We start from the raw sequence: 113726 nt of genomic DNA on the forward strand, positions 1-113726 counted from the left end.
TGGGCTCACTTGGCCATGGGCTCACTTGGCCATGGGCTCACTTGGCCATGGGCTCACTTGGCCATGGGCTCACTTGGCCATGGGCTCACTTGGCCATGGGCTCACTTGGCCGGGCGCTCCGCCCGAAGTGGCCGTCGGTGCCAGGTCAGGCGGCTGCTGAGCCCCGCAGCCGCCGGGCCTGGGCCCGGTGCCGTCCCTGATTCGTCCCTCCTCCTCAGCCCGGCGGCAACGGCTGCCACAGGCAGCCGCAGTCCGGGTGTCCTCGTAGCCGTAGGCGGCGGGGCATTCCGTCGCCCGCCGAGATCTCGCACCAGCCGTCGACGCTCGGCGGCCGGCCGCCGTCCAGGTACACCTGGGCGTGCAGTGCCGCCAGGCCGGCGACGGCCGTGGCCAGTGCGGTGTCGCAGGCCGGGGTTCGGGCCCGGCCGGGGCCGTTGTCCGCCAGCTGGGCCAGGACCCGCGGCCAGGCCGCGTCCTCGTCCTCCCGCCGCAGCACCAGGCAGTGCCCGCAGGCCGAACGCCCCGGGATCACCAGCGGGCCGATGATGCCGAACTCCTCGACCACGCCCACGTACAGGTGGGGCACCCCGGCCCGGAGCAGCAGCCGGGCCTCGTACGTCCCGCCCGCGAAGGCGGCGCTGCCGTCCCTGGGGGCGAGGATCACGAAGTCGGGCGGCGGGTCGTCGGATTTCCGCCGCGGCACCGGGACCAGCGGTCGACCCGTGGCCCGTTGCACCGCCTCCCGGGCGACCGTCGAGCGCAGCCGCCCGACGTCCGCCGGTGGCAGACCGGCGGGGGAGCAGTCGCTGTGCTGGACCCGCCCGCTGTCGGCCACTGTGACGGTGCCGGTGCCGCCGGCGGCGAGCACCGCCGCCACGGCCGCGCCGACCCGGCCCGCGCCCCGGACCTCGATCCGGGTCTCGGCCCGGCGGGCCAGGACCGCCGGTGCGGCGCCCGGGCCGGAGTGGACCAGGGACAGCGAGGCGAGGTCGGGCCCGAGGAGGTCCCGGTGGGGCCGGGGGAAGCGGGCGAGCGCCCGGTCGGTCGCTTCCGCGTCGTCCAGCAGCCCGGTCTCCTCCAGCTCGCTCAGCAGCGTGTCGGCGGGTTCGCGGCCGAGCCCGATCCGTTCGCCGGCGGAGAGCAGCTCGGGTCGGTCGCGCGTTCCGTCGACGAGTTCGAGGAACTCGCACAGTGTCTTGTCGGCGTTGCCGAGCACCCCGGCGTACCGGGTGATGGTGCCGAACTGCAGGGTCTCGGAGTCCCGCCAGCTGCGGGACAGAGCGGGCTTCAGCACGAGGCGCACGACGATCTCCCTTCCGATCGTTTCCGGACGGCTGACCGCAGCATGCCCCATCGCGGCGACCGCGCGCAGAAAGTTATCCACAGGTCCAGGCGCATGATCACACCATCTGTTCGCAAGCCCTGTGGATAACTGTCCATCCTCCCCGGCGTCGGTTTCCGGACACTCCCCGTCGGTCTTTCGTTCCCGATCGCTCCATGAAAGATTTCGGCCACGGCACCGGACTTCTGTCAGCTGTACCGGGTAACGTCGTGTGCCATGGCAGCCGAGCGGGACTCCCATCCACCGGCGTCGCGTCGGCGTGCCCGTGCAGCGACCGGGTCGCAGTTGGCGGCGCCGAGCACGCGCGGGCGCCCGGACGAGAATCAGCGCGAGCAGCAGCGCGAGAGCCGGCACGAGGAGCAGCAGGCGAGGCCGCAGCACCCGCCCTCCGGCGCCGTGCCCCCGGAGGCGCACGACCGCAGCCGGGTCGAGGTGCGGCGCAGCGCCCGCCGCAGCCGTACCGTCTCCGCGTACCGCGAGGGCGATCGCACCGTCGTGCTGATCCCGGCGCGGATGTCGCACGCCGAGGAGCAGCGCTGGGTCGCCCAGATGCTGGAGAAGCTCGCCGCCCAGGAGCGCCGGCGGATCCTCGGGGACGACGCCCTGATGGCCCGGGCGCGGGAGCTGTCGGCGGCCTACCTGGGGGGGCGCGCCCAGCCCGTCCAGGTCCGCTGGGTGACCAACCAGAATTCGCGGTGGGGCTCGTGCACCCCCAGTGAGGGGACGATCCGGCTGTCCCACCGGCTGCAGGGCATGCCGGAGTACGTGCTGGACTACGTGCTGCTGCACGAGCTGGCGCACCTGCTGGTGCCGGACCACGGCCCGGCGTTCTGGGCACTGCTGGAGGCCTATCCCCGGACGGAGCGGGCCCGCGGCTATCTGGAGGGCGTGGTGTCCGCCGCGCGGCTGCCGCACATTCCGGGTGCCCGGCATGGCGCGCCGGGTCCGGATCCGGCGGCTTCCTGCGGCTGAGCACGGTGCGAGAAGGCCCGAAAGCGGCCCGATGGCGGCTTGAGGCAGAGCGGAAAGAACGTGGGGAAGAGCGCGGAAGAGCGCGGAAGAGCGACCGAAAAGGGGGCGCGGACCGTATCGGCCCGCGCCCCCTCGGCGTGTCTCACCTCAACCGGTCAGGCGGTCAGCCGCCGTGCCCGGGCGACCAGGTCGCGCACCGAGTGGTCGGTGAGCTCCGGCAGCCGGTCGAATTCGAACCAGCGCAGGTCCAGCGACTCCTCGCTGATCAGCGCCTGCGCCCCGGCCGGGGCCAGCGCGATGTACTGAACATCCAGGTGGGTGTTCTCCGGCCGGTCCTTGCCGGTGCAGCGGACCTGGTGGCGGTCCAGCTTGGCGGGGACGGGGGCGCCGTTCTCCCGCAGCAGGGTCAGGTCGGGGATGCCGGACTCCTCGACGGCCTCGCGCAGCGCGGCGGAGGCGAGGTCGGCGTCGCCCGGCTCGCAGTGCCCGCCCATCTGCAGCCACATGCCGACCTTCGGGTGCAGGGTGAGCAGCACCCGCCCCGCGGCCGGGTCGATGACGGCCGCGCTCGCCGTGAGGTGGGCGGGCAGGCAGGACCGGTACACGCCCTCGGGCTGCTCGGCGAGGTGCGCGAGGTAGTCGAGCCGCAGCTGTTCCTGGTCCTGGTCGGCGGGCCGCCAGTCGGTCAGGGTGCGGACGGCGTCCGCGTGGAGGGTGGACGTGCCCGTCCCGGTGGCCGTCATGCGGTGGGCTCGCCCTTCCCGTCGGTGCCGTCCTGGTCGCTCCCCGACGGGTCGTCCTTCGGGCGGTCGTCCTTGGTGAGGTCGGGCTTGCCGGCCGCGGCCTCGCCGAGCAGCTTGTCGAGGGCGTCGAAGTCGAAGCCGCCCTCCAGGTCGCCGCTGCCGCGGTGCACGAAGGCGTCCGGGTCGTCCAGGTCGGCGGCGGTGGGCAGCATGTCGGGGTGCTCCCAGAGGGTGTCGCGGCCCTCGACGCCGCGGGCGTCGGCGAGCAGTGCCCACAGCCGGGCGGCGTCGCGCAGCCGGCGCGGGCGCAGCTCCAGGCCGACCAGGGTGGCGAAGGTCTGCTCGGCGGGCCCGCCGGCGGCGCGGCGGCGGCGGACGGTCTCGCGCAGCGCGCCGGCCTGCGGCAGGTGGGGTGCGGCGGCGGCGTGGACGACGGCGTCGACCCAGCCCTCGACCAGCGCGAGCGCGGTCTCCAGGCGGGCGAGCGCGGCCTTCTGCTCGGGGGTGTCCTCGGGCTGGAGCAGGCCTCCGGCGAGCGCCTCCTGGAGGGCCTCCGGGTTGCTCGGGTCGAGCTGGCCGACGAGTTCCTCCATGCGGGAGGTGTCGACCTTGATGCCGCGGGCGTAGGCCTCGACGGCGCCGAGCAGGTGGGCCCGCAGCCACGGAACGTGGGCGAAGAGCCGCTGGTGGGCGGCCTCGCGCAGGGCGAGGTAGAGCCGGACCTCCTCGGCGGGCACGTTGAGGCCCTCGCCGAACTCGGCGACGTTCTGCGGCAGCAGGGCGGCCTTGCCGGCGGGGGCGAGCGGCAGGCCGACGTCGGTGGAGCCGACGACCTCGCCGGCCAGGGCGCCGAGGGCCTGGCCGATCTGGGTGCCGAACATGGCGCCGCCCATGGAGCGCATCATGCCCATCAGCGGGCCGGCCATGGCCTGCATCTCCTCGGGCAGGACGCCGCCCATGGCGGTGCCGACGCGCTCGGCGACCGGGTCGACGAGGTCCTTCCAGACCGGGAGGGTGGCCTCGATCCACTCGGCGCGGCTCCAGGCGACGGCGGTGCCGGCGCCGGAGGGGAACTCGGTGACGCCGTCGAGCCACAGGTCGGCCAGGCGCACGGCCTCCTCCACGGCGGCGCGCTCGGCGGCGCCGACGGAGCGGTCCTTGCTCTTGCCCTCGGCCGGTTCGGCGACGACGGTCTGCCGGGCGATGTTCTGGGCGAGCTCCCAGTTCACCGGGCCGCCCTCGAAGGAGAGCATCTGCCCGAGCTGCTGGAAGGCGGCGCCGAGGTCGCCGGGGTTCAGGCCGCCGAACATCGAGGCGAAGGGGTTGTCGGCTCCGGCGCCGCCGGGGCCGCCCGGGGCGCCGGGCATGCCGAACATCGCGCCGAAGGGGTTGCCGGCTCCGAAGCCGAACGGCTGGGGGCCGCCGGTTCCTTCCTGGCCCTGCTCCTTCTTCTTCTGCGCGTCGTCGGGCTTGGCCTTGCCGTCCTCGGGCTCCTCGGGCGGAACGCCGAATCCGAAGGGAAGGTCGCTCACGGGGTCCTCGATCCGGTCGGCCGTCATACGGGTGTGGCGGGAAGTGCTGCCGCCCGGGGGTCCGGTGGAGCGGGGGACTCGTGGGCGGCTCCCGCGCGCAAGGCCCGCGCCGGGTGCACCGCCGGGCCTTCGCCTCGGGCAGGATGGACGTACGTGACACACGTCCGTACGCACATAAGCTAACCGTGGAGGATGGCCGGTGAGTTCCCCGCCCTCGGACGTTCGCTCTGGGCTGACCGCAGGAGAGGACGACCCGGACACCACGGTGTCGCCGCCTCCAGCCTACGGCGGGCGGCCGCTGACCGTGGCCGTCACCGGTGCCGCGGGGGTGCTGGGCGAGCGGGTCGCGGCCCGGCTGGTGGCCTCGCCGCACGTGCGCAGGGTGCTGGCGGTGGACGACCGGCGCGGTGAGGTCGCGGGCGTGCAGTGGCGGGTGCTGGACGTGCGGGATCCGGCGGTGGCCGAGCGGCTGGCCGGGGTCGACGTGGTGGTGCACCTGGCGATGGACTTCGGCATGGAGTCCGATCCGCGGGCCCGCAGCGCCTACAACGTGCGCGGCGCCCAGACGGTGCTGACCGCGGCCGCGGCGGCCGGGGTGCACCGGGTGGTGCTGTGCACCTCGGCGATGGTCTACGGGGCGCTGGCCGACAACGAGGTGCCGCTGGCCGAGGACTCCGAGCTGCGCGCGACGGAGGAGGCCTCGCTGGTCGGGGACCTGCTGGAGATCGAGCGGCTGGCCCGGCGGGCGCCGCGGGCCCACCCGGGGCTGCAGGTGACGGTGCTGCGCCCGGCGGTGGTGGTGGGCCCCGGGGTGGACACCGTGCTGACCCGGCACTTCGAGGCGCCCCGGCTGCTGGTGGTGGCCGGTTCTCGCCCGTGCTGGCAGTTCTGCCACGTGGAGGACCTGGCGACGGCGTTGGAGTACGCGGCGCTGGGCCTGGTCGAGGGTGAGGTGACGGTCGGCTGCGACGGCTGGCTGGAGCAGGAGGACGTGGAGCGGCTGTCGGGGATCCGGCGGATGGAACTGCCGGCCTCGCTGGCGCTGGGGACGGCGGCCAGGCTGCACCGGCTGGGCCTGACCCCGGCTCCGGCAGGAGACCTGGCGTACACGATGTACCCGTGGGTGGTGTCCGGCAGCCGGCTGCACGAGGCGGGCTGGCGGCCGGAGTTCACCAATGAGCAGGTGCTGGCGGAGCTGCTGGCGCAGGTGTCCGGCAAGCACGCGGTGGCGGGGCGGCGGCTGGGCGGCAAGGAGGCGGCGACCAGTCTGGGGGCGGCCGGGGCGACCGTGGCGCTGGTCGGTACGGCGGCGCTGGTGCGCCGGGCCCGCAAGCGGCGCCGCTTCTGATCCGGGGTCCGGCGCTTTCGGTCCGAGGGCTTCGCCGTGCGGCCGGGCAGTGGGCCGGCCGACGCGATTCTCACGATGCGAAATTTCGCAATCGTGATGTGGAAGCCTCTTGTCGCGGTCGGCCCCGGATGAGCAATCATGGGGTCATGTCCGAGAACCACGACCCCATCCGCCTGCTCGCCGTCCGCGACACCCCGCTCTCCCTGGACGAGGTGTACGAGGCGGTCGGCGACGACGCGGCCGGCGGCACCACCGTCTTCGTCGGGACGGTCCGGGATCACGACGGCGGCAAGTCGGTCTCGGCGCTGGAGTACAGCTGCCACCCCACCGCCGAGCAGGAGATGCGCCGGATCGCGGAGAAGGTGGTCGCCGACTTCCCGGTCAAGGCGCTCGCCGCGGTGCACCGGGTGGGACGGCTGGAGATCGCCGACAAGGCCGTGATCGTCGCCGTCTCCTGCGCCCACCGCGGGGAGGCCTTCGCGGCCGCTCGACGGCTGATCGACGACCTCAAGCACGAGGTGCCGATCTGGAAGCACCAGGTCTTCGCCGACGGCGACGAGGAGTGGGTCGGCGCCGGCGGCTGCTGACCCCTGCCTGCACCCGGCGTCCCCGCGACCGCACCCGCGACCGCACCCGCACCCGCGACCGCGCCCGTCACCGCCACGGCCCGCGGCCCCGGCCGGGTGCCGGCGGAACCGGCCGCACACGGAGCGCGTCCCTCGGGTCAGGCGCGCCGCGGCATCACCCGAAAGGGTTCGGCGCGGTGGGCCGAATACTCCCTGGAAGTGAGCCGATCGGCCGTCCCGTAACCCGGACGGCGCCGGTCGCGTTGTCCGCCGGAGTGGTTAATCTGCTCATAGACACGACGAGCTGGGAGTACTGATATGGGTGCGCTCGCCTGGTTGATCATTCCGGTTGTCGCCGTCCTGGCCGCCGCCGCCTGGGCGGGCTGGGCCCAGCGGGCTCCGAAGGCCACGGGGGATCCGGCCTCCCTCGCCGAGCACCAGCGCTTCATGGCCGCGATGGAACGCACCACCGCCGGCTCCTCCGCCCCGGGGGAGCGCTCCGGCCGGTAGCCCGGCGGGCGCCGCTTCATCCGCGTCCCGTACTGTCGAGGCATGCCACGCCGCTCCGCGACGATGCTCGCTGCCACCCTGCTGCTCATAGCGCTGCTCTGCGTCTCGGTGCTGATGAAGGTGCCGTACACGGAGATGAGCCCGGGCCCGACGTACAACACGCTCGGTGAGCAGGGGGGCAAGCCGGTGATCACCGTCACCGGCCACGACTCGTACAGGACCTCCGGGCACCTCAACATGACCACCGTGCAGGTGACCGGGGCGAAGTACGAGCCCAGCCTGGTCAACGCGGTGATCGGCTGGATGCGCGACGACGTGCTGGTGGTGCCGCACGACAACGTCTACCCCAAGGGCCAGTCGGACGCGGACGCCAAGAAGCAGAACGCCGAGGAGTTCGCCTCCTCCGAGGACAGCGCCCGCACCGCCGCGCTCAAGCAGCTGGGCGTTCCGGTCGGCAACGAACTGATCGTCAAGTCGGTCACCGCGGGGGCCCCGGCCGAGGGCCGGCTGCACGCGGGTGACCAGATCGTCGCGGTGGACGGCACCGCCGTCGACTCGGTCGACCAGGTGGTCGCCGCCGTCACCAAGCACAAGCCCGGCGAGTCGGTGGTCTTCACCGTGGTGCCCCGGGTCAAGGACACCTCCGGCAACGGCTCGGCCGCCCCGGGCACGAAGACGGACGTCACCGTCCCGACCGTGCGGGCCAAGGACCTCGACCCCAAGGCCCCGGCCGAGCGGGCCGAGCTCGCGGTGGTCGGCATCGGCACCGGGATCCGGCACACCTACCCGTTCCAGATCGACATCGGTCTGCAGGACGTCGGCGGCCCCAGCGCCGGGCTGATGTTCTCGCTCGGCATCGTCGACAAGCTCACCCCGGGCGGCGACCTCACCGGCGGCAAGTTCGTGGCCGGCACCGGCACCATCGACGACGACGGCAAGGTCGGCCCGATCGGCGGGATATCGATGAAGCTGATCGCCGCCCGGGACGCCGGGGCCGAGTACTTCTTCACCCCGTCCTCGAACTGCGCCGAGGCCACCAAGAACGTGCCGTCCGGGCTGACCCTCATCAAGACGGACACCCTGGACGGCGCGCTGAAGTCGCTGGAGCAGATCCGCTCCGGGCAGACCTCCGCGCTGCCGTCCTGCCCGAAGTAGAGCCGTCCGGGGAAGGGCGCCAGCGGAAGGTCGTCAGCGGAAGGGCGTCAGGAGAAGGTCGCCAGCAGCGCGTCGGTCAGGCCGGGCACCAGGTCGGGGCCGGTCAGCACCTCGCGGGCGACGTCCTTGGAGCGCAGCCGCAGGGCAATCTCCTTCCGGCCGTCGCGCAGCACGGCGGCGGTGATCCGCACCTCCTCGCGCTTGGGGTGGTTGGCGACCCACTCGGCGAGCTGGGCGTCGGAGGCGCCGCGGGGGCGGGACTGCTCGGCGCCCGGCGGCAGCATCAGCCGCTCGACGACCAGGGCGCAGCCGGCCACGGAGTCGGGCCAGGCGATGGTGCCGAGGAACTTGTCGAGCTCCGTGCCGGCCGGGATCTCGTCCTGCTCGACCGGGGTGAGGCCGGGCTGGTCGCCCTCGGAGAGACCGAGCTGCTTGGCGATCCGGGGGTCGGCCTTGAGCAGGGCGGCGCTGTCCACCAGGGCGAACAGTCGGGCCGGGAGGTCCCAGCCGAGGGTGGCGGCGTACTCGTCGATCTCCAGCGCGGCCCGGGTGAGCGGGGTGGCGGCCGGGAGCTTGGATACGTCGTCGGGGGAGTTGTTCAGATCAGACGCGTCGGACATGACTCAATCCTCACACGCCGGGCGGCGGGCGCTCGCCGGAGCGGCCGGGGGCGGCGCGCGGCGGGGGGCGGTGGGGGCGGCGGAGTAACCGTCTGCTAACGGTGGGAACTCGACCAAAGCCTGGTTAAGTTTCTCTGACGACCGACCGAATCCAGACGACACAGCTGAGGTGCCACCGTGGTATTCCAGATGCCGGAACGCTCAGGGCCGGGTTTCCGGCGGAGGGTTGGCCCGCCCTCCCGGCGGGCGCGGGTGGCCCTGCTGACCCTGGGCGTGCTCGCGGTGCTGTTCCTGTTGTTCGTCATGTTCGCCGGGTTCTGGACGGACTGGCTGTGGTTCAGGTCGGTCCACTACTCCTCGGTCTTCACCACCCAGCTGTGGACGAAGATCGGGCTGTTCGGGGTGTTCGGCCTGCTGATGGCGGTGATCGTCGGTTTCAACGTCTGGCTGGCGCACCGGCTGCGGCCGCCGCTGTCGGCGATGTCGGTGGAGCAGCAGAGCCTGGACCGCTACCGGGCGGGGCTGGCGCCGTTCAAGCGCTGGGCGCTGATCGGGGTGTCGCTGGTGATCGGCCTGGTGGCCGGCGCGGCGGCGTCGGGCCAGTGGCGGACGTGGCTGATGTGGACGAACGCGACGTCCTTCGGCGAGAAGGACGCCCAGTTCGGCATGGACGTCTCGTTCTACGCCTTCGACCTGCCGTTCTACGAGTTCGTGCTGGGCTTCGCGTTCAGCGCGGTGATCGTCTCGCTGCTGACCTCGGCGCTGGTGCACTACCTGTACGGGGGGCTGCGGCTGCAGGGTCCGGGCCGTCGGGCGAGCGCGGGCGCGCAGGGGCACCTGGCGGTGCTGCTGGGCGTGTTCGTGCTGCTGAAGGCGGTGGCGTACTGGCTGGACCGGTACGCGCTGGCGGTGAAGACCGGCTCCTACAAGGGGGTGTCGGGCTGGACGGGCCTGCGCTACGTGGACGCCAACGCGTTCCTGCCGGCCAAGACGATCCTGTTCTTCGTCGCGATCATCTGCGCGGTGCTGTTCTTCCTGACGCCGATCCGCCGCACCTGGGCGCCGGCCCTGATCGGGCTGGGGCTGATGGTGCTGTCGGCGGTGCTGATCGGCGGCCTGTACCCGGCGATCGTGCAGCAGTTCCAGGTCAAGCCGAACGAGCAGGCCAAGGAGACGCCGTACATCCAGAAGAACATCGACGCGACGCGGCAGGCGTACGGGATCGCGGACGCGAAGACCACCCCGTACAGCCCGCAGGGCTCGACCACGGGTGACGCGCTGAAGCCGGACGCGCGGACCATCGCGGACGTGCGGCTGCTGGACCCCAACATCGTCTCGCAGACGTTCCAGTCGCTGGAGCAGCAGCGCAACTACTACGCGTTCCCGAGCACGCTGTCGGTGGACCGGTACGGCACCGGCGCGGACAAGCAGGACACCGTGATCGGTCTGCGCGAGCTGGACCTCAACGGGGTGCAGCGCAACTGGATCAACGACCACTTCAAGTACACCCACGGCTACGGCGCGGCGCTCGCCAAGGGCAACCAGGTCGACGACAAGGGCGGCCCGGTGTTCACCGAGTCCGGCCTGCCGACGACCGGGGCGCTGGGCGACTACGAGCAGCGGATCTACTACGGCGAGAAGACGTCGACGTACTCGATCGTCGGCGGCTCGAACAAGGAGATCGACTACACCGACGTCAAGACCGGTCAGAACGTGGAGTACACGTACGCCGGTGACAGCGGCGTCTCGCTGGACAACCCGATCACCCGGGCCGCGTACGCGGTGCGCTTCGCCGAGCCGCAGATCCTGTACGCGGGGGCGATCACCGACGGCGCCAAGGTGATCTACAACCGGACGCCGAAGGAGCGGGTGGAGAAGGTCGCGCCGTGGCTGTCGATCGACGCCGACCCGTACCCGGTGGTGCAGGACGGCCGAGTGGTCTGGGTGGTGGACGGCTACACCACCTCGGACGGCTTCCCGTTCTCGTCGAAGACGACGCTGGGCACCGCGACCAAGGACTCGCTGACCAACCAGCGCGGTGAGCTGCTGACCGTCGCCAACCAGGTCAACTACATCCGCAACTCGGTCAAGGCCACGGTGGACGCCTACACCGGCGAGGTGAAGCTCTACCAGTGGGACGAGAAGGACCCGGTGCTGAAGACCTGGATGAAGGCCTTCCCGGGGACGGTCGAGCCGAAGGCGGACATCCCGGCGTCGCTGCTGCCGCACCTGCGCTACCCGCAGGACATGTTCAAGGTGCAGCGCGACCTGCTCGGCCAGTACCACGTGACCGACGCCAACTCCTTCTTCAACGGCAGCGACATCTGGCAGGTCCCGGTGGACCCGACCAGTGACACCAAGCAGGTCCAGCCGCCGTACTACGTGACGGTGCGCACGCCGGACGCGGCCGCCGCGAGCTTCTCGCTGACCAGCACCTTCGTGCCCAACCAGCGGCCCAACCTGGCGGCCTTCATGTCCGTCAACGCGGATCCGGGCGACGACTACGGGAAGATCCGCATCCTGAAGATGACGGGCGAGAGCGGGGCGCCCGGCCCCGGCCTGGTGCAGTCGAAGTTCAACTCCCGCCAGGAGGTGGCCTCGCAGATCTACGCGCTGAAGACCGGCGGTGACACCGAGCTGGAGTACGGGAACCTGCTGACCCTGCCGGTCGGCGGCGGGCTGCTGAACGTCGAGCCGGTGTACGTGCGCGGGCGCGGCGCCAAGTACCCGACGCTGCAGAAGGTCCTGGCGGTGTACGGGGACGACAACGTGGCGTTCGAGAACACCCTTGAGGACGCGCTGAAGAAGCTGTTCGCCGGGCAGGCCCCGCCGGCCACGCCGGTGGCGCCGTCCAGCCCGGGCGGCGGGACGGCCCCCGGCAACGGGACGGCCCCGGGGAGCGGTGCGACGCCGGGCGGCGGGGCGACGCCGGCGCCGGGGGCCCCCTCGCCCACGTCCGCGCCGACCGGGCCGGGCACCCCGGCGCCGGGCGGGACGATCTCGCCGGAGCTGCAGAAGGCGCTGTCGGACGCGGAGAAGGCGTACAACGACAGCCAGACCGCGTTCAAGAACGGCGACTGGGTGGCCTACGGCAACGCCCAGAAGGCGCTCGGGGACGCCCTGAAGGCGGCCGACGCGGCCCGCGGCGGGAGCCCGGCGCCGGTGCCGACAGCGGCGCCGACCGGGTCGGGGGCGCCCAGCCCGCACCCGTAGTCCCCGCTGAGCTGCGGTAACCGTTTTTGGTTCCACCCCGTGCCCGTGCTACGGTTCACTCACCGACGCGGGGTGGAGCAGCTCGGTAGCTCGCTGGGCTCATAACCCAGAGGTCGCAGGTTCAAATCCTGTCCCCGCTACTCAGTGCCAGGGGCCCGGAGGATCACTCCTCCGGGCCCCTGGTGTTTCGTGCTATTGTTTGATCACCGACGCGGGGTGGAGCAGCTCGGTAGCTCGCTGGGCTCATAACCCAGAGGTCGCAGGTTCAAATCCTGTCCCCGCTACTCAGTGTCAGAGGCCCGGAGGATCATTCCTCCGGGCCTCTGGTGTTTCCGGTCAGGTTTCCGTCCGGAAGCGGGGGGAACCGCTCCGGTACTATCGACCGTCGCCAACGGGGACGGCACCGGGGTTTGTGGGGTTGAAGTGTCGGGAAATCGACAAAGCGCCGAAGCAATTTCGTCGGCTTCAGGGCTGCCCCGCTCGAATTCGGCCGGGGCAGGTGTACGCGGGTAGCGGGTGATGCGACGATGGGACACACGGGGGACGGTGCACGGCCGCTGATGGGCCGTCGGGTCCGGCGCCTCTCCTGGGAGAAGTCCCCCCGGCCGTCGGCCGGGGCACGATGCCGCGACACTCTGGGGGAGCGGGAGTCGGCATGAGGCTGATCGGCAAGTCAGGCACCAAGTCCGGTGCGGCCGTCGAGGCGGACACCGACGCCTGGGCGGAGAGCGCCGAGAGCCCCGACGAGCGGCTCGGGGCCCTGCCCGCCCAGCGCACCAGCGGACTGTCCGAGCGCCCCGCGGCCGGCGGCTTCGGCCCCGACAGCCTCGTCCACGTGTCCACCCGTCAGTTCTCCGCCGCGGTCGGCGCGTACGGGGCGGGCGGCGAGGAAGCGCCCTCCGGAGCCGCGCTGGACCCGGCCGGGCTGGACCCGACCAGTTTCGAGACCGCGCTGGCCGCCCGGGAGTCCGCCGCCCTGGAGGCCCGGCACCGGCAGGCCGCCGACGACGGGGACGCGGAGGCCGCCGGCCGGCTCGGCACCCTGCTGCTGCGCCGCGGCGACCTGGAGGACGCCGAGCCCTATCTGCGCGCCGCCGCGGCCGCCGGGGTGCGGGCCGCCGCCAACAACCTGGGCGTCCTGCTGCACCAGCAGGGGCACCGCGCCGAGGCCGGCCAGTGGTGGCACCAGGCGGCGGTGGCGGGCAGCGCCCCCGCCGCGCACGCGCTCGGGCTCCAGCTGCGCGACCAGGGCGAGGAGGAGGCCGCCGAGTACTGGCTGCACTTCGCCGCCGACCACGGCCACCCGCTGGGCGCCTACGCGCTCGGCGACCTGATGGAGCACCGGCGCGACGTACGGGCCGAGCGCTGGTTCAAGGTGTCCGCCGACGCCGGGCACCGGGAGGCCGCCTACCGGCTGGCCCGGATGCGCGAGGCCGCCGGGGACAAGGAGACCGCCGAGGCCTGGTACCGCACCGCGGCGGCCCGCAGCCACGCCCGCGCCGCGCTGCGCCTGGGCGTGCTGCTGGAGGAGCGCGCCCGCACCGACCGGTCGCTGCTGGAGGAGGCGGCCCGGTGGTACCGGCAGTCCGCCCAGAACGGCGAGCCGCGCGCGGCCTGCGCGCTCGGCTTCCTGCTGCGCGACTCCGGGGAGGTCGCCGCCGCCGCCGAGTGGTGGCGGCAGGCCGCCGAGGCCGGCGACGGCAACGCCGCCAACGCGCTCGGCGCCCTGCACGCGAGCCGCGGCGAGGCCAAGGAGGCCGAGCACTGGTACCGCACCGCCCTCGACGCGGGCGACCAGAACGGCGCCTTCAACCTCGGCCTGCTCTGCGCCGGGACCGGCCGCGACCAGCAGGCCGAGCAGTGGTACCGCCGGGCCGCGTACGCCGGGCACCGGGAGGCCTGCAACGCACTGGCCGTGGTGCTGCTGCAGCGCGGCGACGAGTCCGGCGCCGAGCCGTGGTTCTCCAAGGCCGCCGAGGCCGGCAGCGTGGACGGCGCCTTCAACCTGGGCGTGCTGCACGCCGGGCGCGGCGAGGCGCGGCAGGCCCAGGAGTGGTACGCGCGGGCGGCCGCCGAGGGCCACGGCGAGGCGGCGCTGCAGCTGGCGGTGGCCCAGGAGCAGCGCGGCAACCTGCCGGGCGCCCTGGAGCGCTACCGGCAGGCGGCGGCCGGGGGGTCGGCGGAGGGCGCGTTCCGGCTGGCCTCGGTGCTGGACCGGCGCGGGGACGCGGACGCGGAGGCCGAGCACTGGTACGCGCTGGCGGCCGATGCCGGGCACCGCCGGGCGCAGGTGCGGATGGGCGTGCGGGCGGCCGAGCGCGGGGCGCTGGAGATCGCCGAGAGCTGGTACCGGCGGGCCGCCGAGGCGGGCAGCCGCAGCGCCGCGTTCAACCTGGGACTGCTGCTGGCCCGGCAGGACAGCGAGGCGGAGGCGATGCTCTGGTACACCCGGGCCGCCGACGCCGGGCACGGGCGGGCGGCGCTGCGCCTGGCGCTGCTGGCGCTGCGCCGGGGCGAGCCGGTGCAGGCGGAGAACTGGTGCCGGCGGGCGATCGACTACGGGCCGGCCGAGGTCGCGGAGCGGGCCGGGCGGCTGCTGGGCGCGCTGCACGCGGAGCTGAGCGCGTAGCCGGTCCCCGAGCGGGGCTCCCGGGCTCCGGGGGCTCCCGGGCTTCCGGGGCCTCAGGGGCGGCAGCCGGGCCGCCGGCGGGCCATGATCGCCGGGTCAGGGCCGGTGGGCCATGATCGCCGGTTCAGGACCGGCTGGGTCAGGACCGGCTGGGTCAGGGCCGGTGGGTCGGGGTCGGCCGGGTCAGGGCCGGCAGTCGGGGCACAGGCCGCGGTAGGTGACCTCGGCGGTGGCGACGGCGAAGCCGAAGCGCTCGGCGGCGGGCAGGGCCGCGAGCGGGTCGCCGTGGGGGTGGACGTCGCGGATCGCGCCGCAGCCCGAGCAGACCAGGTGCTGGTGGGCGCGGTGGGCGTTGGGGTCGTAGCGCTTGGCGCGGCCGTCGGTGGCGACCTCAAGGACCTCGCCGAGGGCGACGAGCTCGCCGAGCGTGTTGTAGACGGTGGCGCGGCTGATCTCGGGCAGGCGGCCGGCGGCGCGGGCGTGCACCTCGTCCGCGGTGAGGTGGACGTGCTCGCCGTCGAGGACCTCGGCCACCACCCGGCGCTGCGAGGTCAGCCGCCAGCCGCGTCCGCGCAGTCTCTCCAGCAGGTCACTCATGGAACCAGAGTAAGTCACGCTCTGAGATTGGTGCCAGTGTTGACTTAGACAAAGTCCAAGTTAGGATCGTGTCATCACGACCGGATCCCTCGGAGGCGACCCGTTATGACCACGCAGGACGAGCTGCGCCCGACCCTCACCACGGAGGCCGGCGCCCCCGTCGCCGACAACCAGAACACCGAGACCGCCGGGGTCGGCGGCCCGGCCCTGATCCAGGACCAGCTGCTGTTCGAGAAGCTCGCGCACTTCAACCGCGAGCGGATCCCGGAGCGCGTGGTGCACGCCCGCGGCGCGGGCGCGTACGGGACCTTCACGGTGACCGCCGACGTGACCCCCTGGACCCGCGCGGCCTTCCTGTCCGAGGTCGGCAAGCAGACCGAGGTCTTCCTGCGCTTCTCCACCGTGGCCGGCAACCTGGGCGCGGCCGACGCGGTGCGCGACCCGCGCGGTTTCGCGCTGAAGTTCTACACCGAGGAGGGCAACTACGACCTCGTCGGCAACAACACCCCGGTGTTCTTCATCAGGGACGCCATCAAGTTCCCGGACTTCATCCACACCCAGAAGCGGGACCCGTACACCGGTTCGCAGGAGGCCGACAACGTCTGGGACTTCTGGGGCCTGTCGCCCGAGTCCACCCACCAGGTGACCTGGCTGTTCGGCGACCGCGGCATCCCGGCGAGCTACCGGCACATGGACGGCTTCGGCTCGCACACCTTCCAGTGGCAGAACGAGGCCGGCGAGCACTTCTGGATCAAGTACCACTTCAAGACCGACCAGGGCATCCGCAACCTCACCCAGGCCGAGGCCAACAAGCTCGCCGGCGAGGACCCGGACAGCCACCAGCGCGACCTGCGCCAGGCGATCGAGCGCGGCGAGTTCCCCAGCTGGACGGTCCAGGTCCAGATCATGCCGGCGGCCGACGCCGCCACCTACCGCTTCAACCCCTTCGACCTGACCAAGGTCTGGCCGCACGCCGACTACCCGCCGATCGAGATCGGCCGGCTGGAGCTCAACCGCAACCCCGACAACGTCTTCGCCGAGGTCGAGCAGTCGGTGTTCTCCCCGGCGCACTTCGTGCCCGGCATCGGCCCGTCCCCGGACAAGATGCTCCAGGGCCGGCTGTTCGCCTACGCCGACGCCCACCGCTACCGGGTCGGCATCAACGCCGACCACCTGCCGGTCAACCGCCCGCACGCCACCGAGGCCCGCACCAACAGCCGCGACGGCCACCTGTACGACGGCCGGCACGGGCGGCAGAAGAACTACGAGCCGAACAGCTTCGGCGGCCCGGTGCAGACCGGCCGTCCGCTGTGGGCGGCGACCGCGCTCGACGGGTACACCGGCACCCACGCGACGCCCTCGCACGCCGAGGACGACGACTTCGTGCAGGCGGGCAACCTCTACCGGCTGTACTCCGAGGAGGAGAAGCAGCGCCTGATCGCCAACCTGGCGGGCTTCATCGCCAAGGTCTCGGCCGACCGCGAGGACATCGTGGAGCGAGCGATCGACAACTTCCGCAGGGCCGACGCCGACTACGGGCAGCGGCTGGACGCGGCGGTCCGGGAACTGCGCAAGCAGTAGCCGGACCGGGAAAGCGGCGGGCCCCTCGACCAGCTCCCACTGGTCGAGGGGCCCGCAACCATGTGCGGCGGGGCGGAGCTCAGACGGACAGGCGCCGCAGGGCCTCCTCGTGCAGCAGGCCGTTGCTGGCCACCGCGTCGGCGCCGCCCGGGCCGGGGACGCCGTCCAGGCCGGTGAAGCGGCCGCCCGCCTCCTCGACCACGATGCAGGGCGCGGCCATGTCCCACAGCGAGAGCTCGGGCTCGGCGGCGACGTCCACGGCGCCCTCGGCGACCATCATGTAGGACCAGAAGTCCCCGTAGGCGCGGGTGCGCCAGCAGGCGCGGGTGAGGTCCAGGAACGGGTCGAGGCGGCCGCGGTCCTCCCAGCCGGTGAGCGAGGAGTACGAGAAGGAGGCGTCCTCGATCCGGGAGACCCCGGAGACGTGGATCCGGGAGGCCTTGGCGAGGCTGCGGCCCGCGTACGCGCCCAGGTCCTTGGCCGCCCACCAGCGGCGCTGCAGCGCAGGGGCGGAGACGATGCCGACCACCGGGCGCTCGACGCCGTCCGGGCCGTCCTCCAGCAGGGCGATCAGGGTGGCCCAGACCGGGACGCCGCGGATGTAGTTCTTGGTGCCGTCGATCGGGTCGATCACCCAGCGGCGCGGGCCCGAGCCCTGGAGGCCGAACTCCTCGCCGAGGACGGCGTCGCGCGGGCGGGCGCGCTGGAGCACGCTGCGCACCAGTTCCTCGGCGGCCTTGTCGGCGTCGCTGACCGGGGTCAGGTCCGGCTTGGTCTCGATCTTGAGGTCGAGGGCGCGGAAGCGCTCCAGGGTGACCGAGTCGGCCGAGTCGGCGAGGACGTGGGCGAGTCGGAGATCGTCGTGGTAGTCGGCCATGCCGGAAACCCTAGCTCAGTGACCCGGGCCGCCCCGAGCACGAGGGCGCGCCGGTGCCGGAACGCGCGGCGGGTCAGTGGGCCGTGCCGCTGAGCTGGAGGCCGATCACGCCGGCGATCACCAGGGAGATGGAGACCAGCTTGAGCACCGAGGTGGTCTCGTCCAGGAAGACCATGCCGTAGATCGCGGTGCCGGCCGCGCCGATGCCGGTCCACACCGCGTAGGCGGGACCGACCGGCAGGTTCTTCAGCGAGAGGGTGAGCAGCCCGAAGCTGCCGAGCGCGAACACGCAGAAGCTGATGGTGGGCCAGAGCCTGGTGAAACCCTCGCTGAGCTTGAGGTTGATCGCGAAGCCGGTCTCCAGCAGGCCGGCCAGGACCACCAGGGCCCATGCCATCGCGTGCCCTCCCAGTCGATCGACGGACGGGCCGTGCCCGGCCCGACTTTCCTATGATCACCAGGGAGGGCGGGTCCGACACCTCGAACGGGTCACGAACCCCGGGGGGACGGCGGACCCGTCAGTCGCCCTCGCGGGTCTCCTTGCTGGACAGCAGGCGGCGCAGCGAGTAGAGCCGGGCGGCCTCGGCGTGGCCGTCGGCGACCCAGGCGTCCAGGGCACAGTCCGGCTCGTCGTGGCTGCACGCGCGCGGGCAGTCGACGGTGCCGGGCTCCAGGTCGGGGAAGGCGTGGATGACCCGGGACGGGTCGATGTGGGAGAGGCCGAAGGAGCGGAAGCCGGGCGTGTCGATCACCCAGCCGGTGTCGAGCGCCTTGCGGGAGCCGGCCTTGGCGCCGGGCGGCGGGGGCAGCCGCAGGGCGAGGGCGGAGACGGTGGTGTGCCGACCGCGGCCGGTGACGGCGTTGACGTGGCCGGTCTGCCGCCGGCGGTCCGGGACGAGGGCGTTGACCAGGGTGGTCTTGCCGACGCCGGAGTGGCCGATGAACACCGTGGACAGTCCGCACAGGTGCTCGCGGACGGCCTCGGCGCCGGCGGTCTCCAGTTCGTCCCGGCGGGTGACGACGTAGTTGATGCCGAGCGGGGCGTACGACTCCAGCAGCGGTTCGGCCGGGGCGAGGTCGGACTTGGTGAGCACCAGCAGTGGTTCCATGCCCGCGTCGTAGGCGGCGACCAGGCAGCGGTCGATCAGCCGGGGGCGCGGCTCCGGGTCGGCCAGCGCGGTGACGATGGCCAGCTGATCGGCGTTGGCGACGACGATCCGCTCGTACGGGTCGTCGTCGTCCGCGGTGCGGCGCAGCACGGAGCTGCGCTCCTCGACCCGGACGATCCGGGCGAGGGTGTCGGTGTCCCCGGAGAGGTCGCCGACCAGGTTGACGACGTCGCCGACGACGACGCCCTTGCGGCCCAGCTCGCGGGCCTTCATGGCGACGACCTGGCGCTCCTGCTTGGTCCCCGGGTCGACCAGGCAGGTGATCCGGCCGCGGTCGACGGTCAGCACCATCGCCCCGGCGGCGTCCTCGTGCTTGGGCCGGATCCGGGTCCGCGGCCGGGAGCCCCGGCGGGCGGGGCGGTTGCGGATGTCGTCCTCGTCGGCGTCCTTGCCGTAGCGGCGCATGGCTCCAGTCTCCGCTCAGGCGTCCTTCGCCGCTCCGCCGTCGCCTTCGCCCTCGCCGAGCAGTTCCGCCCACATCTTGGGGAAGTCGGGCAGGGTCTTGGCGGTGGTGGCCACGTTCTCCACCTCGACGCCGGGCACGGCGAGGCCGAGCACCGCGCCGGCGGTGGCCAGGCGGTGGTCCTCGTAGGTGTGGAAGACGCCGCCGCGCAGGGGGCGCGGGCGGATCCGCAGGCCGTCCTCGGTCTCGCTGACGTCGCCGCCGAGGTCGTTGATCTCCTTGGCGAGGGCGGCGAGCCGGTCGGTCTCGTGCAGGCGCAGGTGGGCGATGCCGTACAGGTGGGACTCGGAGTCGGCGAGGGCGGCGACGGCGGCGATCACCGGGGTGAGCTCCCCGACGTCGTGCAGGTCGGCCTCGATGCCGTGGATGCGGCCGGTGCCGGTGAACTGCAGGCCCTCGTCGGTGAACTCGCAGGCGCCGCCCATCCGGGTGTAGAGGTCGCGCAGCTGGTCGCCGGGCTGGGTGGTGTGCTTGGGCCAGTCGCGCACGGTCACCCGGCCGCCGGTGACCAGGGCGGCGGCGAAGAACGGGGCGGCGTTGGACAGGTCGGGCTCGACCACCAGGTCGCGGCCGAGCAGGGCGCCGGGGGTGACCCGCCAGACGTCCTTCTCGCCGCCGTCCTCGGGGGCGTCGACCTGGGCGCCGGCCAGGCGCAGCATCTCGACGGTCATCCGGATGTGCGGCAGCGACGGGACGGGGCCGCCGACGTGCCGGACCTCGACGCCGTGGTTGTAGCGGGCGCCGGAGAGCAGCAGGGCGGAGACGAACTGGGACGAGGAGGAGGCGTCCAGCTCGACCGGGCCGCCGTCGAGGCCGCCGGTGCCGTGGACGGTGAGCGGGAAGCTGCCGCGGCCGCCGTCGTCGATCCGGGCGCCGAGCGCGCGCAGGGCGTTGATCACGCCGTGCTGGGGGCGCTCGTGGCTGCGCGGGTCGCCGTCGAAGTGGACCGGGCCGTCGGCGAGGGCGGCGAGCGGGGGCAGGAAGCGCATCACGGTGCCGGCGTTGCCGACGTCGACGTTGGCGGGGCCGCGCAGGACGGGGGCCGGGATGACCCGCCAGGCCTCGCCGCCGCCGGTGCCGCCGGAGTCGTTGTTGACCTTCTCCTCGATGGTGACCCCGAGGGCGCGCAGGCCGTCGGCCATCAGCTGGGAGTCGCGGCTGCGCAGCGGCCGGCGCACCCAGCCGGGCCCGTCGGCGAGTGCCGCCAGCACCAGGGCCCGGTTGGTGACCGACTTGGAGCCGGGGATGGTGACGGTGGCGTCGACGGGGGCGGTGGCGACGGGGGCGGGCCACGGGGTCTCGGTCATGGGGGCCAGTCTAGGGGCCGTACCGGAACGGACCCTGCGACGGCCGCATGGTGAGAGAGTCACAGGGGTTGGAGCAGCCAGCTGGCGCCCAGGGCGAGGCAGGCGAGGGCGATCAGCAGGAAGACGGCGACCCAGGCCAGGGCGGGGACGTGGGTGAGCCGGGCGAGTTGGTCGGCGTCGGAGTCGCGGGCCCAGCCGATGCGGCGCTGGTGCTGGAGCTCCAGGACCGGGCGCACCGCGCCGAACAGCAGGAACCAGCAGCCGAGGTAGGCGAAGCCGGCCTGGACCTGGGCGGTGCCGAACCAGGAGACCAGGAAGAAGGCGCCGCCGGCGATCAGGACGACGAGCAGGCCGAAGGCGTTGCGGATGCGGACGAGCAGGGCCAGCAGCAGGGCGACGGCCAGCCACAGCAGCAGGGTGATCCGGTCGGCGGCGAGCAGGGCGGCGCAGCCGAGGCCGAGCAGGGCGGGGGCGGTGTAGCCGGCGGCGGCGGTGAGGATCATGCCGGGGCCGGTGGGGCGGCCGTAGGAGAGGGTGAGCCCGGAGGTGTCGGAGTGCAGCCGGATGCCGGCGAGCCTGCGGCGGGTGGCGAGCGCGGCGAGGCCGTGGCCGCCCTCGTGGGCGATGGTGACGGCGTTGCGGGCGACGTGCCACAGGGGCCGGGCGAGGACGGTGAGCAGGGCGGCGCAGCCGGTGGCGAGGACGAGCCAGCCGGGCGGGGCGGCCTGGGTGCCGGTGACCCGGTCCCACAGTTCGCCGAGGTTCTGGTTGTTCGGGTTCATCGGGGGGTCTGCGCCTCCGTTCGCTGTGTTGGGCCGTTCGGGGCAGCCTCCCATGCGGGGACGGGCGGGTGGGAGCGGGCGGTTCTGGTCCGTGGATGAGGAAGTGGTGAGGGCGGGGGGCATGGCAAGCTGGCCCGCATGTGCGGTCGCTTCGCAGCCAGCAGCAAGCCCGAGGACCTCGTCGAGCTGTTCGACGTGGAGTTCTGGGATCCGGAGGAGTCCCTGGAGCCGAACTGGAACGTGGCGCCGACCAACAGCGCCTTCGTGGTGCTGGAGCGGCAGGCGAAGGGGGCGGCGCGGCCGGTGCGGCAGTTGCGGGCGCTGCGCTGGGGGCTGGTGCCGCAGTGGTCGAACTCCGCCGAGACGGCGGTGAAGATGATCAATGCGCGGTCGGACACGGTGCACGAGAAGCCCGCGTACCGGCAGGCCTTCTCCTCGCGCCGGTGCATCCTGCCGGTGGACGGCTACTACGAGTGGCAGACGGTGCCGGGCGAGCGGGGGAAGGCGCGCAAGAAGCCGTTCTTCGTCTCCCGGGTGGACGGCGGCCCGCTGGCGCTGGCCGGGCTGTACGAGTTCTGGCGCGACCGGACGGTGCCGCCGGGGCATCCGCGGGCCTGGCTGGTGACGTTCACGGTCGTCACCACGGACGCCGAGGAGGCGCTGGCGTCGATCCACGAGCGGATGCCGCTGTTCCTGGACCGGGAGTCCTGGGGCGAGTGGCTGGACCCGGGGCTGGACGACCCGGACGAGCTGCGCCGGCTGCTGATACCCCCGGCGCCGGGGGCGCTGCTGGCCACGCCGGTGTCGCCGGCGGTGGGCAACATCCGCAACAACGGCCCGGAGCTCAAGGAGCCGTGGGTCGAGGTCGAGCACGAGACCACACTGTTCTGAACTGTTCTGAACGCCGCACGGGAGCCGCTGAGATGACCACCTCCGAACTCGTCGCCACGGAGGCCGGGGACGCCCGGATCACCTACCACCGGTCGGGCGCCGCGAGGGCGGTGCTGGCGCTGGGGCACGGCGCGGGCGGCGGGATCGGGGCGCGGGACCTGGTGGCGCTGGCCGAACGGCTGCCGGCGCGCGGGATCACCGTGGCGCTGGTCGAGCAGCCCTGGAGGGTGGCGGGCAGGAAGCTGGGCCCGGCGCCGAGGACCCTGGACCTCGGCTGGCGGCCGGTCGCGGAGCTGCTCGCGGGGCAGGGGCTGCCGCTGGTGGTCGGGGGCCGCAGCGCCGGGGCGCGGGTGGCCTGCCGGACGGCGGCGGCGAGCGGTGCGGTGGGGGTGGTGGCGCTGGCGTTCCCGCTGCACCCGCCGGGCCGGCCGGAGAAGAGCCGGGCGGAGGAGCTGCTGGGGTCGGGGCTGCCGACGCTGGTGGTGCAGGGTGCGGCGGATCCGTTCGGCGGGCCGGAGGAGTTCCCGGAGCTGCCGGAGGGGCACGAGCTGGTGGGGCTGCCGTACGGGAACCACGGTTTCGAGGTGCCCAAGCGGGCTGCGGTGGGGCAGGACGAGGTGCTGGGGCTGATCTGCTCGGCGGTGGGGGACTGGGTGCTGGGCCTGGTGTGACCGGGCCGCCGTGAGCCTCGCCGTCCGCGGTGAGCAGGGCGTTTCCACTCGCTCACTCGCGCGAGTGAATGGTGTGGTGGGGCGGGAATGCGGGCGGGGCCGGGGTGGTTGTCGTGTCCGTCAGCACGAGTCACCGGTGAGAGGCAGGGCAGATGGGTTCGATCGCGTGCCCCGAACGGCCTGAGGAGCGCGAGGCCGCCGTGGCGTTCGCTCCCTCCTGGCCGGAGTGGATTGACGCGGGCGAGAAGCCCGTCAGCCCGATATCCTCCATTTCTGGGCGGCCCGCCGTGGGCCGCGCGCGTGTTGCCGAGGAGGTGGGTCCGGTCGTCGGGACCGAGCACGAGGCCGATCCGGGCCGTGGCCCGGACGAGGCCCTGCCTGCGGGCGAGGCGCTCACCGGTGAGGAGCTGGCCGAGGCGATCGGTGAGGACACCTTCCGGGTGTCGGCGGAGGAGTCCGAGGAGGCCCGGCGGGAGCGCTTCGAGCGCGACGCCCTGGGGTACCTCGACCCGATGTACTCCGCGGCGCTGCGCATGACGCGCAACCCCGCGGACGCGGAGGACCTGCTCCAGGAGGCGTTCGCGAAGGCGTACGCGTCCTTCCACCAGTTCCGTGAGGGCACGAACCTCAAGGCCTGGCTGTACCGCATCCTCACCAACACGTTCATCAACTCGTACCGCAAGAAGCAGCGCGAGCCCCAGCGCACGGCGGCGGAGGAGATCGAGGACTGGCAGCTGGCCCGGGCCGAGTCGCACATGTCGACCGGTCTGCGCTCGGCCGAGACCCAGGCGCTCGACCACCTCCCCGACAGCGATGTGAAGGACGCGCTCCAGGCCATCCCGGAGGAATTCCGGATCGCCGTCTATCTCGCGGACGTAGAAGGCTTTGCGTACAAGGAGATCGCGGACATCATGGGTACTCCCATCGGTACGGTGATGTCCCGGCTGCACCGCGGCCGCCGGCAGCTGCGCGGCATGCTGGAGGACTACGCCCGTGAGCGCGGGCTGGTCCCGGCCGGCAGCGGGGCAGGGCAGGAAGCGAAGGGCTCGGGCTCATGAGCTGCGGCGATCCGCACGAAACCGAGTGTGGCGAGGTCCTCGACCACCTCTATGAATTCCTCGACAACGAGATGGCCGAGGGCGACTGCGCCAAGTTGCGCGTGCACTTCGAGGAGTGCTCGCCGTGCCTGAAGCAGTACGGGCTGGAGCAGGCGATCAAGGCGCTGATCAAGCGGTCCTGCGGCTGTGACGACACCCCGGCGGATCTGCGCGGCAAGGTCCTGGCCAGGATCGACTCGATCCGGTCCGGGCAGCGCCCGGGCGAGCCGGTGGTCGTCGCGGTGGACGCCTCGGTCGAGGTGCATGCCGAGTCCGCCCGACCGGCGCCCAGGCCGGACGGGGCACAGGAGCGGTCGCAGGGCGGGGCGCAGTCCCCGGCGCAGGACGGCGTGTCCGAGGAGCCGGCCGCGCGCCCTGGTGCGCCGGTCGAGGCCGGGGCCCCCGCGGAGTAGTCCGGCGGGTGGCCCGGGCGGTCCGCCGGCGAGGGCGGGCGAAACGGTTCGGTCCGGGAGTTCAACGGCCCCGGGAGCGTGCGCTCCCGGGGCCGCTCCCGTTCTGCTCGCATGCGCCCTCACTCGTTCGAGTGAGTTGGCGGTGCGCCAACTGCGCCATTGCACGATCATGCGTCCCCGTGCCCGGGCGGCGGCCTATCCTCCTGACGGACGCTCACCGCCGGGCCCCCCGGCGCGCTGAGGCAACACGGGGCCCGGACGCGGGGAGGTCGAGATCGCTACCGACAGTGGAGGCGCGACCCTGCCGCGGGGGGCGGCGCGCTACCTGACGACCGTTCCGGTGGCGGCGCTGTGCTGCCTGCTGCCGCTGCTGCCCCAGGCCGTCACGCCCGGGGTGCCGCACTGGCTCGGCCACCCGGTGGACTGGCCCAAGGTCGGTCTGCTGGGCTTCCTGCACGGCTGCTGGGAGTCGCTCGCCCAGGGGCTGCCGACCCCCTGCTCGCTCCTGCTGCGCCGGTTGCTGCGCCGCCCCGTGCCCGCCGAACGGGCGCCCGCCCGTCCCGGCGTGAACGCCTTCTTCCCGGTGCTGTTCGCCGGGGTGCTGATGCTGCCGCCGGCCGCCGCCGCCCTGGTCGCCGCCCCGGCCGCGCTGCTCGGCGGCCCGACCGGCCCCGGCTGCCGCGGACGCCAGCTGTTCAACGGCTCCCAGCTCGCGCTGTGCGCCTTCGCCGCCTCCGTCGCCTTCCACCTGCTGCACGGCCCCCAGCTGCTGCTCGGCTCCCGCTTCCCGGCCGCGCTGCTGCCCGGCTTCGCCGCCGTCGCCGCGTTCTGCCTGGTCAACGGGCTCGTGGTGGGCGTCATGGTGGTGCTCAGCGAGGGCCGGCGGGCCGGTGAGGTGCTGCGCGGCGCCTGCGCGGTGTGCGGGCTGCCGGTGCTGGTGCACGCGGCCGGCGGGCTGATGGTCGCGGTGCTCTGGCAGGGCCCGTACGGGGCGTTCGCCGCGCTGCTGGCGCTGCTGCCGCTGTCCATCTCGGCCTGGGTGTTCGCCCAGGGCCAGCGCGAGCGGGACGCCCACCAGGCCACCGTGCAGTCGCTGGTGCAGGCGGTGGAGATCAAGGACGCGTACACCCGCGGGCACAGCGAACGGGTCGGCCGGGCCTCGGTGCTGATCGCCACTCAGCTCGGCATGGAGCCCGAGCGGCTGCGCACCCTGCGGTTCGCCGGGATCCTGCACGACGTCGGCAAGCTCGGGGTGGCCACCGAGCTGCTGCGCAGAAACGGTCCCCTCAGCGAGGACGAACGCCGCGCGGTGGAGGTCCACCCGGTGTACGGGTACGAGCTGGTGCGCGGGATCGACTTCCTCGGCGAGGCGCACGCCGGGATCCTGCACCACCACGAGCGGATGGACGGGCGCGGCTACCCGAGCGGGCTGGCCGGCGAGCAGATCCCCGAGTTCGCCCGGATCATCTCCGTCGCCGACGCCTTCGACTCGATGACCTCCACCCGCTCCTACCGGCGCGGCCGCCCCGTCACCGAGGCGGTCACCGAGCTGGAGCGCTGCTCCGGCAGCCAGTTCGACCCGGTGATGGTGCGGGCGCTGATCGACGCCCTGGCCGTGCACGACTGGCAGCCCGTGGTGCACCCCGAGGACTGCGTACGGGCCGTGCCGGACATCCCGCTCGGGGTGCCCGAGCCGGTGCGGGCCGCGCCCGGCCGGGTGCCCGCCCAGGGCGGGACCGCCGCCGTGGCCGGGCAGTCGTGACCGGCCCCGGGCGCGCGGCGCTGCCCGTCGGCCGGACCGTCCGCGCCCGTGCACCGCGCGGGAGCACCGCCCGCGCCGTGCACGCGGCCGCCGCCGCGCTGCTGGTGCTCGCGCTCGGCGCGGTCGCGGAACGCGGGGTCGCCGAACCGCGGATCGCGCTGGCCTTCGCCGGGCTGATCGCGCTCGGCGAGTGCGTCCGGATCACCCTTCCGGGTGACCGCGAGCAGGCGCCCATCGGCGCCGCCGGCGCGCTGGCGTACGCACTGCTCGGACCGCTGCGCGGGGTGCCGACCGCCCACGGCACCCTCCAGGTGGTCGCCGTCACCGGGATCGGCCTGCTGCTGGGCTGGCTGCCCGGCCTCGCCCCGCACCTCCCGGGGCGCCCCCACCGGCGCCCGCCCTGGGCCGACCCGGCCCGCCGCGACAGCGCCGCCCGCCGGCTGCTCGCGGGCGGCTTCGCCGCCGCCGTCTTCCAGCCGCTCTACAACGGCGGCCTGGTCGACCGCTTCTCGCCCGAGGGCCCGGCGTACGGGGCGTTCCTGACCGCCGTCGCCGCGCTGGCCGCGCTCTGCGACGCGACCCTGGCCGCGCTGCTGCGCGCCTCCGCCAAGGGGCTGCGGTTCCCGGCCGCGCTGGAGGACGAGCTGCGCTCGCTGTTCGGCATCGGCTCGGCGATCGTCGCCACCGGGATGCTGGTCAGCCTCGCGGCCGGCGAGGTCGGGCTGTGGGCGCTGCCGCTGTTCTGCACCCCGCTGCTGCTCGCCCAGATCTCCTTCCGGCGGGCCGCGGCGGTCCGGGCCACCACCGGGCAGACCATCGCCAGCCTGGCCCGGGCCACCGAGGTCGCCGGCTACACCCCGCACGGGCACGCGCGCCGGGTCGCGGACACGGCGTGCGCGCTCGGCCGCGAGCTGGGGCTGGGCACCCGCGAGCTCGCCCTGCTGGAGTACGCGGCGCTGATGCACGACGTCGGCCAGCTGTCCCTGGTCGAACCGGTCCCGGACGGCGCCACCGCGCTGCTGTCCTGCGCCGAGCAACAGCGCATCGCCCGGCTCGGCAGCGAGGTGATCAGCCGTACCGGAGTGCCCCGGCAGGTCGCCGAGCAGGTCGCCCGACTGGCCGACCCCTGCCAGGGCCCGGCCGGCGGCGAGCGGCCGGTGCCGCTGGCCGCCCGCATCATCCGGGTCGCCAACGCCCACGACGACCTGCTGACCGCCGCCCGCGGCCGGGGCCTGGGCGAGGCGGTGGGGCGCCTGGAGGCGCTGGAGGTGCTGCGCCTGGGGCGGGGGCGGGTCTACGACGCCCGGGTGGTGGACGCGCTCGCCCGGGTCGGCGGGCAGGGCCGGGGCTGAGAGGGGGCCCTCCGGGCCGGGCGGGGCACGGCGAGGGTCCTCCGGGTCGGGGCGGATCCGGGGCGGGTACCTCCGGGCCCGGCCCGGGGGTGCGGTCGGGCGGCGGCCGTCCGGGGTTGAGGAGGCGCGCCGCGGCGGGCAGGCTGGGGAGGGACGGGCCCCAACCTCGGCGGTGGGGAGCGCGGGCGGGGGCGGGCGTGGTTGGATGCGGTCGTAGCGTGGAACACCGACCCGGAACACCGGGACCCGGCCTCCGTCGAGGACGGGACGGGCCCGGCGGTACGGGACTTGAGCGGACGACGACGGCAGGGACGAACGTGAGGATCTTCCACCGGGCACGGCACCGGCCGTCCGCCACCTGGCGGCAGACGACCGACCGGGCCTTCACGCTGATCGGCGACGGGCGCTACGAGGACGCCGGCGCCCTGCTGGTGATGGCCGCCGACCTGGAGCCCTGGCTGTCCGACTCCTGGTTCAACCTCGCCCTGCTGCACAAGTTCCGCCGCGACTGGGAGCAGGCCCGCTCGGCCGGCCTGCGCGCCGTCGCCCTGCTGGACCGCGAGCACGGCGCCCCGGACTGGTGGAACCTCGGCATCACCGCCACCGCCCTCCAGGACTGGCCGCTGGCCCGCCGTGCCTGGCAGGCGTACGGGCTGAAGCTGCCCGGCGGCCCCGGCGGGGACGGCCCGGTCAGCCTGGACCTCGGCACCACCCCGGTGCGGCTGTCCCCGGACGGCGAGTCCGAGGTGGTGTGGGGCCGCCGGCTCGACCCGGCCCGGATCGAGGTGCTGTCCATCCCGCTGCCCTCCTCCGGCCGCCGCTGGGGCGAGGTGGTGCTGCACGACGGCGCCCCGCACGGCGAGCGGGTCACCGACGGCGTCGCCTATCCCGTCTTCGACGAGATCGAGCTGTGGGCGCCCTCCCCGGTGCCGACGTACGTGGTGCTGCTGCAGGCCGCGACCGCCGGCGACCGGGACGCCCTGGAGCGGCTGGTCGCCGAGGCCGGGTACGCGGCCGAGGACTGGACCTCCTCGGTGCGGCTGCTGTGCCGTGCCTGCTCGGAGAGCCGGATGGCCTCGGACGACGGGGTCGTCGCCCACCACGACCCGCACGACGACGGCGACGCCGCCCACCCGGGGCACCTCAGCCACCTCAGTCAGGGCGGCGCCGCCGGGATGTCCTGGCTCGTCGAGCGCGAGTGCGGGATCGCGGCCCCGGCGCACCTGGTCAGGGTGCTGCTGGACCGCTGGGTCGCGGCCGCCCCCGGAACCCGGGCTTACCGGGATCTCGAAGAAGTCTGCTGAGTACCCTGGTGAGGTACGCGTAGACCCTATGGAAGCGGAAGACATGGCGGAGCAGCACGACCACGACCACGAGCACGAGCACGGGCACGACGTGGAGGGGGCGGCGTCCGACGCCCCCGTGAAGGTGATCGGTGAGGAGCCCGACCTCAGCAAGGGCACCGCGCGCCCGATCACCGTGGTCGGCAACCCCGTCCTGCACCGCGAGGTCAAGGACGTCACCGTGTTCGACGGCGAACTGTCCGCGCTGATCGACGACATGTTCCAGTCGATGTACGCCGCCGAGGGCGTGGGCCTGGCCGCCAACCAGATCGGCGTCGACCTCAAGGTCTTCGTCTACGACTGCCCGGACGACGAGGGCGTGCGCCACATCGGCCATGTGATCAACCCGCGGCTGGAGGAGTACCCGGCCGACCGCCGCCGGGTGCTCGACGACGGCAACGAGGGCTGCCTGTCCGTCCCGACCGCCTACGCCGAGCTGCCGCGTCCGGACTACGCGGCGGTGACCGGCGTCGACAAGGACGGCAAGCCGATCCGGGTCGAGGGCACCGGGTTCTTCGCCCGCTGCCTGCAGCACGAGACCGACCACCTGTACGGCACCCTCTACATCGACAAGCTGTCGAAGCGGGACCGCAAGGACGCCCTGAAGCAGATGGCCGAGGGCACCGCGAAGTACGCGACCGTGCCGAACGAGTAGCAGCCGCCTGCATGTTGAAGGCCGGTGCGGGTGGACCGCACCGGCCTTCGTGCTGCTCGGAGGCTACTACCGGACGAACAGCCACTCCGGGCCGTAGCTGAAGCAGGGATCGGCGGGCAGCTTGATGCCGCTCAACTGCTGCGCCGTACCGCGCAGTTCGCCCATGTGGCCGATCGTCTCGCCGACCGGCGCGGCGCCGCCGTCGCCCCGGGCCGCTTCGAGGGCGCGCGGCATGTCGCTGTGGCCCCCGACCCGGTGGCCCCTGTCACGAGGCGAAGGTGCCGGAGAGGATCCGGTTGACCAGGGCGAGGTCGTTGCCACCGCCGGTGGTGGGGTTGAAGGAGTACACCAGGCGTCGGCGCAGGTCGCGGGTGGCGAACATGCCGTCGGTGTAGCCGAAGGTGCTGCCGGTCTTGCCCCAGACGGTCACTCCGTCGGGGAGGGTGGCGCGCAGCAGGCCGGCGCTGTAGTAGGCGCGGCCGTGGCCCGGGTCGTGGTCGCTGCCGCCGAGGTAGGGGACGTCGGGGACGTCGAACAGCTCGGCCTGCTCGGCCGGGGGGAGGAGCCGTCCTCGGAAGAGGGCGGTCAGGAAGCGGTCGAGGTCGGCCGTGGTGGAGATCATGCCGCCGGCGCCCGGGTTCTGTTCGGTGATGTCGACCAGCTGCGTTCCGCCGGCCGGCTGCGGTACGGCGATGTAGCCGTGGGAGTGGGGGCCCGGGATGGTGGTGTCGTGCTCCGGGGCGGTGGTGTCGCGCAGGTGCAGCGGTTGCAGGATCCGGGTGGTGATCTCCTGCTGGTAGGTGTGTCCGGTGAGCTTCTCGACGAGCATGGCGGCGACGTAGTAGCCGGTGGCGCCGTAGACCTGGGTGCGGCCGGGGTCGCTGAAGGGGCGCTCGTGGCGGACGGCCTTGGCGACCAGTTCGGCGAGCGGGTGGTCGTCGAAGCGGTGCTCGACGATGCCGTCCGGGGTGGTGGGCAGGTCGTCCGGGGTCAGTTCGGGAAGGCTGCTGGTGAAGTTGAGCAGAGTGCGGACGGGGATGGGCGGGTAGCCGGCGGGCAGGACGTTCGGCAGGTAGCGCTGGACGGGCTGGTCGAGGTCGAGGCGGTCCTCGGCGGCCAGTTGCAGCACCACGGTGGCGATGAACGTCTTGGTGACGCTGCCGAGGCGGAACCGGCCGTCGACCGGCACCGGTGCCCCGGTTGCGAGGTCGGCGGTGCCGTACGTGCCGGTCCAGTGGCCGTCCGGCCCGCTCACGCGCGCCAGCACGCCCGTGGTGCGGTCGGGCGCACTGGACAGCGCCTGTCGCAGGGCCTGCGGGTCCAGCTTCGGCAACCGGTCGTCGGTGTGGTCGACCGCTGCTGCCGGCCGGGCGGCGGGAGCCGCCATCGCCGGGACGGCCGTGCCCAGCGTCACCGCGGTGAGTACGGCGCAGGTGAGCGCCGCCATCGGCACCCGCCTGCGTCGGCGCGCCCCCGTCGTGGTCCGGGCGTTGGCGGAAGTCGGCTCGATAGTCATGCCGATGACCGTGCCTCACGGCGGCGGTGCGAGGAATCAGGGATCACCCCCGAACTCGCCCCGATCAATCCCTGATCCCGGCTCGGCTTCCGGGCCGGCCGGACTGCGCCCACTGCCCGGTCGGCCTTGCCGGGCGGGGGCGCGGCGCCGGATCGTCCTTCCCCGGCCGCCGGCCGGGGACCACGGCTGACGCGGCTGCGCAGGAAGTCGGTCCGGCCGGCTTCCTGCGCAGCGTGTGGGGGAGTTCAGCCGTGCGAGGTGGCGGGGGCCAGGACCGCCGTCAGCAGGCGGTTGGCGAGAGGGGTCGGGGCGCCGAAGTCGAGGCCGAGGTTGGAGGTCGAGTACACGGCGTGGACGGACAGGTCGCGGGTGGCGAACATGCCGTTGGCGTAGCCGTCGTCGTGACCGGTCTTGCCCCAGAGCAGGGTGCCGTTCGGCAGCGGGGTGGACATCAGGCCGGCGCCGAAGCAGGCCACCTTGTTGCAGGCGGTGCCGCCGACGAACGGGACGAGCTTGCCCTCGGTGTCCTCGGGCAGGGTGAACAGCTCGTTCTGCTGCGCGGCGGGCAGCAGGCGGCCCTGGAGCAGAGCGGTCAGGAAGTGGTCGAGGTCGGCCGTGGTGGAGATCATGTTGGACGGGTCGCCGCCCTGCTCGCTGGTGTCGACCGCCCGGCCGCTGTCGTCGGTCATGTAGCCGTGCAGGTAGGGGCGGGGCATCACCGGGTCGTCCTCCGGCACCGAGGTCTGGTTCAGGTGCAGGGGCTTCAGGATGCGGGCGGTCACCTCGTCCTTGAAGGAGTTGCCGGTGGTCTGCTCGATGAGCTTGCCCGCGATGCGGAAGCCGAGGGAGTTGTACTCCTGCTCGGTGCCGGGCGTGAAGTGCGGGCCGGGCGCCGGGCGGCGGTCGTCGGGGCGCAGGGTCTGCTGGATGATCTGGTCGAAGGTGCGGTAGTCGTAGCGGTCGGCGATCGTCTCGTCGGCGCTCGCCGGGGGCTTGCCCTCGTCCACGTTCGGCAGGCCGCTGGTGTAGTTGACGAGCTGGCGGACGGTGATCGGGTCGAAGGTGTCCGGGAGCAGACCCGGCATGTAGTGCTGGACGGTCTGGTCGAGGTCGATCCGCCCCTCGGCCGCGAGCTGCAGGATGACGGCGGTCTCGAACACCTTGGAGATGCTGCCGACGTGGAAGTGCGCGTTCTCCGGGATCTTCCGGCCGGTCTGGCTGTCCACGGTGGAGCCCTTCCACACCTGGCCCGGTTCGGCGACCAGGGCGACCGCGCCGGAGGCGTTGTCCGAGGGGCGGGTCTCGATGGCGGCCTGGAGGGCGGCGGGGTCCAGCGGCGGGAAGGCCGTCGCGGCGGTGGAGCCCGTGCCCGTGCCTGTGCCGCTCGCGGCGAAGGCTTGTGCGCCCGAGACGGCGGTGATGCCGACGACGGCGGAACAGGCCAGACCGAGGGCGGCGCACGGCGGACGAACGGCTTCATGTGGAGCACCCCGTGGAATCACTTGGCTGAGTGGGCCCCAGCGACATGATCGATCCTGGCCGGAAGCGGGACCGCCCGGTATCGGGATCAACCCGGATCGGCCCCTGAGGCAACCCCGAGGGCTCGTCAGGATCGGTCCATGGTGTGTCGCATCCCCGCCCGGTCTTCGAGCCGGGCTGGGCACCTCGGTTTGCGGCGACCTCAGACGATGCGGCCTATGTGGATGACCACGATGGTCATCGTCTGCTCCGTGATCTCGTACAGAACGCGGTACCGGCCGATGTGGATCCAGCGGAGGTCCGGGAAGCCGTAGGGCGCTGAGCCTGCTGGTCGGGGGTCGTCGGCCAGTAGGTCGACTGCATCCATGACCTGGCGAAGGCCATCCGTGTCGTCCTTGAGGAACCGGGCGGCTGCGGTGATCACAGGCTCGTCCCAGGTGATCTCGTAGGTCATTCACGCTCCAGGCCCAGGAGGGACCGGACGTCCTCGTTCGGCACATTCGCGACGGTGCCCGCGGCTTGGCGGACACGGTAGCGGGCGAGTGCCAGCTCGTCTTCCAGGTCGGCGAGTTCCTGCGGATTGATGAGCACGGCGGCGGGTTGGCCGTGGTCGGTGATGGTGATGCGTTCGCGGCTGTGCGAAGCGCGGCGCACCAGAGTGCCAAATCTCGCTCGCGCCTCGGTGATGGGCAGAGTCTCACTCATGGCAGAACTGTGCACCTCCCGCTTGTTTTCGCGCGAGCTATTGCTGTAAGTCGCTATCTCTACGCTGAGTGACAGCTCCGGCGTTGAGAAGTGGGAACCCGTCCCCGCCCGGCGTGAATGACGGGCGGGGACGGAGAGTTCAGGGGGAGTGGGTGGTGATGGTGATCGGGTGGGCGGTCCAGTCGGTCATGTCGCCGATGTAGAGGGTGACGCTCCAGCGGCCGCTGCGGGAGAGGCACTCGGCGACGCCGTCGCCGCCGCCCGGGCCGATGCAGAGGCGGATGAAGTCCCGGTGGGCGGCGCGGACCGGGCGCCGGCGGACCTGGTCCCAGAGGACGGGCAGGGCGTGGTCGAGGCTCGGGAAGACGGTGGGCAGCATGATGCCGGAGATCCCGGCCCGGACGGCGCTCACGCGGCGGCCGCCTCGGGGGGAGGCGGAGACGTGGCACCAGATGAACTTCCCGATGCCGCCCCGGCGCGGGCAGCAGCCCCACTCGGAGGCCAGCTCCCGGACGAGGAACAGGCCTCGGCCGCTCTCGGAGGTGAGGGAAGCGGGGTGGGGCGCGGGCTTCTCGCTGTCGGCGTCGTGCACCTCGATCCGGAGGGTGCCGTGCGGGAGGAGCTGGAGCCGGACGAAGATCAGGCGCCCGCGCGGGGCGCGGGCGTGGGTGACGGCGTTGGTGACCAGCTCGGAGAGGAGCAACTCGCCGGTCGGGAGGAGGAGTTCGGCGGAGGGGTGGGCGAGGAGGAAGGAGCGGAGCTCCTGGCGGGCGTTGCGGGGGGACTTGGGGTGCCGGGGGAGCCAGCAGGTCTGTTCGCGCATGGCAGGGCCACCTCTGGGGTGTGCAGGTGAGAGCGGCTGGAGAAGGCATGGGGATGCCCGGTGAAAGCCCGCCGTGATCACGGTGTGTCAATCAGCGGACTACGTTGAGTAGCATGCGCTCTGTGACTTCTGGAGTGCAAGTCCCGACTTTGGAAGCGATCAAAGATTGTTGTCGCGGGCGGAGGGGCGGCAGACTGGCAACGCACATACCGCTGGGAGGTCAACGCGTGCCCGTGAACAGGAATCCGACGGTTCGACAGCGGCGACTCGCTCGAACGCTCAAGGAGTTGCGGGTTGCTGCGCGGATGACGATGGTGCAGTCAGCAAGGCAACTGGACTGCGCCGAGAGCAAGATCAGTCGGATCGAGGCCGCGCAGTCCGGGATCAGGCTCGTTGATCTTCGGCTGCTACTTGATCTCTACGGTGTGACGGACCAGGCGGTGCGCAGCCGGCTGGAGGATCTGTCGCGTGATGGACGCCTGCGTGGCTGGTGGGACAGGTATTCGGACGCGCTGTCGCCGCTCTACGCGGACTACATCTCGCTGGAGGCTGATGCCTCGGACGCCTACAGCGTGGAAACCTTCCTCGTTCCGGGCCTCCTGCAGACGGAGGACTACACCCGGGCCGTCGTTCGGGCGCAGATAGAGGATGCCAGCGTCGAACAGGTTGAGCAGCTGACGAAGGTTCGGCGGGAACGGCGATCGGTGCTGACGCGCGAATCGCCTCTTCGGCTTTGGGTTGTGCTGTCGGAGTCGGTGCTGAAGCACCAGATCGGTGGGCGGGCGGTGATGCGAGAGCAGCTCGACTATCTGGTTGCCATGGCAGGCCAGCCCAACATCAACATCCAAGTGCTGCCGGAGAAGTCGGACGTCCATGCCGCACTGTTCGGTCCGCTGGTGATCCTGAGCTTCCCCGAGAGCACGGAGACGGATGTCGTGTATGTGGACAGTCTCCTCAGCACGCTCTACATCGAGGAGCCGGGCGAGGTCTTCAAGTACTCCAACCTCTTCCGGCGGACGCTGGCCGAGTCGCTGCCTCGCAAGGAATCAATCGCGCTCATCGAGCGCATCGCGAAAGGAATGCACAGCGATGAGTAGCATCCCCGAAGGGGCGGCCGCTGACCTCATCTGGAGAAAGTCGTCGTTCTCAGGTGCACAGAGCAACTGCGTGGAGATCGCCGTGAGCGTGGTGGGGGCCGTTCCGGTTCGTGACTCGAAGGACCCGGGTGGACCGACTCTTCTGTTCGAGGCTGAGGCTTGGTCTTCGTTCGTCGCGGGGGTCAAGTCTGGCGAGTTTCCGACCGATTGATCTGACAGTGGTGCCCCGCACGGGCTATGGCCGTGCGGGGCACCACTGCTGTCTCTCGCCTCAGCTGAGGTTGTCGTACCAGAAGAAGATGGTCCGCAGGACCGCACCCGGGCCGCCGGCGCCGAAGGCGATCACCATGGCCTGGCCGACCGCCACATCGGTGGGGTCGATGCCCTGGGACCACGTCACCTTCGCGTCCAGGCCGGGGATCGTTCGGCCGGGGGCGTACGAGCGGAACGTGCCGCGCGCGTGGGCGATGAGCGCCCCGTTGCGCCGCAGCTCCGCCCTGCGCAGGCTGGTCGACCTCAGTTCGTAGCTGCGGTCGCCGACAACGGCCGTGCGGGTGCGCGCCTTCCGGGTGGTCGGCACGTTGTGGCCGTTGATGTTCATCGCGCCGTGGTCGCGGTCGGGCACCACCGTGACGGTGGGCATACCGGCCCCCTGGACCCGTGCCACGACGGACGGCCAGCGGTCATGGCCGACCTGTATCGGCCCGAACGGGCCATCGATCACACGCCGTTGGAGCTTGGGCATGTCTGGCTACCCCCGTATACCGAGAACTGACAGCGGAGCTGCCGTAGAAACGGCAGCTCCGCTGTTTGTCGCTGAACGATATTCGATCTAGAAGTCGTCGTCGAAGGACACCGAGCCCTCGACCGCGACCTGGTACGCCGACACCCGGCGCTCGAAGAAGTTGGTCAGCTCCTGGACGTTCTGCAGCTCCATGAACCCGAACGGGTTGGTCGACCCGTACCGGATCGGCATCCCGAGGCGGGCCAGGCGCTGGTCGGCCACGGCCTCCAGGTACTGGCGCATGGAGTCGGTGTTCATGCCGGCGAGGCCGTCACCGCACAGGTCCTGGGCGAACTGGAGCTCGGCCGCGACGGCCTCCTCCAGCATCTCGGTGACCTGCTTGGCCATCTCGTCGTCGAAGAGGTCGGGCTCCTCCTCGCGGACGGTGTCGACGACCGACATCGCGAAGTCCATGTGCATGGACTCGTCGCGGAACACCCAGTTGGTGCCGGTCGCGAGACCGTGCAGCAGACCGCGCGACCGGAACCAGTACACGTACGCGAACGCGCCGTAGAAGAACAGACCCTCGACGCAGGCCGCGAAGCAGATCAGGTTCAGCAGGAAGGCCCGCCGGTCCTCCTTGGTCTGCAGCGACTCGATGTGGTCGACCGCGTTCATGTACTTGAAGCAGAACTGGGCCTTCTGGTGGATGGAGGGGATGTTCTCCACCGCCGCGAAGGCCGCGTTGCGGTCCTCCGGGTCCGGGAGGTAGGTGTCCAGCAGCGTCAGGTAGAACTGGACGTGGACGGCCTCTTCGAACAGCTGCCGCGAGAGGTACAGCCGCGCCTCGGGCGAGTTGATGTGCTTGTAGAGGCTCAGCACCACGTTGTTGGCGACGATCGAGTCACCCGTCGCGAAGAAGGCGACCAGGCGGCCGATCAGGTGGCGCTCGCCCTCGCTCAGCTTCGCCAGGTCGGCGACGTCGGAGTGCAGGTCCACCTCCTCGACGGTCCAGGTGTTCTTGATCGCGTCGCGGTACCGGTCGTAGAACGACGGGTAGCGCATCGGGCGCAGGGTCAGCTCGAAGCCGGGGTCGAGCAGCATCTTGCGGTCGTCGGCAGTCATTACTGGCAGGCCTCGCAGGACTCGGGGTTCTCCAGGGAGCAGGCGATGGCGGCTTCCTGCTCCGGCGTGAGGGCGGGGGTGCCCACGGGGATCGTGCCGGCGGGCACGGGCACGGGCGCGGCGGCGCGCGCGGCGCCGGAGGCGGCCTGGGCGATGCGGGTCGCCGGGCGCGAGCGCAGGTAGTAGGTGGTCTTGAGACCGACCTTCCACGCGTAGGCGTACATCGAGCTGAGCTTGCCGATGGTCGGCGCCGCCATGAACAGGTTCAGCGACTGGCTCTGGTCGAGGTACGGCATGCGGGCCGCGGCCAGGTCGATCAGCGCGCGCTGGGGCAGCTCCCAGGCGGTGCGGTACAGCGAACGGACCTCGGCGGGCAGCCAACCCAGCTCCTGCACCGAGCCGTTGGCGTCGCGCAGCGAGTCGCGGGTCTGCTGGTCCCAGACGCCGAGTTCCTTGAGCTCGCGCACCAGGTACGGGTTGACCTGGAGGAACTCGCCGGAGAGCGTCTCGCGCTTGAACAGGTTGGACACCTGCGGCTCGATGCACTCGTACACGCCGGCGATGGACGCGATGGTCGCGGTCGGCGCGATCGCGAGCAGCAGCGAGTTGCGCAGGCCGGTCTCGGCGATGCGGGCGCGCAGGGCGGTCCAGCGGTCGGCCCACTGGGGGGCGGCCGTCGGGAAGTGGTCGATGTGCAGCTCGCCGCGGGCGGCGCGGGTCTCGCCGTAGGCCTCGTGGCGGCCCAGCTGCTCGGCCAGGTCGGCGGAGCGCTCGTAGGCGGTGAGCATGATGCGCTCGGAGATCAGGGTGGACAGCTGCTTGGCCTCGGCCGAGTCGAAGTCGATCCGCAGCTTGAAGAAGACGTCCTGCAGGCCCATCACGCCGAGGCCGACCGGGCGCCAGCGGGAGTTGGACGTACCGGCCTCGGTGGTCGGGTAGAAGTTGATGTCCACCACGCGGTCGAGGAAGGTCACGGCCGTGCGGACGGTGGCGTCCAGGCGCTCCCAGTCCATGGCACCCAGCAGGTCGTCGGCCGAGGCGCCGGCAGCCACGTGGGCGCCGAGGTTGACCGAGCCGAGGTTGCAGACGGCGGTCTCGGAGTCGTCCGTGACCTCCAGGATCTCGGTGCACAGGTTGGAGGAGTGCACCGTGCGGCCCGGCAGCGCGGTCTGGTTGGCGGCGCGGTTGGAGGCGTCCTTGAAGGTCATCCAGCCGTTGCCGGTCTGCGCGAGGGTGCGCATCATGCGGGCGTAGAGGGTCTGCGCCGGGATGGTGCGGACGGCCTTGCCGGCCAGCTCGGCCTTGCGGTAGGCCTCGTCGAACTCGGCGCCCCACAGGTCGACCAGCTCGGGGACGTCGGCCGGGGAGAACAGCGACCAGTCGGCGTTGGCGTTCACGCGGCGCATGAACTCGTCCGGGATCCAGTGGGCCAGGTTGAGGTTGTGGGTGCGGCGCGCCTCCTCACCGGTGTTGTCGCGCAGCTCCAGGAACTCCTCGATGTCCGCGTGCCAGGTCTCCAGGTAGACGCAGGCCGCGCCCTTGCGGCGGCCGCCCTGGTTGACGGCGGCGACCGAGGAGTCGAGGGTGCGCAGGAACGGGACGATGCCGTTGGACTTGCCGTTGGTGCCGCGGATCAGGCTGCCGCGCGAGCGGATGCGCGAGTAGGACAGGCCGATGCCGCCGGCGTGCTTGGAGAGGCGGGCGATCTGCGCGTAGCGGTTGTAGATCGAGTCCAGGTTGTCCAGCGGCGAGTCGAGCAGGTAGCAGCTGGACATCTGCGGGTGCCGGGTGCCGGAGTTGAAGAGCGTCGGCGAGGAGGTCAGGTACTCCAGGCGGCTCATCAGGCCGTACAGCTCGGCCACCTCGCGCACCGACTGCTCGGAGTCGCCGACCGCCAGGCCGCAGGCGACGCGGAGCAGGAAGTGCTGCGGGGTCTCGATGACCTTGCGGGTGATCGGGTGGCGCAGCAGGTAGCGGGACTGCACGGTGCGCAGGCCGAAGTACTCGAAGCGGTCGTCGCCCTGGGCGTCGATCAGGGCGTCGAGGGCGGCGGCGTGCTTGGCGACGAAGGCCGCGGTGGTGTCGCCGATCAGGCCCTCGGTGTGGCCGACGGCGATCGAGGCGGAGAAGGAGACCGAGCCCTGGCTGTTCGCCTCGTCGACGATCTCCAGGGCGAGCAGGCGGGCCGCGAGCTTCGAGTACTGGGGGTCCTCGGCGATCATCGACGCGGCGGCGTCCACGGCCAGCCCGCGCAGCTCGGCGAAGTCCGAGCCGGCGTGGCGGCCGCGCAGCGCGGCGGCGGCGACATGGCCGGGGTCGACCTCGGTGAGGTCGGCGCTGCGGTCGGTGAGCAGCCGCAGCAGCGCGCCCCCGGGGTCGGAGACCGTCGGGTCGGTGAAGGCGGTACCGGAGCCCTGGGCGGGCAGGGTGGCTGAGGCAGCGGTGGTCAAGGCGCTCTCTCCTGGCGGCGATCGGCGGCGTGATCGGGGTCACCCGGGCCGATCTGGGCAGGGGAGCACGGCGCGGACGCAAACAGCGCCGCGCGAGGTGTCTCCCCGGCCCGCCCGCGAGGCCCGGAGGGGTGGTGCTCAGTGCCGGCGCGGCCTCTGCGGGAGGGCCGTGGCGCACGCTGTCGGCAGGTACTCGGACTCGCGGGCGCAGCTGCTGGAGCCGCCCGCACACCGCTGCGGGGCAGTCCCGGACTCCCACCGGGTTCCCCTGCATCGACAGCAGGAGTGAGCATACATGTAGTGGTGTCTCAGTGATGCGGCACCACATGTAGTGCGGCGCGGTGTGTCGGCGCGATGACCGGCGGTACCGGGGAAGGGGTGGTTCGTGCCCGTCCGGGGGCGGGATCCGTGTCGCGGCCGGGTCGGAACCGGGCTCCGGAGGGGGCGGTCCGGTGCGCCGCAGGGCTCGGATCCGCGCGCCGGTCGTCCTGGTTTCGATACGGAATGGTCACCGGGCGGACCGACGGTCAGGGGGATGCCCTACGATCTGGGCGCATGAGCGACGGAACCGGCGTACCTGGGCACGGGCCGCAGGGAACGCCTCCCGCCGGGCCGGGGGGCGCACAGAATCAGCAGCCGGCGGTGCCAGGTCCGGTGCCGCCGCCGAGCGGTGGTTTCGGCCCGCCGCCGGCCTCGTACGGGCCGGTGGCGCCGTCCGCGCAGCCGCTCCCGCAGCCCGTCCCGCCGGTGCCGCAGCCGGTGCCCCAGCCCCAGCCTGTCGCGCAGCCGCAGCCGGTTCAGCCGATGGCCCCTCAGCCGCAGTGGCAGCAGCAGCCGCCCCAGCAGGCCGTGCCGCCGCAGCGCGTCGAGCCGGACTGGGAGGCGCTGGCGGACCGCAACGAGGCCGCCGGCAAGCGCAAGCGCCGGATGAAGGTCATCGGCATCGTGGCCGCCGTCGTCCTGGTGGGCGGCGGGGTCGCGGGCGGCATGCTGCTGCTGGGCAAGAAGGACGACCCCAAGAAGACCGGCCCGGTCGCCACCTCGTCGGCCTCCAACAAGCCGACCCCGGGCCCGTCGAGCGCGAGTGCGGGTCCGGACGACCCGTCGAAGCCGATCTGGGAGGCCGCCACCGACCCGGCGCCGCAGGACGCGGGGGCGCTGTTCTCCGCGACGCAGGTGACGGTGAACGGCGCGACCTGGAACCGGACCGTGGTCTCGCTCGACCAGCCCTGCTGGGACGGCAACTCCACCACCGGGGGGCTCGGCAAGGTGCTCGGCGACCAGGGCTGCCAGAAGGTGCTCCGGGCGACGTACGTCTCCGGCGACAGTGCGGTGACCGTCGGCGTCGCGGTCTTCGACCACAAGATCCAGGCCGAGACCGCGACGAAGAACTACGCGGGCCAGCTCAAGGGCCTGCCCGCGCCCGGTGCTCCGGCCTTCTGCGCCAACTCCGGCTGCACCAGCACGCACAGCAGCCTGGGCCGGTACGCCTACTTCACCGTCGAGGGCTCGGCGAAGGGCGGCAACGCCTCCGACGCCACCGCGACGGCGGCGGCCTCCGGGTTCGCCGAGCACGTGAAGGGCCAGCTGCTCCAGCGGGCCAAGGCGGCGGGCTCCGCCACGCCCGGGTCGCAGGGCACCCCGGCGGGCTGACCCGCCGTGACGCCCCGGTGCCGGCGGATCCGTTCGCCGGGACCGGGGGAGTGTGGCAGGCTCTCGTCGGAGTCATTCGTACGCGTGTTCCGGTTGCGTCCGTGGGGGTCGGTACCGGCGAGCAACCGGAGGAGCGGTCGTGGCCCTGCCCAGTGCCCTGCGCGGCAAGTCGGCCGTCCTGGCCGCGGCCGGGGTCGTGGTCGTCGCGGGCGCCTTCGCGCTGCTGGACCGGGACGACCGGACCGGTGTGGGCGGGCCCGTGCGGGTGCCGGTGTCGGTCGGCGCCCCCGGGCGCACCCTGCCGCCGGACGTTGGCCGGGACCTGCTCGCCCGGGACCCGAAGGCCTCGCCCAACGCCCGCGCCGTCGACCAGTTCCTCACCGACCTGGAGACCCAGGCCCGCACCGGGCAGAGCGGCGGAACGGTGATCGGCCAGCACGTCGAGGCGCACAACGAGCGCAACAACCCCGAGTACGGCGACTCCCGGGGCACCAAGCAGGTCGGCTACTACTACAAGAAGGCCGCCGACATCACCGGTCGGCTGCCCGGCTTCCTGGAGACCGACCTCGGCCCCGGCTACGGCCAGAACGCCTGGGGCGTCGGCAACCCGCGCTCCTACTCGGCCGGCCGCTGGCCCACCTGCCGGACCGGCTGGCAGTACACCGACGACGCGGTCGACCTGATGACCGCCGTCTGGTCCGGCCACCCGAGGGCCGACGACGGCACCTACGACAGCTCCGGCGTCCAGCGGAACTGCGACGGCAGCAGCACCGAGCTGCCCGACAACGGCGGCGCCCCGGCCGGGATCGTCGGCATGTCCTTCCACGAGCCGTACCCCGGATCGGACGTCAAGTCCTTCGACCGGGTGCTCTGTTCGAACTCCCCGGCGGCCAAGGACCCGGGCTGGTTCGGCCGGGTCGTGGACGCCGCGGACGGCACCCCCGAGTACCGCGCGCTGATCACCGACCTGTCCTACCTGGCCGACCACCTGGACTACCTGGCCGCCCACGACGTGCCGGTGCTGCTGCGCCCGTACCACGAGATGAACGTCCAGGACTGCTCCAGCCGGTTCTGGTGGGCGGGCCAGAAGCCGGCCGACTACCAGGCGCTGTGGAAGATCACCTACAAGTACCTGGTGGAGACCAGGGGCCTGCACAACCTGCTGTTCGTGTGGAGCCCGGTGTCCTGGGACGGCGCCCCGGGCGTGGACCCGTGGGACTACTACCCGGGCGCCCAGTACGTCGACGTGGTCGGGGTGGACGACTACAGCGGCAGCCCGGCGCACCCGATCGGCACCGGCGAGGTGTGGACCAAGCGCTACTACGACGGGCTCGCCGCCTACGACAAGCCGCGGATGCTGGCCGAGTCCTTCGCCGTACCCGTCAACTCCCGCCAGCCGGACACCCTCCGGCGCACGCCCTGGACGATCTGGACGGTCTGGGGGCAGTCGCTCACCGCCGACAACCTGGCGCCTGACCAGCCGCGCAACTCCACCGCGGACGTCAACGCCACCTACCACAGCCCCTTGGCGATCACCGGCGGTTCCGGCCCGTCCGGCGGGAGCATCGACTGGGGCGGGCTGCACGTCCGCTGACGTCCGCCGGGGCCCGGCGGGATCCGCAGGGACCGTTACGGGAACGGTTGAACGGGCTGGATTCCGGGTCCGTTGCGCCGTGTGGCATCCTGTGGCGGCGAAACCGAGGGCTGGGCGGACGGTCGGGAGTGGGCCGAAGGGGCGGGGGTAGGGGATGGAACGGACGCGTCCGATGCGTGGGGCCGGCGGCCTGGCGATCGGCTGGGGCGTGGTGCTGCTCGGCTGGGCGGCCTACAACTGCTTCGGCCAGGTCGGCTTCGCCACGTACCTCAAGGGCATCTTCTACTACGGCGGGACCTCGGTCGACGCCGAGACCGGAAGCCTCAACTACGGCCTGCTGTACCTGATCGCGGGCATCCTGCTGCTGCGCGGGCGCAACTGGGCGCTCGGGGTGGCGGCGGGGGTGGCCCTGGTCGAGGGCTACAACCGGGTGCGCAGCCTGACCGGCGCGCTGCTGGACAAGCCGCAGCGGGAGTGGTTCACCGGGACCACCGAGGGCGGGCTGAAGCTGGCGACCTTCGCGCTCGGCGTGGTCGTCACCGCGGTGCTGATCGTGCTGCTGGCCCGTTCCAAGTGGCGGGAGCAGTCGGAGGGCGGGGAGAGCGGGGAGCCGCACTGGTCGATCCTGCAGACCGTGCCGGCCGCGCCGACGCCCGTGCCCTACGCCCAGCCGCAGCCCCAGCACGTGCAGCCCCAGTCGGCCTGGCCGCAGCAGCCGCCGGCCCAGCCCGGGTGGCAGCAGCAGCCTGCCCAGCCCCAGCCCGCCGCCTGGCCCCCGGCCCAGCCCCAGCCGGCCCAGCCGCAGCCCCAGCACGTGCAGCCCCAGCCGCCGCAGCCGCTCCCGTACGCCCAGCAGCCGACCCAGGCGGCGACCGCGTACCAGCCGGCCCCGGCCCCGCAGCCCTGGCCTGCCGCCCCGCCCGCTCCCGGCGGGCCGGCCGCCGGCCCGGTGGCCCCGGGGCCGGTCGCCCCCGGACCGGTGGTGCCGCCACCGGCCGCCGCCCCGCCGGCCGACCGCCCGCCGCAGTCCTGACTGCTCACCGAGAACCCGCGCCCCGCCCCGGGGCCGGACCGCTACCAGACGAGGAACGACTTCCGCCATGACATCGACAACCCCCGTGCGGACGGTGCTCACCACGTCCCGCGAGGCCGCCCGGCTCGCCGAGCGACAGATGTCGTGGAAGCCCAGGGTGCTGCCGTTCTACGTCGCCTTCCTGATCATCTTCGCCTTCTCGATCTGGGCGTACGTCCCCAACCCGACCCCGCTCGGCTGGGCGATCACCATCCTGTGGGGCATGCCGGTGTTCGGCGTGCTGATCGGCTTCCAGGGCGTGCTGATGGTCCGCCGACGGCTGCGCCAGGTGGACAGGATGACCCCGCCGGCGCCGGTCGAGGACGACTTCCTGATCGTGCTGGTGCCGACCATCGGCCGCCACGACACCTACCCGGCGCTGGAGCGCTCGGTGCTCTCGTACGTCGAGCACCTGCCCCCCTACTTCCCGTGGATGCGGGTGGACATCCTCACCGAGGAGGGCTGCGCCGCCGCCGAGAAGATCGACGAACTGGCCGAGCGCCACCCGCTGATCCGGGTGGTGACCGTGCCGAAGGCGTACGAGACGGCCAACGGCACCAAGTTCAAGGCCCGCGCCAACCACTACTCGCACGAGCTGCGGATCGAGGAGGGCGAGGCCGAGGACGACGTCTGGGTGCTGCACATGGACGACGACACCGGCGTCGGGCCGGACACCGCCGCCGCCGTGGCCCAGTTCGTCAACCGGCAGCGCCGGGCCGGGGACGACGCCAAGCACATGGCGCAGGGCATCCTGACGTACCCGCGGGAGAACGCCGTCTCCACCTTCACCTGGCTCGCCGACGCGATCCGCCCGGCCGACGACATCGCCCGCTTCCGCGCGATGACCGGCACCGGCACCCCGATCGCCGGCGTGCACGGCGAACTGCTGATCGTGCGCTCCTCGGTGGAGGCCACCATCGGCTGGGACTTCGGGCCGAAGACCATCGTCGAGGACGCCCAGATGGCGCTGAACTTCTGCCAGCGCTACCCGGGGCGCAGCGACTGGTTCAACGGGCGCTGCTACGGCGCCTCGCCGGCCGGCGTCAAGGACTTCCTCAAGCAGCGCGAGCGCTGGGCCTGGGGCCTGGTCGCGCTCTGCTTCAACAGGACGATCCCGCTGCGCTACCGGCTCTTCATCGGGATGGGCATGGTCAGTTGGGTGCTCGGCCCGCTCCAGCACGTCGGCCTGGTGCTGATGGTCGCCTGGTTCACCGGCACCTGGAACACCTCGCCGGTCACCCAGTCCGTGGTGCTGCTGTGGGCGATCAACTTCGCCTACGTGATCTGGACCTACTGGGAGGGACTGCGGCTGAACGTGGTCTCCTCGGCCAACCACCGGCGCAAGTGGTGGGAGCCGATCGTCGTGGTGGCCTGCATACCGCTGTTCTCCTTCCTGGAGGGCTGGGGCGGTCTGCGGGGACTCATCAAGTTCCTCAAGCGCGAGGAGAACAAGTTCGTCGTCATCGCCAAGCCGGCCTGATCGGAAACCACGCCTGTGAAACGCCCCGCGATCTTCGTCCTGCCCACCGTGGTGCTCGGCATCACCGTCGTCGTCCCGGTGGTCTGGGGTGACCACCCGATCCGGTTCGACCACCGGCGCCCCACCGAGGTGCACTGGGCCGGTGCCCCGACCGAGCAGGGCCGGGTCTGGGGCTTCGGCAAGGACGAGCCCGCGGCCCCCGCGGACACCGGCCCCAAGGTGGCCCGTCCGTGGACCAAGGGCAGCCCGGAGTGGGGCGTACAGGTGTACTGGCTGGACGACCCGGCGGACCCGGACAGCTTCGTCCAGGGCAAGGTCGACCGCATCGTCAAGTACGTGGTCGGGCTGAACGCCAACTCCCTGTCGGTGACGTTCCCGTACTACACCACGGGCACCAGGTCGAACGCCGTCGCCGCCCGGCCGACCTCGCCCAGCCCGGAGCGCCTCGCGCTGCTGCTGGACGCCGCCCACCGGGCCGGGCTGCGCACCACCGTGCGTCCGATCATGGACGAGGAGGTGTTCGACTACGTCCACACCCTCAAGTGGCGCGGCAACATCACGCCGACCGACCGGGACGCCTGGTTCGCCAGCTACGCCGCCTTCCTGGCGCCGTACCTGAAGACCGCCCAGGACCACTCGGCGGCCGCGTTCACCATCGGCACCGAGTTCAACTCGCTGGAGGGCGACCCGCACTGGCAGGACCTGATCGTCGAGGCCCGGAAGACCTTCCACGGCGAGCTGGAGTACGACGCGAACTTCGACAACTGGGCCAAGGGCGCGATAGCGGTGCCGGCCGACGGCACGGGAGCGGACGCCTACCCCCCGGCCAAGAACTCCGACGACGACGCGCCGATCGCCGACCTGGAGGCCAGCTGGAACGCCTGGCTCGACCACCGCGGCAAGGGCCCCCAGCCGACCACCAAACTCACCGAGGTGGGCATCCCGGCGCAGAACGGCGCGTACAAGACCCCCGGCGAGTACTACAAGAAGACCGAACTGAACGAGACCGTCCAGGCCACCTGGTTCACCGCGGTCTGTCAGGTGGCGCAGCAGCGCAAGCTGCGCGGGGTGTACTTCTGGTCGCTGTACTTCGGCATCGACCCGACCCTGCCGACCACCCCGGACACCCCGCGGATGGACTACGCCGGGCGTCCGAAGTCGGAGAAGGCGATCCGGGACTGCTTCGCGCAGACCTACGAGGTCCCGCAGCAGTAGCGGCCCCCGGGCCGGGTCCCGGCTACTGCTGGGGCCCGGCCGGGTGCTCGCCGGTGCCGGAGCTCGCCTTGCCGGTCGGCGTCCGGTTCGGCTTGGCACCGGTCGGACGGCCCGTCGGCCTGGTGGTCGCGGTGGGCGTCGGGGTGCTCGTGGCCGTGGGCGTCGGGGCGGGCGTCGGGACCGCGGTGGGGCTCGGGGTGGGTGCCGGGCCGGCCGGCTGGTCCGGCTTGGCCCCGGACAGCGCGCCCGCGATCTCCTTCTCCAGCCACGGCGTCACGAACCGCATGCCCGCCGGGGTGAGGTGCACCCCGTCGTTGGCGGGGGTGACCCAGTGGCCGTCCTTGTCCTTCCAGACGCAGGTGTCGTACGGGCAGTAGAAGGTGTCGAGGTCGACGAGCCGGACGGTGCCGCCGGCGGACTTCACGAAGTCGCCGACCTGCTGGTTGTAGCAGCCGCCCCAGGTCTTGTTGATGGCGCCGTTCTCGACGCGCTCGTTCATCAGCAGCACCTGGGCGCCGGGGGCGCGCCGGCGGACCTGCTCCACGGCCTGGGTGAGCTGGGTGCGGTACCGGCTGCGGTAGTCGTCGTCGCAGGGGTTGAGCCAGGTGCCGTCCAGGTACTGCTCGGCGGCGTCCCAGCCGAGGTGGATCACGACGGCCTTCGGCGCGGCGGAGGCGAGGTTCCGGTCCCACTCGGCGGTCCGGTCGCGGCAGTCCTGGCTGGTCTCGAACTCCGTTCCGGAGGTGGTGCGCACCTTGTCCGGGTCGAACACGCCGCAGCCGCTGATACCGCCGTCGACGACCCGGTAGCGGTCGCCGTGCCGGTACAGGCCGGTGGCGAGGTCCTGGGCGAAGGAGTCGCCGAGGACGAGGACGACGGGCTTGTCGTCCGGCCCGGACTTCATGTCGTGGGTGACCCAGGCCGGCAGGTACCAGGCGCCGGTGGTGGCCACCGCGGCCGTGACGGCCAGCAGCGGGACGGCGGGGAAGGCCCGCCAGCGCAGCACCCGCAGCTTCTCGGTGGCGGTGTGCAGCAGCCAGGCCAGCACCCAGGAGACCGGTCCGCCGATCAGCAGCAGCTTCTGCGGCGAGATGTCGTCGACGTAGTGCTGCAGCAGCCAGTACACCGGCAGGTGGAGCAGGTAGAGGCTGTACGAGATGGTGCCGGTGAGCCGCACCGGGGGCAGCGACAGCAGCCACACCAGGGGGCCGCGGTCGAAGCAGAGCGAGGCGGTCAGGACGGCGGCGAGCGCCGCGACCACGGCCAGTCCGCCCTGGTAGAGCCAGGGTTCGTGGTACGAGCCGACGGACAGGCTGGCCCAGACCAGGCCGCCGAGGGCGGCGGTGCCGACCAGGGTGGGCAGGGCCGCGCCCGGGAGGCCGCGCCCGGTCCGGGCACCGTCCGCACCGGAGGCGGCCTCCGTGCGGACCCGGGCGCGCAACCACAGGTAGACACCGAAGGCGGCGGTGGCGCCGGCCGCGAAACCGACGGCGCGGGTCTCGGTGCCGAGGTAGAGGCGGTCGCTGTTGTCGCCGTTCCACATCAGCGGGGCGACGGCGGCGGAGGTGGCGAACAGGACGGCGGTGACGATGCCGGTGGCGCGCAGCGAGCGCCGGCACAGGCCGAAGACCATGAGCAGCAGCAGCGGCCAGAGCGCGTAGAACTGCTCGGTGATGCTGAGCGACCACATGGCGGCGAGCGGGTCGATCGAGGCGAAGTGCTGCCAGTAGGCGTCGCCGCGGGACAGCTGGGCCCAGTTGGCGATCTGGGCGAGCGTGGCGAGCGCCTGCGGGCGCAGGTCCTTGACGTCCCGTAGCGGGCTGACCAGGGCGGACAGCCCGACGACCAGGATGATGGTGGCGAGCAGGCCGGGCAGCAGCCGCTTGGCGCGGCGGCGGTAGAAGACGCCGAGCCGGATGCCGTCGGTGCGGTCCAGCTCGCGGATCAGCACCAGGCTGACCAGGAAGCCGGAGAGTACGAAGAAGACGTCCACGCCGAACAGGCCGTTCTGGAACCAGTCGGTGTGGTAGAGCAGCACGGAGGCGATGGCGAGGCCGCGCAGCCCGTCGACCGCCTTGAAACGGACCGAGGGCGGCAGGGGACCGCGCGGTGCGGGGACCGGCGCGGGTATCGCGTAACGGCTGGTGGTCGGGGCTTGGCGGCCCCGTGCTTCGCGCATGTCCTGGAGCGTGGGGCCGCTTCCGGGCGCGCCGAGGCCGGGCCCGTCGTCCATGTGGTGCGTCCCCCCGGGGTCGATCGATTGTCGCGACGTGTCACTGAGACGTGTCTTGATCTGTGGTTTATATCAAAAGACGTCTGGTGATCGTCTGCCGGTCACCGGGGCGGGGGCGGCCGGTGAGCGGCCGTGGGGGCGTCAGAACGCCATGGTGTAGACCATCAGGTCCATTCCCGGGAAGGGGGCCCAGTCGCGTTCCGGGGTGCGGCGGAAGCCGACGCGCTCGTAGATGCGGTGGGCGGTGGTCATCTCCGGGCGGGTGGAGAAGGCCATGCCGGCCAGGCCGAGTTCGCGGCTGCGGGTGACGGAGGCGCGGACCAGGGCTTCGCCGACGCCGCGGCCGCGGGAGGCGGCGGCGGTGGCGAGCATCCGTATCTCGCCCTCGCGCGGGGTGGCGATGTCGGCCCACTCGGTGCCGCCGACGGCGAAGGTTACGCAGCCGAGGAGCCGTTCGTCCGCCGCGTCGACCGCGACCAGGAGTTCGGCCTCGCGGGAGCGGCGCTCGGCGTCGCGCAGCAGCTGGACGTAGCTGCCGGCCGGGTCGGTGAAGCCGTCGCCGACGAAGGCGTCGACGGTGATCCGGCCGGCCTCGTCGAGGTCCTGGGGGAGGGCGTGGCGGATGAGGTAGTCCATCGGGCCAGTGTGCCGGAGCCGTGGGGGGCTCCGGATGCGGGGGGCTTCCGGGGGTTCAGGGAAGGGGATGCCGGGCGGGTGGCCGGGGCGGCGGAGGGGCGCAGCGAGGCGGCGGGCAGGGTGCCGTACAGCCGGTCGGCGCGGTCGGGGTCGGCCGGGTAGCCGCCGGGGCGGTGGTGGTTGTCGCGGCCGGCGGCGGGGCCGCGGGAGAGTTCGCGGCCGATCAGGGTGCCGAGCAGGCCGAAGCCGCCGACCGCGCCGACCAGGCCGAGTGCGCTGGCGAGGGTGTCGCTGTCCATGGCCACCACTGTGGCCGGGCGGTGGGGGTGCCCACGAGTGGCAGGAAGGCCGGGTTCCGTCGAAATCCTGCCAGGGCCGCCCCTTCCCCGGGCCGGGTCGGCGGGGCATCCTGGGCGGCATGCTGAAGAACGTGGTCGCGGTGGTGCTGGAGGAGGTCCACCCCTTCGAACTCGGGGTGGCCTGCGAGGTCTTCGGCCTGGACCGGACCGCGGACGGGCTGCCGGGGTACGACTTCGCGCTGGCCGGCGCCCGGCCCGGGCCGCACGCGACCCACTCGGGCTTCGCGGTGGACGTCCCGTACGGCCCGGAGCGCCTCGCCGGGGCGGACCTGGCGGTGGTCACCGCCTCGACGATCCGCACGCACTACCCGGAGCCGCTGCTGGAGGCGCTGCGCGCGGTGGTGGCGGACGGCGGCCGGGTGCTGTCCATCTGCAGCGGCGCCTTCGTGCTGGGCGCCGCCGGGCTGCTGGACGGCCGCCGGTCCGCCACCCACTGGCGGCACAGCGACGAGCTGGTCGAGCGCTTCCCGAGGACGGTGGTCGAACCGGACGTGCTCTACGTGGACGACGACCCGGTGATCACCTCGGCCGGTACGGCGGCCGGCATCGACGCCTGCCTGCACCTGGTGCGCAAGGTGCAGGGCGCCGAGGTGGCCCTGGGGATCGCCCGCCGGATGGTGGTCGCGCCGCACCGGGAGGGCGGGCAGGCGCAGTTCGTGAACCGTCCGCTGCCGGAGGGCGGCGACTCGCTGGCCCCGCTGCTGGACTGGATGCGCCACCACCCGGACCAGGGGGCGAGCGTCGAGCAGCTGGCCGCCCGGGTGCACATGTCGCCGCGCACCTTCGCCCGGCGCTTCCAGCAGGAGACCGGTACCACCCCGCACCGCTGGCTGGTGGGGCAGCGGGTGCTGCTGGCGCAGCGGCTACTGGAGTCGACCACCGAGTCGGTGGACGCGATCGCCGCCCGCTGCGGGTTCGGCAACGCGGCGGCGCTGCGGCACCACTTCGGGCGCCGGCTGGGCACCACGCCGCTGGCCTACCGGCGCTGCTTCGGCGGCGGGTGACGGGCGGTCAGTCCGCCCCGGCGTCGAGGTGGGCGACGCCGTTCCAGCCGTCCGGCCGCAGCCGCCCCTCCTGGGAGCGCCAGAGGCTGGTGGAGCAGTTGTGCACCGGCCCGAGCCCGGTGAGCTGCTCCTCGGTGAGCCGGTCCAGGGCGTAGCGCAGCATCAGCACGGTGCAGTCGTGGGCGACCAGCAGGACGGGCCGTCCGGCCTCCTCCTCGCAGACGTCCCGCAGCAGGCTGCGCACCCGCAGGGCGACGTCGGCCCAGGACTCGCCGCCGGGCGGCCGGTAGTACAGCTCGCCCATCTTGCGCCGCCGGGCGGCCTCCTCCGGGTGCTTGGCCTCGATGGCGGCCTTGGGCAGCATCTCCAGGACGCCGAGTTCGCGGTCGCGCAGCCGCTCGTCGTAGCGGACGGCCAGGGTGACGGGCACGGCGCCCAGCCCGGCGGCCTGGGCGAGCGCGATCCGGGCGGTCTCGGCGGTGCGCACGTACGGGGAGCACCAGACGCTGCGCGGCCGGTCGGCGCTGGGCAGGGCGGCCCACCAGCGGCCGAGCGCCTGGGCCTGCCGCTGGCCGCGCAGCGAGAGCGGGATGTCGGCGTCGCGGCAGCTGATCGGGACGCTGAGCGCGCCGGCGGCCTCGGCCAGCTGGAACTCGACGTTGGCGGTGGACTCGCCGTGCCGGGTGGCGATCAGGACGGACGGCAGCCGGGTGGCCGCCGGGCCGCCGGGCGTGCCCGCCGAGCCGTTCGCGCCGACGGCGCCGCTCGCACCGACGGCCCCGCTCGCGGTGACGGCGGTCACCGCGCTCAGGTTGGGCTGGTGCTGGGTGGACTTGTGCTGGCCGTTCAGGGTGATGCCGAGTTCTGCCATGGCCGCGAGCTCCCCGTGGTCGATCAGGTTCCGGCCGGATGCCGGTCCGGTCTGGTGGTGCCCGGCGTGCACGCCTGTTCATACATATGATCGCGCCGCCTCCTCCAGTGTTCACGGAGAAGGCGGCGCGATCACAGGGCGCGTGCACGGCCAATCAGTGCGCCGCTACGGGCTCCGGCGCGTTCTTCAGCTCGTCGTCGCCGGCCTCGGCGCTGTAGTCGGAGGGCTTGGTCTCGTCCGGGCCGTCGGGCGCCTTGACCGCCCGCAGGACCAGGGTGAGCGCCACCGCCACGATCAGGTTGAGCGCGAAGGCGGTCAGGCCGATGTAGCCGATCTCGCCGATGCCGGGGATCTCGGCCGCGTTGCCGCCGAAGTGCTTGGTGGCCGGGCTGGCCAGCCCGTACGCCTTCCAGGTGCCGTAGACCATGCCGGCCGCCCAGCCGGCGAACAGCGCCCAGTGGTGGAACCAGCGGGTGAACAGGCCGCCGACGATCGCCACGAAGGTCTGCAGGATCCACAGGCCGCCCAGCAGCTGGAGGTTGATCGCGGCCTGCCTGTCCATGCCGAGGACGAAGACCAGCGCGCCCACCTTGACCAGCAGCGAGACCAGCTTGGCGATCCGGGTCTCCTCGGCGGGGGTGGCGGCGGGCTTCAGCCACTCCTTGTAGACGTTGCGGGTGAACAGGTTGGCCGCCGCGATGGACATGATGGCGGCCGGCACCAGCGCGCCGATCCCGATCGCGGCGAAGGCCACGCCGGTGAACCAGTCCGGGAACATGCTCGCGAACAGCTGCGGCACCGACAGCTGGGAGTTGTAGCCCTTGACGCCGCTGCCCACGCCCGCCGCGATGGCCATGAAGCCGAGCAGCGCCAGCAGGCCGAGCATCAGCGAGTAGGCGGGCATGATCGCCATGTTGCGGCGCACGGTGTTGCGGGACTTGGAGGCCAGCACGCCGGTCACCGAGTGCGGGTACATGAACAGCGCCATCGCCGAGCCCAGCCCCAGCGTGGCGTACGTCCACTGCTTGTTGTCCGGGATCGTCATCGACCCGGCCTTGGCCTGCTTGAAGTGGTCGGCGGCCGCGCTGAAGATGTGCCCGTAGCCGCCGAGGCGGATCGGGATGTAGATCACCGCGACGATGATCACGATGTAGACCAGGGCGTCCTTGACGAAGGCGATCAGCGCCGGGGCGCGCAGGCCCGAGGAGTAGGTGTAGGCGGCCAGCACGCCGAAGGCGAGGAACAGCGGCAGGTCCTTGACGAACCAGTTGGCGTTCTCCCCGCCGCCGACGCCGAGCACGTCCAGGACGGCCTGGATGCCGACCAGCTGCAGGGCAATGTACGGCATGGTGGCCAGGATCCCGGTCAGCGCGACGACCAGGGACAGCGGCCGGGAGCCGTAGCGGCCGCGGACGAAGTCGGCCGGGGTCACGTAGCCGTGCACCCGGGAGACCGACCAGAGCCGCGGCAGGAACAGGAAGACCAGCGGGTAGGCGATGATCGTGTACGGCACCGCGAAGAAGCCCGCCGCACCCGTCGCGTAGACCGCCGCCGGGACGGCCACGAAGGTGTACGCGGTGTAGAGGTCGCCGCCGAGCAGGAACCAGGTCACCCAGGTCCCGAAGCTGCGCCCGCCCAGGCCCCACTCGTCCAGGTGCGCCGCGTCGTCCGCCCGCCGCCAGCGCGAGGCGAGGAAGCCCATCGCGGTGACCAGCAGGAAGAACAGCACGAAGACCACGAGGGCCGGCACGTTGACGTCCTTCATCGCGCACCGCCGTTCCGGGCCGCCTTGCGGGCCTTCTCGTCCCGGTTGATCAGCAGGTAGGCGGCGACCGTGAAGAGGGCCGACACCGGCACCCAGAGCAGCTGGTACCAGTAGAAGAAGGGCATCCCGGCCACTGCCGGGTCGGTCTTGTCGTACGAGGAGACCCAGAGCATCGCGACGATCGGCACGAGCAGGGCGAGTCCGGCCAGCACCCGCTCGGGGGTCACCGCCGGGACGGGGTCCCCGGCCGGCTCGGGCATGACAGCTTGGTCGGGGGATGGGTCAGAGGGCATCTTCGGCTCCGCTCCGGAGGGTTCTCCCCGTCGGCGCCGCAGCCCCCGGAAGCGCCGCGCGCCCCCGCGAGCCCGCCGAGCAGCACCATCGGTGATCGGCAGTCAGTATTGGCTGCGCAATCTAGAGCATGACGTGATCCATGTCACCGGACTTGGCACAACTTCCCGCCATCCGGACGCTGCCGCTCGCGCACGCGACCGCTCGCCGCCCCCGGGGTCCGGGTGCCACCGGCGCGCGGGCCGTGCGCGCCGGTGCCCGTGGTGGAACGGCGGCGCCGACTACTCCGGACGCTTCAGCCGGGTGATGAACTTGTAGCGGTCGCCGCGGTAGATCGAGCGGACCCACTCCACCGGGTCGCCCTCGCCGTCGAAGGAGTGCCGGGAGAGCTGGAGCATCGGCAGACCGAGGTCGGAGCCCAGCAGCCCGGCCTCGCGCGGGTTGGCGAGGGTGGTCTCGATGGTCTCCTCGGCCTCGGCCACGGTGACCCCGTAGACCTCGCGCAGCGCCGCGTACAGCGAGTTGTGCTTGGCGAGGTTGCGCCGCAGGGCGGGGAAGCGCTTGGCGGACAGGTGGGCGACCTCGATGGCCATCGGGTCGCCGTTGGCCAGCCGCAGCCGCTCGATCCGCAGCACCCGGCCGCCGGGCTTGATGTCCAGCAGCGGGGCGAGCCGGTCGTCGGCGGTGATGTAGCCGATCTCGATCAGCCGGGAGGTGGGCTCCAGGCCCTGGGCGCGCATGTCCTCCGTGTAGGAGGTGAGTTGCAGCGCCTGGGCGACCTTGGGCTTGGCCACGAAGGTGCCCTTGCCCTGGATGCGCTCCAGCCGGCCCTCGACGACCAGTTCCTGCAGGGCCTGGCGGACGGTGGTGCGCGAGGTGTCGAACTGGGCGGCCAGCGCCCGCTCGGGCGGGACCGGGGTGCCCGCGGGCTGGGTCTCGGTGAGCTGGAGGAGGTGGCGCTTGAGGCCGTAGTACTTGGGGACGCGGGCGGTCGCGTCGGCGCTCTGCGTCGGGAGGTTGCTCACCTCGGGGTCGTCGGCCTGGGCGGTGGTTCCCCCGTCGCTGCTCATCGGACCTGTTCTCCCGCTTCTCGCGGGGCCTTTTACCGCCCCGCCACATCGTTAACGGATCACATCGTTGCATGTATGGCTGCGGAACGAATACCTCATCACGCGATGAACGATGTGCGGTGTCGGCTTGGTAACGGGTGGTCGAGAACCCTCGAACAGCCGTTGACAGGCCCATTGGTCTAGGCCAAGCTCCAGGCATCTGGTCTACACCACTAGGCCGGTATCGATGAATCCCCCCACCCGTTCGAAGGGGTCCGCGGCGCCAGTTCTCCCGCTTTGCGTGGGTATGCCGCTACCGCCCGACGGGGGTAACCCAGGCATCCCTCAGGAGGATGGCGTGAAGCGTCAGCTCATCGCGGCGGTCGGCGTCGCAGCAATGGTCGTCGGTCTCGCGGCTTGTGGCTCGGACGGCAAGAAGGACGACGGCGGCTCGTCGTCCTCCACCGCCGCCGACCGGTACAAGGGCAAGACGCTCAAGGTGTGGGTGATGAGCGGGTCGGCCCCCAAGGGCTGGACCGACTCGGTCAAGAACGAGTTCGAGTCCACCTACCCGGGCTCCAAGGTCGACTTCCAGACCCAGGAGTGGACCGACATCGGCCCGAAGATCACTGCCGCGCTCTCCGAGGGCTCGGTCGACGTCCTGGAGCTGGGCAACACCCAGACCTCCGGCTACGCCGCCTCGGGCGGCCTGCTGGACATCACCAAGGACAAGTCCGCGCTGGGTGGTGACGCCTGGGCGGCCAACCAGAACGAGGCCGCGATGCTGGACGGCAAGCAGTACGCCGCCCCGTGGTGGGTCTCCAACCGCGTGGTCGCCTACAACAAGGACCTGTGGGCCAAGGCCGGCCTGACCGCCGCCCCGAAGACCCTGGACGAGTTCTACGCCGACCTGGACAAGCTGAAGGCCACCCAGGGCGTCAACGACCCGATCTACCTGCCGGGCCAGGAGTGGTACACCTACTTCGGCTTCCTCACCGGCGAGGGCGGCAAGATCGCCAAGCAGGAGGGCGGCAAGTGGGTCGGCGGCCTGGAGTCGCCGGAGGCGCAGCGGGCCTTCGAGACCTACAAGAAGCTGCAGAGCTACTCGGTCACCGGTCCGAAGGACAAGGACGAGGCCACCCCGCAGCAGAAGGACGTCTTCGCCAAGGGTGACATCGGCACCATGATCGCCCTCGGCTGGGAGCTCCCGGACGAGAAGGCCATGGCCAAGGACAAGATCGGCTTCTTCCCGATCCCGGGCAAGACCGCCGACAAGCCGTCCGGCGTCTTCATCGGTGGCTCGAACCTCGCGATCGCCTCGCAGAGCAAGAACACCGCGATGGCGAAGGACTTCCTGAAGGTCGCCCTCGACGACAAGAACGAGGGCCTGGTCGCCGCGGCCGGCAACATCCCGAACAAGCCGGCCCTGAACAGCCAGCTCACCGGTGACTTCGCGAAGGCCGCCCAGGTGGGCACCGCGGTTGGCGGGACCACCCCGATCACCCCGAACTGGGCCAGCGTGGAGAACACCCCGAACCCGATCAAGGACTTCCTGACCGCGGTCCTCCAGGGCGCCGACTACGCGTCCACCGCGAAGAAGTACGACGACGAGATCGCCAAGCGGCTCAACCAGAAGAACTGAGGCATTGAGCGGCGTCGCTCACCGGCCCCCGGCGGGGGGTCGGTGGGCGGCGCCCGTCCGTCGTGGCCGGGTTGTGAGGAAGTGAGAACGATGGCTGTGCATTCGGATCGGGTGCAGACGCAGTCCCCGGAGTCAGGGAAGGCTGTTGTGGCCGAGATCGACACCAGTGCCGCCGGCGGCGGGGCCGAGGCCGCCGCGCCGAAGCGCACCAGACCGGCGGGGGGACCGGGCATCGGCTCCCGCCTCGCCCCGTACCTGCTGCTGCTGCCGGCTGTCGCGGCGACCGTCGTCCTGCTCGGCTGGCCGTTGCTGAAGACCTTCCTGCTGTCGTTCCAGGACCTCAACCGGCGCCAGCTGGTGATGCACCTGACCGAGTGGACCGGCTTCGACAACTACAAGGAGCAGCTGAGCGACCCGGAGTTCTGGGCGGTCACCGGGCGCACCGTCGTCTTCACCCTGGTCAACGTGGTGCTGATCATGGTCGGTGGCACCCTGGTCGGCCTGCTGCTCAACCACCTCGGCAAGAGGATGCGGCTGGCGCTGTCGATCGCGCTGCTGATGGCCTGGGCCATGCCGGTGGTCGCCGCGACCACGGTCTACACCTGGCTGTTCGACGAGCAGTGGGGCGTCGTCAACTGGATGCTGGACCAGCTGGGTTGGCACTCGATGGCGCACTACAACTGGATGAGCGACGAGTACTCGACCTTCTTCGTCGTCATCCTGCTGATCGTCTGGATGTCGATCCCCTTCGTGGCGTTCAACATGTACGCCGGTCTGACCACCATCCCCAGGGAGCTCTACGAGGCCGCCCGGATGGACGGCGCCGGCTCCGCGAAGATCTTCAGTGCGGTGATCTTCCCGAACCTGAAGCCGTTCTTCCTGGCCACGACCTTCCTCGAAGTCATCTGGGTGTTCAAGTCCTTCACCCAGATCTACGCGATCAACGGCGGCGGCCCCGAGAAGCTCACCCGGACCCTGCCGGTGCACGCCTTCCTGGAGGGCTCGGGCAGCCAGCACTACGGCGTCGGCGCCGCGATCGCGGTGCTCACCATCCTGATGCTGGGCGTCCTGATGGCGTACTACTTCCGCATCATCATCAAGCAGGAGGACGAGCTGTGAGGCGCTCTCTCTTCGGACGCACCTGGCCGAACGTGATCGCGGTCGTCCTCATCGTCTTCTTCATCTTCCCCGTCTACTGGATGATCGCGACCGCGTTCAAGCAGAACAACGACATCATCAGCAAGACGCCGGTCTTCATCCCCTTCGACGCGACCTTCGAGCACTTCACCACCGCGGTCGACGCGCCGGACTTCTGGACGTACGTCACCAACAGCATCACCGTCACGGTCGGCGCGGTGGTGATCTCGCTGGTGATCGCGACCCTGGCGGCCTTCGCCGTCGCCCGGATGAAGTTCCGCGGCCGCAAGACCTTCGTGCTGGTCATCATGATGGCGCAGATGGCGCCCTGGGAGGTCATGACCATCGCGGTCTACATGATCTCCCGCGACAACGACATGCTGAACAGCCTGCTGCCGCTGACCTTCTTCTACATGATGATGGTCCTGCCCTTCACCATCTGGACGCTGCGCGGCTTCATCGCCGCCGTGCCGAAGGAGCTGGAGGAGTCGGCCATGGTGGACGGCTGCACCCGCACCCAGGCCTTCGTGAAGGTGATCTTCCCGCTGCTGGCCCCGGGGCTGATGTCGACCTCGCTGTTCGGCTTCATCACGGCGTGGAACGAGTTCCCGCTCGTCCTGATCGTCAACAAGGAGCAGGGCAAGACCCTCCCGCTGTGGCTGTCCTCCTTCAAGACCGCCTTCGGCAACGACTGGGGCGCGACCATGGCGGCCTCCACGATGTTCGCCATCCCCGTGCTGATCCTGTTCGTCTTCCTGCAGCGCAAGGCGGTCGGCGGTCTGACCGACGGCGCCGTGAAGGGCTGAGCCACCGTGAGCATCCTCGTACCCACCGCCCCGGCCAGCGACCAGCTGCACCGGGACGCCCTGACCGTCCTGCAGCCCGGCTTCGTCGGCACCGAGCCGCCCGCCTGGCTGCGCCGCCACCTGGCCGCCGGGCTCGGCTCGGTCGCGCTGTTCGACCGCAACGTGGTCGACCTCGACCAGCTCTCCGCGCTCACCCGGGCGCTGCGCGCGGAGAACCCCGACCTCCTGATCGCGATCGACGAGGAGAGCGGCGACGTCACCCGGCTGGAGGCCGGTTCCGGCTCATCCTGGCCGGGCAACCTCGCCCTCGGCGCGATCGACGACCCGGCGCTGACCCGGGACGTCGCCCGCGAGCTGGGCCGGGCGCTGGCCGCGGCCGGCGTCAACTACAACTGGGCGCCCACCGCGGACGTCAACTCCAACCCGCGCAACCCGGTGATCGGCGTCCGCTCCTTCGGCGCCGACCCGGAGCTGTGCGCCCGGCACACCGCCGCCTGGGTGGAGGGCCTGCAGTCGGCCGGCGTGGCCGCCTGCTCCAAGCACTTCCCCGGGCACGGCGACACCGCGGTGGACTCGCACCACGGCCTGCCGGTCATCGACGTCGACCTGGACGTGCTGCGCGCCCGCGACCTGGTGCCGTTCCAGGCCGCGATCGCGGCCGGCACCAAGGCCGTGATGACCGCCCACATCATGGTCCCGGCGCTGGACCCCGAGCTGCCGGCCACCCTGAGCCCGACCGTGCTGCGCGACCTGCTGCGCGCCGCCCCGGCCGAGGGCGGCCTCGGCTACCAGGGCCTGATCGTCAGCGACGCGATCGAGATGGGCGCCATCGCCGACACCTTCGGCATGGGCGAGGGGACCGTGCTCGCGCTGGCGGCCGGTGCGGACGCGATCTGCGTCGGCGGCGGGCTGGCCGACGAGGAGACCGTGCTGATGCTGCGCGACGCCATCGTGGCGGGCGTGCGCTCCGGCGGCCTCGGCGAGGAGCGGCTGGCGGACGCCGCCGACCGGGTCCGGGCGCTGGGCAGCTGGGGCCGGATCGCCGCCCAGGGCGAGCAGCCCGAGCCGGACCTCGCGGTGGGCCTGCGGGCCGCCCGCCGGGCGCTGAAGGTGGTCCGGGCGCCGGGCCGCGAGGTGCTGCCGGTGAGCGAGCGCCCGTACGTGGCCTCGTTCTCGGACGAGCCGAACATCGCGGTCGGCGACGTGACCCCGTGGGGCGTGGCCGCGATGCTGGCCGACCGCTTCCCCGGCAGCCGCACCCGCGAGGTGTCGGCCGACCAGGCCGCGCCGGAGCTGCTGGACGCGCTGGTCGCCGAGCTGGTGGCCGGCGCCGAGGGCCGCCGCCTGGTGCTGGTGGTGCGGGACGCGCACCGGCACGCCTGGATGGCCGCCGCGCTGCGCCGCCTGGTGGCGGCCCGGCCGGACGCCGCCGTGGTGGAGATGGGGCTGCCCCAGTCCGAGCCGGTCGGCGCGCTGTACATCGCCACCCACGGCGCCGCCCGGGTCTGCGGACTGGCGGCCGTCGAGGTGCTCACCGGGCAGCCGGGAGCGATCGGCTGAACCGCGGGGGAGACGTCACCGGCCGTGACCGGGAGGCGTTGGCCGACGGGCCCGTCATGCGCATGCCGCATGGCGGGCCCGTCCCGTTCTCCGGCCGTCGGCCCACGCTTCCGCCGGATGACGGTGCTCCCTCAAGAGGGCCTTAAATCCCCCTTAAGCACGACTTAGGGTGACAGGTCGACGACCGATCGCCACCGAACTCCGGCGGGGTACAACGGAACGGCAACGGCCTTGGCAGGAAGGGGAGTTGGCCGTTGACACCACCGTTGGTCTAGGCCAAAGTCCACTCCGATCCCTCCCGGCACCGCCCTCGGCCCTAGCACCTCGGAGAATGACGTGACGAAGCGTCAGTTCGTGTCCGCATTCGGAATCATGGCCCTGGCGGCCGGGCTGACGGCCTGCTCCTCGTCCGGATCACCCTCGGTAGCCGGCAGCGCGGCCGCGGACCCGAAGGCGGCCACCGGCACCGTGACCGTCTGGCTGATGGACGACGCCCAGAAGAACTGGCCCGACCTGGTCCAGCGGGTCAATGACGAGTTCGCGGCCAAGTACCCGCGGATCAGCCTCAAGCTGGCGTACCAGGGCTGGGCCGACAAGGTCGGCAAGCTCGACAAGGCCCTCGCCGACGGCAGTGCCCCCGACGTGGTCGAGCTCGGCAACACCGAGACGATGAAGTACGTGCTCTCCGGTGCGCTCGCCCCGGTGGACCGCACCACCTTCGACAACTCCGACAGCTGGATCAAGGCGCTCGCCAACACCTGCGCCTACCAGGACAAGCTGTGGTGCGTCCCGTACTACGCCGGCGCCCGGGTCGCCATCTACAACTCCTCCGCCTTCCAGCAGGCCACCGGCAGTGCCGAGTTCCCCAGGACCGAGGGCGACCTGCTGAGCGTCCTGGACAAGATCTCCGACAGGAACCGGGGCGACCGGACCTTCTCCCCGCTCTACCTGCCCGGCCCCTACTGGTACGCCGCGATGAGCTACGTGGCCGCGTACGGCGGCAGCATCGCCAAGTTCGACAGCTCCGGCAACTGGCACGGCACCCTGCACGACGCCAAGTCCCAGCAGGGCATCGGCCACTTCGTCGACCTGGTCCGCAAGTACAACAAGGGCGACCTGACGCAGAACGAGCAGAACCAGTACGAGGCGATGGCCCGCGGGCACGCCGCGTCCTTCTACGGCAACGGCTTCGAGGCGGCCAGCGTCACCGCGCCGGTCACCGGCGACCCGGGCCTCAAGGACGCCGTCAAGGTGGCCACCATGCCCGGCCCGGACGGCAAGCCGCTGCCCACCTTCATCGGCGGCTCCGACCTCGCCGTCACCGCCAAGTCCCAGCAGGTGGCGCCGGCCACCGACTGGATCCGGATGTTCACCAGCTCCAGGTCCGAGCAGGCGCTCGCCGACAAGGACATCCTGCCGAACAACCTCACCCAGCTGAACCCGCTGAAGAGCAAGCCCACCACCGCCGCCGCGGCCAACGCCGTCCCGGACGCCTGGTTCACCCCGCTGGCACCCGGCTGGGGCGCGGTGGAGAAGCAGAAGATCATCCCCGACATGCTGACCGCGATCCTCAAGGGCAAGTCGGTGGACCAGGCCACCAAGGACGCCGACGCGGCGATCGACCAGCTGATCAACAACCCGTCCTGACGGGCCGGATCCGTACGCCGAGCGCCCCCGAACGCCCCTCCGGCGCTCCCCGGCGGGGCGGCGGTCCGGGCCGCCCCGCCGGGGGTGCCGCGCCGGGGGCGCGCTCGTAGGATGGCCCGCGAAGAAGCGCAGCGAGTGTGCGGACTCGCCGCCGTGGAGGTCCCCGTCCGGCAACCCGCCCGGGCGGGGTCGACCCGTACCCCGGAGGCATCGAGATGTCCGACCCGCACAACGGTTCCGTCCCCGGCCGGATCATGGCGGCGGAGATGGCCGAGCAGCCGGCCGTCCTCCAGCGCATCCTCGACGAGGGAGCGCCGAAGATCCGCGAGATCGCGGCCGGGATCGCCGCCCGCAGCCCCCGCTTCGTCCTGCTCACCGCGCGCGGCACGTCCGACAACGCGGCGCTCTACGCCAAGTACCTGGTCGAGATCCTGCTCGGCAAGCCGGCCGGCCTGACCTCGATGTCCACCATCACGGCGTACGGCGCCCAGCCGGACCTCACCGACGTCCTGGTGATCACCGTCAGCCAGTCCGGCGGCTCGCCGGACCTGGTGGCCTCCACCAAGGCCGCCCGCGAGGCCGGGGCGATCACCCTCGCCGTCACCAACAACCCCGACTCCCCGCTCGCCGAGGTCTCCGAGTTCCACATCGACGTGCTGGCCGGCCCGGAGAAGGCGCTGCCGGCCACCAAGACCTACACCGCCGAACTGCTGGCGCTCTACCTGCTGGTCGAGGGCCTGCGCGGCGGGGACGGTTCGGCGGCCAAGGAGCTGCCGGGTTTGGCGGCCGGTGTGCTGGCCCGCCAGGCCGAGGTGAGGGCGCTGGCCGAGCGGTACCGCTTCGCCCAGCGCCTGGTGATCACCTCGCGCGGCTACGGCTACCCGACCGCCCGGGAGGCGGCGCTGAAGCTGATGGAGACCACGTACATCCCGGCCACCCCGTTCTCCGGCGCGGACCTGCTGCACGGCCCGCTGGCCATGGTGGACAACGTCTCGCCGGTGATCGCGATCGTCCCGGACGGCAAGGGCGGCGAGGCGCTCCAGCCGGTGCTGGACCGGCTGCGCGGCCGGGGCGCGGACCTGGTGGTGATCGGGCAGCGGGCCCAGGTGGAGGCCGCCTCGGCGGGCTTCGCGCTGCCGGCCGGCGTGCCGGAGGAGGTACAGCCGATCCTGGAGATCCTGCCGCTGCAGCAGCTGGCCCACGAGGTCACCATCGCCCGTGGCCAGGACCCGGACGCCCCGCGCGCCCTGGCCAAGGTCACCGAGACCCACTGAGACCCGCCGGGCCCGCCGGGCCCGCCGAGGCCCGCTGGGGCTCGCGGCACGCACGGGCAGCCCCCCGTCCACAGGCTGTGGACGGGGGGCTGCCCGTTGAGCGGCGGGACGTGGTTCGGGCGGCCGCGGAAACGGGCCGGAAAGCACTACGGGCCACGGCGCCGACACGGGACCCTCAACCCGTGCGGCACCGCAGCCCGGAGCTGTCGTCGGGCACCGGTGGCGATCGAGGACTGTGCGGGGTCCACGATCGCCGGCGTCCGACCGAGGAGAAGCCGCGCGCGGTCAGGGCAGTTGCGCGGTGGCCCTCTCCTTGGTGCTCTTCCATTGTGGACTAGACCAATCTTGATTGTCCAGGCCTCCCGGCAAATTGGTCTAAACAACTACGGGCGGTCGTCCACCCCCACCGCACGGTCCGCCGAGCCCGCCCCCGACCGGCGGCGCTACGCTCGCCATGTGCCCTCGCTGAACGAACTCGTCCGCCGCCACACCACCCTGACCGGGGCCGACGTGGAATGGCTCCACATGCTGGTCTCGGAGTGGCAGCTGCTCTCCGACCTCTCCTTCGCCGACCTGGTGCTGTGGATCCCCACCTGGGACGGCATCCGCTACGTCTCCGTGGCGCAGATGCGGCCCAACACCGGACCCACCTCCTACCAGGACGACATGGTCGGCCACCTCGTCCCGCGCGGGCGCCGCCCGCTGCTGGACGCCGCCTTCGACGAGGGGCGGATCGTGCGCGAGGGCGACCCGGAGTGGCGCGAGGAGGTGCCGGTGCGGGTCGAGTCGATCCCGGTCCGGCGCGAGGGCAAGGTGCTCGGGGTGATCGCCCGCAACACCAACCTGCTGACCGTGCGCACCCCCAGCCGGCTGGAGCTCACCTACCTGCAGAGCGCCTCCGACCTGGCCCAGATGATCGCGGCCGGAAGCTTCCCGTTCCCCGGCGTGGAGCAGGCCGACATGGATGCCGCCCCCCGGGTCGGCGACGGCCTGATCCGCCTGGACGCGGACGGCATCGTCACCTACGCCAGCCCCAACGCCCTCTCCGCCTACCACCGGCTCGGCCTCACCTCCGACCTGGTCGGCAGCCACCTCGGACGGGCCACCGCCGACCTCGCCCCGCCCTCCCGCTCGGCCGTCCACGAGGCGCTGGTGAAGCTCGCCAGCGGCTGGGCGCCCCGGCAGACCGAGGTGGAGGCACAGGGGGGAGTGGTGACCCTGCGCGCGATCCCGCTCAAGCCCAAGGGGACCCTCACCGGCTCGCTGGTGCTCTGCCGGGACGTCACCGAGCTGCGTCGGCGAGACCGCGAGCTGATGACCAAGGACGCCACCATCCGGGAGATCCACCACCGGGTGAAGAACAACCTGCAGACCGTCGCCGCCCTGCTGCGGCTGCAGTCCCGCCGGATGGAGTCCGAGTCCGGCCGGGCCGCGCTGGACGAGGCGGTGCGCCGGGTCGGCTCGATCGCGATCGTGCACGAGACGCTCTCCCAGGCGCTGGACGAGCAGGTGGCCTTCGACGAGATCGCCGACCGGGTGCTGGCGATGGTGATGGAGCTGTCCCAGGACGGCCGGGTGGCGACCCGCCGCAGCGGCAGCTTCGGCATCCTCTCCGCCGAGGTGGCCACCCCGCTGTCGATGGTCCTGACCGAGCTGCTGCAGAACGCCCTGGAACACGCCTTCGGCCCGACGGCCTCCGGGAACCTTGAGGTGAGCGCCCTGCGCGGACGGGCCCCGGCCACCGGCAAGGGCTGGTCGGACAGCTGGAACGGCGGCGCCCGGCCGGAGGAGTACCTGCTGATCACCGTGCAGGACGACGGCCGCGGCATGCCCGAGGGCTTCGACCCGAAGACGGCCGGCAACCTCGGGCTGCAGATCGTCCGGACGCTGGCCACCGGCGAGCTGGGCGGCACCTTCGACATGGTGGCCGGCCCCGACGGCGGGACCAAGGTGATCCTGGAGATCCCGGTGCGTTGATGCGTTGCGGCGCACGGTCGGGGCGTGCGTTCGGCGGACGCGCCGGGTGCGCGCTCCGTACGCCGGGGCACGGAACCGGGGGGCGGAACCGGGGCACGGAAGCCGCTGCACGGAACCCGGGGGCGGAAACAGAAACGAGGCCCTGTCGACCGGGGGGGGTGGGTCGACAGGGCCTCTCAACCCGTTCCGGCCGTCGGGGGGAGTCGGCCGGAACGGGGGCTCTGGGTGGTGCGACACCTGACATGTGCGTTGCACACGGTGAGCGTCACAGCTCCACAATATTGCTCTAAGTGAACAGTATCAAGTGGCTGGACGGTCCTGTGTCGCGGGGCCTCGCTGGGCAAGGCCCTTGGTGCGGAAGGCTTCACCAGGAAGTGCAGGGAAGCCTTTGATCATGTGTTGATCGGTACAGCGGTTACTACCGGTGCTACGGCGTGTGATCAGACGCTACTGATCAGGCGGTGCGGGCGCGGTTGCGGGCGGCACGGCGCTTCATCGCGCGACGCTCGTCCTCGCTCATACCGCCCCAGACGCCGGCGTCCTGGCCGGTCTCAAGAGCCCACTGGAGGCACTGCTCCATCACCGGACAGCGGCGGCACACGGCCTTGGCTTCCTCGATCTGCAGCAGAGCAGGACCGGTGTTCCCGATCGGGAAGAACAGCTCCGGGTCCTCTTCGCGGCAGACAGCGCGGTGGCGCCAGTCCATGGTCGTCCAACTCCTCCTGCCGCGGGGGGTGGCCCGATCGGCATAATCGAATGGCTTGTGAATGTGAACGCTTTCACGAATCCCACAACAGCAAAAGAGACCAAAGGCCCGCCGGGCCCGGGTGGTCTGTGCTGAGGGGGATTCGGCGATTCGAGGGACACTCCGCGGTCGGCGCTCCTGTGGTTCCGGAGTTGCCGTCGCTGCGATGTGTCCCGATCGCCATGTAGAGGTTCGCAAACCTCGGGCTCGGATACAACCCCCTTCGGGGAGGAATTTTTGATTCTTCGGTGTCGCCTAGCTCACAGCCAGTACTTCTATGGAGTGAAGGGGGCTTGTGCGTTCGAGAAGAAGGGCGAACCCCCCTTCCGGTCACACAATCACACGCAGTGCCCGCCGTACGCCTGTGAAACTGACGCGCCTCCGGTCTCCAAGATGGTCCCCGTCGACCTGGAACGGCACGGGTTCCTGGGAAACCAAGGTGAAGTGTCTGACGTCGTGATAGGAGACGACGTGCTTTCCGGACGGGCCGGCGGGTGGGGCGCCGTCGCTCGAAGGCGCGTGCGACCGCAGGATCTGACGGACCGTTCGAGCAGTACCGAACGCCGTCATCCGGGTGACGCCGAAGACGTCCAGATCCGTGTCGAAGGAGGCGAGGGGTGAGGGGTAGACCGGACGGTTGCCGAGGAACGTCCACGGCGAGGTGTTGCTGACTATGGCCAGCACCAGGCCCGGAACGGTTCCGTGGCCCGGGAGTTCGAGGGTGACGGGGCCCGAGCGGCGCTGCTCACGCTGGGTGAAGTAGTGCCGGAGGGCCTGCCCGACGTACAGGGCGTGGGTGGACCTGCGGCCGGCCCGGCGCTGCTCCTCGACGCGACCGACCACCCCGGCGTCGAAGCCGAGGCCGGCGGTGAAGGTGAACCAGCGGTCCGGCAGGCCCTCGGTCATCGCCTTGCCCAGCCCGATCGGCCGCTCGTGCCCCTGCTCCAGCGCGTTCAGCAGGGCGCCGGTGGCCTCCACCGGGTCGTTGGGCAGGCCCAGCGCGCGGGCGAAGACATTGGTCGAACCGCCCGGCACCACGGCCAGTCGCGGGACCCTCTCGCCCGGGCCGTGGGTCAGCAGCCCGTTCACCACCTCGTTGACGGTGCCGTCACCGCCCAGTGCCACCACCAGGTCCACCGTGCCGTCCGCCGCCGCCTCCCGGGCCAGGTCGCGCGCGTGGCCCCGGTACTGCGTCTCGGCGACGTCCAGCTTGAGATCGCTGCGCAGGGCGTGGATCAGTACGTCCCTGGTCCGGCCACTGGTGGTGGTGGCCTTGTGGTTCACGACCAGGAGAGCGCGCATGGGGAAAGCCTACGGGGCGGTACGGACCGACCGGCGGCTACCCTGCTGGAGTGACCGCAGAAACCTCCGCCCCCGCACCCGCTCGCCCGGTTTCGCTCACCCTGGGCGCCGCCATCACCGCCCTGGAGGGCGCCGCGCTGGCCGTCGTCGGCGTCTCGGACATGGTGTCCGCGCTGTCGGGCCAGGCCAAGCAGCTCGCCCTGAACGAGTTCGGCGGCCTGGTGATCGTGCTGCTCGGGGTGCTGCCGGTGCTGGCCGCCCGGGCGCTGCTCAAGGAGCGCCGCTGGGGCCGCAGTCCGGCGGTGCTGACCAACTCGATCTGCCTGCCCGTCGCTTACTACATGGTCCAGAGCGGCGGCGCGATGATCGCGGTCGGCGCGCTGGTCGGCCTGCTCGGCCTGGTGGGCATCGGCGCGCTGCTCAACCCGAAGTCCACGGCCGCCCTTTACGCCCCTCGGGAGGGCTGAGCGCGCGGGGCCGCAGGCAGGCCCCGGAGCGCTCCGGACAGCCGGACGGCCGCCACAGCGGGAGCTGGGCGGCCGTCGGTGTTCCCGCTCGGGGTCACTCCTCCACGAGGAGCTTCTCCCGCAGCTGGGCCAGGGTGCGCGCCAGCAGCCGGGAGACGTGCATCTGGGAGATCCCCACCTCGGCGGCGATCTGCGACTGGGTCATGTTCCGGAAGAACCGCAGCACCAGGATCTTCTGTTCGCGGGGCGGCAGTTGGGCCAGCAGCGGCTTGAGCGACTCGCGGTACTCGACGCCCTCCAGGGCCTCGTCGGTGGCGCCCAGGGTGTCCGCCACGGCCGGCGACTCGTCGTCGCTGTCCGGCACGTCCAGGGACAGCGTGGAGTACGCGTTGGCGGACTCCAGACCCTCCAGGACGTCCTCCTCGGAGATGCCCAGGTGCTCGGCCAGCTCGTGCACCGTGGGGGAGCGGCCGTGCCGCTGGGAGAGCTCGCTGGTCGCCGTGGTGAGCGACAGCCGCAGCTCCTGCAGGCGGCGCGGGACGCGTACCGCCCAGCCCTTGTCGCGGAAGTGCCGCTTGATCTCGCCGACGATGGTCGGCGTCGCGTAGGTGGAGAACTCGACCCCGCGCTCGTGGTCGAAGCGGTCCACCGACTTGATCAGCCCGATGGTGGCGACCTGGGTCAGGTCGTCCAGCGGCTCGCCCCGGTTGCGGAACCGCCGGGCGAGGTGCTCGACCAGCGGGATGTGCATCCGCACCAGCTGGTTGCGCAGCTCGACGCGCTCCGGGGAGCCCTCGGGCAGCGCGGACAGCCGGACGAACAGCGCGCGGGCGGCTTCCCGGTCCGGGGCGCCGGTGCGGTGCGAGCCCTGGGCGGGCACGGCGCCGTGCAACTCCGCGGCCTCCTCCGCCGGTTCCGGCGGAGGAGCGGAGGCGGGCGTCGGCTCGGACGTCGGCTCGGTCGGGTGGCTCATCCGGTGGGCGTCCTTCGGGTGCGCTTCGTCGTTGGCGGCGAGGCCGGAAACGCTCGCCTGGGTCGGTACGGCAGGTCCCGCCGTCGCGAGGCCGGTACGGTCCAGATCACTCACGGCCATTCCCCCGTTCCGTTCCGGGAGCACCGGGGCCGTCGGCCCCGGAATCGTCTCGTTGGTCGTACCGCCCCGGGGGCGGTACCGGGAGCCGCCCGCCGGGCCCCGGAGGGGGTACGGCGGACGGCCCTTGCAGGGTGCTGCTCGGTGCCCGTCAGTGGGCGGGGGACCCGCCGCGCTTCTTGTGCAGGCTGATCGTCACGGTGTTGTCCTCCGCGACCGAGGAGTCCACCTCGCCGGCCAGCGCGGAGAGCACCGTCCACGCGAAGGTGTCGCGCTCGGGCGCCTTGCCGTCCGTGGTCGGAGCGGCGACGGTCACCTTCAACGAGTCGCCGACCAGCCGGAACTCGCAGGACAGCACGGAGCCCGGCACCGCCTGCTGGAGCAGGATGGCGCAGGCCTCGTCGACCGCGATCCGCAGGTCCTCGATCTCGTCGAGGGTGAAGTCCAACCGGGCCGCGAGCCCGGCCGTCGCTGTTCGCAGCACGGAGAGATAGGCCCCCGCCGCGGGCAGCCGGACCTCCACGAAGTCCTGAACTCCGAGATCGCTGTCGATCTGGGACACCCTTGCCTCCTGGGTGACGCGCTGTGCTTGCTTGGTACCCCCGGGGGGGCGTCCTCCGCACCCGGTGCGGGAGTTACTCATGGTAAGGCATTACCACGCAGGGTGGCAGGGCCTTTTGCCGGTACTCCGTTGCCCGGTGCCTGTACGTTGCCCGGTGCCTGTACTACGTCGCCCGGCTCCGGCCGTTCAACGGCTGCCGACGGCCCGGAGTGCCTCATCGGTGAGACGGTAGACGGTCCACTCGTCCATCGGCACCGCGCCGAGCGACTTGTAGAAGTCGATCGAGGGCTGGTTCCAGTCGAGCACCGACCACTCCACCCGCGCGTAGCCGCGCTCCACGGCGATCCGCGCCAGCTCCAGCAGCAGCGCCTTGCCGTGGCCGCCGCCGCGGGCCGCCGGGCGGACGTACAGGTCCTCCAGGTAGATCCCGTGGGTGCCGCGCCAGGTCGAGAAGTTGAGGAACCAGAGCGCGAAGCCGACCGGCTCGCCGGTGGCGTCGTCCTCGGCGATCAGGCCGAACAGCGCCGGGTTGGCGCCGAACAGCGCCTCGCGCAGCTGCTCCTCGGTGGCCACCGCCTCCTGCGGGGCCTTCTCGTACTCCGCCAGTTCGCGGATCATGGCCAGGACGACGGGAACGTCGGTGACGACGGCGGTGCGGATCATGCCGCGAGCCTACTGCTCCGGCCCCGTCTCGTCCCAGGCCTGGACGGAGGTCTGGTCGACGATCCGGCCGTCCCGCAGATCGGCCATCGACGCCATGAGCACCCGCACCCCGTCCGGGTAGCGGCAGGACTCCAGGAAGGCGACGTGGTCGCCCTGGACCACCACCTGTTCGAGCTTGTGGGTCATCTCGCGGCCGTAGACGTCGTCCAGCATGGCGCCGATCTCGTCCCGCCCGTGCATCACCAGCGGGTGGCTGGGCTGGGTCTTGCGGTCGACCACACGCAGCTCGGCGTCCTCGGCGTACAGCGCCAGCAGGGCCTCGGCGTCGCGGCGCTCGATGCCCTCGCGCAGCGCTCGGGTGTCGAAGGCGGCGGGGGCCGCCATGGTGCTCATGGTCTCGCTCCTCCGGTCGGGGTCCCTCGGCTTCGCACCTTCGAGCGTACGCCCCACCGGAGGCTTCGAACGGGGCCGCGGGCGGACCGGTCAGCGGGCCGGGACGGTGCGCAGGAAGTCGGCCAGGGTGCTGATCGCGGCCGGGTTGCGCGGGCTCTCGACCAGGTCGACGTAGTCCATGACGACGATCCGGTCGTTCCTGATCGCGGAGACGTTCGCCAGCGGCGGGAAGGACTTGAGGAAGGCCCGCTTCTCCTCGGCGCTCGGGGTCGCGTAGCTGTTGATCACGATCACCTCGGGGTCGCGCCGCACCACGCTCTCCCAGCCGGCGGTGACCCAGGTGTCCGCGAGGTCGCCCATGACGTTGGTGCCGCCGGCCCTGGCGATGATCCCGTTCGCGGCGGCGAACTTCCCGGCGGTGTACGGCTTGTCCTGTCCGCTGTCGTAGAGGAAGACGGACGGACGGCGCTCGGGCTGCGGGACGGCGGCGATCCTCGCCCTCGAATCGGCGATCAGGGCGTCGGCGCGGTCCTTGACGTCGAAGATCTCGCCGAGGTTGGCCAGGTCGGTGTAGAGCGCGTCCAGCGGGTCCATCACCCCGCGCTCGCTCCCCGTGCCGCTGCGGCAGGACTCGCTGAGCACGTAGGAGTCGATGCCCAGGGCCTCGAACGCCTGCGGGGTGACGCCGCTGCCCTCGTCGAAGCCGTAGTGCCAGCCGGCGAACACCAGGTCGGCCCGGGCGTCCAGGGCGATCTCCTTGGTGAGCACCTTCTTGGAGAGCCAGGTGGTCCGCTGGTAGCCGTCCTTCCAGGGGACCTGGTCGACCCGGCCCTTGTCGTCGGGCATCACGTAGCCGGCCATCCGGTCGGCCAGGCCGAGGGAGAGCATCAGCTCGGTGATGTTGACGTCGTTGGTCACCACCCGGGCGGGCTTCTGCGGGAAGGTGTGCCGCTCGCCGCAGTTCGTCACGGTCACCGGGTAGTGGGCGGAGGCGGCGTCGGCCTCCTTCGGGGCGATCTCGGCGCCGCAGGCGGTCAGTCCGAGGGTGAGCAGGGCGGCGGAGGCAACGGCCTTGATGCGCACGGGAGTTCCTCAGGGGGTTCGGGGGAGGCGGTCGAACAGCAGCTGGAGGGTGCCGGTCCCGGGGTGGCGGACCGGGGTGGCCCGGACGCCGAACACCTCGGCCAGCAGGGCGGGTCGGAGCACCTCGGCGGGCGGTCCGGCGGCGACGATCCGTCCGGCCTCCAGCACGTACAGCCGGTCGCAGTGGCCCGCCGCCAGGTTGAGGTCGTGCAGTGCGGTGAGCACCGTGGGCCCGGCCTCGCGGGCGAGTGCCAGCACCTCCAACTGGTGGGCGACGTCCAGGTGGTTGGTGGGCTCGTCCAGCACCAGCAGGCGCGGCTCCTGGACCAGTGCGCGGGCGAACAGCACCCGCTGCTTCTCGCCTCCGGAGAGGTTCAGGAAGCCGCGCCCGGCGAGGTGTTCGGCCCTGACCCTGCGCAGGGCGGCGGTGCAGCGCTCGTGGTCCTCGGCGCTCGGACCGCCCGGACCGCGCCGGTGCGGCAGCCGGCCCATCGCGACCACCTCGGCCACGGTGAAGTCGAACTCGGCGGTGTGCTCCTGGGTCAGTGCGGCGACCCTGGTCGCCGCCCGGCGGGCGGTGAGCGCGTGCAGGTCGTCGCCGGCCAGCCGGACGACGCCGCCGGCCGGCCGCAGCACCCGGTAGACGCAGCGCAGCAGGGTCGACTTGCCGCTGCCGTTCGGGCCGATCAGCCCGACCATCTGGCCGGCGGCGGCCGCCAGGCTCACCTCGTGGACCAGCCGGGCACCGGCCAGTTCCACCGAGACGCCGTCGACGGAGAGTTCCTCGGCCGCCACCGTCCCGGCGGTCCCGGTCGGTCCGGGAGTCCCGGCGGTCCCGGCGGTCCCGGCGGTCCCGGTCGTCCCGGTGGTCCCGGTGGTCCCGGTGGTCCCGGTGGTCCTGGAGGTCCCGGTCATCGTCCGCCCCCGAGGGCCTGGCCGCGCCGGCGCATCATCAGCAGGAAGGCGGGCACCCCGAGCACCGCGGTGAACACCCCGACGGGCAGTTCGGCGGGCGCCAGCAGGGTGCGCGAGGTGATGTCCACCCAGACCAGCAGCAGGGCCCCGGCGAGCGGTGCGACCACCAGCACCCGCCGGTGCCCGGCGCCGACCAGCATCCGGGCCAGGTGCGGCACCAGCAGCCCGACGAAGCCGATCGCCCCGCTGACCGCGACCACGGTGCCGGTGACGGCGGCGGTCACCGCGAAGAGCTCCCGGCGCAGCCGGTCCGGGTCCACCCCGAGCGAGGCGGAGGTCTCGTCGCCCATGGCGAGCGCGTCCAACCGTCCGGCGGAGCAGGTCAGATGGGCCAGCCCGGCCAGGACGGTGCCGGCGGCGATCGGCACCGAGCCCCAGGTGGCGCCGCCGAGGCTGCCGAGCAGCCACATCATGGCGTCCCGGGCGGCCTCGGCGTGGTCGGCGGAGAACACCATCAGGGTGGTGGCGGCCGAGAAGCCGTAGGAGAGGGCGGTGCCGGTGAGCACCAGCCGCAGCGGGGTGAGCCCGTACGCGGTGCGGGCGGCGAGGTAGACCAGCGCCATGGCGGCCAGCGCGGAGCCGAACGCGGAGACGGAGATCGCCCACACCCCGAGCGAGGCGAAGGCGCCGAACAGCAGCACGGCGTTGGCGCCGACGGCCGCGCCGGAAGAGATGCCGAGCACGAAGGGGTCGGCGAGGGCGTTGCGCACCAGTGCCTGGACGGCGACCCCGGTGGCGGCCAGTCCGGCCCCGACCACGGCGGCCAGCACGGTGCGCGGCAGCCGGATCTCCCAGACGATCGCGTATCCGGCGGCCTCGTCCGCGTCCAGCCGCCCGCCCGTCAGTCCGGCGCCCAACAGGCGCAGCACCTGGGGCAGTTCGATCCCGGAGGTGCCGAACGCGACCCCGCAGAGCAGGGAGAGCAGCAGGGCGACGGCCAGGCCGAGGGCGAGCGGGACGGTCGGTATTCGGCGAACGGGGTCACTCACGTGCGGTCGCGCCTTGCCTCGGGCCGCGGGGTGTGCCGGGGCGGGCGCCGGCCGGGGGCGTGTCCGGGCGCCTTCCCCTCGCAGTCCACGGCGAGTTGTCGGGAGTTCAGCGGCCGGGGGTGATCGGGCTGGCGCGACCCGAGGGCTCCGGGCCGTGCTCACCGTTGCGGGTCAGCGCCGGATTCGCACCGGACTTCCCCCTCGGACGCCCTGGCAGCATAACAGTCACTCATGCCGAGCAGTCCTTACCAGGGGTGGATCGCACGTGAACGCACGACCGCCCCCGTCCGACGGAGCGGACGGGGGCGGCCGGGTGGCGACGCGTCAGGCTCAGGCCTGCTTGGTCTCCCAGAAGATCTTGTCGACCTCGGCGATCAGGTCCAGCAGCGCCTGGCCGGTGGCCGGGTCGGTGGACGCCTTGGCGGCCGAGGCGGCCTTCAGGGTGTCGTTGATCAGCTTGTGCAGCTGCGGGTACTTCTCGAAGTGCGGCGCCTTGAAGTAGTCGCTCCACAGCACCGAGATGTGGTGCTTGACGGCCTCGGCGCGCTGCTCCTTGATGATGATGGCGCGGGCGCGGAAGTGCGGGTCCTCGTTGGCCTGGTACTTCTCCTGGGTGGCCTTGACCGACTCGGCCTCCAGCTTGGCCTGCGCCGGGTCGTACACACCGCACGGCAGATCGCAGTGGGCGTGAGCGGTGGCACGCGGTGCAAACAGACGAGAGAACATGGGAGTCCTTCCTTAGATCGTCTTCCCGCGCCCGAGACTACCCTTCCGGCCTCCGGGTTTCGCGGCCGGGCGGTGGGCCTAGGGCAAAAGGCGGACCCGTAACCGGGGTAATCCGGACATCGAGCGGATGACGGTCCGTACGGCAGACTGGGGCCGGGCGGTCGGGAGGAGGAGTCGTGGCGCGGAGCACGGAACCGCAGGGCGGCGCCGGCGGCGGCGTGGTGCCGTTCGGGCTGGTCGACGTGGCGGGCCCGTCGATGGTGCCGACCCTGCGCGAGGGCGACCAGCTGCTGGTCCGCTACGGCGCACCGATCCGGCCCGGCGCGGTGGTGCTGTTCCGGCACCCCTTCCAGCAGGACCTGCTGGTGGTGAAGCGGGCCGTCGAGCGCCGCCCGAAGGGCTGGTGGCTGCTGTCCGACAACCGCCCGGTGGACAGCGACAGCCGCAGCTACGGTCCGGTCCCGGACGAGCTGGTGCTCGGCCGGGTGCTGCTGCGGCTGCGCCCGAGCCCGGCCTGGCTGGCGCCGGGCCGGAGGCTGGAGCGGCTGTTGCTCGGCCCCCGGCTGTCCCGGCTGCCGGGCCTGGCCCGGCGCCTCGGCGTGTGGGTCGAAGAGGTCTGACCTCTCAGTTCCCCGGGTGCAGGGCGGCCTCGGCCTCCTGCCGCTTGCGGGCCCGGTACGCGGCGACGTTGGCGCGGGTGGCGCAGCGGTCGGAGCAGTAGCGGCGGGAGCGGTTGGTCGAGGTGTCCAGGTAGGCGTTGCGGCACGGCGCGGCCTGGCAGATGCCGAGCCGGTCGGCGCCCAGCTCGGTGAGGTGGACGGCCAGGCCCATGCAGGCGACGGCGCTGAAGTGCGCGGTGGCGGTGGGCGAGTTGTCGGCCAGGTGCAGGTGCCAGCGCGGCCGGCCGGCGTCGTCCAGGTAGTCGTGCCCGGAGACCAGCGGGCTGACGGGGTACTCCATCAGCAGGCTGTTCAGCAGGTCGACGGCCCGGACCTCGTCGCCCTCGGCGGCGGCCTCGAAGACCCCGCGCAGCCTGGTCCGCACCGCCCGCAGCCGGGGCACGTCGGACTCGTCGGCCAGCGCGGCGGCACGGGCGGAGTCGGAGAACAGGGCGCGCACCGCGTCCACCGAGGTCAGCGAGTCGGTGCCGCGCTCGGGTTCCTCGGTGTTCACCAGCCGAACGGCGAGATCGGCGTACGAGGCGAGCTCCACGGCGGTCCTTCCAGGGGGGTCATCGGTAACGGGCTGACTGCTTCAAGCCTATTACCCGGCTGGGGAAAACGGCGGCGCCCGGCAGGAAGTCGCCTGCCGGGCGCCGACCGTACGGGCTCAGAGCACCTTGGAGAGGAAGGCCCTGGTGCGCTCGTGCTGGGGGTTGGTGAGCACCTCGCGGGGGTTGCCGGACTCGACCACCACACCGCCGTCCATGAACACCAGCGCGTCGCCGACCTCGCGGGCGAAGCCCATCTCGTGGGTGACGACGATCATCGTCATCCCCTCCTCGGCCAGGCCGCGCATGACGTCCAGCACCTCGCCGACCAGCTCGGGGTCGAGCGCCGAGGTCGGCTCGTCGAACAGCATCAGCTTGGGCTTCATGGCCAGCGCGCGGGCGATCGCCACGCGCTGCTGCTGGCCGCCGGAGAGCTGCGAGGGGTAGTTCTTCGCCTTGTCGGCGAGGCCGACCCGCTCCAGCAGGGCCATCCCGCGCTCCCGGGCCTCGGCCTTGTTCTCGCCCTTGACCTGGACCGGCGCCTCCATGACGTTCTCCAGGGCGGTCATGTGGGGGAACAGGTTGAAGTGCTGGAACACCATGCCGATGTCCCGGCGCTTCTGGGCGACCTCGCGGTCCTTCAGCTCGTGCAGCCGGCCGCCCTTCATCCGGTAGCCGACGAGTTCGCCGTCGACCGAGAGGAAGCCGCCGTTGATCTTCTCCAGGTGGTTGATGCACCGCAGGAAGGTCGACTTGCCGGACCCGGAGGGGCCGACCAGGACGAACACCTCGCCCTTCCTGACCTCCAGGTCGATGCCCTTGAGCACCTCCACCAGGCCGTAGGACTTGCGCACGCCCTGCGCCTCGACCATCGGGACCGCCGCGGCGTCCACCGCCTGCGGCTTCGTCAGATCGGTCATACGTGGCCACCTCCTTCGAGGCCGGGCACCACGTCGTCCTTGGCCGGCGGGACGGGCCTGCCGGCGAACAGGCGGCGCAGTCGCTGCAGCGGCGTGGGCGGGAGCACCCGGTTGGCGCCGCGGGCGTAGTGGCGCTCGATGTAGTACTGGACCACGGTGAGGATCGAGGTCATCAGCAGGTACCAGATGCTGACGACGAGCAGCAGCGGGATGGTCTGGAACGTGCGGGAGTAGATGTTCTGGCCGGCCCGGAGCAGCTCCTCCAGGGAGATCGCCGAGACCAGCGAGGTGGTCTTCAGCATCGAGATGGTCTCGTTGCCGGTCGGCGGGATGATCACCCGCATCGCCTGCGGCAGGATGATCCGCCGCATGGTGTTGAACTGGCTCATGCCCAGGGCGTGCGCGGCCTCGGTCTGGCCGAGCGGCACGGACTGGATGCCGCCGCGGACGATCTCCGCCATGTACGCGGCCTCGTTGAGGCCGAGGCCCAGCAGGGCGGCGACGAACAGCGGGATCGCCTGGTTCGTCGGCTCGGACCAGAAGGCCGGCCCGAACGGGATGCCGATCGAGATGTTGGCCCACAGGGTGCCCAGGAAGTTCCAGAACAGCAGCTGGACCAGGACCGGGGTGCCGCGGAAGACCCAGATGTAGAACCAGGCCGTGCTGGAGAGCACCGGGTTGGGCGACAGGCGCATGATCGCGAGCGTGATGCCGCCCGCGACGCCGATCAGCATGGAGAGGAAGGTCAGTTCGAGCGTGACGCCGAGGCCGTGCAGGATCGTGGAATCGAAGAGGTACGTGCCGACGACGTCCCACTGGAACTGGGGATTCGTGGTGAGGGCGTGGATCAGCATCGCCGCGAGGACCGCGACGACTGCTGCCCCCACCCAGCGTCCGGGGTGGCGGACCGGGACGGCCTTGAGGGTTTCGGGCCGTCCCGGGTGCACCGACCCCTGGTCGGAAGAATTCACTGTGTGGCCTCAGGGGTTGTGTTCAGACAGCGGGATCAGCTGGTGGCGCCGTTGACGACGGACTTGTCGATCGCGCCCGCCTGCACGCCCCACTTCTCCAGGATGCTCTTGTAGGTGCCGTCCGCCATCAGGGACTGGATGGCGCCCTGGACGGCCTTGGAGAGCGGCGAGTCCTTCGGCAGGACGACGCCGTAGGGGGCGGTGTCGGTCACCGAGCCGATCTTCTCCAGCTGGCCGTTGGTCTGCTTGAGCGCGTAGTCGACGACCGGGGAGTCGGCCAGCATGACCTGGTCGCGGCCGGAGACCAGCGCCTGGGTGACGTCCGTCTGCAGGTCGAACTTGTCGCCGTCGTTGGGGACGGTCGGCTTGCCGGCCTTGGTGCAGGCGGGGTTGATCGTGTCGGTGATGTCCTTGGCCTGGGTGGTGCCGGTCTGGACGGCGACCTTCTTGCCGCAGAGGTCGGTGGGGTCGATCTTGTCGGGGTTGCCCTTCTTGACCGCGGCACCCGTGCCGGCGCTGAAGTACGTGACCATGTCGACCGACGCCTCGCGCTCCTTGGTGTCGGTGAAGGAGCTCATGCTCATCGTGTACTTGTTCCCCGTGATGCCCGGGATGATCGCGTCGAAGGTCGCGTTCTGGACGTCCGCGGTCAGGCCCAGCTTCTTGGCGATCGCGTTGGCCAGGTCCACGTCCATGCCGACGATGGCGCCCTTGTCGTCCTTGAACTCGTTGGGCGCGTAGGAGGCGTCGGTGGCGACGACGATCTTGCCGGCGGACTTGACGTCGGCGGGGAGGAGCGCGGCCAGCGCCGGGTCGGCGGTCACGGCGGGGACCGACGCGCTCGCGTTGACACCGGCCGAGGAGCCGGACGACGACTTGCTGCTGCCGCAGCCGGTCAGCACGAGGGACACGGACACGGCGGCCACGCCTGCCGCGAAGAGGCGGGTGCGCTGGGTACGGGCGGTCATGAGGGGGATCTCCTCCTGGGGAGAGAAATCGGGCGGAGCGCGCCGCGGGAGCGGCGCACCGGGGCAGCTGGCCGTACGGAGCCGTACGGGTGGCTTGTCGCTGTACGTCGTCGTACGGGCGTTGCCGGGTGGTGCAGTGCCTGGGCGCATGGGGGCCGCCCAGGGTGGTGCCGGTACTGCTTCCGCCACCCTCCGCCGAGGTGGACGTCGACCTGAACCGCCTCGACCGGTGGTCGGCTCGATCCGAGATGGGGGGAATCCTGCCATCTGAGGACGGTCAGGTGGCCCTCATCCAGATCAAAATCGGATAACAAGGCCTTATGCTGTCCGCTATTCGGACAGATCGCGTGCCCCTGTCACCCTGCGTATAAGTATGCAGATCCGCCTGTACTCTGCCCGGAAGCCCCGCCGGGTCACCGACCCGGCGGGGCGGCCCGCGGGCGCGGGCTCAGATGCCCCCGTTGACCACCGCGTTCTGCGCCGCCCCGGCGCTCACGTTCCACTTGCCGAGGATCTTGTCGTACTCGCCGCTGCGGATCAGTTGGTCCACCGCCTTGGACAGGGTGTCGCGCAGCTCGGTGTCCCCCTTGCGCACCGCGATGCCGTACGGGTTGGAGGTGGACTGGGTGCCGGCCACCTCGAAGCGGTTGCCGCCGTCGGTGGTCTTCACCGCGTAGGCGGCCACCGGGAAGTCGTTCAGGCCGGCCGCGGCGGCGCCGGAGGAGACCTCGGCCAGCGCCTTGGCGTCCTCGTCGAAGCGGTGCACCGTCAGCTGGCGGCCGCTGCGGGCGCAGACGGCCGTCTGCCGGGTGGCGATGTCGTCCTGGTTGGTGCCCTGCTGGAGGGCGACCGTGCGGCCGCACAGGTCGTCCATGGTCCGGATGCCCTTGGGGTTGCCCTTCGGGACGACGATCGAGGCGCCGGCGATGAAGTAGTCCACGAAGTCCACGCCCGGGTTGACCTGCTTGCCGTTCTCGTCCAGGCCCTCGCGGCGCTGGCGGATGTCGCTGAGCGCGGACATCGCCACGTCGAACTGCTTGCCCTGCAGACCCGGTATCAGCTTGTCGAACGGGGTGTCCACGAACTCGACCCGCACGTCGAGGATCCGGCCGAGGGCGGCGGCGAGGTCCGGGTCCAGCCCGGTCGGCTTGCCGTCCGGCCCGCGGAACTCCACCGGCGCGTAGTTGACGTCCATGCCGATGCGCAGCACTCCGGCTGAGCGCTGGGCCTTGGGCAGCTTGGCGCGGACGTCCTTGACCGGGTCGCTCGCGGCGGCCTGCCCGCCGTCACCGCCGCACCCGGTGAGCAGCAGGGCTCCGGCGACGGCCAGGGCGGCTCCGGCGAAGGCCGGACGGCGGACTTGGAGGAGGTGAGGCATGAGGGCTGCTCCTGGGGAGGGCGGACCGCGGTCGCCGCGGTGTCGCGCTCGGGTACGCGGAATGGCGGACACGCGATCTTGCCATCCCACCCTGCCCGGCCCAGCAGCGGGTGTGTCAGAATTCGGTACCGGGTGATCCCCGAACGCTCGAACCAGACCCACGAGCCCCGACAGGCTCGGGTGCCCGGGACCGGAAGTCATCACGTGGCTCCGTATCCGGGGTGCCGACTCCCCAACGGGTCTGCGTTCACTCCTGCGGGTGTGCGTGCCGCCACGCCGTTGCCGCCGCCGGGGCCCGGCGCTTCCGACGCCGGACCCCAGTTCGACGCGACAGCACGGCGATGAACGGCACGTGACGAGGACGAAAAGGCATAGGTGCGATGCCTCCGTCCGACCTACGCTCGGCCCGGTAGCACAACGCGGATCAATACAAGACCCCATAAAAACCCTCATCCGAGGGCGCCACCCGACGGCAGCGCCCCACCCCGACCCCGGGTCCGCTTCGGCGTACCCGGTTTCCGGCTTCCGGACGGGGCCGCTCTGCCCGTCGGCCGCGCACCTCGCCAGAACAATGACGAAGAGGTCATCGTGGCAGCGGAGATCATCAGCAGCACCCAGGACACCGACGATCCGGTCGACGCCGTTTTCGCGCTCCACCGCGGCGGCAAGATGGAGATCCGGGCGACCGTGCCGGTGCGCGACGCGGACGACCTGTCCCTCGCCTACACCCCCGGTGTCGCCCGGGTCTGCACGGCCATCGCCGAGCAGCCCGAGCTGGTCAACGACTACACCTGGAAGTCCAACACCGTCGCGGTGGTCACCGACGGCACCGCGGTGCTCGGCCTCGGTGACATCGGCCCGGAGGCCTCGCTCCCGGTGATGGAGGGCAAGGCCATCCTGTTCAAGCAGTTCGGCGGCGTGGACGCGGTGCCGATCGCGCTGGCCTGCACCGGGGTGGACGAGATCGTCGAGACGGTGGTCCGGCTCGCTCCGTCCTTCGGCGGCGTCAACCTGGAGGACATCTCCGCCCCGCGCTGCTTCGAGATCGAGCGCCGGCTCCAGGAGGCCCTGGACATCCCGGTCTTCCACGACGACCAGCACGGCACCGCGATCGTCACCACCGCCGCCCTGTGGAACGCCGCCAGGGTGACCGGCCGGGAGATCGGCTCGCTGCGGGCCGTCATCTCCGGCGCCGGCGCGGCCGGCATCGCCATCGCCAAGATGCTGGTGGCCGCCGGCGTCGGCGACGTGGCCGTCTGCGACCGCAAGGGCGTGGTCCACCAGGGCCGCGAGGACCTGACCGACGTCAAGGCCGAGATCGCCGAGCAGACCAACCGTTCGGCGCTCAAGGGCTCGCTGGCCGACGCCCTGGCCGGCGCCGACGTGTTCATCGGCGTCTCCGGCGGCACCGTGCCGGAGGAGGTCGTGGCGACCATGGCCGAGGGCGCGTTCATCTTCGCGATGGCCAACCCCAACCCGGAGATCCACCCCGAGGTGGCCCACAGGTACGCGGCGGTCGTCGCCACCGGGCGCAGCGACTTCCCGAACCAGATCAACAACGTGCTGGCCTTCCCGGGCATCTTCGCCGGCGCGCTGCAGGTGCGGGCCTCCCGGATCACCGAGGGCATGAAGCTGGCCGCCGCCAAGGCGCTGGCCGGCGTGGTGGCCGACGAGCTGACGCCGCAGAAGGTCATCCCCTCGCCGTTCGACGAGCGGGTCGCCCCGGCGGTCACCAAGGCCGTGGCCGACGTCGCCCGCGCCGAGGGCGTGGCGCGGATCTGACGGTCCGACGTACCCCGGGGAGTCCCCGGGCGGGGGACCGACCAGCCTGAGGCCGGGACGCGCGTCACACGGACGCGTGGTTCCCGGCCTCGGCCGTCCCGGCTAGTGTCCGGGACATGTTTGCTGCCTATGCCGCCCGTATCGACGCCGACGACCCGCTCAGCGGCCTGGAGTTGGGCGAACTCCCCGAGCCGCAGGCCCGCCCCGGCTGGAGCGTGGTGACCGTCAGGGCCGCCAGCCTCAACCACCACGACCTGTGGTCGCTGCGCGGCGTCGGCCTGCCCGCCGAGAAGCTGCCGATGATCCTCGGGTGCGACGCCGCCGGTGTCGACGAGAACGGCAACGAGGTCGTCATCCACTCGGTGATCGGCCAGACCGGCCACGGGGTGGGCCCGGACGAGCCCCGGTCCATCCTGACCGAGCGCTACCAGGGCACCTTCGCCCAGCAGGTGGCCGTGCCGACCTGGAACCTGCTGCCCAAGCCCGCCGAGCTGAGCTTCGAGGAGGCCGCCTGCCTGCCCACGGCCTGGCTGACGGCGTACCGGATGCTGTTCACCAATGCCGGTGTCCGGCCGGGCGACACCGTCCTGGTGCAGGGCGCCGGCGGCGGGGTGTCGACCGCGCTGATCGTCCTCGGCAAGGCGGCCGGCCTGCGGGTCTGGGTCACCGGCCGGGACGAGGCCAAGCGCCGCCGGGCGGTCGAGCTCGGCGCGGACGCGGCCTTCGAGAGCGGCGCCCGGCTGCCCTCCCGGGTGGACGCGGTGATGGAGACGGTCGGCGCCGCGACCTGGTCGCATTCGGTGAAGTCGCTGCGTCCGGGCGGCACCGTCGTCATCTCCGGGGCCACCTCCGGGCCCAGCCCCAAGGCCGCGGAGCTGAACCGGATCTTCTTCCTGGAGCTCAAGGTGGTCGGCTCGACCATGGGCACCAAGGAGGAGCTGGCCGGGCTGCTGGCGCTGTGCGCCAACACCGGGGTCCGCCCGGTGATCGACTCGGTGCTGCCGCTGTCCGAGGCCCGGGACGGCTTCGCCCGGCTCGCCAAGGGCGAGGTCTTCGGCAAGATCGTGCTCAACCCCTGACGCGAAGGCGCTGACCCACGAGGGCGCTGACCCGTGAGGGCCCTGACGCGCGCGGGCCCGGTGTCCCCGTACGAGGACACCGGGCCGTCACCGCGGCTCCGGTCAGCCGAGCAGCCGCTTCAGCCGCTCGCCGGTCGCGCCCAGCACCGAGCGGGCCCGGGCCAGCTTGTCGGCGCTCACCCCGCCGTCCCGCGCCGCGTCGCGGACCTGGTCGCGGAAGCGGTCGAGCAGCCGCTCCAGCTCGCGGGACGGGTCCGCGTCCGGGTCGGTGCGCGCCCACGGCGGCAGGTCGGCCGGGGCGGCCGTCGCGTCCTGGTCCTTGTCCAGGTCGATCCGGGTCGCGGTGACCCGCTCGCCCGGTTCGGCCCGCTCGTCCGCCGCCGAGTGGCCCCAGCGGGCGGCGTCGGCCAGCCCGGCCAGGCCCTTGGTCAGCTCGGACAGGCCCTCGGCCAGCCCGGTCGGCCAGTCGCCCTTCGCGGCGTGCTCGCGCACCTGCTGCTCGACCCGGCGCTTGATCCGCAGGGCCTCCTGCTGGGCGGCGGTGCGGGAGGCCTTGGCCTGCTCGCGCAGTCGGCGGGCCTCCTCCTCGGCGGCCTTCGCCTTGGCCTTGGCGGCCCGCTCCTGTTCCCGGGCGCGCTTGGCCTGCTCCTTGGCCTGCCGCTTGAACTGGGCGAACTCCTCCTTGGCGCGCTGCCAGGACTCGTTGTCGCCCCAGGGGCCGGCCCACGGGTCGCCGCCGGTTCCGGCCCCGGTGTCGTGCCCGGGCCGCGGGGCCTGCTTGGCGGCCTGCCACAGCTCCTCGCGGAGGTCCTTGGCGCTGTCCCGGACGTCCTCCCGGATCGCTCCGGCGAGCTGGGCCACGGAGTCGTGGATCTCCAGTTCCAGCTCGTCCAACTCGACCTGGCGGGCTCCGAGTTCGGCCCGCCCGGCGTCGGTCAGCCGGTAGACCTTGCGGCCGCCCTCGGTGCTGTGGCTGACCAGGCCCTCCTGCTCCAGCTTGGCCAGCCGCGGGTAGACGGTGCCGGCGGAGGGCGCATACAGGCCCTGGAAGCGCTCCTCCAGCAGGCGGATCACCTCGTAGCCGTGCCGCGGGGCCTCGTCCAGCAGCTTCAGCAGGTAGAGCCGGAGCCGGCCGTGGCCGAACACGGGGGTCATCTCAGGCCTCCTTGGTGAGGTCGGGGCCGGCGGGCCGGTCGTCGGCGGGGGAGGCCGGGAGCTCCTTGACCACCACCGGGGCGTCGTCCTCGGAGTCGGGGCGGCGCAGCACCGTCACCGCGCCGGAGACGGTGGTGACGTTGAGGCTGCCGCGGCCCTCGCCGAGCTGCCCTGAGATCTTCTTGGCGCCCCAGGTGCTGCTCATCTTGAGCTCCTCGAAGGTGCTGGAGACGTCGCCGCTGGTGGAGCCGGCCTCCACGGTGGCATCGGCCAGCGAGGGGATCCGGACCACGACCGGGCCGCTGACGGTGTTGACCTTGACGTCGGTCTCGCCGGCCACGTCGAGGTCCAGGGTGACGGCGCCGGTGACGGTGTTGGCCTGGACGCGGTCGGCGGTGCCGGCGATCACGGTGAGCCGGCCGGAGACGGTGTTGACCTTGAGCTGGCCCCCGACCGCCTGGGCGTCGACGTCGCCGGTGACGGTGCTGGCGTCGATCCGCCCGGTGACCTCGGCCAGGGTGGTGTCGCCGCTGGCGCCCTGCACCGAGACGTGCCCGGCGATGCCGGTCACGGTGGAGTGCGCCGACACGGTGCCGACCTTGACGTCGGTGCCGGCCGGGACGGTCAGGGTGACGTCCACGGAGCGCTTGCGCCGGAAGGAGTCGAAGAAGTTGCGGACCGAGCCGACCGACTTGATCCAGTCGCCGAACTCGCCCCAGCTGTTGATGTCCTTGTAGGTGACGGTCAGCACGCCGTCGACCAGCGTCACGTGCAGCGCGTCGCCCTTGAGGCCGGTGACCTCCAGGCGGGCCGGGCCCTCGGCCGCGACCACGTTCACGCTGCCGTCGATGACGCGCACATGCAGTGCGCGGACCGCGTCCTCGAAGGTGGTCCTGCCCGGCCCCTCGATCGTCCACTGGTTCATCCCTGCCGCCTCCCGTCGCGGATCGCGATGTATCGCGTTCTCTTCTGAAGACGATATATCGCGTGCCGGGAAAAGCAAGCGGTTCCGCCCCCGGGCGGCCCCGGAGCCGACCCGGAGCCGTCCCCTACGGGACACGCGAAGGGCCCGGGAGGCGGTTGCCTCCCGGGCCCTCGGTCCGGCGGCCGTCGCCACCGGGTCAGGACGTCACTCGTCGTCGTCCTCGTCGTCGAGCCTGGCCAGCCAGGTGGCCAGCCGCTCGACCGGGATCTCGAAGTCCGGATTGAGGTCGACGAACTCGCGCAGGCGCTCGGCCAGCCACTCGAAGGTGACCTCCTCCTCGCCGCGCCGGCTCTCCAGCTCCTCGATGCCTCGGTCGGTGAAGTACACGGTTCGCTCCGGTCGGATGGGGATTGACCTGGCCAGGATAGACCTGCCGGTCAGCCGGCCCGCCAGGTGCTGACGGTCATCGAGGCGGCACCCGTGGTCGGGTCGGCGGCGGTGATCGCGGCGATCGCGATGTTGCGGCTGTCCCGGTCGCGGATGCAGAGCAGACGTCCGGGCGCGACCCGGTTGTACGTCAGGTCGGTGTCCGGCCGGGAGTCGATCGCGGCGGCGCACTGCTCGGCCGTGACCGTCGACTCGGTGATCACGGCGAAGTCCGACTTCTCGTCCCCCGCGCTCTCGAAGGAGTTGGCCTTGCTGCCGCTGCCGGTGTTGGTGACGCCCAGGCCCCACTTCAGGTCGGAGCCGCTGTGCGGCACCACGGTGCCGGCGTTCAGGTCGATCCGGTAGGCGTCCGAGGAGTAGTCGGCGGCCGGGATCGAGAGCGCCTTCTTGTCCAGCAGCGGGGTGTAGCCGACCGGCCGGGCCGGGGCCGAGACGGTGCCGGACCCGGACTTCGAGGGCGCCGCGGACACCGGCACGCCGGAGGCGGAGGTGGTCGGGGCGGGGGAGGCGCCGTCCGGGGCGGCGACCGGGTTCGCGCTGCCGCCGCCCTGCGGGGCCGCGCTGTTGCTGCTGCTCCCGGCCTTCCCGCCGTCGTCCAGCTTCTTCATCAGCACCACGCCGCCCGCGGTGCCGCCGACCGCCATCACCAGGGCGACCGTCACCAGCACCTTCCAGGAGACTCCGCCCCTGCGCCCGGGCTCCGGCTGGGGTGCCGGGGCGGCGGCGGTGACCACCGGGCCGGGCGGCGGGGTGTCGAAGGACGGCGGCTCCGCCCGGAGCGGGACGGTGGGCGGGGCGGGGAGCAACGGTGCGGTCGGCGTCTCGGTGGGCGGCTGCGGGGCGCCGTACGCGCCGAGCGGCGGCGGGGCGAAGCCGGACGGGGGCGTGGCGGGCCGCTGCGGCGGCTGGACCGCGGCGGTGACCGGGTGGGTCGGCGCGCCGGCCGGCTGCGGGGGAGCCGCTGGGGCCGCCGGGGCCGCCGGGGTCGTGAGGGCGGCCGGCGGGGTCGCGGGGGCGTCCGGCAGCGGAGCCGGGGGCGTCCTGGGCAGGTCGGAGCGCCGGGTGATCTCGGTGTTGACCTGCCGCGGCAGCCAGTCCTCGCCGAACCGCAGCTGGCCGCCGACCTCGGGGTGGTTGCGGGCGACCCGGATGATCTCGGCCGGCTGGGGGCGGTCCTCCGGCGACTTCGCCAGGCAGCGCTGGACCAGCTCGCGCAGGTCCGCCGGGACGGCCGTCAGGTCCGGCTCCTCGTGTACCACCCGGTAGAGCACCGCGGTGTCCGGACCGTCACCGAACGGCGGGGTGCCGCCGGCCACGTAGGCGGCCAGGGCGCCCAGCGCGAAGACGTCGGTGGCCGGGGTGACCGCGCGGCCCTGCGCCTGCTCGGGGGCCATGAAGGCGGGGGAGCCGATCCGGTAGCCGGTGCCGGTCAGCGCGGTGGCGTCGGCGGCCCGGGCGATGCCGAAGTCGATCACCCGGGGCCCGTCCCCGGCGACCAGCACGTTGGCGGGCTTGAGGTCGCGGTGGACCACCTCGACGCTGTGGATCGCCTGCAGCGCCTCGGCGATTCCGCCCATCAGCAGCAGCACGGTGCGCACCGGCAGCGCGCCGTGCTGCCGCACCACCTGCTGCAGGGACGGGCCGGGCACGTACGCGGTGACCAGCCAGGGGGCGTCCGAGTCCAGGCCGCCGGAGTCGATCACCTGTGCGGTGTACAGCCCGTGGATCCGCTGGGCGTTGCTGACCTCCTGGGCGAACCGGCGGCGGAACTCGCCGTCCTCGGCGAACTCGGGACGGACCACCTTGAGCGCCACCGGGCGTCCGCCCGGCGTGTACGAGAGGTAGACGCGCCCCATGCCGCCGGCGCCGAGCCGGGCGAACAGCCGGTAGCCGCCGACCTCCCGGGGGTCGTCCGGAAGGAGCGGCTGGAAGACCGGAGGGAGCTTGCCGGGGTGCGGCGTGTCGGTCATGCGGTGGATCCCCCTGGGAGAGCGGTGAGGTCGTTCGGCCGGGCCGCGGGCGCGATGACCTGCGCCATGGCGGCGATCTGGCGAGGCATAACCTATCGATCCGTCAGGTGGGAGTGCGGGCCGGTCCCCGTTTGGTTGCAGAGCTGGGACCTTGACGTGAACGGGAACGCCCGCGGCCCCCGTCCCTCAGTGGGGGCGGAGGCCGCGGGCGGGTCGGTCCCAGCGCGTCAGAGCGCGAAGACCTCCTCGATCAGCGCCTGCTGCTCGGCACCGTGCCGCTTGGCCGAGCCGACGGCCGGCGACGAGGCCGCGGCGCGCGCGACGCGGCGCAGACGGGCGTCGCCGCCGCTGCGGCCGATGACGACCTGCAGGTGGTCGACCAGGTTCATCGCGATGAACGGCCAGGCACCCTGGTTGGCCGGCTCCTCCTGCGCCCAGACGAACTGGACGTTGTCGCCGTAGCGGGCCAGCTCCTCCTGGAGCTCGGCCACCGGCAGCGGGTAGAGCCGCTCCATGCGGACGATCGCGGTGTCGGTGATGCCACGCTCGGTCCGGGCCGCCGCCAGGTCGTAGTAGAACTTGCCGGAGGTGATGACCACCTTGCGGACCTGCGCCGGGTCGACGGTGGTGTCACCGATGACCGGGCGGAACGAGCCCGACAGGAACTCCTCGGTCGCACTCGCCGCGGCCTTCAGACGCAGCATCGACTTCGGGGTGAAGACGATCAGCGGCTTGTGGTGCGGGTTGTGCGCCTGCCAGCGCAGCAGGTGGAAGTAGTTCGACGGCAGGGTCGGCATGGCGACCGTCATGTTGTCCTGCGCGCACAGCTGGAGGAAGCGCTCCGGGCGGGCGGACGAGTGGTCCGGGCCCTGGCCCTCGTAGCCGTGCGGCAGCAGCAGGACGACGCCCGAGTGCTGGCCCCACTTCTGCTCGGCGGAGGCGATGTACTCGTCCACCATGGTCTGCGCGCCGTTGACGAAGTCGCCGAACTGCGCCTCCCACATGACCAGCGCGTTCGGGCGGGTCAGCGAGTAGCCGTACTCGAAGCCCATGGCCGCGTACTCCGACAGCAGGCTGTCGTAGACGGTGTAGCGGGCCTGGTCCTCGGTGAGGTACTGCAGCGGGGTGTAGTCCTCGCCGGTCTTGCGGTCGATCAGGACGGCGTGCCGCTGGCCGAAGGTGCCGCGGCGGCTGTCCTGGCCGGCCAGGCGGACCGGGTGGCCCTCCATGAGCAGCGAGCCGATGGCGAGGGTCTCGCCCATCGCCCAGTCGATGGTGTTGTCCTCGACCGAGGCGGCGCGGCGCTGCAGCTGCGGCAGCAGGCGCGGGTGGACGGTCAGCCAGTCCGGGAAGTTGACCTGGGAGGCGGCGATCCGCTTGACCATCTCCTGGGAGATGCCGGTCTGGATGGAGACCGGGAAGTCGGCGACCGGCTTGCCGGTGGTGGTGTCGGCCGGCGCCTGGGCCGCCTCGCGGACCTCGGCGAAGACCTTCTCCAGCTGGCCCTGGAAGTCCTGGAGCGCCTGCTCCGCCTCTTCCATGGTGATGTCGCCGCGACCGATCAGGCCCTCGGTGTACAGCTTGCGCACCGAGCGCTTCTTGTCGATCAGGTCGTACATCAGCGGCTGGGTGAACGACGGGTTGTCGGCCTCGTTGTGACCGCGGCGGCGGTAGCAGATGAGGTCGATCACGACGTCCTTGTGGAACGCCTGGCGGAACTCGAAGGCGAGCCGCGCGACGCGGACCACGGCCTCCGGGTCGTCGCCGTTCACGTGGAAGATCGGGGCCTCGATCATGCGGGCCACGTCGGTGCAGTACATCGAGGAGCGCGAGGACGCCGGGGCGGCGGTGAAGCCGACCTGGTTGTTCACCACGACGTGCACGGTGCCGCCGGTGCGGTAGCCGCGCAGCTGCGACATGTTCAGGGTCTCCGCGACGACGCCCTGGCCGGCGAAGGCCGCGTCGCCGTGGATCTGGATCGGCAGCACCGGGAAGGTGGTGCCGCCCTGGTCCAGGATGTCCTGCTTGGCGCGGGCGATGCCCTCGACGACCGGGTCGACCGTCTCCAGGTGGGAGGGGTTCGCGGCGAGCGAGACCTTGATGGTCTCCCCGTCCAGGCCGGTGAAGGTGCCCTCGGAGCCCAGGTGGTACTTGACGTCGCCGGAGCCGTGCATCGACTTCGGGTCGAGGTTGCCCTCGAACTCGCCGAAGATCTTGCCGTACGGCTTGCCGACGATGTTGGCCAGCACGTTCAGGCGGCCGCGGTGGGCCATGCCGATGACGGCCTCGTCCAGGCGGTGCTCGGCGGCGGAGTCGATGACCCCGTCCAGCAGGGCGATCAGCGACTCGCCGCCCTCCAGCGAGAAGCGCTTCTGGCCGACGTACTTGGTCTGCAGGAAGGTTTCGAAGGCCTCGGCCGAGTTCAGCCGGCGCAGGATCCGCAGCTGCTCCTCGCGCTCGGGCTTCGCGTACGGCTTCTCCAGGCGCTCCTGCAGCCACTTGCGCTGCTTCGGGTCCTGGATGTGCATGTACTCGATGCCGACGGTGCGGCAGTAGGTGTTGCGCAGCAGGCCGAGGATGTCGCGGAGCTTCATCATCTTCTGGCCGCCGAAGCCGCCGACCGCGAACTCGCGCTCCAGGTCCCACAGGGTGAGGCCGTGGGTGGTGACGTCCAGGTCGGGGTGCTTGCGCTGCTTGTACTCCAGCGGGTCGGTGTCGGCCATGAGGTGGCCGCGGACCCGGTAGGAGTGGATCAGCTCCATGACGCGGGCGGTCTTGTTGACCTCGTCGTCGTGGGTGGTGGCGACGTCGGTGGCCCAGCGGACCGGCTCGTACGGGATCCGCAGCGACTCGAAGATCTCGTCGTAGAAGCCGTTCTCGCCGAGCAGCAGGCGGTGGATCTCGCGCAGGAACTCGCCGGACGCCGCACCCTGGATGACGCGGTGGTCGTAGGTCGAGGTCAGCGTCATGATCTTGGAGACGCCCAGGCGGGACAGGGTCTCCGGGGCGGAGCCCTGGAACTCGGCCGGGTACTCCATGGCGCCGACGCCGACGATGGTGCCCTGGTTCTGCATCAGGCGCGGCACGGAGTGCACGGTGCCGATGCCGCCGGGGTTGGTCAGCGAGACCGTGACGCCGGTGAAGTCGTCCATGGTCAGCTTGTTGGCGCGGGCCCGGCGGACGATGTCCTCGTAGGCCTGCCAGAAGCCGAAGAAGTCGAGGGTCTCGGCCTTCTTGATGGCCGCGACGACCAGCTGGCGGTCGCCGTTCGGCTTGACCAGGTCGATGGCCAGGCCGAGGTTGACGTGCTCCGGCTTGACCAGGAAGGCCTTGCCGTCCTCCACCTTGTAGCTGTGGTTCATGCCCGGGGCGGCCTTGATGGCCTGGACCAGGGCGTAACCGATCAGGTGGGTGAAGGAGACCTTGCCGCCGCGGGCGCGCTGCAGGTGGTTGTTGATGACGATGCGGTTGTCGATCAACAGCTTCGCCGGGACGGCGCGGACCGAGGTCGCGGTCGGCACCTCCAGCGAGGCGTCCATGTTGCTGGCGACGGCCTTGGCCGGGCCGCGGAGCTGGACCAGCTCGGGGCCGGCCTGGGCGGCGGCGGCGGGGGCCGGGGCAGCGGCGGCGGCCTTGGGGGCCGGGGGCGCGGCGGGCGCGGCGGCGAGCGGGGCGGCAGCCGGGGCCGGAGCGGCCGGAGCGGCCGGGGCGGCGGGCGCGGGTGCGGCCGGAGCAGCAGCGGCGGGCGCGGGGGCAGCGGCAGGGGTCGGCGTGGGGCCGGCCTGGGTCGCGGCCTGGGTCACTGGGGTCACCTCGGTACCGGGCTTGTAGTCGGCGAAAAAGTCCCACCAGGCTCGGTCGACCGAGTTCGGGTCCTGGAGGTACTGCTGGTAGATCTCATCGACGAGCCACTCATTGGGGCCGAAGCCAGTGGAACTTGCCGAGCTGTTGGGGGTTTCAGGGGACTGTGGCGACACGGCGGCAACCGCCCTCTTCCGCTTCCTTTTGGGATGTTTGGACAGCGGGGATTAAGGCTACGCCCCTGACCAGTGATCGCGCAGTCCCCGGGCCCCAGGCGTCGCCCAGATCACAGTCCTGACCTGCAGATTGGCTGAAAAAGTACGTTAGAAAGCCGTATCTGAGGGGAACCGATCGGGCCCGATCGCGCCCCAAAGCGGGGCGAAAGCGGACAAAGACCCAGGGTAATCCGCAGACGATCTTCGTGTGCGTCTGTGTCGGATCTGTGACAAATGTCCTGGGCCGCTCAGGGCTGTCCGGGCAGCCGGACCTCGATCCGGCAGCCGCGCGGCGACTCGGCGACGGCGATCCGTCCGCCGTGCAGGTCCACCGCCCAGCGCGCGATCGCCAGCCCCAGTCCGGTGCCGCCGTCGGAACCCGGGCCGGCGGCGGTCGCGGTGCCGCTGCGGCTGAACCGTTCGAAGACCCGGCTGCGGTCCGCCGGCGGGATGCCCGGACCCTCGTCCTGGACCTCCAGCAGCAGGCCGCCGTCCTCGCCGTCCGGTCTCGCGCGCACCGTCACGGTGCCGCCGGGCGGGGAGTGCTTGCAGGCGTTGTCGACCAGGTTGGCGACCACCTGGTGGAGCCGTTCCGGGTCCGCCACGGCGGTCAGGCCGGCCGGGCTGACCTCCAGGGCCAGCCGGACGTCGCCACGACGGGAGAACGCCCCGCCGGCCGTCGCGCCGTCCACGGTGACCCCGCGCAGCACGCCGTCCAGGAACTCGCGCACCTCGAAGGGGCGGGCGTCCAGGTCGACCACGCCGTCGTCGATCTTGGAGAGGTCCAGCAGGTGGGTGACCAGGCGGCCGAGCCGCTCGGTCTGCTCCAGCGCGGCCTCCAGCGTCGCCGGATTGGGCTGCACGACGCCGTCCACCACGTTCTCCAGCACGGCGCGCAGCGCGGCGATGGGCGTGCGCAGCTCGTGCGAGACGTTGGCGACCAGCTCACGGCGGTGCCGGTCGGCGGCCTGGAGGTCGGCGGCCATGCCGTTGAAGGCGGCGGCCAGCTCGCCGATCTCGTCGCGCGAGCTCACCTCGACCCGGCGGCTGTAGTCGCCGGAGGCCATCGCGCGGGCGGCGGCCGTCATCTCGCGCAGCGGGGCGGTCAGCCCGTGCGCGAGGAACTGCATGAACAGCAGCGAGGCGATCATGGAGAAGACCATGATGATCCGGATCTGGGTCTCGGACCGGATCGCCACGACCACCATCCCGGTGGCCAGGAACACGGAGACGATCACCAGCAGGGCGAGCTTGCCCTTGATCGACCGGACCGGGTCGAGCGGACGGATGTCGGCCCAGACCCGGCTGGCCGCGCGTGCGGCCAGCGTCTGCGGGCGCGCGCCGTCGGCGTCCCCGTTGCGTTGCTGTGGAAAGGTCATTGGTCCCTGTGATCCCCGCGTGGTGTCACGGCGGTGCCGGGACACGGGCCCCCCGGTGGCCCGTCGCCCGAAGCCCCCGTCAGGAGAGCGGGGCCTCCAGTGCGTATCCGACGCCGTGGACGGTGCGGATCCAGCTGGCGCCGATCTTCCGGCGCAGCGCCTTCACGTGGCTGTCGACGGTGCGGGTGCCGGACGCGTCGGTCCAGTCCCACACCTCGGCCAGCAGCTGCTCGCGGGTGAGCACCGCGCGCGGCTGGGCGGCCAGGCAGGCCAGCAGGTCGAACTCGGTCGGCGTCAGGTGGACGTCGCCCGAGGCCAGCCGGACCCGGCGCTGGACGTGGTCGATCTCCAGCTCGCCGAAGCGCAGGCTGCCGAGCGCGGGCGTGCGGGCGGCCTGCTGGGCGCGCTCGACGCGGCGCAGCAGCACGTTGACCCGCGCGGCCAGCTCGCGCATGGAGAACGGTTTGGTCATGTAGTCGTCGGCACCGACGCCGAGGCCGACCAGCAGGTCCGTCTCGTCGTCGCGGGCGGTCAGCATCAGTACCGGCACCGGGCGCTGGGCCTGGATCCGGCGGCACACCTCCAGCCCGTCGAAGCCGGGCAGCATGATGTCCAGGACCACCAGGTCCGGCTGCCAGGTGTGGAAGCCGTCCACCGCGCCGGGGCCGTCGTGGGCCACGGCGACCTTGAACCCCTCCGCGCCCAGTCGGGCCGCGATCGACTCGGCGATCGTGGGTTCGTCCTCCACCACCAGCACTCTGCGCTGACTGCTCACCGTGCCACCGGTGTTGGGGTTGTCCTGCTGAATTTCTGTCACGGTCACGCCACCGCCCCCAGGGCTGCGGGCCGGCCACCTGTGGGGATGGCGGGGCTCCGCTCGTAGTCTTGTTCCGTCGTGGACTGTGCCGGGTCCGCCGTCCCGTCGCGCGCCCGGGAGTCGGTGCGGACGGATGGTCTCCCGTCCACTTCTCCCACGCACTCCGCAGCGTACGGACAGCGGATGCTTTCCGGCAGGTGGACCGGACGTTTCCGGCCCGTGGGCCGGCTGTCCGGCCGCCCGTGGACCCACCGCTTGAGTGGGCACGGGCCGATACCTTACCCGGCGAATTTTCTGTGCGTAACGGTACGTATGCAGTCCAGTTGACGCCAAGTCGCCGGTCAGAGGGCCTACTGACGCGTTAATGGGAAGAAGGTCTGGACCAATGGCGGGAATCCGGCGGCTCCCCGCGTCGACGGTCTTCACGGGCTTTTCTCAGGTGCCTCTCAGAACCTCGACGTACCGTGGCCACGACAACGCCCCGCCGGGCGGAATCCGGCGCACCCGCCGGTACGTTGGGCACCTGCGAGCACCGGTGTCGGCGGGCGTGGAGCGGAGGCGGCATGGCGGGAGTGCGGCGGGAGGCCGTCCGGAGCGCGCCCGCGGGGGTGCCGTACGGAATGCTCCGGCACGGACTGCGCACCGGCGTCTTCGAATGGCTGCTGGAACGCGTGCCGACACCCCGGCGCACTCCCTTCACCCTCGGATATCTCGCCGTGGTGGGGGCCACCACGACCTTCGCCGGGCTCGCCGATCCGGAACTCGTCCAGCGTTTGCAGGAGGCCTCCAGTTCGGACGGCCACAACCTGCTCCAGCACCCCCTGCGCGCCCTGGTGCTCAGCGGGTTCTGGGTGGCCGGCGAGGTGTGGATGCCCTATCTGTGGGGCTTCGCCTTCACCCTGGCGCCGCTGGAGCGAAGGGTCGGTACCGGCCGGGCCGCGGCGGTGTTCGCGATCGGGCACGTGGCGGCCACCCTGCTCTCCCAGGGCGTGGTGATCGCCGCGGTGGAGACCGGGCGGATGGCCCCGGAGGCGATGGACCACCTCGACATCGGGGTCAGCTACGGCGTGCTCGCCTGTCTGGGCGCGGTGGCCGGGCTGCTGCCCTGGCGCGGGCGGGTGCCGGCGCTGGGTGCCGTCGGGCTGATGATCGCCCAGCAGATCGCCACCGAGCGGGACGTGGTCACCGCCGTGGGGCACCCGGCGGCGGTGCTCACCGGAGTGGCGCTGTCGCGTTGGCTGCGGCGGATCGAGCGGCGCCCGCCGCGGCCGCGCACCCGGTCGGCGCAGGCTCCGGCGGTCGGCTCGGCCGCCTCCCCGGCCGCCGCGGCGGTGCGGGCCGGCGCCCGCCCGTCCACCGCGCGCTGACGCCGCGGCCCTCTTGGGCCACCCTTTCCCCGTCCTTTTGACGGCGCCTCCTCCCGGCCGTTCCGGTGACACCGTGTTCGCTCATGGCGAACAAGGTGTCGGGAACATCCGGGATGCGTGAAGCCTTAGTCAGGTCGACTCAAGTTCACTGACTGGGGAGAGATCATGGCATCGACGTCCACACCGCTCACCCTGCCCGTGCTGCCGCTCGACGACGAGGTCGTGCTCCCGGGCATGGTCGTTCCGCTGGACCTGAAGGACACCGAGGTGCGTGCCGCGGTCGAGGCCGCCCGCGCCGCGGCCGCCGGCTCCGGCAAGCCCCAGGTCCTGCTGGTCCCGCGGGTGGACGGCTCGTACGCCGCGGTCGGCACGCTGGCCACGGTGGAGCAGGTCGGCCGGCTCGCGGACGGGGACCCCGCGGCCCTGGTGCGCGCCGTGCGCCGGGTCCGGATCGGGGCCGGCACCACCGGCCCGGGCGCCGCCCTCTGGGTGGAGACCACGCCGTTCCGGGAGTCCTCGGTCGGCATGCCGGTGGCCGGGCGCGCCGCCGAGCTGGTCAAGGAGTACAAGGCGCTCTCCACCCAGTGGCTGCGCAAGCGCGGCGCCTGGCAGATCGTCGACCGGGTCGCGCAGATCGAGGGCGTCGGCGAGCTCGCCGACAACATCGGCTACGCGCCCTTCGCCACCGCCGAGCAGAAGCTCAAGGTGCTGCTGGAGGCCGACCAGGTCGCCCGACTGGAGTACGCGCTCACCCTGCTGCGCGACCACCTCGCGGAGGAGGAGGTCAACGACACCATCCGCAAGGACGTCGAGGAGGGCGTGGCCAAGCAGCAGAAGGAGTTCCTGCTCCGCCGCCAGCTGGAGGCCGTCCGCAAGGAGCTGGCCGAGCTGAACGGCGACCCGGCCGACGAGGAGGGCGACTACCGCGCCCGGGTCGAGGCCGCCGACCTCCCGGAGAAGGTGCGGGAGGCCGCGCTCAAGGAGGTCGACAAGCTGGAGCGCTCCTCCGACCAGTCTCCCGAGGGCTCCTGGATCCGCACCTGGCTGGACACCGTCCTTGAGCTGCCCTGGAACGAGCGCACCGAGGACGCGTACGACATCGCCGGCGCCCGCGCCGTGCTCGACGCCGACCACGCCGGCCTCGCCGACGTGAAGGAGCGGATCGTCGAGTACCTGGCCGTCCGCAAGCGCCGGGCCGACCAGGGGCTCGGCCTGGTCGGCGGCCGCCGCGGCGGCGCGGTGCTCGCCCTGGTCGGCCCGCCCGGCGTGGGCAAGACCTCGCTCGGCGAGAGCGTGGCCCGCGCCATGGGCCGCACGTTCGTCCGGGTCGCGCTCGGCGGCGTCCGGGACGAGGCGGAGATCCGCGGCCACCGGCGCACCTACGTCGGCGCGCTGCCCGGCCGCCTGGTGCGGGCGATCAAGGAGGCCGGCTCGATGAACCCGGTCGTCCTGCTCGACGAGATCGACAAGGTCGGCTCCGACTACCGGGGCGACCCGGCCGCCGCCCTGCTGGAGGTGCTGGACCCGGCCCAGAACCACACCTTCCGGGACCACTACCTGGAGGTCGAGCTCGACCTCTCCGACGTCGTCTTCCTCGCCACCGCCAACGTGCTGGAGGCCATCCCCGAGCCGCTGCTCGACCGGATGGAGCTGGTCCGGCTCGACGGCTACACCGAGGACGAGAAGGTCGTCATCGCCCGCGACCACCTGCTCCCGCGCCAGCTGGAGAAGGCCGGCCTCGGAGACGGCCAGGTCAGCGTGGACGAGGAGGCGCTGCGCCGCCTCGCCGGGGAGTACACCCGCGAGGCGGGGGTGCGCACCCTGGAGCGCTCGATCGCCAGGGTCCTGCGCAAGATCGCCGCACAGGCCGAGCTGGGCGAGCGCGAGCTGCCCGCCGCGGTCCGCGCGGAGGACCTGCGCGCCCTGATCGGCCGACCGCACCACGTGCCGGAGTCCGCCCAGGAGCCCGCCGAACGGCGCACCGCCGTTCCCGGCGTGGCCACCGGGCTCGCGGTCACCGGAGCCGGCGGCGACGTCCTCTACATCGAGGCATCGCTCGCCGACGCCGAGACCGGCGGCACCGGCCTCACCCTGACCGGGCAGCTGGGCGACGTGATGAAGGAGTCCGCGCACATCGCGCTCTCCTTCCTGCGCTCGCGCGGCGCCGAGCTGGAGCTGCCCGTCACCTCGCTGCGCGACCGAGGCGTGCACCTGCACATCCCGGCCGGGGCCGTCCCCAAGGACGGGCCGAGCGCCGGCATCACCATGACCACGGCGCTGGCCTCGCTGCTCTCCGGCCGCAAGGTGCGCGCCGACGTGGCGATGACGGGCGAGGTGTCGCTGACCGGGCGGGTGCTGCCGATCGGCGGGGTGAAGCAGAAGCTGCTCGCCGCCGACCGGGCCGGCATCACCACGGTGATCATCCCCAAGCGCAACGAGGCCGACCTGGACGACGTCCCGGCCGAGGTGCTGGAGCGGCTCACCGTCCACCCGGTGGCCGACGTGCGCGAGGTGCTCAAGCTGGCCCTGGAGCCGGCCGGGGTGCTGGTCGCCGCCGCCTGAGGATGATCGACAGGGGGACGGCCGGTCCGCGTGCCACACTGCGGACATGCCGTCCCCCACGCAGCGCGTCCTGGCCCGGGTGCCGGCGCGGCTGCGGCCGTTCCTGCTCCGGCACCGCCGGCTGGTGAAGTTCCTGCTGGTCGGCAGCGGCTGCTTCGCCCTCACCACGGCGATCGACCTGGAACTCAAGTTCACCGTCCTGGAGCACCAGCCGGTGGCGGCGCTGACGGTGGCGACGGTGGTCGCCACCGCCGTCTCCTACGTGCTCAACCGCCGCTGGGCCTTCCGTACGGACGGGCGCCGACCCGAGGCCGTGCTGTTCTTCGTGGTCAGCGCGGTGGCGATCGGCGTCAACGTCGTCCCGCTGGCGCTCTCCCGGTACGCCCTCCACCTGCGCGAGCCGTACGTCAGCCCGTTCCAGCAGGAGATCGCGGACTTCCTCAGCGGGATGGTCCTCGGCACCTTCGTGGCCATGCTCTTCCGCTACTGGGCGATGCGGCGCTGGGTCTTCACCAGCCCCGTCACGCGGACGCACGCCGGGCCGGAACCCGGTTACGCTGCACCCGAGATGCCACGGGATGTGCCGTAAGACATGAGGTGACCGATATGAGCGCGGAGCCGGACGGCGTCCGGACCGGGCCCGCCAGCCAGCAGGGGATGCGCCGGTCCAACCTGGCCCTGGTGCTCGGCGTCATCGCCCGCAGCCCCCGCTCGCGCGCCGAGGTGGCCGTCGAGACCGGGCTGACCAGGGCCGCGGTCTCCTCGCTCGCCGAACAGCTGATCTCGGCCGGCCTGGTCGTCGAGGAGGGCCCCGCTGCCCCCAGCGGCAAGGTCGGCCGCCCCGGCACCGCGCTCGGGCTCAACCCGCTCGGGCCCGGCGGCCTCGGCGCCGAGATCGGCGTCCGGCACCTCGGCGTCTGCGTGGTCGACCTGCGCGGGGAGGTCCGCGCCTGGCGCCGCCAGGAGAGCGCCAACCGCGGCCGCCGGCCCGCCGCCGTGATGGCCGACCTCGCCCAGCTGGTGCGCTCGGCCGTCGCCGAGTCCGGCCTGCGCCCCGCCGGGCTGCGCCTGGCCGTACCCGGGCTGGTCGGCGCCGGCGGGGTGCTCCAGCGGGCCGCCAACCTCGGCTGGCAGGACATCCCGCTCGCCGCCGAACTCCGCCCGGCGCTGCGCCTCGCCGGGGACGGCCTCGGCGAACTGCCGGTCGAGGCGGACAACGAGGCCAACCTCGGCGGGCTGGCCGAACGCTGGCTCGGGGGGAGTCCCGAGGACTTCCTGTACGTCTCCGCCGAGGCCGGTGTCGGCGCGGCCGTGGTGGTCGGCGGCCGGCTGCTGCGCGGCGCGCGCGGCTACGCGGGCGAGCTCGGCCACGTCCCCGTCCACCCGGAGGGGCCGCGCTGCGCCTGCGGCGCGCACGGCTGCCTGGAGCAGTACGCGGGCGAGGCCGCGGTCCTGCGGGCGGCCGGGCTGGCCGGCCGGCACGGCGACTGGGTGACCCTGCTCGCCGACCGCGCCGGAGCCGGGGACGAGCCGGCCCGGGCGGCCCTGGCCGGGGCCGGTTCGGCGCTGGGCATCGCGGCCGCCGGGGCGGTCAACCTGCTGGACCCGGCCGGGGTGGTGCTGGGCGGTGGCTACGCCCGGCTGGCGCCCTGGCTGCTGCCGGCGATGCGGCGCGAACTCGTCGCCCGGGTGACGGTGCGGCCCTGGGCGGAGGAACGGCTGACGGTCTCCCGGCTCGGCCGGCGCGGACCGCTGCTGGGCGCGGCGGTGGGAGTGGTGCGGGCCATCGTCGCCGACCCGGGCCCGCTCGCGGGCGGCGGCTGAGCCCCCACCCGCCGGTCCCCGTACCCGCCGGTCCCCCCACCCGCCGGTCCCCGTACCCGCCGGTCCCCGTACCCGCCGGTCCCCGTACCCGCCGGTCCCCGTACCCGCCGGTCCCCGTACCCGCCGGTCCCCGTACCCGCGGGTCGCCGTTGCCGCCGAGCCCGTACGCCCCCGCCGGAACGCGACCGAGCCCCCGGCCGCGGTGGCCGGGGGCTCGGGTCGGGCCGGCTGTCAGGCCCCGGCGGGGGTCTGCACCGGAGCGTCGGCGTCGATCGCGCCGTCGTCGACGCGCGGGCCGCGCAGCACGGCGAGGAAGGCGACGCCGACGCCGATGACCGCCCAGGCCACCAGGACCAGGATCGGCATGCCCAGGTTGCTGGAGCCGAAGTAGGCGATGGACTTGGTGGCGCTGGTGCCGGCGCCGTTGGGGATCAGCGAGCCGATCGCCCGCCAGAACGGCGGCATCATCGGGGCGGGGTAGACGCCGCCGGCGCTCGGGTTGCCCAGCACCACGAAGACCAGCACGGCGAGGCCGATGCCGATGATCCCGAACAGGCACTGCAGCGCCATGGTGAACGCGCCGACCGCGAACACCACCAGGGCGCCGATGGCGGTCAGGGCCAGGATCGAGCCGGGCATCGCGTCCAGCACCGGTCCCGCGATGAGCGTGCCGCCGAGGCCGGCGCCGACCGAGTACAGCGCCAGGACGCCGAGGCGGATCAGCAGGCGGTGGACGTTGGCCGGCTTGGAGCCGGCGCTGATGCCGAGGATCGAGGCGACCAGGTAGCCGCCGACGCACCAGCCGATGACCAGGTAGAAGGCGGTCAGGCCGTTGGTGTCGCCCTTGGCCAGCGGGACGACGTCCTCGACCTTGACGGTGCGGCCCTGGGACTTGTCCAGCGCGGTGGTGATGCTCTCGGCGGCCTTGGCGGCGGAGGTGCCGCGGGCGCTGCCGATGAGCAGGGTGTCCTCGGTGCCGTTCGGGTTCACGACCAGCGCGGCGTAGATCTTCTGGTCCTTGATCTGCTGGGTCGCCGTCTCGGTGTCCGGTGCGGTGACGGGCCTGACGGCCTCGTCCGGCACCGACTCCAGGCCCTGGACCAGCTTGGGCGTGACCTGCGGCGGGGCGACCACCGCGATCGACAGCTCGTGCGGGGTCGGGTGGTGCAGCGCCCCGACGTACGAGGTGATGAAGCCGAGCTGCAGCAGCAGCACCCCGATCACGAGCATGGCCGCACGCGGTGTGACCGCGCCCTTCAGTTCAGCGATGAAACCCTGCCCCCGGGCGGCCATCCACATCTCCTTGCGTATCGGCGGAAATCGGATACTTAATACCATGAACTAGTTGGCTCGTCCCAGCTCCCGCGCCGGTTCCCGGCCACTGCGGCTGGGCGATACTGACGCGGTGACGGACGAGGAAGCCCTGGTGGCGGTGGAGCGCGAGGTCGGACTGATGTTCCGGCGGGGGCGCGCGAGAGTGGCCGAACTCTCACGCCGGGTGCACCCCGAACTGGAGGGCGCGGCGTACAGCATGCTCGGCTACATCGAGCAGGCCGGGCGGGTGCGGGTGACGGACGTCGGGGTGCACTTCGCGGTCGGCAAGGGCACGGTGAGCCGGCAGATCCGCGCGCTGGAGGAGCTCGGCCTGGTCGCCCGGGAGCCGGATCCGCTGGACCGCCGGGCGGCGCTGGTCTCGCTGACCGAGGACGGGCGGCGGCGCTTCGAGTCCGCCCGGGACGTCCGGATGCGGCGGGTGCGCGAGGTGATGGGCGGCTGGTCGCGGGAGGACGTGGACCGCTTCGCCGAGCTGCTGCACCGCTTCAACGAGGTGCTGGGGGAGCCGCCCGCGGAATGAGGCGAGGGCCCGGCCCGTTTTGCTGGAGCGCAAAGACAGTTGCCTTAGTCAACCATCGGTCGTATGGTTGCTTAAGGCAACAAAGTTTCATGCCCGCGTGTCCCCGCACACCGCACCCGCGCACCGCACCCGCCCCGCACTCCGCCCGCTCCGCCGAAGGACCCAGATGACCGCGACCACCGAGGCCCCGACCGGCGCCGCAGCCGCCGTCGACGACCGACCGATGACCCACCGGCAGGTGATGGAGGCACTGTCCGGCCTGCTGCTCGGCCTGTTCGTGGCCGTGCTCTCCTCGACCGTCGTCTCCAACGCCCTGCCGCACATCCTCACCGACCTGCACGGCGGCCAGTCCGCCTACACCTGGGTGATCACCGCGGCGCTGCTGACGCTGACGGCCTCCACCCCGATCTGGGGCAAGCTCTCCGACCTGGCCAGCAAGAAGCTGCTGCTCCAGATCGCCCTGCTGATCTACATCGCCACCTCCGCGCTGGCCGGCCTGTCGCAGAACACCGGTGAGCTGATCGCCTGCCGCGCGCTGCAGGGCATCGGCGCCGGCGGTGTCGTCGCGCTCGGCCAGATCTGCCTGGCCGCGATGGTCCCGCCGCGCGAGCGCGGCCGGTACAGCGGCTACTTCGGCGCGGTCTTCGCCCTCGCCACCATCGGCGGACCGCTGATCGGCGGCGTCATCGTGGACACCTCCTGGCTCGGCTGGCGCTGGTGCTTCTACGTCGGCATCCCGTTCGCGCTGGCCGCGATCCTGGTGGTGCAGCGCACCCTCAAGCTGCCGGTGGTCAAGCGCCCGGTGAAGATCGACTACCTGGGCGCGCTGGTCATCACCGCCGCCGTCAGCCTGCTGATGATCTGGATCACGCTGGCCGGCACCGACTACGCCTGGCTGTCCTGGCAGACCGCCGTGATGGTCGGCGGCGGCCTGCTGCTGGCCGCGCTGGCCGTCGTGGTCGAGCGTCGCGCCGCCGAGCCGGTCATCCCGCCGTCGCTGTTCAAGCACCGGACCGTCACCCTGGCCGCGATCGCCAGCGTGCTGGTCGGCGTCGGGATGTACGGCGCCACCACCTTCCTCAGCCAGTACTTCCAACTGGCCAAGGACAAGTCCCCGACGATGGCAGGTCTGATGACCCTGCCGATGATCATCGGCCTGGCGCTCTCCTCCGCGGTGGCCGGCCGACTGATCACCAAGTACGGCAGGTGGAAGGCCTACCTCGTCGCCGGCACCGCGCTGCTCGCGATCGGCTTCGGCCTGCTCGGCACCGCCCGGGTCGACACCAACTACGGGCTGCTCTCGGTCTACATGGCGATCACCGGCATCGGCCTCGGCCTGACCAGCCAGAACCTGGTGCTCGCGGTGCAGAACACGGTGCCCCGGCACGAGCTCGGCGCGGCCAGCTCCGTCGTCACCTTCTTCCGCACCATGGGCGGCGCGATGGGCGTCTCCGCGCTCGGCGCGCTGATGACCAACAAGGTCGGCCACTACCTGGCCGAGAACCTGGCCGCGGCGCACATCCCGGCCGGGCACGCGGCGGCCGGCGGCGGCATCCCGGACCTGGCGAAGCTGCCCGCCCCGATCCTGCCGCTGGTCACGGACGCCTTCGGCCACGGCGTCGGCACGGTCTTCCTGTGGGCCGCGCCCTTCGCGGCACTGGCCTTCGTCACGGTGCTGTTCATCCGGGAGACCGCGCTGAGGACGAGCCAGCAGGGCTGACCGGACGCGGGGGCATGCGGAACGGGCCGGGGAGTGTCGAACACTCCCCGGCCCGTCGCGTTCGTTCGGGCAGGTCCTACGGCGCGGCGATCAGCACCAGGCCGTAGGCCACCGCGGCGGCGCAGAGCGCGAAGCAGACGTACGCGCCGGCCAGCAGGGCCGGACGGCCGCCGGAGGCCTGCCCGCCGTCCGCCTCGCGGGCGCCGAGCGCGGCCTCGCGGCGGGACAGCGCCAGGATGCCGAGCGCGAAGACGGCGACCACGGCGACGGTGACGCCGAAGCTGATGCCGGCGGTCTGGGCCAGGGCGTTCCACTTGATGTGCATGGTGAGTGTGCTCCTCGGCCTGCGGGGCTCAGGCCGCGACCGTGGTCGAGGCGGGGGTGGGGACGGCGGTTGCCGGGACGGCCGTGGCCAGTTCGACTGGGGTGACCTCGGCGATGTCGTTCACGTTGTCCGCGCCGACCCGCTCGCGGCGGGAGAGCATCCACATCGCGGCCGAACCGGCCACCAGCGCGGCGCCGACCAGCGCGACGCCCCAGGTGCCCTGGCGGGCCAGTACGGCGGCCCCGCCGGAGACCAGGCCGGCGGCCGGCAGGGTCAGGCCCCAGGTGTAGACCATGCGGCGGACCAGGCTCCAGCGCAGCTCCGGCTTCGGGCCGCCGAGGCCGGCGCCCATGATGCCGCCGGTGCAGACCTGGGTGGTGGAGAGGCCGAAGCCCATGTGGGAGGAGGTCAGGATGACGGTCGAGACGGCCGACTCGGAGGCGAAGCCCTGCAGCGGCTTGATGTCCGCCAGGCCCTTGCCCATCGAGCGGATGATCCGCCAGCCGCCCATGTAGGTGCCGAGCGCGATCGCGGCGCCCGCCGAGACGATCACCCAGGTGGGGGGCAGCGCACCGTGCGGCAGGGCGCCGACCGAGACCAGGGTCAGGGTGATGATGCCCATGGTCTTCTGGGCGTCGTTGGTGCCGTGGGCGAGCGAGATCAGCGAGGAGGAGAAGATCTGGCCGGTCTTGAAGCCCTTGTCGGTGGCCGCCGAGGAACCCTTGCGGGTGATCGCGTAGGCCAGCTTGGTGGCGCCCCAGGAAGCCAGGCCGGCGACGAAGGGGGAAGCGACCGCGGGGATGATGATCTTGGTGATCACGGTGTCGAAGTTGACGCCGTTCATGCCGACGCCGACGATCGTGGCGCCGATCAGGCCGCCGTACAGGGCGTGCGACGAACTGGACGGCAGGCCGCGCAGCCAGGTCAGCAGGTTCCAGAGGATCGCGCCGGCCAGTGCGGCGAAGATGATCTCGGGGTGGACGCCGGCCTTCTCGTTGACGATGCCGCCGGAGATGGTGGTGGCGACCTTCACGGACAGGAACGCGCCCGCGAAGTTGAGCAGGGCCGCGATGGTGACCGCGACCTTCGGACGAAGGGCCCCGGTCGCGATCGCGGTGGCGGACGCGTTGGCGGTGTCGTGGAACCCGTTGGTGAAGTCGAAGGCGAGCGCCGTGATGATCACAACGGCCACCAGGAACGAGATGTGTTCCATACCCAAACAATCGTCGTAGTTGTCGCACGGACGTTGGTGTCGTCGCGACCGTAGGTCCGTTGGGTAAACGGAAGGTGAACTGAGCCGGGAATCGTGGTTCCGACGGTGTCCCGTGGGTGGCTCGAAGCTTTCCCGGGGGTGTCCCGGGCCGTGCTGGGCCGGAGATCGGGCGGGTGTGTCCCCGTTCGCCCCCCTTTGGTGAGAGCTGTCTCACAGATCGACAGATCAAGGGAGAATTAACCTCCTGGTCCGCGTGCGCTCTGTTTCCGGCGAGTAACCCGTGGGAGGATCTGCGGGATCGTTCCCGGGAGGCCCGGGACGGCGCCACCGGGGCAGGGCAAGGGCGGGGAGGACCATCGCATGGGCGGGGCTGCACAGCGCACGGAGACGTCGGGCGTACGGCCCTGGGTGCGGGCGGCCCTGAGGTGCGGAGCCGTTCTCGCGGCCGCCGCACTCGCCCTCCCCCTGGCCACCCAGGCCGCCTACGCCGCGCCCGACCCCGGCGCCGGGGTCGCCGTCCCGCCCGGATCCGACCCGCTGGCCGCCGCCAAGGCCACCCTCGGCCCGCTCCTCGACCAGCTCCACGGGCTGTACCAGAGCGCCGAGGCCGCCACCGAGCAGTACAACGGCGCGGTCGCCAAGGTCACCGAGCAGCAGGCCGCGCTCACCGACCTCCAGGGCAGGCTCGACCGGCAGCAGAAGCAGGTCGACGCCGGGACGGACATCGCCTCCCAGCTCGCCGCCGCCCAGTACCGCAACGGCGCCGCCTCCGCCTACGCCGAACTGCTGCTCTCCAAGGACCCGTACGAGGCCGTCACCATCGCCGAGCTGCTCCAGGCGGCCAGCCGCTCCCAGTCCGAGTTCCTGGACCGGCTCAAGGCCGACCGGGAGGCGCTCGACGGACTGAAGAAGCAGACCGAGGAAGCCCTCAAGACCTCGCAGGCGCTGGTCGTCCAGCAGGACGCCGCGAAGGCCAAGGTCGCCGCCGACCTCGCCTCGGTCGAGCAGCTGGTCTCCTCGCTCACCGGCGCGCAGCGGACCGAGCTCGAACAGCTGGAGAAGGCCAAGGCCGACGAGGCCCAGCTCGCCTTCCTCGCCTCCGGCGCTCTCGGCAAGGGCGAGCGCACTCCCTCGCTGGCCGGCCGCGCCGCCGTCGCCTTCGCGCTCGCCCAGCTCGGCAAGCCGTACCTGTGGGGCGGCACCGGGCCCGATTCCTACGACTGCTCCGGCCTCACCTCGCAGGCCTGGCTGCACGCCGGGAAGCCCATCCCGCGCACCAGCCAGGAGCAGTGGGCCCAGCTGCCGCACGTCCCGCTGAACCAGCTGCGGCCCGGCGACCTGGTCGTCTACTTCCAGGACGCCTCGCACGTCGCGATGTACATCGGCGGCGGGCTGATCGTCCAGGCCCCGCGGCCCGGCGCCTTCATCAAGGTGTCGCCGATCGGCTCGATGGCGATCCTCGGGGCCGTCCGGCCCGACCCGGACGGCTCGGCGGACGACGCGGGCGGCGCCTGGAAGGTGCCGGACCTGCCCAAGGGCTGGGACTCCGTCACCCCGATCACCCCGAGCCGGCCCCCGGCGCCGCCGGCGGGCCAGCAGCCCACCGGCAGCCCGAGCGCCCCGAGCACCCCGGGGACGCCGAGCGGCACGCCTTCCGGCACCGGCACGCCGAGCAACCCGGGCACGCCGTCCGGCACCGGCACCCCGTCCGGCAGCGGCACGCCGACGGACAAGCCCACCGGCACGCCGACCCAGGCTCCGACGAACACCCCGACGAACACGCCGACGAACACGCCGACCCAGGCCCAGACCGGCACGCCGACGGGCACCGGAACCCCGAGCACCACCGGCTCGTCCGGCGCCGCCGCGCCCGGCAGCCCCACGGCGACGCTGCCGCTCGGCGGTCTGCTGCACTGACCCGGCACGAGGAGGCCGCCCCGCGTCGGCCGACGCGGGGCGGCCTCCGTGCCGTCCGGGAAGCGGTCAGCCGGCCGGGGCCGAGTCGGGCTCGAAGCGGATGACCACGGCCTTGGAGGTGGGCGTGTTGCTGATGTCGGCGGTGGAGTCGAGGGGGACCAGGACGTTGGTCTCCGGGTAGTACGCCGCCGCGCCGCCGCGGGCGACGGGGTAGTGGACGATCCGGAAGTGCGGGGCGCGGCGTTCGGTGCCGTCCGTCCACTCGCTGACCAGGTCGACGTAGCGCCCCTCGGGGAGGTCCAGTTCGGCGGCGTCGGCCGGGTTGACCAGCACCACGCGGCGGCCGCCCTTGATGCCGCGGTAGCGGTCGTCGAGACCGTAGATCGTGGTGTTGTACTGGTCGTGGGAGCGCAGGGTCTGCAGCAGCAGGCGGCCCGGCGGGACCTCGGGGGCGGTGAGCTCGTTGACCGTGAAGTTGGCCAGGCCGGTGGCGGTGGGGAAGGTGCGGGAGTCGCGGGGGCCGTGCGGGAGGGTGAAGCCGCCGGGGCGGCGGACCTTCTCGTTGTAGTCCTCGAAACCGGGCACGACCCGGGCGATCCGGTCCCGCAGGGTGTCGTAGTCGCGCGCGAAGTCCTCCCACGGCACGGTGTCCTGCGGGCCGAGGACGGCGCGGGCGAGGCGGCAGACGATCGCGGTCTCGGAGAGCAGGCCGGGCGCGGGCGGGCGCAGGCCGCCGCGGGAGGCGTGGACCTGGCCCATCGAGTCCTCGACGCTGACGAACTGGGCGCCGGAGGGGGTGACGTCCCGGTCGGTGCGGCCGAGGGTGGGCAGGATCAGGGCGCGGGCGCCGGTGACCACGTGCGAGCGGTTGAGCTTGGTGGAGACGTGGACGGTCAGCCGGCAGCGCCGCATCGCGGCCTCGGTGACGTCGGTGTCCGGGGTGGCCGCGACGAAGTTGCCGCCCATCGCGAAGAACACCCGGACCCTGCCGTCGCGCATCGCACGGATGGTGTCCACCGCGTCGTGGCCGTGCTCGCGCGGCGGCTCGAAGCCGAACTCCTTGCCCAGCGCGTCGAGGAAGGCCGTCGACGGCCGCTCGAAGATGCCCATGGTGCGGTCGCCCTGGACGTTGCTGTGCCCGCGCACCGGGCAGACCCCGGCACCGGGGCGGCCGACGTTGCCGCGCAGCAGCAGGAAGTTGACCACCTCGCGGATGGTCGGCACGGAGTGCTTGTGCTGGGTGAGGCCCATCGCCCAGCAGACGATGATCTTCTCGGAGGAGAGCACCAGACGGCCGAGCTCCTCGATCTGCTCCCAGGGCAGGCCGGTCGCGGCGAGCACGTCCGCCCGCTCGGTCCTGCGGGCCTGCGCCTCGAACTCCTCGAAGCCGTGGCAGTGTTCGGCGACGAAGGCGTGGTCGACGCCGCCCTCCTCCAGGATGATCCGGTTGAGCGCGCGGAACAGGGCGAGGTCCCCGCCGAGGCGGATCTGCAGGAAGAGGTCGGTCAGCTTGGTGCCCTGGCCGACCAGTCCGCGGGCGTTCTGCGGGTTCTTGAACCGCTCCAGGCCGGCCTCCGGCAGCGGGTTCACACTGACGACGGTGGCGCCGGCCCGCTTGGCGCGCTCCAGCGCGGAGAGCATCCGGGGGTGGTTGGTGCCCGGGTTCTGGCCGGCCACGATGATCAGGTCGGCCTGGTAGAGGTCCTTGAGGCTGACGCTGCCCTTGCCCACGCCGAGGGTCTCGGTGAGCGCCGAACCGGACGACTCGTGGCACATGTTGGAGCAGTCCGGCAGGTTGTTGGTGCCGAGCCGGCGGGCGAACAGCTGGTACGCGAACGCGGCCTCGTTGCTGGTACGGCCGGAGGTGTAGAAGGCGGCGCCGTCCGGGGTGTCCAGGGCCCGCAGCTCCTCGGCGATCAGCGCGAAGGCATCGTCCCAGGAGACCGGGGTGTAGTGGGTGGCGCCCTCGTCGAGCAGCATCGGCTGGGTGAGCCGGCCCTGCTGGCCCAGCCAGTAGCCGGAGCGCTCGGCCAGGTCGGCGACCGGGTGGGCGGCGAAGAACTCGGCCCGGATCCGGCGCTCGGTGGCCTCCTCGGCGACGGCCTTGGCGCCGTTCTCGCAGAACTCGGCGGTGTGGGTCTTCTCCGGCTCGGGCCAGGCGCAGCCGGGGCAGTCGAAGCCGTCCGGCTGGTTGACCTTGAGCAGGGTGGCGAGGGTGCGGCGGGCGCCCATCTGCTCGGCGGCCATCCGCAGGCTGTGGCCGACGGCGGGCAGGCCGGCGGCCGCGTGCTGGGGCGCGGAGACCTCGGGGGCGTCCTGCGCCGGGTCGCTCTGCGGGGCCTGCTTGGCCATGACTGCGCTCCTCGGGCGTTGCTGGTGCGGGCCGCCGCACCTTTGCGGGGCCGTCCGCCCATCCTTCCACCTGGGCCGTCGCGGGGGCAGGGCCGTCGGTAGAGTCTGGCGTCACAACGGGAGGGGGAGGGGCGCGTGCGAGTCGGTGACGTCCTGGACGGCCGGTACGAGTTGCAGGAGAAGCTCGGACAGGGCGGGTTCGGGGTGGTCTGGCGGGCCCAGGACACCCGGATGCGGCGACCGGTCGCGGTCAAGGTGATCGGGCACCACGGCGGTGACCACGCGAAGGCGGCGCTGCGCTTCGTCCGGGAGGCCTGCGCGGCCGGGAACCTGTCCCACCCGCACATCGTCACCGTGCACGACCTCGGGCAGAGCGAGGCCGCCGGCCAGGAGGTCACCTTCCTGGTGATGGAACTGCTCACCGGCCGCACCCTGACCGAGGTGCTGCGGGCCGGACTGCCCGATCCCGCGCTCAGCCTGCGCTGGGGGCGGCAGATCTGCGGGGCCCTGGCGGCGGCGCACGACGCGGGCATGGTGCACCGGGACATCAAGCCGGACAACGTGATGATCACCGACGCCGGACAGCTGAAGGTGCTGGACTTCGGCATCGCCCAACTGGACACCGGCGTCGGCGGGTTGACCACCGCCGGCACGATCGTCGGCAGCCCCGCCTACATGGCGCCGGAGCGGTGGACCGGCGGCCGGGTGGACGGGCGGGCCGACCTGTACGCGCTGGGCTGCGTGCTGGTCGAACTCTTCACCGGAGCACGGCCGTTCGGCGGGGACTCGACGCCGGTGCTGATGTACCAGCACCTCAACGAGCCGCCCCCGGCGCTGGACCCGGCGCAGTTCGGGCTGCCGCCGCAGGTGGCCGGGCTGGTCGCGGAACTGCTGGCGAAGGACCCGCAGGAGCGGCCGGCGGACGCCCGTACGGTCGAGCGGCGGCTCGCGGAGCTGGCCGCTGCGCCGGGCGCGGTGCCGGTGGCGGCGGTGGGTCCGGTGGGTCCGGTGGAGGCCGTGCCGTCGGTGCCGGTGGTGCCGGCGGTGCCGGTGGCGCCGCCTCCCGTGCCTCCCGCGCCTCCTGCCCTCCCGGTGCCTCCCTCGGCGCCGCCGGCCGCGCCCACGCTCCCGCCGGTGCTGCCCCCGTTGACCACCCCGCCGGTGCTGGCCGCCGCGCCGTCCGAGGACGCGGTACGGGCCGGGCTGCGCGAGCGCCGGTCGGCCGCGTACCGGGCAACGACGGCGGGAGAATCGGCGATCCTGCTGCAGGCGGTCGCCCAGGAGTGCGTCACCGTGCTCGGAGCGACCGACCGGGACACCCTGTGCACCTGGCGGGACCTCGCCTGGTACCTCAGCCGGGCCGGGAACCTGGACGGCGCGATCGGGCTGCTGTCCACCCTCCTGGACGACATGCGCCCGGCGCTCGGCCCGACCGACCCGGACACCCTGGGCGCCCGCTACCACCTGGTGTGGTGCATCGGCGAGAGCGGCTCGGCCGTCACCGCGATCCGGCTGCTGAACGAGCTGCTGCCGGACCTGCACGCCGTCTGGGGCCCGCAGGACGGCCGGGTGCTGAAGGCGAGGCACGACCTCGCCGTCCACCAGGCCAACCGGGGCGACCTCCAGGGCGCGGTGGTGCAGCTGCACGGGTTGCTGCCCGACCTCGCCCGGACGCTCGGCGAGCACCACCCGAGCACCGTGCAGGCCTGGCGGGACCTGGTCGGCTACCAGCAGCGGCTGGCCCGGGCCGGCCGCAACGGCGGAGCGGGCCGCCGCCGGCCGCCGAGGATCAGCCGAATGGAACTGCTGGTGCTGGTCCGGCGGTTGCGGGTGTGGGACTTCGCCACCGACCGGGAGGCCCAGGCCTGCGTCGAGGCGCTGGAGCGGGGCCTCGGCCTCAAGGGCGTCGCCGACGTGGTCTTCGAGGCGCCGGACCACGTCTCGGACGAGGACCTGGTGGAGGAGATCTTCGGCCCCTGAGCGGCACGTTCTAAGGTCGGTGGGTACACAGCCGACGGGGGAGGGGTGGGCACGTGCGAGTCGGTGACGTCCTCGACGACCGGTACGAGCTCCAGGAGAAGCTGGGGCAGGGCGGGTTCGGGGTGGTGTGGCGGGCCTGGGACACCCGGGTGGGGCGGCCGGTGGCGGTCAAGGTCATCCGGCACGAGGACGGCGACCAGGCGAAGGCCGCGATGAGGTTCGCCCGGGAGGCGTCAGCGGCGGGCAACCTGTCGCACCCGTACATCGTCACCGTGCACGACCTCGGCCACCGCGAGTCCGAGGACCAGCGGCTCACCTACCTGGTGATGGAGCTGCTCACCGGCCGCACTTTGGCCCAGGTGATCCGGGAGGGCCGGCCGCGGCCGCGGCAGGGCCTGCGCTGGGCGCGGCAGGTCTGCGAGGCGCTGGCGGCGGCGCACGACGCGGGCATGGTGCACCGGGACATCAAGCCGGACAACGTGATGATCACCGAGGGCGGCGTGGCGAAGGTGCTGGACTTCGGCATCGCCCAACTGGACCTCGGTGCAAGCGGGTTGACCACCACCGGCGCGGTCGTCGGCAGCCCGCCGTACCTGGCGCCGGAGCGCTGGACCGGCGGCCGGGTGGACGGCCGGGCCGACCTCTACGCGCTGGGCTGCGTACTGGTCGAACTCTTCACCGCCAAGCGGCCGTTCAACGGCGACTCGGCGCCGGTGCTGATGTACCAGCACCTCAACGAGCCGCCCCCCGCGGTGGACCCGGTGAAGTACGGGCTGCCGCCCGGACTGCCCGGGCTGCTCGCCGAGCTGCTGGCGAAGGACCCGCGGGACCGGCCGGCCGACGCCCGGGCGGTCGCGCAGCGGCTCGCGGACCTGGCGGAGGGGCGGGACGCGCCTCCTGCGGCGACCGCGGCCGACCGGGCCGCTCCGGGACCGGCCGTGGTGGACGGGCCCGCGCCCGCCCGGCCCGCGCCCGCCCGGCCCGTCCGCCCGGCGCCCGGCCGGCGGAGTGCGCCGGTCCGGCAGCCGAAGCTCCGGCCGGTGGGCAGACCCGCGCTGATGTACCCCGAGCCCCGGCAACCCGGGAGCCCCGCCGGACCGCCCGCGCCGGTCGAGGACGCGGCGGCCGTGCGGGACCGGCTGCGGAGGACCGTACGGGCCGTGGAGGCCGAGCGGCCCGCGACGGCGGTGCACCGGCTCCAGCCCGTGGTTGAGGCGGCCGTACGGTCGCTCGGCGGGGCAGACCCGGAGGTCGTCGCCGCCCGGCGGGAACTCGCCGGGTACCTCGGCCGGGACGGCCGGTCCGCGCAGGCCGTCGAGCTGCTGGAGGAGCAGCTGGCGGACCTGGTACCGGTCCTCGGGGAACTCGATCCCCGGGTGCTGGAGGTCCGGTACGACCTGACCGGGCTGGTCCGCAGGAGCGGCCAGACGGCCACCGCGGTCCGCCTGCTGGCCGCACTCCTGCCCGCGCTGCGGAGCACCTGGGGCCCGCGCGGCCCGCTCGTCCTCCAGGCCGGGGCCGACCTCGCGGCGTGCCGTGCCGAGCGGGGCGCCTTCCCGGCCGCCGTGGCGCAGTTGGACGAGCTGCTGCCCCAGCTCGTCGAGGTCTACGGCCCGGCCGACCGGCGCTGCATGCGGGCGCGGGCCGACCTGGCGGAGTACCGCAAGCGGGCCCGGTTCCGCCGTGCGCCGAACCGGGCCGTCCGCGCCTGGCGGGTGCGGATCGACCGGGACCGGGCGCTGCGGCTGGTCCGGTTGATCCGGTCCGTCGGGGAGTCGGCCCCGGAGCTCGGCCGCGAGCTGGAGCGCGGGACGGGCGTCAAGGGCCTCGCGGAGCGGGTGCTCGCGGCGCCGTCCTTCGTCTCGGACGAGGACCTGCTGGTGGATGTCTTCGGGCCGTGAGGCTCCGGGCGCGGGCCTCACCCCACCAGTGCCGCTGCCGGGAGCGCCGCGAGGGCCCGGAGCAGAGCCCGGGCGGCGGCGTCGTTCTGGCGGAAGGCCGGGGCGTTGGTGCGGGGACGGGCGAAGGCGGCGGCCGAGCGCAGGCTGGTGTGCGGGCCGAGCGCGGTGCGGCGCGGGTGGGGGGCGCCGCCGAGGCCCGGGTCGATCAGCCGGCTGTCGGCGGGGTCGATGGTGACCAGGCCGGAGCGATGGGTGTGCTCCGGGTCGCTCACCACCTCCTCCACCACCCGTCCGGCGCGGTGCAGTTCGCCCAGCACCGGGTCGAGGGTGCGGGCCAGCGCGTGCTTGGGCAGGTAGGCCTCGACCAGCGCGGTGGCGGTCACGGTGTGGCCGGGCACGGTGGTGCCGGAGGCCCGCCAGGTGCCGGTGGTCTCGTCCCGCTCGACCCGTACGCCCGCGCCGAGGAAGCGCACGACCCCGGCCTCGGAGAGCGCGAGGAGCTGGCGCAGCCGGAAGCCGGGCGGGCCGGAGGCGAGGAAGCTGAAGTAGCCGAAGAACCACTCGTCGACCTCCTCGGCGACCGAGCGGGCGGTGAGCCGGCCGGCCGCGACCAGCCGGGGGAGCTGGCCGAACAGCGAGAGCAGGGCGAGGAAGGCGCCCAGGTCGGCGCTGTGGGCCGGGTCGGCGCGGCGGTCGGCGTCGGCGGTGACGTACGCGCGCAGGTGGGCCTGGAGCTCTTCGGCGGATCCGAGTTCGAGCCCGGCCAGCGGGTGGTCCAGCCGCTCGAAGTCGATCCGGTCGGCCGGGTCGGGCACGGCCTCGGCGACCAGGGCGGCGAGTTCGGCGGAGTACCAGCCGTGCCGGTCGTAGCGGGCCAGGAACTCCGGCCAGGGCAGCGCGGTGCGTTCGGGATGGGCGTGGAACAGCTCGTGGTAGTGCCCGAAGGCGATCTCCTTGGCCATCAACGGCCACGCGTCGCGCCGGAGTTCGAGCGGCCTGCCGGTGGCCAGCAGGGCGTCCACGGCGGCCGCGTCGAAGTAGCGGGGGAGCGGGGCGGGCGGCCCCTGGAGCCGGTAGTCGGTCTTGGAGTGGTACGGGACGCCGCGCCGGGAGCCGAGGTGCAGCACCGGTTCGCGGCCGGACGGGCGGTAGCGCAGGGCGGGCCCGTCCCCGGTGGGCTCGAAGCGGCCGCCGCGCCCCTCGGTGAGCATCGCGATCAGGTCGACCGCGGCCAGGCCGAGGCCGCGCAGCACCACCTGCTCGCCGGGGGCGAGCCGCTCCAACTCGGCCTCGACGTCGGCGGAGTAGGCGGGCGGGAGGTGGAAGCGGCCGTGCCGGGCGGCGAACGCGGCGTCGGCCGCGTGCCGAGGGTGCGGGGCGGAGTCGAGGTGGCCGAGGGTGAGGACGACGTGGTCGGCGGGGAGCTCGGTGTCGCCGAGGTGCACGGTCTGCGGGCCGTCGGCCGGTCCGTCGATCCGCCGCACGGTGTCCCGGTGGACGGTGACCGAGACGTGCTCCGGCAGGTCGGCGACGGCGCGGCGGAACGCCCAGTCCAGGTAGGCGCTCTGGGCGCGCCGGGTGGGGAAGTCGGTGGGGGCCAGGTCGCGGAGCTCGGCCCGTACGGCCGGGTCGGCGACCTCCCGGTAGGGCGGGAACTCCCTCTGGTTCCGGGCCCATTCGGCCAGGGAGGGGCCGGGTCGGACCGGTCCGTCGATGGTGGCGAGCTCGTCGGTGAACATGGTGACGTCCTCGGCCATCGAGTTCATCCGCAGCAGCGGGGACTGGTCGTGGCGCCAGATCCGGCCCCCGCCGGGCGGGTGGGGGTCGACCAGGTGGATCTCCAGCGGCCGGTCGGCGGGCAGCAGTTCGGCGGCGTTGGCGGCGATCCGCTCCAGCAGTCCGGTGCCGCGCGGGCCGGCGCCGA

At 72.5% G+C, this 113726-nt stretch carries 96 protein-coding genes, 2 tRNA genes and 2 riboswitches (1 of these 100 running past the window's edge); of the genes, 46 read left to right on the forward strand and 52 right to left on the reverse strand.

Annotated elements, in window-relative coordinates:
• Positions 1–214 precede the first annotated feature (214 nt).
• On the reverse strand, positions 215–1303 hold the full coding sequence (locus ACIRVF_RS18755) for a TOMM precursor leader peptide-binding protein (RefSeq protein WP_402818534.1): 1089 nt from the start codon (positions 1301–1303) through the stop codon (positions 215–217).
• Between the two features lie 255 nt (positions 1304–1558).
• Between ACIRVF_RS18755 and ACIRVF_RS18760 the strand changes: the two genes are divergently transcribed.
• Positions 1559–2314, forward strand: a complete 756-nt coding sequence (locus ACIRVF_RS18760; RefSeq protein WP_402818537.1) for a M48 family metallopeptidase — start codon at positions 1559–1561, stop codon at positions 2312–2314.
• Between the two features lie 155 nt (positions 2315–2469).
• On the opposite strand, the gene ACIRVF_RS18765 is transcribed toward ACIRVF_RS18760, so the two are convergent.
• A complete protein-coding gene (locus ACIRVF_RS18765) occupies positions 2470–3057 on the reverse strand; it encodes an NUDIX hydrolase (protein WP_402818540.1) in 588 nt (195 codons plus the stop codon).
• Positions 3054–4589, reverse strand: a complete 1536-nt coding sequence (locus ACIRVF_RS18770) for a zinc-dependent metalloprotease (protein WP_402818542.1) — start codon at positions 4587–4589, stop codon at positions 3054–3056. The genes ACIRVF_RS18765 and ACIRVF_RS18770 overlap by 4 nt, the downstream gene beginning before the upstream one ends.
• Positions 4590–4788: 199 nt before the next feature.
• Between ACIRVF_RS18770 and ACIRVF_RS18775 the strand changes: the two genes are divergently transcribed.
• From ACIRVF_RS18775 to ACIRVF_RS18790, 4 genes are all read left to right on the forward strand, one after another.
• Positions 4789–5937 carry an NAD-dependent epimerase/dehydratase family protein gene (locus ACIRVF_RS18775; protein WP_402818545.1) on the forward strand — a complete coding sequence of 383 codons (1149 nt, stop codon included), beginning with the start codon at positions 4789–4791 and terminating at the stop codon, positions 5935–5937.
• Positions 5938–6083: 146 nt separating this feature from the next.
• Complete coding sequence (locus ACIRVF_RS18780) at positions 6084–6524, forward strand: molybdenum cofactor biosynthesis protein MoaE (protein WP_402818548.1); 441 nt, start codon at positions 6084–6086, stop codon at positions 6522–6524.
• Between the two features lie 315 nt (positions 6525–6839).
• The gene (locus tag ACIRVF_RS18785; RefSeq protein ID WP_402818551.1) at positions 6840–7013 is read left to right on the forward strand and encodes a hypothetical protein; all 174 of its coding nucleotides are present in this window, start codon (positions 6840–6842) and stop codon (positions 7011–7013) included.
• A gap of 42 nt (positions 7014–7055) precedes the next feature.
• Positions 7056–8168, forward strand: coding sequence for a PDZ domain-containing protein (locus ACIRVF_RS18790; protein WP_402818554.1), 1113 nt, complete (start codon positions 7056–7058; stop codon positions 8166–8168).
• A gap of 47 nt (positions 8169–8215) precedes the next feature.
• Here the strand turns inward: ACIRVF_RS18790 and ACIRVF_RS18795 are convergent, their stop codons facing one another.
• A complete protein-coding gene (locus ACIRVF_RS18795) occupies positions 8216–8788 on the reverse strand; it encodes a PPA1309 family protein (RefSeq protein ID WP_402818557.1) in 573 nt (190 codons plus the stop codon).
• 189 nt (positions 8789–8977) lie between these two features.
• Here ACIRVF_RS18795 and ACIRVF_RS18800 point away from each other — a divergent pair, with 189 nt between their 5' ends.
• From ACIRVF_RS18800 to ACIRVF_RS18815, 4 genes are all read left to right on the forward strand, one after another.
• Complete coding sequence (locus ACIRVF_RS18800) at positions 8978–12001, forward strand: UPF0182 family protein (RefSeq protein WP_402818560.1); 3024 nt, start codon at positions 8978–8980, stop codon at positions 11999–12001.
• Between the two features lie 66 nt (positions 12002–12067).
• A tRNA-Met gene (locus ACIRVF_RS18805) sits at positions 12068–12141 on the forward strand.
• Positions 12142–12211: 70 nt separating this feature from the next.
• Positions 12212–12285, forward strand: a tRNA-Met gene (locus tag ACIRVF_RS18810).
• Positions 12286–12656: 371 nt separating this feature from the next.
• Positions 12657–14630 carry a tetratricopeptide repeat protein gene (locus tag ACIRVF_RS18815; protein ID WP_402818563.1) on the forward strand — a complete coding sequence of 658 codons (1974 nt, stop codon included), beginning with the start codon at positions 12657–12659 and terminating at the stop codon, positions 14628–14630.
• Between the two features lie 183 nt (positions 14631–14813).
• On the opposite strand, the gene ACIRVF_RS18820 is transcribed toward ACIRVF_RS18815, so the two are convergent.
• Entirely contained in the window at positions 14814–15227 is a 414-nt protein-coding gene (locus ACIRVF_RS18820) for a Fur family transcriptional regulator (protein WP_030282277.1), read from the reverse strand.
• Between the two features lie 105 nt (positions 15228–15332).
• Here ACIRVF_RS18820 and ACIRVF_RS18825 point away from each other — a divergent pair, with 105 nt between their 5' ends.
• Complete coding sequence (locus tag ACIRVF_RS18825) at positions 15333–16808, forward strand: catalase (RefSeq protein WP_402818566.1); 1476 nt, start codon at positions 15333–15335, stop codon at positions 16806–16808.
• A gap of 79 nt (positions 16809–16887) precedes the next feature.
• Here ACIRVF_RS18825 and hisN read toward each other — a convergent pair whose 3' ends face one another.
• From hisN to ACIRVF_RS18850, 5 genes are all read right to left on the reverse strand, one after another.
• A complete protein-coding gene (gene hisN / locus ACIRVF_RS18830) occupies positions 16888–17685 on the reverse strand; it encodes a histidinol-phosphatase (RefSeq protein WP_402818569.1) in 798 nt (265 codons plus the stop codon).
• A 73-nt stretch (positions 17686–17758) separates the two neighbouring features.
• On the reverse strand, positions 17759–18082 hold the full coding sequence (locus ACIRVF_RS18835; protein ID WP_402818571.1) for a DMT family transporter: 324 nt from the start codon (positions 18080–18082) through the stop codon (positions 17759–17761).
• A 121-nt stretch (positions 18083–18203) separates the two neighbouring features.
• Positions 18204–19259 (reverse strand): ribosome small subunit-dependent GTPase A, encoded by a 1056-nt coding sequence (gene rsgA, locus ACIRVF_RS18840; protein WP_402818574.1) that lies wholly within the window; start codon positions 19257–19259, stop codon positions 18204–18206.
• Between the two features lie 15 nt (positions 19260–19274).
• Complete coding sequence (gene aroA, locus ACIRVF_RS18845) at positions 19275–20624, reverse strand: 3-phosphoshikimate 1-carboxyvinyltransferase (RefSeq protein WP_402818577.1); 1350 nt, start codon at positions 20622–20624, stop codon at positions 19275–19277.
• A 59-nt stretch (positions 20625–20683) separates the two neighbouring features.
• Positions 20684–21406 carry a M50 family metallopeptidase gene (locus ACIRVF_RS18850; RefSeq protein ID WP_402818580.1) on the reverse strand — a complete coding sequence of 241 codons (723 nt, stop codon included), beginning with the start codon at positions 21404–21406 and terminating at the stop codon, positions 20684–20686.
• Between the two features lie 138 nt (positions 21407–21544).
• Between ACIRVF_RS18850 and ACIRVF_RS18855 the strand changes: the two genes are divergently transcribed.
• From ACIRVF_RS18855 to def, 8 genes are all read left to right on the forward strand, one after another.
• Positions 21545–22297: an SOS response-associated peptidase gene (locus tag ACIRVF_RS18855; protein ID WP_402818583.1), complete on the forward strand. Its 753-nt coding sequence runs from the start codon at positions 21545–21547 to the stop codon at positions 22295–22297.
• 32 nt (positions 22298–22329) lie between these two features.
• Entirely contained in the window at positions 22330–22968 is a 639-nt protein-coding gene (locus tag ACIRVF_RS18860; RefSeq protein WP_402818586.1) for an alpha/beta family hydrolase, read from the forward strand.
• 407 nt (positions 22969–23375) lie between these two features.
• Entirely contained in the window at positions 23376–24026 is a 651-nt protein-coding gene (locus ACIRVF_RS18865; protein WP_167352976.1) for a sigma-70 family RNA polymerase sigma factor, read from the forward strand.
• Positions 24023–24478 carry a mycothiol system anti-sigma-R factor gene (rsrA, locus tag ACIRVF_RS18870; protein WP_402818589.1) on the forward strand — a complete coding sequence of 152 codons (456 nt, stop codon included), beginning with the start codon at positions 24023–24025 and terminating at the stop codon, positions 24476–24478. Before ACIRVF_RS18865 ends, rsrA begins: the two co-directional genes overlap by 4 nt.
• 340 nt (positions 24479–24818) lie before the next feature.
• Entirely contained in the window at positions 24819–26240 is a 1422-nt protein-coding gene (locus ACIRVF_RS18875; protein WP_402818592.1) for an HD-GYP domain-containing protein, read from the forward strand.
• Entirely contained in the window at positions 26237–27592 is a 1356-nt protein-coding gene (locus tag ACIRVF_RS18880) for an HD-GYP domain-containing protein (protein ID WP_402818595.1), read from the forward strand. Before ACIRVF_RS18875 ends, ACIRVF_RS18880 begins: the two co-directional genes overlap by 4 nt.
• Before the next feature lie 317 nt (positions 27593–27909).
• The gene (locus tag ACIRVF_RS18885; RefSeq protein WP_380412007.1) at positions 27910–28896 is read left to right on the forward strand and encodes a tetratricopeptide repeat protein; all 987 of its coding nucleotides are present in this window, start codon (positions 27910–27912) and stop codon (positions 28894–28896) included.
• 43 nt (positions 28897–28939) lie between these two features.
• Entirely contained in the window at positions 28940–29590 is a 651-nt protein-coding gene (def, locus tag ACIRVF_RS18890; protein WP_402818598.1) for a peptide deformylase, read from the forward strand.
• A gap of 66 nt (positions 29591–29656) precedes the next feature.
• On the opposite strand, the gene ACIRVF_RS18895 is transcribed toward def, so the two are convergent.
• The 6 genes from ACIRVF_RS18895 to ACIRVF_RS18920 form a co-directional block, all read right to left on the reverse strand.
• Positions 29657–29824: a hypothetical protein gene (locus ACIRVF_RS18895; RefSeq protein WP_402818601.1), complete on the reverse strand. Its 168-nt coding sequence runs from the start codon at positions 29822–29824 to the stop codon at positions 29657–29659.
• Between the two features lie 31 nt (positions 29825–29855).
• Positions 29856–31106, reverse strand: a complete 1251-nt coding sequence (locus ACIRVF_RS18900; protein WP_402818604.1) for a serine hydrolase domain-containing protein — start codon at positions 31104–31106, stop codon at positions 29856–29858.
• 245 nt (positions 31107–31351) lie between these two features.
• A complete protein-coding gene (locus ACIRVF_RS18905; RefSeq protein WP_402818607.1) occupies positions 31352–32608 on the reverse strand; it encodes a serine hydrolase domain-containing protein in 1257 nt (418 codons plus the stop codon).
• A 179-nt stretch (positions 32609–32787) separates the two neighbouring features.
• A complete protein-coding gene (locus ACIRVF_RS18910) occupies positions 32788–33039 on the reverse strand; it encodes a type II toxin-antitoxin system RelE/ParE family toxin (protein WP_402818610.1) in 252 nt (83 codons plus the stop codon).
• Positions 33036–33290: a type II toxin-antitoxin system Phd/YefM family antitoxin gene (locus ACIRVF_RS18915; protein WP_402818613.1), complete on the reverse strand. Its 255-nt coding sequence runs from the start codon at positions 33288–33290 to the stop codon at positions 33036–33038. Before ACIRVF_RS18915 ends, ACIRVF_RS18910 begins: the two co-directional genes overlap by 4 nt.
• Before the next feature lie 139 nt (positions 33291–33429).
• Positions 33430–34113: an ATP-binding protein gene (locus ACIRVF_RS18920; protein WP_402818615.1), complete on the reverse strand. Its 684-nt coding sequence runs from the start codon at positions 34111–34113 to the stop codon at positions 33430–33432.
• A gap of 233 nt (positions 34114–34346) precedes the next feature.
• Between ACIRVF_RS18920 and ACIRVF_RS18925 the strand changes: the two genes are divergently transcribed.
• Both ACIRVF_RS18925 and ACIRVF_RS18930 read left to right on the forward strand, forming a co-directional pair.
• Positions 34347–35210, forward strand: a complete 864-nt coding sequence (locus ACIRVF_RS18925; RefSeq protein WP_402819137.1) for a helix-turn-helix domain-containing protein — start codon at positions 34347–34349, stop codon at positions 35208–35210.
• Positions 35203–35421: a DUF397 domain-containing protein gene (locus ACIRVF_RS18930; RefSeq protein WP_402818618.1), complete on the forward strand. Its 219-nt coding sequence runs from the start codon at positions 35203–35205 to the stop codon at positions 35419–35421. Before ACIRVF_RS18925 ends, ACIRVF_RS18930 begins: the two co-directional genes overlap by 8 nt.
• A 60-nt stretch (positions 35422–35481) precedes the next feature.
• Here the strand turns inward: ACIRVF_RS18930 and ACIRVF_RS18935 are convergent, their stop codons facing one another.
• The 3 genes from ACIRVF_RS18935 to ACIRVF_RS18945 all read right to left on the reverse strand — a co-directional run bounded on the left by ACIRVF_RS18935 (position 35482) and on the right by ACIRVF_RS18945 (position 39485).
• On the reverse strand, positions 35482–35853 hold the full coding sequence (locus tag ACIRVF_RS18935) for a hypothetical protein (RefSeq protein ID WP_402818620.1): 372 nt from the start codon (positions 35851–35853) through the stop codon (positions 35482–35484).
• Between the two features lie 189 nt (positions 35854–36042).
• On the reverse strand, positions 36043–37059 hold the full coding sequence (locus ACIRVF_RS18940; RefSeq protein WP_030282239.1) for a ribonucleotide-diphosphate reductase subunit beta: 1017 nt from the start codon (positions 37057–37059) through the stop codon (positions 36043–36045).
• The gene (locus ACIRVF_RS18945; RefSeq protein ID WP_402819139.1) at positions 37059–39485 is read right to left on the reverse strand and encodes a ribonucleoside-diphosphate reductase subunit alpha; all 2427 of its coding nucleotides are present in this window, start codon (positions 39483–39485) and stop codon (positions 37059–37061) included. Before ACIRVF_RS18945 ends, ACIRVF_RS18940 begins: the two co-directional genes overlap by 1 nt.
• 190 nt (positions 39486–39675) lie before the next feature.
• Positions 39676–39819: riboswitch (cobalamin riboswitch) on the reverse strand.
• A 494-nt stretch (positions 39820–40313) separates the two neighbouring features.
• Here ACIRVF_RS18945 and ACIRVF_RS18950 point away from each other — a divergent pair.
• The 5 genes from ACIRVF_RS18950 (at position 40314) to ACIRVF_RS18970 (ending at position 46523) form a co-directional block, all read left to right on the forward strand.
• Positions 40314–41162: a hypothetical protein gene (locus tag ACIRVF_RS18950; RefSeq protein ID WP_402818623.1), complete on the forward strand. Its 849-nt coding sequence runs from the start codon at positions 40314–40316 to the stop codon at positions 41160–41162.
• Positions 41163–41301: 139 nt separating this feature from the next.
• Positions 41302–42756, forward strand: coding sequence for a glycoside hydrolase family 26 protein (locus tag ACIRVF_RS18955; protein WP_402818625.1), 1455 nt, complete (start codon positions 41302–41304; stop codon positions 42754–42756).
• 172 nt (positions 42757–42928) lie between these two features.
• Positions 42929–43789 (forward strand): hypothetical protein, encoded by an 861-nt coding sequence (locus ACIRVF_RS18960; RefSeq protein WP_402818628.1) that lies wholly within the window; start codon positions 42929–42931, stop codon positions 43787–43789.
• Between the two features lie 67 nt (positions 43790–43856).
• Positions 43857–45308, forward strand: coding sequence for a glycosyltransferase family 2 protein (locus ACIRVF_RS18965; RefSeq protein WP_402818631.1), 1452 nt, complete (start codon positions 43857–43859; stop codon positions 45306–45308).
• Between the two features lie 15 nt (positions 45309–45323).
• Positions 45324–46523, forward strand: coding sequence for a glycoside hydrolase family 113 (locus tag ACIRVF_RS18970; protein ID WP_402818634.1), 1200 nt, complete (start codon positions 45324–45326; stop codon positions 46521–46523).
• A 22-nt stretch (positions 46524–46545) separates the two neighbouring features.
• Here ACIRVF_RS18970 and ACIRVF_RS18975 read toward each other — a convergent pair whose 3' ends face one another.
• Together ACIRVF_RS18975 and ACIRVF_RS18980 are read right to left on the reverse strand one after the other, a co-directional pair.
• On the reverse strand, positions 46546–48702 hold the full coding sequence (locus ACIRVF_RS18975) for an acyltransferase family protein (protein WP_402818637.1): 2157 nt from the start codon (positions 48700–48702) through the stop codon (positions 46546–46548).
• 195 nt (positions 48703–48897) lie between these two features.
• The gene (locus tag ACIRVF_RS18980) at positions 48898–49392 is read right to left on the reverse strand and encodes a GNAT family N-acetyltransferase (protein ID WP_402818640.1); all 495 of its coding nucleotides are present in this window, start codon (positions 49390–49392) and stop codon (positions 48898–48900) included.
• Between the two features lie 418 nt (positions 49393–49810).
• Between ACIRVF_RS18980 and ACIRVF_RS18985 the strand changes: the two genes are divergently transcribed.
• On the forward strand, positions 49811–50755 hold the full coding sequence (locus ACIRVF_RS18985) for a helix-turn-helix domain-containing protein (RefSeq protein WP_402818642.1): 945 nt from the start codon (positions 49811–49813) through the stop codon (positions 50753–50755).
• 7 nt (positions 50756–50762) lie between these two features.
• Here ACIRVF_RS18985 and ACIRVF_RS18990 read toward each other — a convergent pair whose 3' ends face one another.
• The 4 genes from ACIRVF_RS18990 to ACIRVF_RS19005 all read right to left on the reverse strand — a co-directional run bounded on the left by ACIRVF_RS18990 (position 50763) and on the right by ACIRVF_RS19005 (position 54752).
• Positions 50763–51626, reverse strand: a complete 864-nt coding sequence (locus tag ACIRVF_RS18990) for a histidine phosphatase family protein (RefSeq protein ID WP_402818645.1) — start codon at positions 51624–51626, stop codon at positions 50763–50765.
• A 154-nt stretch (positions 51627–51780) separates the two neighbouring features.
• The gene (gene mctP / locus ACIRVF_RS18995) at positions 51781–53391 is read right to left on the reverse strand and encodes a monocarboxylate uptake permease MctP (RefSeq protein ID WP_402818648.1); all 1611 of its coding nucleotides are present in this window, start codon (positions 53389–53391) and stop codon (positions 51781–51783) included.
• Positions 53388–53651: a DUF3311 domain-containing protein gene (locus tag ACIRVF_RS19000; protein ID WP_402818651.1), complete on the reverse strand. Its 264-nt coding sequence runs from the start codon at positions 53649–53651 to the stop codon at positions 53388–53390. Before ACIRVF_RS19000 ends, mctP begins: the two co-directional genes overlap by 4 nt.
• Positions 53652–53963: 312 nt before the next feature.
• Entirely contained in the window at positions 53964–54752 is a 789-nt protein-coding gene (locus tag ACIRVF_RS19005) for a GntR family transcriptional regulator (RefSeq protein WP_402818654.1), read from the reverse strand.
• Between the two features lie 337 nt (positions 54753–55089).
• Here ACIRVF_RS19005 and ACIRVF_RS19010 point away from each other — a divergent pair, with 337 nt between their 5' ends.
• From ACIRVF_RS19010 to ACIRVF_RS19040, 7 genes are all read left to right on the forward strand, one after another.
• Positions 55090–56373 (forward strand): extracellular solute-binding protein, encoded by a 1284-nt coding sequence (locus ACIRVF_RS19010; protein ID WP_402818657.1) that lies wholly within the window; start codon positions 55090–55092, stop codon positions 56371–56373.
• A gap of 90 nt (positions 56374–56463) precedes the next feature.
• On the forward strand, positions 56464–57492 hold the full coding sequence (locus tag ACIRVF_RS19015; protein WP_402818660.1) for a carbohydrate ABC transporter permease: 1029 nt from the start codon (positions 56464–56466) through the stop codon (positions 57490–57492).
• On the forward strand, positions 57489–58316 hold the full coding sequence (locus ACIRVF_RS19020) for a carbohydrate ABC transporter permease (RefSeq protein WP_402818662.1): 828 nt from the start codon (positions 57489–57491) through the stop codon (positions 58314–58316). The genes ACIRVF_RS19015 and ACIRVF_RS19020 overlap by 4 nt, the downstream gene beginning before the upstream one ends.
• A 6-nt stretch (positions 58317–58322) precedes the next feature.
• Complete coding sequence (locus ACIRVF_RS19025; RefSeq protein WP_402818665.1) at positions 58323–59876, forward strand: glycoside hydrolase family 3 protein; 1554 nt, start codon at positions 58323–58325, stop codon at positions 59874–59876.
• 372 nt (positions 59877–60248) lie between these two features.
• Positions 60249–61523, forward strand: coding sequence for an extracellular solute-binding protein (locus ACIRVF_RS19030; RefSeq protein WP_402819142.1), 1275 nt, complete (start codon positions 60249–60251; stop codon positions 61521–61523).
• Between the two features lie 215 nt (positions 61524–61738).
• Entirely contained in the window at positions 61739–62797 is a 1059-nt protein-coding gene (locus tag ACIRVF_RS19035) for an SIS domain-containing protein (RefSeq protein WP_402818667.1), read from the forward strand.
• 456 nt (positions 62798–63253) lie between these two features.
• Positions 63254–64774: a sensor histidine kinase gene (locus ACIRVF_RS19040; RefSeq protein WP_380411942.1), complete on the forward strand. Its 1521-nt coding sequence runs from the start codon at positions 63254–63256 to the stop codon at positions 64772–64774.
• A gap of 454 nt (positions 64775–65228) precedes the next feature.
• Here ACIRVF_RS19040 and ACIRVF_RS19045 read toward each other — a convergent pair whose 3' ends face one another.
• Together ACIRVF_RS19045 and ACIRVF_RS19050 are read right to left on the reverse strand one after the other, a co-directional pair.
• The gene (locus ACIRVF_RS19045; protein WP_014138019.1) at positions 65229–65480 is read right to left on the reverse strand and encodes a WhiB family transcriptional regulator; all 252 of its coding nucleotides are present in this window, start codon (positions 65478–65480) and stop codon (positions 65229–65231) included.
• Positions 65481–65849: 369 nt separating this feature from the next.
• The gene (locus ACIRVF_RS19050; protein ID WP_402818674.1) at positions 65850–66821 is read right to left on the reverse strand and encodes a diacylglycerol/lipid kinase family protein; all 972 of its coding nucleotides are present in this window, start codon (positions 66819–66821) and stop codon (positions 65850–65852) included.
• Positions 66822–66871: 50 nt separating this feature from the next.
• Here ACIRVF_RS19050 and ACIRVF_RS19055 point away from each other — a divergent pair, with 50 nt between their 5' ends.
• A complete protein-coding gene (locus tag ACIRVF_RS19055) occupies positions 66872–67288 on the forward strand; it encodes a hypothetical protein (protein ID WP_402818677.1) in 417 nt (138 codons plus the stop codon).
• A 94-nt stretch (positions 67289–67382) separates the two neighbouring features.
• Here the strand turns inward: ACIRVF_RS19055 and ACIRVF_RS19060 are convergent, their stop codons facing one another.
• The 8 genes from ACIRVF_RS19060 to sodN all read right to left on the reverse strand — a co-directional run bounded on the left by ACIRVF_RS19060 (position 67383) and on the right by sodN (position 73769).
• On the reverse strand, positions 67383–68375 hold the full coding sequence (locus ACIRVF_RS19060) for an RNA polymerase sigma factor SigF (protein ID WP_402818680.1): 993 nt from the start codon (positions 68373–68375) through the stop codon (positions 67383–67385).
• 154 nt (positions 68376–68529) lie between these two features.
• The gene (locus ACIRVF_RS19065) at positions 68530–68940 is read right to left on the reverse strand and encodes an anti-sigma regulatory factor (RefSeq protein WP_402818683.1); all 411 of its coding nucleotides are present in this window, start codon (positions 68938–68940) and stop codon (positions 68530–68532) included.
• A 186-nt stretch (positions 68941–69126) separates the two neighbouring features.
• Complete coding sequence (locus tag ACIRVF_RS19070) at positions 69127–69603, reverse strand: GNAT family N-acetyltransferase (protein WP_402818686.1); 477 nt, start codon at positions 69601–69603, stop codon at positions 69127–69129.
• Between the two features lie 9 nt (positions 69604–69612).
• Positions 69613–69996 carry a nuclear transport factor 2 family protein gene (locus tag ACIRVF_RS19075; RefSeq protein WP_402818689.1) on the reverse strand — a complete coding sequence of 128 codons (384 nt, stop codon included), beginning with the start codon at positions 69994–69996 and terminating at the stop codon, positions 69613–69615.
• Between the two features lie 90 nt (positions 69997–70086).
• Entirely contained in the window at positions 70087–71079 is a 993-nt protein-coding gene (locus ACIRVF_RS19080; RefSeq protein ID WP_402818691.1) for an ABC transporter substrate-binding protein, read from the reverse strand.
• A 9-nt stretch (positions 71080–71088) separates the two neighbouring features.
• Complete coding sequence (locus ACIRVF_RS19085; protein WP_402818693.1) at positions 71089–71994, reverse strand: ABC transporter ATP-binding protein; 906 nt, start codon at positions 71992–71994, stop codon at positions 71089–71091.
• Positions 71991–73043, reverse strand: a complete 1053-nt coding sequence (locus ACIRVF_RS19090; RefSeq protein WP_402818696.1) for a FecCD family ABC transporter permease — start codon at positions 73041–73043, stop codon at positions 71991–71993. Before ACIRVF_RS19090 ends, ACIRVF_RS19085 begins: the two co-directional genes overlap by 4 nt.
• A gap of 96 nt (positions 73044–73139) precedes the next feature.
• Positions 73140–73285: riboswitch (cobalamin riboswitch) on the reverse strand.
• An 88-nt stretch (positions 73286–73373) separates the two neighbouring features.
• Entirely contained in the window at positions 73374–73769 is a 396-nt protein-coding gene (gene sodN / locus ACIRVF_RS19095; RefSeq protein WP_030057980.1) for a superoxide dismutase, Ni, read from the reverse strand.
• A gap of 257 nt (positions 73770–74026) precedes the next feature.
• Here sodN and sodX point away from each other — a divergent pair, with 257 nt between their 5' ends.
• Positions 74027–74389 (forward strand): nickel-type superoxide dismutase maturation protease, encoded by a 363-nt coding sequence (gene sodX / locus ACIRVF_RS19100; RefSeq protein ID WP_402819144.1) that lies wholly within the window; start codon positions 74027–74029, stop codon positions 74387–74389.
• A gap of 4 nt (positions 74390–74393) precedes the next feature.
• Here sodX and ACIRVF_RS19105 read toward each other — a convergent pair whose 3' ends face one another.
• The 5 genes from ACIRVF_RS19105 to ACIRVF_RS19125 all read right to left on the reverse strand — a co-directional run bounded on the left by ACIRVF_RS19105 (position 74394) and on the right by ACIRVF_RS19125 (position 79216).
• Complete coding sequence (locus ACIRVF_RS19105) at positions 74394–74981, reverse strand: CGNR zinc finger domain-containing protein (RefSeq protein ID WP_402818700.1); 588 nt, start codon at positions 74979–74981, stop codon at positions 74394–74396.
• Between the two features lie 117 nt (positions 74982–75098).
• Positions 75099–75899: an amino acid ABC transporter ATP-binding protein gene (locus ACIRVF_RS19110; protein ID WP_402818703.1), complete on the reverse strand. Its 801-nt coding sequence runs from the start codon at positions 75897–75899 to the stop codon at positions 75099–75101.
• The gene (locus ACIRVF_RS19115) at positions 75896–76786 is read right to left on the reverse strand and encodes an amino acid ABC transporter permease (RefSeq protein WP_402818705.1); all 891 of its coding nucleotides are present in this window, start codon (positions 76784–76786) and stop codon (positions 75896–75898) included. Before ACIRVF_RS19115 ends, ACIRVF_RS19110 begins: the two co-directional genes overlap by 4 nt.
• A gap of 119 nt (positions 76787–76905) precedes the next feature.
• Entirely contained in the window at positions 76906–77838 is a 933-nt protein-coding gene (locus ACIRVF_RS19120) for an ABC transporter substrate-binding protein (protein ID WP_402818708.1), read from the reverse strand.
• Between the two features lie 448 nt (positions 77839–78286).
• Complete coding sequence (locus ACIRVF_RS19125; protein ID WP_402818711.1) at positions 78287–79216, reverse strand: ABC transporter substrate-binding protein; 930 nt, start codon at positions 79214–79216, stop codon at positions 78287–78289.
• Between the two features lie 588 nt (positions 79217–79804).
• Between ACIRVF_RS19125 and ACIRVF_RS19130 the strand changes: the two genes are divergently transcribed.
• Complete coding sequence (locus tag ACIRVF_RS19130; protein ID WP_402818714.1) at positions 79805–80998, forward strand: NADP-dependent malic enzyme; 1194 nt, start codon at positions 79805–79807, stop codon at positions 80996–80998.
• A gap of 116 nt (positions 80999–81114) precedes the next feature.
• Entirely contained in the window at positions 81115–82077 is a 963-nt protein-coding gene (locus tag ACIRVF_RS19135; RefSeq protein ID WP_402818716.1) for a zinc-binding dehydrogenase, read from the forward strand.
• A 102-nt stretch (positions 82078–82179) separates the two neighbouring features.
• On the opposite strand, the gene ACIRVF_RS19140 is transcribed toward ACIRVF_RS19135, so the two are convergent.
• The 7 genes from ACIRVF_RS19140 to ACIRVF_RS19170 all read right to left on the reverse strand — a co-directional run bounded on the left by ACIRVF_RS19140 (position 82180) and on the right by ACIRVF_RS19170 (position 92786).
• A complete protein-coding gene (locus ACIRVF_RS19140; RefSeq protein WP_402818719.1) occupies positions 82180–83232 on the reverse strand; it encodes a PadR family transcriptional regulator in 1053 nt (350 codons plus the stop codon).
• A gap of 1 nt (position 83233) precedes the next feature.
• Complete coding sequence (locus tag ACIRVF_RS19145; RefSeq protein WP_402818722.1) at positions 83234–84157, reverse strand: DUF4097 family beta strand repeat-containing protein; 924 nt, start codon at positions 84155–84157, stop codon at positions 83234–83236.
• A 204-nt stretch (positions 84158–84361) separates the two neighbouring features.
• Entirely contained in the window at positions 84362–84544 is a 183-nt protein-coding gene (locus tag ACIRVF_RS19150) for a DUF6104 family protein (protein WP_350504423.1), read from the reverse strand.
• Positions 84545–84594: 50 nt separating this feature from the next.
• A complete protein-coding gene (locus ACIRVF_RS19155; RefSeq protein WP_402818725.1) occupies positions 84595–86574 on the reverse strand; it encodes a serine/threonine-protein kinase in 1980 nt (659 codons plus the stop codon).
• Between the two features lie 227 nt (positions 86575–86801).
• A complete protein-coding gene (locus ACIRVF_RS19160; protein WP_402818728.1) occupies positions 86802–90551 on the reverse strand; it encodes a multifunctional oxoglutarate decarboxylase/oxoglutarate dehydrogenase thiamine pyrophosphate-binding subunit/dihydrolipoyllysine-residue succinyltransferase subunit in 3750 nt (1249 codons plus the stop codon).
• Between the two features lie 287 nt (positions 90552–90838).
• A complete protein-coding gene (locus tag ACIRVF_RS19165; RefSeq protein WP_402818731.1) occupies positions 90839–91969 on the reverse strand; it encodes a sensor histidine kinase in 1131 nt (376 codons plus the stop codon).
• 79 nt (positions 91970–92048) lie between these two features.
• The gene (locus ACIRVF_RS19170; protein ID WP_094742879.1) at positions 92049–92786 is read right to left on the reverse strand and encodes a response regulator transcription factor; all 738 of its coding nucleotides are present in this window, start codon (positions 92784–92786) and stop codon (positions 92049–92051) included.
• Between the two features lie 563 nt (positions 92787–93349).
• Here ACIRVF_RS19170 and ACIRVF_RS19175 point away from each other — a divergent pair.
• The 4 genes from ACIRVF_RS19175 (at position 93350) to ACIRVF_RS19190 (ending at position 98539) form a co-directional block, all read left to right on the forward strand.
• Positions 93350–94153, forward strand: coding sequence for a rhomboid-like protein (locus tag ACIRVF_RS19175; RefSeq protein ID WP_402818733.1), 804 nt, complete (start codon positions 93350–93352; stop codon positions 94151–94153).
• Positions 94154–94318: 165 nt separating this feature from the next.
• Positions 94319–96715 carry an endopeptidase La gene (gene lon / locus ACIRVF_RS19180; protein WP_402818736.1) on the forward strand — a complete coding sequence of 799 codons (2397 nt, stop codon included), beginning with the start codon at positions 94319–94321 and terminating at the stop codon, positions 96713–96715.
• A 46-nt stretch (positions 96716–96761) separates the two neighbouring features.
• Complete coding sequence (locus ACIRVF_RS19185) at positions 96762–97304, forward strand: GtrA family protein (protein WP_402818738.1); 543 nt, start codon at positions 96762–96764, stop codon at positions 97302–97304.
• Between the two features lie 17 nt (positions 97305–97321).
• A complete protein-coding gene (locus ACIRVF_RS19190; protein ID WP_402818741.1) occupies positions 97322–98539 on the forward strand; it encodes an ROK family protein in 1218 nt (405 codons plus the stop codon).
• A 231-nt stretch (positions 98540–98770) separates the two neighbouring features.
• Here the strand turns inward: ACIRVF_RS19190 and ACIRVF_RS19195 are convergent, their stop codons facing one another.
• Positions 98771–99832 (reverse strand): ABC transporter permease, encoded by a 1062-nt coding sequence (locus ACIRVF_RS19195; RefSeq protein WP_402818743.1) that lies wholly within the window; start codon positions 99830–99832, stop codon positions 98771–98773.
• Between the two features lie 112 nt (positions 99833–99944).
• Here ACIRVF_RS19195 and ACIRVF_RS19200 point away from each other — a divergent pair, with 112 nt between their 5' ends.
• Positions 99945–100394, forward strand: coding sequence for a MarR family winged helix-turn-helix transcriptional regulator (locus ACIRVF_RS19200; RefSeq protein WP_402818747.1), 450 nt, complete (start codon positions 99945–99947; stop codon positions 100392–100394).
• A 166-nt stretch (positions 100395–100560) separates the two neighbouring features.
• Positions 100561–102114 (forward strand): MDR family MFS transporter, encoded by a 1554-nt coding sequence (locus ACIRVF_RS19205; RefSeq protein ID WP_402818749.1) that lies wholly within the window; start codon positions 100561–100563, stop codon positions 102112–102114.
• 76 nt (positions 102115–102190) lie between these two features.
• Here ACIRVF_RS19205 and ACIRVF_RS19210 read toward each other — a convergent pair whose 3' ends face one another.
• Both ACIRVF_RS19210 and ACIRVF_RS19215 read right to left on the reverse strand, forming a co-directional pair.
• Positions 102191–102439, reverse strand: coding sequence for a hypothetical protein (locus ACIRVF_RS19210; protein WP_402818752.1), 249 nt, complete (start codon positions 102437–102439; stop codon positions 102191–102193).
• 28 nt (positions 102440–102467) lie between these two features.
• A complete protein-coding gene (locus ACIRVF_RS19215) occupies positions 102468–103652 on the reverse strand; it encodes an anion permease (protein WP_402818755.1) in 1185 nt (394 codons plus the stop codon).
• A gap of 360 nt (positions 103653–104012) precedes the next feature.
• Between ACIRVF_RS19215 and ACIRVF_RS19220 the strand changes: the two genes are divergently transcribed.
• The gene (locus ACIRVF_RS19220) at positions 104013–105569 is read left to right on the forward strand and encodes an NlpC/P60 family protein (protein ID WP_402818758.1); all 1557 of its coding nucleotides are present in this window, start codon (positions 104013–104015) and stop codon (positions 105567–105569) included.
• Between the two features lie 66 nt (positions 105570–105635).
• Here the strand turns inward: ACIRVF_RS19220 and ACIRVF_RS19225 are convergent, their stop codons facing one another.
• On the reverse strand, positions 105636–107921 hold the full coding sequence (locus ACIRVF_RS19225; RefSeq protein WP_402818761.1) for an FdhF/YdeP family oxidoreductase: 2286 nt from the start codon (positions 107919–107921) through the stop codon (positions 105636–105638).
• A 135-nt stretch (positions 107922–108056) separates the two neighbouring features.
• Between ACIRVF_RS19225 and ACIRVF_RS19230 the strand changes: the two genes are divergently transcribed.
• Together ACIRVF_RS19230 and ACIRVF_RS19235 are read left to right on the forward strand one after the other, a co-directional pair.
• Complete coding sequence (locus tag ACIRVF_RS19230; RefSeq protein WP_402818764.1) at positions 108057–109901, forward strand: protein kinase; 1845 nt, start codon at positions 108057–108059, stop codon at positions 109899–109901.
• Positions 109902–109954: 53 nt separating this feature from the next.
• Positions 109955–111802, forward strand: a complete 1848-nt coding sequence (locus ACIRVF_RS19235; RefSeq protein WP_402818767.1) for a protein kinase — start codon at positions 109955–109957, stop codon at positions 111800–111802.
• A gap of 17 nt (positions 111803–111819) precedes the next feature.
• Here the strand turns inward: ACIRVF_RS19235 and ACIRVF_RS19240 are convergent, their stop codons facing one another.
• Positions 111820–113726, reverse strand: partial view of an FAD/NAD(P)-binding protein gene (locus tag ACIRVF_RS19240; RefSeq protein WP_402818770.1) — the 3' portion only. It continues 19 nt past the right edge of the window; only the last 1907 of its 1926 coding nucleotides appear in the window; its start codon lies off the right edge, out of view — the gene reads right to left on this strand; it ends in the stop codon at positions 111820–111822.

This window comes from Kitasatospora sp. NPDC101157 (assembly GCF_044768255.1).
Taxonomy (GTDB): Bacteria; Actinomycetota; Actinomycetes; order Streptomycetales; family Streptomycetaceae; genus Kitasatospora.

Excerpts from the sequence above, each read along its gene's own strand:
- rsrA (WP_402818589.1), top strand. The coding sequence starts at position 24,023 with ATGAGCTGCGGCGATCCGCACGAAACCGAGTGTGGCGAGGTCCTCGAC.
- lon (WP_402818736.1), top strand. The coding sequence starts at position 94,319 with ATGGCATCGACGTCCACACCGCTCACCCTGCCCGTGCTGCCGCTCGAC.
- ACIRVF_RS18910 (WP_402818610.1), bottom strand. The coding sequence starts at position 33,039 with ATGACCTACGAGATCACCTGGGACGAGCCTGTGATCACCGCAGCCGCC.
- ACIRVF_RS18930 (WP_402818618.1), top strand. The coding sequence starts at position 35,203 with ATGAGTAGCATCCCCGAAGGGGCGGCCGCTGACCTCATCTGGAGAAAG.
- ACIRVF_RS18855 (WP_402818583.1), top strand. The coding sequence starts at position 21,545 with ATGTGCGGTCGCTTCGCAGCCAGCAGCAAGCCCGAGGACCTCGTCGAG.
- ACIRVF_RS19155 (WP_402818725.1), bottom strand. The coding sequence starts at position 86,574 with ATGACCGACACGCCGCACCCCGGCAAGCTCCCTCCGGTCTTCCAGCCG.
- ACIRVF_RS18780 (WP_402818548.1), top strand. The coding sequence starts at position 6,084 with ATGTCCGAGAACCACGACCCCATCCGCCTGCTCGCCGTCCGCGACACC.
- ACIRVF_RS18835 (WP_402818571.1), bottom strand. The coding sequence starts at position 18,082 with ATGGCATGGGCCCTGGTGGTCCTGGCCGGCCTGCTGGAGACCGGCTTC.
- def (WP_402818598.1), top strand. The coding sequence starts at position 28,940 with ATGGCGGAGCAGCACGACCACGACCACGAGCACGAGCACGGGCACGAC.
- mctP (WP_402818648.1), bottom strand. The coding sequence starts at position 53,391 with ATGAAGGACGTCAACGTGCCGGCCCTCGTGGTCTTCGTGCTGTTCTTC.
- rsgA (WP_402818574.1), bottom strand. The coding sequence starts at position 19,259 with ATGCGCCGCTACGGCAAGGACGCCGACGAGGACGACATCCGCAACCGC.
- ACIRVF_RS19120 (WP_402818708.1), bottom strand. The coding sequence starts at position 77,838 with ATGACCGCCCGTACCCAGCGCACCCGCCTCTTCGCGGCAGGCGTGGCC.
- ACIRVF_RS18760 (WP_402818537.1), top strand. The coding sequence starts at position 1,559 with ATGGCAGCCGAGCGGGACTCCCATCCACCGGCGTCGCGTCGGCGTGCC.
- ACIRVF_RS19000 (WP_402818651.1), bottom strand. The coding sequence starts at position 53,651 with ATGCCCGAGCCGGCCGGGGACCCCGTCCCGGCGGTGACCCCCGAGCGG.
- ACIRVF_RS18765 (WP_402818540.1), bottom strand. The coding sequence starts at position 3,057 with ATGACGGCCACCGGGACGGGCACGTCCACCCTCCACGCGGACGCCGTC.
- ACIRVF_RS18825 (WP_402818566.1), top strand. The coding sequence starts at position 15,333 with ATGACCACGCAGGACGAGCTGCGCCCGACCCTCACCACGGAGGCCGGC.
- ACIRVF_RS18915 (WP_402818613.1), bottom strand. The coding sequence starts at position 33,290 with ATGAGTGAGACTCTGCCCATCACCGAGGCGCGAGCGAGATTTGGCACT.
- ACIRVF_RS18960 (WP_402818628.1), top strand. The coding sequence starts at position 42,929 with ATGCGTGGGGCCGGCGGCCTGGCGATCGGCTGGGGCGTGGTGCTGCTC.
- ACIRVF_RS18795 (WP_402818557.1), bottom strand. The coding sequence starts at position 8,788 with ATGTCCGACGCGTCTGATCTGAACAACTCCCCCGACGACGTATCCAAG.
- ACIRVF_RS19005 (WP_402818654.1), bottom strand. The coding sequence starts at position 54,752 with ATGAGCAGCGACGGGGGAACCACCGCCCAGGCCGACGACCCCGAGGTG.
- aroA (WP_402818577.1), bottom strand. The coding sequence starts at position 20,624 with ATGACCGAGACCCCGTGGCCCGCCCCCGTCGCCACCGCCCCCGTCGAC.
- ACIRVF_RS19110 (WP_402818703.1), bottom strand. The coding sequence starts at position 75,899 with ATGACCGATCTGACGAAGCCGCAGGCGGTGGACGCCGCGGCGGTCCCG.
- ACIRVF_RS18950 (WP_402818623.1), top strand. The coding sequence starts at position 40,314 with ATGGCCCCTCAGCCGCAGTGGCAGCAGCAGCCGCCCCAGCAGGCCGTG.
- ACIRVF_RS18790 (WP_402818554.1), top strand. The coding sequence starts at position 7,056 with ATGCCACGCCGCTCCGCGACGATGCTCGCTGCCACCCTGCTGCTCATA.
- ACIRVF_RS18820 (WP_030282277.1), bottom strand. The coding sequence starts at position 15,227 with ATGAGTGACCTGCTGGAGAGACTGCGCGGACGCGGCTGGCGGCTGACC.
- ACIRVF_RS18965 (WP_402818631.1), top strand. The coding sequence starts at position 43,857 with ATGACATCGACAACCCCCGTGCGGACGGTGCTCACCACGTCCCGCGAG.
- ACIRVF_RS18980 (WP_402818640.1), bottom strand. The coding sequence starts at position 49,392 with ATGGACTACCTCATCCGCCACGCCCTCCCCCAGGACCTCGACGAGGCC.
- ACIRVF_RS19165 (WP_402818731.1), bottom strand. The coding sequence starts at position 91,969 with ATGACCTTTCCACAGCAACGCAACGGGGACGCCGACGGCGCGCGCCCG.
- sodN (WP_030057980.1), bottom strand. The coding sequence starts at position 73,769 with ATGTTCTCTCGTCTGTTTGCACCGCGTGCCACCGCTCACGCCCACTGC.
- ACIRVF_RS19190 (WP_402818741.1), top strand. The coding sequence starts at position 97,322 with ATGAGCGCGGAGCCGGACGGCGTCCGGACCGGGCCCGCCAGCCAGCAG.
- ACIRVF_RS18815 (WP_402818563.1), top strand. The coding sequence starts at position 12,657 with ATGAGGCTGATCGGCAAGTCAGGCACCAAGTCCGGTGCGGCCGTCGAG.
- ACIRVF_RS18800 (WP_402818560.1), top strand. The coding sequence starts at position 8,978 with ATGCCGGAACGCTCAGGGCCGGGTTTCCGGCGGAGGGTTGGCCCGCCC.
- ACIRVF_RS19210 (WP_402818752.1), bottom strand. The coding sequence starts at position 102,439 with ATGCACATCAAGTGGAACGCCCTGGCCCAGACCGCCGGCATCAGCTTC.
- ACIRVF_RS19175 (WP_402818733.1), top strand. The coding sequence starts at position 93,350 with ATGGCGGGAGTGCGGCGGGAGGCCGTCCGGAGCGCGCCCGCGGGGGTG.
- ACIRVF_RS18920 (WP_402818615.1), bottom strand. The coding sequence starts at position 34,113 with ATGCGCGAACAGACCTGCTGGCTCCCCCGGCACCCCAAGTCCCCCCGC.
- ACIRVF_RS19225 (WP_402818761.1), bottom strand. The coding sequence starts at position 107,921 with ATGGCCAAGCAGGCCCCGCAGAGCGACCCGGCGCAGGACGCCCCCGAG.
- ACIRVF_RS18975 (WP_402818637.1), bottom strand. The coding sequence starts at position 48,702 with ATGCGCGAAGCACGGGGCCGCCAAGCCCCGACCACCAGCCGTTACGCG.
- ACIRVF_RS18985 (WP_402818642.1), top strand. The coding sequence starts at position 49,811 with ATGCTGAAGAACGTGGTCGCGGTGGTGCTGGAGGAGGTCCACCCCTTC.
- ACIRVF_RS19045 (WP_014138019.1), bottom strand. The coding sequence starts at position 65,480 with ATGGACTGGCGCCACCGCGCTGTCTGCCGCGAAGAGGACCCGGAGCTG.
- ACIRVF_RS19220 (WP_402818758.1), top strand. The coding sequence starts at position 104,013 with ATGGGCGGGGCTGCACAGCGCACGGAGACGTCGGGCGTACGGCCCTGG.
- ACIRVF_RS19135 (WP_402818716.1), top strand. The coding sequence starts at position 81,115 with ATGTTTGCTGCCTATGCCGCCCGTATCGACGCCGACGACCCGCTCAGC.
- ACIRVF_RS19185 (WP_402818738.1), top strand. The coding sequence starts at position 96,762 with ATGCCGTCCCCCACGCAGCGCGTCCTGGCCCGGGTGCCGGCGCGGCTG.
- ACIRVF_RS19215 (WP_402818755.1), bottom strand. The coding sequence starts at position 103,652 with ATGGAACACATCTCGTTCCTGGTGGCCGTTGTGATCATCACGGCGCTC.
- ACIRVF_RS19205 (WP_402818749.1), top strand. The coding sequence starts at position 100,561 with ATGACCGCGACCACCGAGGCCCCGACCGGCGCCGCAGCCGCCGTCGAC.
- ACIRVF_RS18850 (WP_402818580.1), bottom strand. The coding sequence starts at position 21,406 with ATGAACCCGAACAACCAGAACCTCGGCGAACTGTGGGACCGGGTCACC.
- ACIRVF_RS19070 (WP_402818686.1), bottom strand. The coding sequence starts at position 69,603 with ATGATCCGCACCGCCGTCGTCACCGACGTTCCCGTCGTCCTGGCCATG.
- ACIRVF_RS19050 (WP_402818674.1), bottom strand. The coding sequence starts at position 66,821 with ATGCGCGCTCTCCTGGTCGTGAACCACAAGGCCACCACCACCAGTGGC.
- sodX (WP_402819144.1), top strand. The coding sequence starts at position 74,027 with ATGGTGCCGACCCTGCGCGAGGGCGACCAGCTGCTGGTCCGCTACGGC.
- ACIRVF_RS19035 (WP_402818667.1), top strand. The coding sequence starts at position 61,739 with ATGTCCGACCCGCACAACGGTTCCGTCCCCGGCCGGATCATGGCGGCG.
- ACIRVF_RS18895 (WP_402818601.1), bottom strand. The coding sequence starts at position 29,824 with ATGCCGCGCGCCCTCGAAGCGGCCCGGGGCGACGGCGGCGCCGCGCCG.
- ACIRVF_RS18935 (WP_402818620.1), bottom strand. The coding sequence starts at position 35,853 with ATGCCCACCGTCACGGTGGTGCCCGACCGCGACCACGGCGCGATGAAC.
- ACIRVF_RS19075 (WP_402818689.1), bottom strand. The coding sequence starts at position 69,996 with ATGAGCACCATGGCGGCCCCCGCCGCCTTCGACACCCGAGCGCTGCGC.
- ACIRVF_RS19140 (WP_402818719.1), bottom strand. The coding sequence starts at position 83,232 with ATGACCCCCGTGTTCGGCCACGGCCGGCTCCGGCTCTACCTGCTGAAG.
- ACIRVF_RS19085 (WP_402818693.1), bottom strand. The coding sequence starts at position 71,994 with ATGACCGGGACCTCCAGGACCACCGGGACCACCGGGACCACCGGGACC.
- ACIRVF_RS18940 (WP_030282239.1), bottom strand. The coding sequence starts at position 37,059 with ATGACTGCCGACGACCGCAAGATGCTGCTCGACCCCGGCTTCGAGCTG.
- ACIRVF_RS19195 (WP_402818743.1), bottom strand. The coding sequence starts at position 99,832 with ATGGCCGCCCGGGGGCAGGGTTTCATCGCTGAACTGAAGGGCGCGGTC.
- ACIRVF_RS18990 (WP_402818645.1), bottom strand. The coding sequence starts at position 51,626 with ATGGCAGAACTCGGCATCACCCTGAACGGCCAGCACAAGTCCACCCAG.
- hisN (WP_402818569.1), bottom strand. The coding sequence starts at position 17,685 with ATGGCCGACTACCACGACGATCTCCGACTCGCCCACGTCCTCGCCGAC.
- ACIRVF_RS18900 (WP_402818604.1), bottom strand. The coding sequence starts at position 31,106 with ATGACTATCGAGCCGACTTCCGCCAACGCCCGGACCACGACGGGGGCG.
- ACIRVF_RS19125 (WP_402818711.1), bottom strand. The coding sequence starts at position 79,216 with ATGCCTCACCTCCTCCAAGTCCGCCGTCCGGCCTTCGCCGGAGCCGCC.
- ACIRVF_RS19015 (WP_402818660.1), top strand. The coding sequence starts at position 56,464 with ATGGCTGTGCATTCGGATCGGGTGCAGACGCAGTCCCCGGAGTCAGGG.
- ACIRVF_RS19145 (WP_402818722.1), bottom strand. The coding sequence starts at position 84,157 with ATGAACCAGTGGACGATCGAGGGGCCGGGCAGGACCACCTTCGAGGAC.
- ACIRVF_RS19030 (WP_402819142.1), top strand. The coding sequence starts at position 60,249 with ATGGCCCTGGCGGCCGGGCTGACGGCCTGCTCCTCGTCCGGATCACCC.
- ACIRVF_RS18860 (WP_402818586.1), top strand. The coding sequence starts at position 22,330 with ATGACCACCTCCGAACTCGTCGCCACGGAGGCCGGGGACGCCCGGATC.